The following is a 103,833-nucleotide window of genomic DNA, read 5'->3' on the forward strand; positions in this document are numbered from 1 at the left end:
CATCGACAGCCTCGCGCTGGCCTACCGCCGCAGCGTCCGGCGGGCGGCCGACCTCTCCGGCCGGGACGTCGAGGTCGTGCACCTCGTCGGCGGGGGAGCGCGCAACACGCTGCTGTGCCAGCTCACCGCCGACGCCTGCGGGCTGCCGGTCCTGGCCGGCCCGGTCGAGGCGGCCGCGCTGGGCAACGTGCTGGTCCAGGCCCGGGGGCTCGGGGTCCTCTCCGGCGGGCTGCCCGAGCTGCGCGCGCTGCTGCGGCGCACCCAGGACGCCCAGCTGTACCTCCCGACGCCGGGCAGCGCGTCGGCCTGGGACGCCGCGGAGGAGCGCATCCGTCCCGGGAGCTGACCCGCCGGAGGCGGTTCGGCCGGGACGGCCCCGCCTGTCGCGTGCGTACAGCGGTGGCCACCACCTGGTCGCCTCGTCGCGCCGCCGGCTCAACCGGCTCACCGGTGAGCGGGTCCTGGTGTCCCAGCACCGCACCGCACCCAACGCACCGCACCGTCCGGCCGTGGCAGGGGCACGTGGCGGGGGGGCTCGCGCGTCGCCCGAGGAGGGGACGCGAGGTCGTCGCCGGTGACCCTCGGAGCACCGGCGGCCGCGCGGCAGGGAGCGACGCCCCGCGTCACCGGATGGCGGTGGAGACCTCCCGGGAGGCAGCGGCCACCAGCTGGCCGATCTGCGTGGTGTCCGCCGCGTCGTCGACGTAGACGACGGCCAGCGCCGCGCGGGTCCCTCCGTCGGGGCCCAGGACCGGCGCGGCGACCGATCGCAGGCCGGGGATGACCTCGCCGCGTGAGGTCGCCCAACCCAGCCGACGGGCTTCCCGGAGGGCCTCCCGGTCCTCGGGTGTCGCGGCCTCGGGCATGAGGAGGGCGAGGCCGGGAGCCCCCTGGCCCACCGGATGGCGGATGCCTGGCCGGTAGACGACGTGCGCCGGGGAGTCGTGCGGCTCGACGCTGCTCACCGTCACGGCCTCGTCGCCGGCCCGGACGACGAGGAAGGCCGTCATCCCCAGGTGCGCGACCAGCGCGTCGAGCCGGGGCAGTGCCGCTGACTGGAGGTCGGTCCGCACCCCGCGGGCCAACCCGACCACGCCGAGACCCAACCGGTAGTGCCCGGCCGGGTCCCGCTCGACCAGCTGGTGGTCCTCGAGCGTGCGCAGCAGGCGATAGGTGATCGACCGGTGCAGCCCCACGGCCTGACCGATGTCCGCGATCGGCTGGGGCGTGCCCACGGCGGCCAGGTGCTCGAGGATCCGGAGGCCCCGGTCGAGCGTCTGGGACTGCGGCGCGCTCGCGCCGTCGTCTGCCGCCATCGCCGTCCCCTCCCCGCACCGCTTGGCACCCACCCTACGGTCAGCCGGTCACCGGGCTCCTCCGCTGCTGGCGGGACACGAGACGGTGGCCACGGGACGGCCGGGACTGGTGCCGCAGCCGACCTCCCGAGGGACGCCGCGCTGGGATCGACGCACGGCCCGGCCGGACGCAGCACCGCCCCGGCGCCCTGAGGCGCGGTGCTGCGTCGGGCGCTCCCTCAGCCGTTGATGACCTGGGGGACGGCCACCGCCTTGAGGCCCTCGACGCCGAACTCCAGCCCGTAGCCGGACTTCTTGACCCCGCCGAAGGGGATCATCGGGTGCACCCCGCCGTGCGAGTTGATCCACACGGTGCCGGCCTCGAGTCGAGCGGCGACGGCCCGCGCGGCCTCCTTGTCGCTGCTCCACACCGAGGCGCCCAGGCCGACGTCGAGCCGGTTGGCCATGGCCACGGCCTGGTCGACGTCGTGGTAGCGGACGATGGGCAGCGCCGGGCCGAACTGCTCCTCGGCCACCAACGGGTTGTCGTCGTCGATGTCGGCCACCAGCTTGGTCGGGTAGAAGTGGCCCGGCGCGTCGGGGTCGGGGTCGCCGCCGACGATGACCTTCGCGCCGGCGTCGCGCGCCGCGTCGACGAGCCGGGCGACGATGTCGTACTGGGCGCGGTTCTGCAGCGGGCCGAGCACGTTGTCCTCGTCGAGTCCGCGGCCCATGGGCATGGCGCGCGCGACGTCGGTGAGCGCGGTGCAGACCTCGTCGTAGACGTCGGTGTGCACGTACAGCCGCTTGAGCGCGGCGCAGGTCTGGCCGGTGTTGATGAAGGCGCCCCAGAACAGGCCCTCGGCGATGGCCTCGGGGTCGGCGTCGGGGAGGACGATGCCGGCGTCGTTGCCGCCGAGCTCGAGGGTCAGCCGCTTCACGGTGTCGGCCGAGCTCTTGATGATGGCCTGGCCGGTGGCGGTGGAGCCGGTGAACATCAGCTTGGCGACGTCCGGGTGGCTGGACAGCCGGGCGCCCACCTCCCGGCCACCGGCCACCGCGGTGAGCACGTCGGCGGGCAGCACGCTGTTCAGCACGTGCACCAGTGCCAGCACGCTCAGCGGGGTGTACTCCGAGGGCTTGACCACCACGGTGTTGCCCATCCGCAGTGCGGGGGCGATCTGCCAGACGGTGATCATCATCGGCCAGTTCCACGGCCCGATCGCGCCCACCACGCCGACGGGGCGGTAGTGCAGCACGGCGTGCGTGTCCGCGTCGTCGACCACCGTCCCGCCCGGGAGTTCGGTGGCCGCGGTGGCCCGCAGCCAGGCGGCGCAGGCCCCGACCTCGAACCGGGCGTTGGGGCCGTTGAGCGGCTTGCCCTGCTCCCGGGAGAGCAGCTCGGCCAGTGGCTCGGCCGCGGTCTCGATCGCCTCGGCCACGCGCAGCAGCAGGTCGACGCGGTCGGCGTCGCTGCGGGCAGCCCAGGCCGGCTGCGCGGCGCGGGCGCTCGCGACGGCCGCGTCGAGGTCCTCGGCGGAGCGGTCGGCGACCCGGCCGACGACCTCGCCCGTGGCCGGGTCGAGGACCTCGCGGCCGTCGGGGTCGGTGACGGCGGCCAGCAGGCTCTCGTGGGTGGGCGCCTCCGGCGTGGTGGTCACGGGCTCGGTCACAGCGGGAGTGGTCATCGTCGGCCTCTCGGACAGGTGGGCGGTGCAGGGCGGTGGGGTGGGGAGCTGAGGGGGCGCGCTCACCGCGCCGGCTCGATGCGGCCGGTGACCTCGCCCAGGGCGATCCGGGAGCCCTCCGGGCCGGGCGCGGTCGCGGTGATGGTGACGACGTCGCCGTCCTCGAGGAACGTGCGCGTCGACCCGTCCGGCAGGGTGAGCGGCTCCTCGCCGCCCCAGGAGAGCTCGATGAACGAGCCGCGCTGGTCCCTGTCGGGGCCCGAGACGGTGCCGGAGGCGAACAGGTCGCCGGTGCGGAGGCTGGCGCCGTTGGCGGTCGTGTGCGCCAGCTGCTGGGCCGGGGTCCAGTACATGAGGCGGAACGGCGGGCAGCTGACCAGCTCGCCGTTGAGTCGCACCTCGAGCGCGAGGTCGAGCCCCCACGGGTGGCCGGTGTCGTCGAGGTAGGGCAGGAGCGGCACGTCGCGGTCCGGTGCGACCCGGGCGGCCTCGAGCGCGGCCAGCGGCACGACCCACGGCGAGACGGAGGTGAGGAAGGACTTGCCGAGGAAGGGGCCCAGCGGCACGTACTCCCACGACTGGATGTCCCGGGCCGACCAGTCGTTGACCAGGCACACGCCGAAGACGTGCTCGGGGAAGGCGGCCAGCGGCACGGGCCGGCCGAGCTCCGACGGCGTCCCGACGACGAAGCCGACCTCGGCCTCGATGTCCAGCCGCTGCGACGGCCCGAACGTGGGCGCGTCGTCCGCCGGCGCCTTGCGCTGGCCGCTCGGCCTGATCACCGGCGTGCCGGAGACGGCCACGGTGCCGGCGCGGCCGTGGTAGCCGATCGGCAGGTGCTTCCAGTTCGGGGTCAGCGGCTCCGAGTCCGGGCGGAACATCCGGCCGAGGTTCTCGGCGTGGTGCTGGGAGCTGTAGAAGTCGACGTAGTCGGCGACCTCGACCGGCAGGTGCAGCATCACGTCCTCGCGCGGCAGCAGGTGCGGCTCGACGGCGGCGCGGTGCGCCGGGTCGGCCAGCAGCTCCTGCACCCGGGCGCGCAGCGCGTCCCACGTCGTCCGCCCTCGGGACATCAGTCCGTTGAGCGAGCCGGTGGCCAGCGCGTCGGCGGCGGGGACATCCAGCCGCGAGACGTCGAGGACGTGCCCGCCGATGGCGACGCCGACCCGCCGGGGGCCGTCGGGCTCGGTCGAGAAGACGCCGTAGGGCAGGTTGTCCGGCCCGAAGCCGGTGCCGGCGGGGAGGTCCAGCCAGGTGGGGGTCACGCGGAGATCCGTTCCGGGGCGGGCAGCAGGCCGAGGGCCACGAGGTCCTCGACCGGCTCGAGGACGCTGCAGGTACCGAAGGAGGTGAAGGCGGCGCGGGCCCGCGTGGCGCGGGCGGCCGGCCAGGTGCGCACGGCGGTCGCCACGGTGCCCGGGTCGGTCGCGGCCAGCCATTCCGTCGCGACCGTCGGCGGCGCGCCGGAGGCCAGCGCCGAGGCAGCGAGCAGCACGTTGAGGAAGCCGTGGTGCTCGAAGCCGGTCGCCGGGTCGGTGTGCCGGACGGCGTGGTGCAGCCCGGCCGTGCACTTGAACGCCACGTCTCGGGTGACGCACGCGTGCAGGGTGCCGGCCAGCTCGCTCGGGCTCGGAAACAGCGGCGCGCGCACCCCGCCGGTGCGCAGCTTGGCGCGATACCGGGTGTCGGCCAGGACGTCGAGCACCTCGTCCCGGGCGGCGCTGCGGGGCAGCTCGACCGCCGCCGGCACGCCCGCGGGCAGGACGTCGTCGAGGACCCGGACCGCCTCGCGAGCCGCCGCGACGTCGGTGGCGACCGGGACCTCGACGGCGGCCAGGGTCAGGCCCGGGTGGGCGCCGACCCGGGCCGCCGCGGCCGGCAGGTCGCCGGTTGCCGCGATCAGCGAGACGTCGATCGGCTCACCGTCGCCCAGGTGCGCACTCAGCTCGCCCAGCCGGGCCGCCGGCACGACGAACGGCCCGACCAGGTCGCCCAGCCGCTCCCGCAGGTCCCGGTGGGCGGGGACGGCCGCAGCCATCGGCGCGTCGCCGGGCGGGAACAGCGCCGCGTCGTCGAACAGGCCGGTGGCCAGCACCGGCGCGGCCTGCGCGCCGGTGCCGGCGGCGGAGGGCGCGGTCATGCCGAGGGACCCCGGCCCGACCACGTCCAGGCGTACTTCCCGTCGTCGACGGCGATGCCGGCCTCGCCGACGTCCAGCGGGCGGAAGGTGTCGACCATGACGGCGAGCTCGTCGAAGTACTCCGCGCCGAGGCTCTTCTCGACCGCGCCGGGCTGGGGGCCGTGCGAGTGCCCGCCGGGGTGCACCGAGATCGAGCCCTTCCCGATGCCCGAGCCCTTGCGGGCCTCGTAGTCGCCGTCGACGTAGAACATGATCTCGTCGGAGTCGACGTTGGAGTGGTAGTAGGGCACCGGCACCGCCAGCGGGTGGTAGTCGACCTTCCGGGGCACGAAGTTGCAGATCACGAAGTTGTGGCCCTCGAAGACCTGGTGCACCGGCGGCGGCTGGTGCACCCGGCCGGTGATCGGCTCGTAGTCGGCGATGTTGAACGCGTACGGGTAGAGGCAGCCGTCCCAGCCGACGACGTCGAACGGGTGCTCCGGGACCACGTGGATCGTGCCGGCCAGCCCGCCGGGACCGGTGCCGCGGTGCTTGACGTACACCTCGACGTCGGTGCCCTCGGCCAGCAGCGGGCCGGTCGGACCGCGCAGGTCGCGCTCGCAGAAGGGGGCGTGCTCGAGCAGCTGGCCGTACTTCGACAGGTAGCGCTTGGGCGGGGCGATGTGGCTGTTGGCCTCGATCGCGTAGGTGCGCAGCGGCTCCGAGCCGGTGGGGATCCACCGGTGGGTGGTGGTCCGCGGGATGATCACGTAGTCGCCCTGGCCCACCTCGAGCGTGCCGAAGGTGGTCTCCACCGTGGCCGAGCCCCGCTCCACGTAGACGCACTCGTCACCCGTGGCGTTGCGGTAGTACGGGCTGGGCAGCGACGAGACGGCGTAGGAGATGCGGACGTCGCCGTTGCCCAGCACCAGCCGCCGACCGGTCACCGCGTCGGTCGCCTTGTGCTCCTCGCCGGGGAACAGGTCGTGCAGCTTCAGGTGCCGCGGCACCAGCGGCGCGTTGGGAGTCAGTGTCTGGTCGGGCAGCTCCCACGGGCGGGCGTCGACGATCGCCGAGGGGACGCCGCGGTGGTACAGCAGCGAGGAGTCCGACGAGAACCCCTCCTCGCCGACCAGCTCCTCGTAGTAGAGGCCGCCGTCGGGACGACGGAACTGGGTGTGCCGCTTCGGTGGGACCTCGCCCACCTGTCGGTAGAACGCCATGGGGATGACTCCTTCGGTCAGACGACGGCCAGGCCCTCGTGCAGGGTCCCGCCGCGAGCCTGCGAGCGGTGGGGGGCACGGGGGTCCTTCTGGGGACTGGCGAGCAGCCGGGCCACCGCGGGGGCGACGTCGGCGGAGCGGGTGAGCACGGCGGCGACGTGCGCGTCGGGACGCAGCACCCAGACCTCGTCGGGCCGGGCGCCCAGGGCCTCGCCGAGGAGGCCGCTGGGGTCCAGGTCTCCCATCCGGTGCACGCTCACCGGCAGGTCGCCGAGGTCGGGCAGCTCCGGTGGGTCGGCCTCGTCGCCGACGAGGACGGTCACGCCCTCACGGGCGAGCTGGCGCAGCCGGACGACGTCCGGCCGGCCGGGCACGGTGACCGGGCAGTCGGGCACCAGCACGCCGGGCGCGGGCACCGGGACGTCGCCGCGGGCCGGGCGGCCGGGGAAGGGGCGCCGCTCGTCCGGCGTGGTCAGCGGGGAGTCGACGTACCAGAACGGCTCGGCGAGCCGGCCGGAGTCGACCTCCGCCCGGGCCCGCGGGTCGGTGGCGGCCCGCTCCAGGACGTCGAGACGGCGGCGGGCCTCCTCCTCGCTGCCCGGCACCAGGAAGCGCATGGTCGCGCCGGTGACCGCGATGTTCTCCAGCGCCGCGGCGTGCCGCTCGTCGTGGTAGCTGTCCAGCAGCGACTCCGCAGCCCAGCCGCGGAGGACGAAGGCGACCTTCCAGGCGGCGTTCTCGGCGTCGAGGACCCCGGAGTTCAGGCCGCGGGCCCCGAACGGGGAGACGAGGTGCGCCGCGTCGCCCGCGACCAGCACCCGGCCGACCCGCATGCGGTCGACCACCCGGGAGTGGAAGCGGTAGACCGACTTCCACACGATGTCGTACGGCCGGTCGCCGATGACCTGGCGGATCCGCCGGTCCAGACCGCCGGAGGCCTCCTCGGCGGCCAGGTCGAAGTCCGGCGGCACCTGCCAGTCGATGCGGAAGGTGGAGTCCGGGCAGGAGTGGATGAGCACCTGGCGGCCGGGGTTCCACTCCGGGTCGAAGTAGAACCGGCGCTCGGTCTCCCAGCCGGGCAGGTCGGTCCGGATGTCGCAGATGAGGAAGTGGTCGTCGAAGGTCTCGCCCTCGAACGTCAGCCCGAGGGCCGACCGCAGGGCGTCGCTGCGGGGGCCCGCACAGGCGACGGCGTAGGACCCGCGGACCGTCGCGCCGTTCGCGCAGGTGACCCACACTCCGGAGTCGTCCTGCGCAATCCCCGTGACCCGGTGGCCCCAGCGGTCCTCGACCAGCGGCTCGGCGGCGATCCGCTCGTCGAGCAGCCGCTCGGTCTCGCACTGCGAGATGTTGACGAACGGCGGGAACGGGGACCTCCCCCGGTCGGCGAACTGGAAGCTGAACAGCTCGGCGTCGCGGTGGAAGGTGCGCGCGGTGGTCCAGGTGACCCCGCGGCGGGCGACCTCCGCGCCGACGCCGACGGCGTCCCAGACGTCGAGGACGTCGCGCTGCTGGCAGATGGCCTTGCTGCCGATCAGGTCCCGCTCGTCGCGGCCGTCGAGGACGACGACGGGCAGGCCCCAGCGGGCCAGCAGGAGCGCGGTGGTCTGGCCGACCGGGCCGGCGCCCAGGACCAGCACGGGTGCGGTGGCGGTCATCGGGGACCTCATCCCTGCAGCTCGTCCCAGACCTGGCGGTCGCGCTCGGCGGTCCAGATCACGGGACGCTCGATGCCGGAGAACTCGTCCCACAGCCGCTGGACGTCGAAGGGCAGGCAGTGCTCGAAGATCGGCCACTGGCCGTACTTGGGGGCCAGGGCCGCGTGGGTGGCGGCGAAGGCGTCCTTGAGCGTGCCCCCGGAGCGGTGCGCCTCGCCGACGGTGCGCTGCATGGTGAGCAGGAAGTCGCGGGTCTGCTCGATGGCGGCGTCGACCTGGTCACGGCCACGGGCGATGGCGCCCCGCCCACCGATGAGCTGCTGCGCGCCCAGGGCCTTGACCCGGTCGAGGGTGCCGGCGGCCCAGTCGAGGTGGAACGCGTCGCCGGTGTAGAGCGCCGCCTGCGACTCCACCAGGTCGCCGGCGAAGAGGATCTCCTGCTTGGGCAGCCAGGCGACGATGTCGCCCTCGGTGTGCCCGCGGCCGAGGAACTCCAGGACGAGCTCGCCGCGGTCGCCGCCGAGCTCGACGGTCAGCTTGTCGCGGAAGGTCATCGTCGGCCAGGTGAGGCCGGGGATGGACTCGGGCTCCTCGAACAGCCGCGGCATCCGGCCGTACTCGCTCTCCCAGTCCTGCTGGCCGCGCTCCTCGATGAGGTGCTTAGTCTGCTCGGAGCTGACGATCACCTCGGCGTCGAAGGCGCTGGCACCGAGCACGCGGACCGCGTGGTAGTGGCTGAGCACCAGGTAGCGGACCGGCTTGTCGGTGTGCTCACGCAGCTTGGCCAGCCAGCGGCGGGCGGCGACCGGGGTGGCGAGGGCCTCGAAGCAGACGAGGAAGTCCTCGCCCTCGATGGCGCCCAGGTTGGGGTCGCCCTCCGCGGTCAGCGCGTACACGCCGTCGGCGAGCACCTCGAGGGTCTGTTCCTTGACGCCGAGATCGGCGGAGGAGGCGAAGGGCTTGGCTGCCATGGGGAGGTCTCCAGGTCTGTGGCTGTTCGTTAAACGAATCAGCTGTTCTTTTACTGGTCTGACGGTACGGGTCTCTGATGGCTGGCACAAGGGCTTCGAGGCGCTCGATCGAACGCGCGATGAGCCGATGGGTGCACCCGTGCCATGCTGTGCCGGCGCCCGGGCATCCGAGACGTTCCTCGGGGCCCGGGCGCCGGTGGGGCGGGGGAGCTCAGGCGACGGGCATCCAGGCCATGTCGATCGAGACGACCTCGCTGACCGCGGCCATCCGGCCGAACTCCGGCATGTCGGCCAGGTCGTGGCGCTGCTCCTGATGGGGATGGCCTGCCTGCCGTGCGCCGTGCACCTCGCGCTGCTGCCACGCCGTCGTACGTGGGTGCAGACCGCCGCCGTGTCCGTGGCGATGCTCGTGGGCCACCCGCTGCTGTCCGCGGCCGGTCCCGGACACCACGGGACGGCGCACTCCGGGGGCCTGGTCGCCGGCGTGGGAGTGGCGATGGTCGCCGTCCCCGCGCTGGCTCTGGTGCTCGCGCTCTCCGGTCTCGCCCTCGAGGACAGGAGGTCGGCCTCGGCCACGTGAGTGCTCTGCTCTGGGGTCGGGGAGCCGGTCGCTCCGCTCCCTGTGAGCCCGCCCCGAGGCCGTCGACCGACGAACGGCCGGTGGTCATCGATCGCTGCTGGCGTTCAGCTGCCTGGTGCATCGCGACCTGTGACGTCGTCGACGTCCGGCCGGACCAGGGCGGGACGCGGGTCTCGTCGGCCCGGCTTCGGCCACGGCTGTGGGCGGATCGGCGGCTGGGCGATCAGGCCGGGTCCGTGGTGCGCACGGCGGTCGCGAGTGCTTCCCGTACGGCGGCCACGTGCGGGTGCCGGCGTGACCCGGGGCGCACCGCCGTGTCGAGCGTGCGGGCGGGCGAGTCGGGCAGCCGGATGACCACGGGGTCCCCGATGCCGCCCGCGAGGGTCAGGCGGGGCAGCAGGGCGCTGGCGACGCCCTCCTGGACCAGGCGCAGGTGCAGGGCGAGGTCGGTCGACTCGAACCTGACCCGGGGCTCGAAGCCGGCCTGACGGCACAGCGCCTCGGCCCAGGCGCGCGCGATCGTGCCGGGTGGTTCGAGGACCCAGGCGGAGTCCGCGGCAGCGGTGAGGCCGCCCTCGCTGACGACGCCCGGCGGAACGGCGAGGACGAGGGGGTCGACCATGAGCCGAGCGCGGTGCGCGTCCCGGGTGCGGGGCAGCGGGTGGCCCGGGTACTCCTCGGTGAGGACGAGATCGAGGTCGTGGGCGAGCAGGCGCGGCAGCGCCTGCTCGTGTTCCAGGACGGTGACGGTGACCTCGAGCTGCGGTGCGGTCCGGGCGAGCCGGCGGAGGGTGGGGGGCAGCAGCGCGTGCGCGGCGCTGGGGAACATCGCCATCCGCAGCTGCCCGGCGGCACCGGCGGCCAGGTCGGCGAGGTCGGCCTCGGCCTGCTCGAGGCGGGTCAGGACGGCGTCGGCGTGGCCGACGAGGACGTCGGCGGCGGGTGTGAGGCGTACGCCGCGGCCGACGCGTTCGAGCAGGCGTGTCCCTGCCTGCCGCTCGAGTTGGCCGAGCTGCTGGGACACGGTCGAGTGGCTGTAGCCGAGCGCGTCGGCGACGGCGGCGATGGTCCCGCGGTGTGCCAGTTCGCGTAACAGCCGCAGCCGGTGGACGTCGAGCACCCTCGCCCTCCGTTCCGTCGCTCTGATCGAAGGATAACCGTCGGAAACGTCTGCTCGACCGAACAGTCGTCCGCGGGCAGGATGGGTACGTGGCGGCGACAGGGACGGACCGCGGCTGGCTGGTGCGGCCGGTGGCGCGTGCGTGGCGCTGCCCGGCGCCCGAGGCGGGGGCGCGCGCGTTCCACACGAGCCTGCCCGGCTACCGGCCGACGCCGCTCGTGACCATGCCCGACCTCGCGGCCCGCTGGGGCGTCGGCACGGTCGTGGTGAAACACGAGGAGAGCCGGTTCGGGCTGCCCGCGTTCAAGGCGCTCGGCGCATCGTGGGCGGTGGCTCGCCTGCTGGCCGACCGGGCCGGCCTGGACCTCCCTGGCGTCCGGCTGGAGCGACTGCGGGACGTGGCTGCACAGGCGCCGGTCACGCTGGTGACCGCGACGGACGGCAACCACGGACGCGCGCTCGCCCGCGTCGGGGCCTGGCTGCGGTTGCCGGTCGAGGTCCTGGTCCCCGACGTGCTCAGCGCGGCGGCCGAGGCGGCGATCGCGGCCGAGGGCGCCCGCGTCACACGGGTCGACGGGTCCTACGACGACGCCGTCGCGGCGGCGGCCCGGCTCACCGGGCAGCTGCCGGACGCGGCGCTGGTGCAGGACACCGCGTGGGACGGCTACGAGACGGTGCCGGCCTGGGTCGTCGAGGGCTACCAGACGATGCTCACCGAGCTCGACGAGCAGCTCGCCGACCAGGGCCTGTGGCCCGCGAGCCTCGTCGCGGTGCCGGTCGGCGTCGGCTCGCTCGCCCAGGCCGTCATCGCCCACGCCCACAGCGCCCCGGATCCGGTGCGCGTGCTGTCCTGCGAGCCGGACACCGCCGCGTGCGTGCTGGCCAGCGTCGCCGCGGGGGAGCCGGTCTCGGTGCCCACCGCGGCGACGGTGATGGCCGGGCTCAACTGCGGGACGCCGTCGAGCCTGGCCTGGCCGTACCTCCGCGACGGGCTCGACGCCGCCGTCGCCGTCAGCGACGAGCAGGCCAGGGCCGCCGTCACCGAGCTCGCCGCCGCCGGCATCCCCGCAGGGGCGTCCGGGGCGGCCGCGCTCGCCGGCGCCTCCGCCTGCCTCGACGACCCGGACCGACGGGCCGCCCTCGACCTGCCCGCCGACGCCGTCGTCGTGCTGCTCGACACCGAGGCCGCCGGCGGCGCCGGCGGCCTGACCTGAAGCCCCCGCATCCCGCGACGAGAAGGTGACCGGCATGACCCGGACCCAGGACCCGACCCCGCCGCCACTGCTGCGGATCGACGGCGAGCGGTTGTGGGCGGCGTTGATGCAGCTCAAGGAGATCGGCGCGTACGACGACGCGGCGACCGGGTTGCGCGGGGTGCGGCGGCTCGCCCTCACCGACGAGGACGACCGGGCCCGCCGCCTGGTCGTGCAGTGGATGCGCGAGGCCGGGATGGCGGTGCGGGTCGACGAGATCGGCAACGTCTACGCCGTCCGGCCCGGCCGGGACCGGTCCCTGCCCTGCGTGCTGATGGGCTCGCACATCGACACCGTGGCCACCGGCGGCGCCTTCGACGGCACCCTGGGTGTCCTCGGCGCGATCGAGGTCGTGCGCACCCTCGACGAGGCGGGGGTCGCGACCCTGCGGGACATCGAGTGCGGGTTCTTCACCGATGAGGAGGGCGTCCGGTTCGGCACCGACATGCTCGGCTCCGCCGTGACCGCCGGTCGCATCCCGCTCGACCACGCCCACGCGCTCACCGACGACGCCGGCCGCACGGTCGCCGAGGAGCTGGTGCGCACCGGCTGGGACGGCGATGCCCACCACCGCCGGCCCACCCCGCACGCCTACGTGGAGTGCCACATCGAGCAGGGCCCGATCCTCGCCGCCGCTGGTGTCGACGTCGGCGTGGTCACCGGCGTGCAGTCCATCTCCTGGCAGCGGCTCACCGTCCACGGCGAGGCCGCGCACGCCGGCACCACCCCGATCGAGCACCGCCACGACGCGGGCCTGGTCGCCGCCCAGGTCGTCATCGAGCTGCGGCGCATGTGCGACAGCGGCGACTACGGCCGGCTGCGCGCCACCGTCGGCACCCTCGGCTTCGAGCCCGCGCAGACCAACGTCATCCCGTCGTCCGCGCGCATGACGATCGACCTCCGCAACCCGGTGGACGACCACATGACCGTCGCCGAGAAGGACCTCGCCCGCTTCGTCGACGACCTCGCCGCCGCGGCCGGCGTCCGCGTCGAGTGGGAGCGGATGGCCAAGACCGCCGTCGTGCCGTTCTCCCGGCGCATCCAGGACGTGCTCGCCGAGACCGCCGACGAGCTCGGGATCGGCTACGTGACCGCCATGTCGGGTGCCGGGCACGACGCGCAGGAGATCTCGGCTCTCTGTCCCACCGCGATGGTCTTCGTCGCCGGCGAGCACGGTGGCATCAGCCACACGCCCCGGGAGTACTCCGACCCGCGCGCCTGTGCGAACGGCGTCACCCTGCTCGCCAACGCCGTCCGGCGCCTGGCCGACGAACCGGGAGGCGGCAGCGATGAGCGATGACCTCGACCCGGTCGCGCTGACCCGTCGGCTGATCGCGGTCGACTCGGTCAACCCCGCACTCGTCCCCGGCGGAGCGGGGGAGGCCGCGCGCACCGAGGCCCATCGCGCCACCACCGGTCCGCCGCCCCTGCGCCGCGGCGAACCCTCCTGGACCGACTGCGCGCTGCTGCACGCCGCCGGCATCGACACCGTGCTGTTCGGCGTCGACGGCGGAGGCGCCCACGCGGCGCGGGAGTGGGTGAGCGTCGCCTCGGTGCACACGCTCACCCGCACCCTGGCGTCCACGGCCACCGCCTACACCGCCTGACCCCGACCCGCGAGCGAGGAGAACGAGATGAGCGACCAGGTCCACGAGCCGGCCGGCACGGGCGGGGGAGCCGCCGGTCCCGCCATCAGCCGCTTCCCCGTCGCCGACCCGGCCGGCCTGCCCGCCGACCTCGCCGAGCGCTACGCCGACGTGCAGGAGCGCTCCGGCTTCCTGCCCCACGTCTTCGCCGCCCTGGCCTGGCGGCCCGACGAGGCCCGCGCGTTCTTCGCCATGAACGACGCGCTGATGGACAAGGACACTCCCGGCCTGTCCACCGGCGACCGCGAGCTCATCGTGGTCGCCACCAGCGCCGCCAACGGCTGCGCCTACTGCGTCGTGGCGCACAGCGCGATCGCCCGCATCCGCACCCGCGACCCGCTGCTCGCCGACCTCGTCGCCGTCGACTGGCGCAAGGCCCCGCTCGACGATCGGGTGCACGCCGTCCTCGACGTCGCCGTCCGGCTGGCCCTCGACCCGGCCGCGGTCACCGCCGCGGACCTCGACCGGCTCCGCCAGCACGGCCTCACCGACGACGACGTCTGGGACGTCGGCGCCATCACCGCCTTCTTCGCGCTCTCGAACCGGCTGGCGCACTTCGCGGCCATCCCGCCCAACCCGGAGTTCCACCTCCTGGGCCGGATCCCCCGCGAGCGCTGACCGCGCACCCGCGGGTCATGCCGTTCCGCAGCGAGTGGTGGCCGCCAGGCCCGGTACGGCCCCAGCCCGGGCTGGGGGAGCGACCGGTCACTCGGGGCCGGAGCGGTCGTGCCTGCGACGCCGCGGCGTCGTCACCCCGCGCCGGAGGTGGCACGGGGCTCGACCACCTGGCCGTCGGCCGCGCTGGCCCGGGCGGCATCGAGCACCTCGAGGCTCGCGACCGCGTCCCAGGGGTCGACCGGCGGTGGTCCCTCCCCGCGGACGGCGCGGGCGAGACCGGTGTAGTAGGCGCTCCAGTCGCCCTGCTGGGAGGGCACGGGGACGGCGACGCCGGCGCGGTGGACGGCGCCCCACCGGCTCTCGGGGACCGTGCCCCACGCGGCTGCCTCCGACTCGGGCGTCCGCCCGGCCATCAGCCGCGCGGTCTGACCGTCGTCGTCGGGGACGACCAGGGTCGCGGCAGCGCCGTCGACCCGGAACCGCGATCCGACGTCGCCCTGCCGCGCCCAGTCGCCGGTCACGTGCGAGACGACCCCGCCGTCGTGCTGCAGCGCCACGAAGAACCCCTCATCGAACCCGACCCCGCCCGGCGCCGTGCGCAGCTCGGCGTAGACCGACCGGACCGGGCCGAACAGGTGCCGGGCCTGGTCGACCGCGTGGCTGCCCAGGTCCAGCAGCGCGCCGCCGCCGGTCACCGGCAGGCCCTCCGGCTGCGGCGGCTGCTCCATCCGGGACTCGAAGCGGAACACCTCCCCGAGGTCGCCGGAGGCGACCACCTGCTGGACGGTCCGGAAGTCCGCGTCCCACCGCCGGTTCTGGTAGACGCTCAGCAGGACCCCGGCCCGCTCGGCGGCGAGCACGGTCTCCCGCGCCGTCGCCGCGTCGCGCGCGAACGGCTTGTCGCAGACGACCGGCAGTCCGAGCCCGATCGCCTCGCGCACCAGGTCGACGTGGGTGTCGAGCGGTGTGCTGACCACGACGGCGTCCACGCCGGCGTCGGCCAGCTCGGCGAGGCTGCCGGCGACCGCGACGCCGGGGAGGTCGGCGGCCAGTGCCGCGCGCCGTTCCGACGACCGGACCACGACGCCGCCGATCTCGCAGCCCTCGGCGTGCGCGATCAGCGGAGCGTGGAAGAGGCGGCCACCCTTGCCGTAGCCGACCAGGCCGATGCGCACCGGCTGCACGCTCATGCGAGGTCCTCCGCTGTGCTCGCGCGGCTCTCCTCGACCGGGACAGGGGCGTTCTCCAACGGTGGGCTCCCTCCCGGATGTCGCCTGCAGGGCGCCTCCGGCCGGGCGCTGCACCGCAGGGGCCTCTCGGCGTGTCGGTCGTCGGGCCTGCGCGATGGCGACGCACCGCCGCGACCGCGCTCCTGACGGCCCGGCAGTGCGGAGACCGTGTTCACCGCCCGGACAGCGCCGCGAGCGCCGCCTCGACCCGCAGCCGGGTGTCGTCGGAGGTCCAGCCGTCGAGGACGGTCGCGTCGCCGTCGGAGGTCGCCTCGATCGCCGCGTTCGCGGGGCGGTGCAGCTGCACCTTGGCCAGCCGGTAGGACTCCGGCGACCGGGCGGCCAGCTCGGTCGCCAGCGCGACCGCGCGCGGGAGCAACTCGGCAGGCTCGGTGAGTTCGTCGACCGTCCCCAGGGCCAGCGCCCGCTCGCGGTCCGTCGGCTGCGCGCCGAGGAGCACCTGGCCGGCACGGGAGCCGAGCGCGTGCCGGACGACCTCCAGGGCGGTGGTCGGGAAGGGGACGCCGACCGCCAGCTCGGTCAACCCGATCCGTCCGCCCGACATCAGCCGCAGGTCGCAGGCCAGGGCCAGCACGCAGCCACCGGCGATCGCGTGCCCGTTGACCGCCGCGACCGTCGGCCGCGGGTGGTCGAACACGACGCGGAACGTCTGGGACAGCGCCGCCAGGAGCTCCTCGGTGTAGGGCCGGCCGCCGTCCAGGATCCGGCGCAGGTCCACCCCGGCACAGAAGCAGGAGCCGCTGCCCGTGATGACCAGCGCCCGGTCGGATGCCGCCACGGCCTCGGTGAGGGCGTTCAGCAGCTCCACGTCGAGGGCGCCGACTCGGCCGTGCTCGATGCGCAGGACGGCGACGTCGTCCAGGTCCTCGGTGATCAGCATCGGGTCCTCCACCTGTCCGAGCAGCTCGCGACGAAACTGTGCCGGATGTCCGCGCCGTCCGGTGCGGCTCCTCCCACGGGTCGGGACGCCCTCGGGTCCGGTGACCCGGCTGGGGACAGCAGCGGGCGCACCCGGTCCGGCCGACGGGGTCACCGCGCGCGACGGTCGACCTCAGGGGCGCCGGTCGGTGACCCGGAGTGACGCGCCGCTGTGCTCGTCCTCGGCGTCGGACGTCGAGGGCAGCCGCAGTTGTCCCCAGCAGAAGCCACACAGCACGTCGGCGTCCCACCCGCCCATCCAGAAGTCCACCTGCCAGGGGCCGGCCCCGTCGATCGACGACGGAAGCCACCCGTCCGGGTCCTCGACCACGGGCGTCGAGGCGAGCTCGCAGCTGTACCGGAGCCGCGCGCCGAAGAACCTGGACGCGCCTCCCCCCGGCGCCGCGAGGCTCGCCTCGAGGAACTCGAGTCGTTCCCGGATGGCGGTGCGCTCGGGCTCGGCAGCGGTCTCGACGTCCTGCTGCAGCCGGGAGACCCGCTCCGCCCACACGGCCGCCAGGTCCCCGATCCCGGTCGCCTCCCGGATCTCCGCGGGTGCCCCCTCCACGCCGCCGGCGAAGAGCCCGTCGAAGGGGTGGTCCGGGTCGGCGGGGACGACGCGCCGGGCGAGCGCGAACGGGCCCTGCGCCACCCGCAGCGCGAAGGGCCAGATGGGTTCGAACCCGTCGTCGGCGATGACGCCGTTGCGCCCCTCGAACTTCGGCTCCTCGACCAGCTCGACCGACGCGCCCTCCAGGGGGTGCTCGTCCTGCCGCTGTCCGTCGCGCCAGACCTGGTGGACGCGGACGCCGATCGGGGGTCCGTAGGCCCGCGCGAACGGCGGAGCCTGCATCCGCAGCACGCGGTCGAGGTCCGGCTCACCGGCGTAGGCGTGCACGTAGCCGGAGACACCGCGGGGCTCGTCGTACGGGTCGGGGTCGGTCGCCAGTCGGCACTGGAACCAGCCCTGGAAGACGAGGTTGATCACCCGGCCACCTCAGCGAGGTTGCGACGGAGGAACCTGACGGTGTCCCCGATGGCGGCGACCCTGGGGAGGTCCTCGCCCAGGGACATCGCCTCGTCGATCACCGCCTGGAGCCGTTCGAGCAGGATCGTCCAGCGGGCGGACGGGAAGGGCGACACCGACTCCCGGTCGTAGATCTCGAACGGCGCGCCGGCGGTCGCGGGGCTCTCCGGCCCGACCGCGGGCAGTTCGGTGAGCACCTCGGCGAGCGGCCGGATCGCCACGCTCATCATCTGACTCGCGGAAGCGCGGAGGACCGCCCGCTGCTCCGGCGTCTCGGACGTCGAGCCGAAGAAGTGCTCCAGCATCAGCAGCACACAGCCGTACGCGCCGTTGAACAGCTCGGCGGCCCGCCGGGTGCGTTCCTCGACGAGCAGCGTCCCCCCGGTCGGGGCGTCACGGAGAAGGCGTGTCCGCGGATTGACGACGACGGGGCGCGCCGCGGCGAAGGAGCCGCTCTCCTCGTACTCCTGCCGGATCCGTGCGAACCGCCCGTAGTGCGAACTGTCCCGTCCCGTCGGCGACCCCTCACCGTCCACGACGATGTCCTCGATCGCGGCCAGTGCCGAGCTCCGGTCCACGACCCGGCGGAGGTCGAGGTCGACAGACCACCTGTTGTCGACCTGGGCGGACCTCGGACCGATGAACAGCTCCCCCTCGTCGATGCGCCGGAAGCCGTCGGCGATCTCGCCGTACAGCTCGCCGACGTAGTCGTACGTCAGCGGATCGGGCGCAGCGGCGAAGGCCCGGACGGACTCCGTGGTGGCACGCTGCGACTCCGGCATGCGTGGCGGAGGCGGTAGCGGCTCCCCCTGCGGCAGCTCGAAGACGAGCATCCGGTACAGGGCCTCGTCGGAGAAGGGCACCAGATCGAAGTCGAAGGGGTAGTACCCCGACCGCTGCGGGAAGTTCGGACGGTCGAAGTGCGGACCCTCACCGATGGATGCGAGCACGTTGCAGACGGTGCCCAGGTGCCCCATCTCCTCGACGGCGACGCGGAGGATGGTGGCCTGCCAGGAGCGCGCGCACCGTTGCTGCGGTGCACTCAACTCCTCGTCCAGTCTCTTCTTCATCGAGAGGGCCGGGAACAGGTACTGGATCATGAGACCGTGCTCGAGCTCGGCAGCCTCGTGCAACGCCACGGTGAGCTCTTCGCGGGTGTCGATCATGTTGCCGCCTCCGCGGAACGGTGGCCGACCAGCCGACGGTCACCCTAGCGCCGGCAGCGGCGCACCGACCGGCCGGCGAACCCGCCGCACGACGGGCTCCCCCCGGGTGGAGCCGTGTCGCGCGGGCGCTCGACTGGAGCCCTGCGAGGGCTACGGACGAGGGGACGGTCGACGCAGCCGACCGCCCGTCACGACCACCAGCCCCGAGAAGGCGAGCGCGAGCACCACCGCCACCACCGCGCTCGACGCCGTGTCGGCGCCCGCCCCCACGGCCGCGTACAGCAGGGCCGGCACAGCGGTCCCCGCCGCTCCGGCGCAGATCAGGACGGACCAGCGCATCGGTGACGTCCCTGCGAGGACGGCCACGGTCTCCGCCAGCACCGGCACCGCTCTGGTGGACACCACGGCCCACGGACCCCAGCGCGTGAGCAGGCGGTCGGCCCTGGCTCGCTGAGCCGGCGTCGTCACGCGTTCGACGACGCCCCGTCCCCGACGCCCCAGCGCGAAGCCGACCAGCGCGGCTGAGACTCCGCCGAGCAGGGACAGTGCAGCGCCCGGCACGAGACCGAACAGCGCTCCGTGCGCCACCATCACGACGCTCGAGGGCACCGGTAGGAACACGTCGGCGGTCAGCAGCCCCAGACCGAGGAGCGCCGTGGCCACCCCGGCACTGCGCATCGCGAGCCGCGGGTCCGTCAGCAGGGGCAACGCCGCCCACTCCGCGAGGCCGAACAGCAGCAGAGCGCCGCCTACCAGTACGGCGAGGACCAGCCCGTAGCCACGCACATCGTCCCCCGGTGGAAGGTCCGTCGGCGCCGGAGCCGAGGAGGCCATCCTCCGGCCGGGTGAGCGCAGTGGCCAGGGTCGTCGGTCAGGTGGTGCGGTCGACCCCCCCGACTGCCCCGACCGGCCTCGAGCCGAGCCTGGACCTTCCCGTACCGACCGCGGCGTGCAGTGGCCGGCCGGGTCCGGTTGCTGGCCACGGGCGGTCCAACTGGCGCACCGACCAGCCGGATCGCTCTCCGGTCCGTACCGCGAGGAGACCCCGTCCGGCGTCGCGCCGGACGGGGCCTCCTCGTGCGCGGGCGGCGAACGGGCGTCCACCGCCGGCCCCGGTCGGTGTCAGCCGGTCGGCGTCCCGGGGGTCAGGCCGGACACGTCCACGTCGTCGGGTCGGGTCGGCGAGACCTGCCCCTCGGGGTAGGTCAACGCGTCCCCGAACAGGGTGAGGTACGCCAGCCGGTAGACGTCGACGTTGTCGAACCGTTGGTCGAGGTACTCGTCGAGGACGTCGGCGTTGAGGCCCTCGGCCCGCGACAGGATGCCCCCGTAGAAGTCGGGCGTCCCGGCCCAGGCCACCCCGAACGGCAACTGCTGGCCGAACTGGTCGGGCTCGGTGAGGAACGGCTCGGTGTCGCGGCCGTAGCGGCCGTCGAGCACGTTCTGCGGGAGCGCCCCCTCGTCCTCGAGCGCCGGGTTGACGTCGACGCTGCCGACGGTCTCGGGGACCTCCTCGTCGACGTTGTAGCCGTTGAGCTCCATGCCGCCGGCGGTGCTGTCGGCCGCGGTGAGCACGAGGGTGTCGGGGTCGTCGGCCACCTGGTCCCGCGCCACGGCGATCATCTCGTCGGCGTAGCGGGCCTCCACCAGGGAGCCGATGGCGTTGTCGTAGTTGGCGAAGTTGTCGGTGCCCTCGACCTCCCACACCGTCGCGTACGGCTTGCCCGCCTCGTCGGCGTGCGCGGTGAGGACGGCGGTCGCCAGCTCGGCCATCTCCGGCGCCGTGGGCGGCTGGTAGCCCGGGGTGCCGGGCTCGGAGCCGTAGAGCACGAGGTTGGTCTCCTTGGCGTCCTCGGGAACGCTGGGGTCGACCAGCCCGCGGGCGATGAGGGACTCCTCGGTCTCGTCGTTGAAGATGTCCTCGTCGGCGAACAGGCCGAGCACCTTCAGCCCGGCCGGGTCGACGTCCCCGGAGTCGACGGCGTCTGCGAGCGCCTCGAACTCCTCGCGGGTGCGCACGAGTGTGTAGCCCTCGTCGACGGCGGCCTGGGCGAGGTTGAGCCCGTCGGTGCGGGCGCCACCGGTCTCGGCCGGCTCCTCGGCCTCGGGCAGGGTGTCGCCGGCCGGGCGGTGCACCACGCAGGTGGCCGGGATGGTGGCGACCGGGTCTCCGGACCCGGACCGCGCCGCGTCGACCTCCTCGGCGGTGCAGAAGGGGGTGCCCTCCGGGAAGAACAGCTCTTCCCCGCCCCCCATGACCACCACGGGGTCGGCGTCGGCGTCGTCGAAGCCGGGCCGGCCCTGGATGTGCTGGCGGGCGATCTCCAGCGCGGCGGCGTCGGTCCGCTCGCCGACCTCGGTGAGGAAGGCCGCGGTGCCGGGCTCGGCGATGTCGCCGTCGTTCACGACGCCGATCGGGTGACCGGCGTTGCCGGCCTCGCGCAGCCAGCTGCCCGGGTAGCCGGACAGCCCGACGATGGGTCGGGCGACCGGCTCCCCGTCGACGAGGTTGTCGCCGGCCAGCACGTCCGCGGCGCCGGTGTCCTGGCCGAAGGAGCCCGGGCCGTCCACCTTGTAGCCGAAGGCGTGGGTGGTGGCCCCGCCGTTGGAGGTGCCGGTCAGCTGGTCGGCCATGTGCCCGCGGTACGGCACCGACTCGGGCAGCCGGTCCCAGTTGAGCGTGCCGTCCGGGCCCTCCCAGTAGGCGCGTGCGGCCGTCCAGTAGGCCAGGTCCGTCCCGTCCGGGTGAACGAAGATCATGTTGCCTGTGCGGTGGTTGTCCCCGCCGATGCCCGACCGGTCGCCGTCCGCGGACGCCGTCACCACCGACGCCACCAGGAGACTGCCCGCCGCGGGTACCACCACAACGGCTGTCCGCCATGTCCTACGTGTCACGTGACCCCCTGACCGATCCGCAAAGTGCGGCGGCCCGGGCTGTCCGGGCCACGCGCACCCGAACAGCCGGGAGCGACCGGGAGGCGACGTGGGGATGACACCACCGTGTCGTCCCGGTGGCGGCGAGGCGACGTGGTGCGTGCCCCGGGCTCAGCAGAAGCGCGATCTCACACCCCGTGCGAGTACGCGACCTCGCCGGTGGGAGACGGTGGGGACGAGCACGCGGACGGTGGAGCGTCCCGTCGTGACTCCCGGACGATCGCAGGGGTGGGCTCGTCGGGGGGCGTCGAGCCGGTCGGTGAGCGGCCACTGGGCGTCGACGTCGCAGCCGGGAGCAGTTGCTGACGGCCCGCGGCCTCAGAGGCCGCGCGCAGGGCGGCGTCGACCTCGTCGACGGCGAGCGGGGCGCGACCGCCGAACACCGGCCGGCCGGGGTCGGCTCCACCCGGCCCCGAGCTGCTCGAGCCGGGCGCTCAGGTGCTCCGCTGTCAGGAGCGGGCGCGGCGCACGCCGCTGGCGACCGCGACACCGACTCCGACGGCTCCTGCCACCGGCCACGCCAGGACCCCCACGGCAGCCAGCCCGGCGAGGGCGCCGCCGTAGAGCACGACGTCGGGGCGGCGCGCGGCGCTGACGACGTCCTCGACGACCGCGACCGTTGCGGTCACCGGCAGCGTGACGACGGTCCGCGCCGCGTGGACGACCCCGGACCCGAGGGCGGTCGTCTTCTCGATGGCGGCGCGCACCAGCTGATCGGCCTGCTCGGCGACCTGGTCGCTGGTCGGGGGCGCGCCAGGGGCGCTCGTGGCGGCGGCCGGCCGCTGGGTCGTGGCGGTGCTCCGGGCCGCCGCTGAGCCCCGTGCCGCCGGTGGCCTGCGGACAGCCCGCTCGGGGCCCACGGGTGCGCCGGCGACGTACGTGAGGGCGGACCCGGTCGGCGGCTGGCGGGTGGTGCCGGTCCGGCCGGCCGTGCCGCTGCGTGCCCCCGGCGGCTTGCCGGTGGCCCGCTCACTGCTCCGGGTCTCGCCGGCGGTGCTGGTGAGGGCGGAACCGGCTGGGCGGTCGGTGGCGGTGCCGGTCGTGGTGGTGCGGCGGGCTGTGGTCGGCATGGTCGCCTCCTCGGCGCGGGAAGAGGAACTGAGCATGGACGCCCGGCGGCGACCCTGTGAAGCCGTTCGCGTGTGCCGCGACCGGGCGCGTCCAGGCGCTCCTCTCCACCGCCGAGCCCGGCGGCGAGAGGCCGGTCAGGTCGCCGCGCGGAGGCGCAGACAGCGGACCCCCGACCGCGGATGAGCCCTGTCGTTCACCGACACGACACCCCCGGGACGACCCCCGGCTGCCTTCCGGGTCGACAGTCGGGGCTCCGGACGAATCGGAGGAACACCGTGTCGGAGATCCTGCTCTCTGTGCTGGCCGAGGCCCTGGGAGCCGTTCTGCTGGGCCTCGTCCTCGCCGCCATCCGGCGCGCGATGGGTGGCGCCACGGCCTGACCCCCGGCCGCCGGGGTTGCTCCCGGTGGCAGGATCGTCACCCCTGCGGCCGCGACCGGCGGCCGCCCACTCGAGCGGCGCGGGCGCCGGTCACCGACGTTCCACGCGGCCGGGAGGAGGCCGGTGTGACGACGGTGCTCGAGATGGGGCCTGCACTGGTGCGCGGGTCCTGGCGAGGGACCTGGCAGCTCGCGCGATCGGCGGCCGCCGTGCCGGCGAGCCTGGCCCGGGAGGTCACCGCTCTCCCGACGACGGTGCGTGCGGCGACGTCGGCCGGTGCTGGCGCCGGCACGGATCGGACCGTCTGGGCCGTGGGAGGCCGCGCGGTACTGGAGGTGCGGGGCCTGGATCGTGCCGGCGTCGACCGCAGCGCGGCGGCGGCCGTCGTCCAGGACACGGTGGCCGCACAGGACGGCGTCATCCGGGCCTTGGTGGATCCCGGGACGTCGGTGCTGGCCGTGCACTTCGACCGCGAGCGGTGCACCCTCGCGGAGGTCGCCGACGTGCTGGGCGCCGCCGAGGAGCGCTTGCTCGCTGGGCCGCGTTCCGATCCGGTCGCCGGTCCACCGGACCTCCCGGGAGTGACGACCGACGCGCCCCGGGAGGACACGCGGTCGGGGTCGGCCCTCCCGGGTGCCCCCGACGCCGAGGTGCTGCTCGTGGCGGACCTCGTGGCACTGGCGGCCGTGGCCGTCGCGCGCCTGGCGCGGGTCCCGGGCCTGCCGACGGGCGCCGCCGCGTTGGTCGCGCTCGTCGATCAACAGCCGTGGCTCCGCCAGCGGCTCGTCGACCGTCTCGGGGAGGTCGGTGCGGCCCGCGCCCTCGCCCTCGCCGGCGTCGTCGCCAACGGGCTGACGCTCAGCACGCCCGCCCTGCTCGTCGACGTCGCCGTGCGCAGTCAGGGCCTGCGCGCGGAGCACGCACGACAGGCGACCTGGATCGAACGGGAGCCCGACCTGCTCGGGCGGCACCGTCCGCCTCGTCCCGCACCCGAGGACGTCGAGCCGCGCCCCGTGCCGCTGCCTCGCGGACCGGTCGAGCGCCTGACCGAGCGCGCCGCGACCGGCTCCCTGCTCGCGGCCGGTGGGGTGCTGGCGGCCACGCGCAGCCCCGACCTCGCCGGCCGGGCCCTGCTCGCCGGCGTCCCCCGAGCGGCCCAGGCGGCGCGAGAGGCCTTCGCCGATCAACTCGGCGTCGGGCTGGGCTCCCGTGGCGTGTTGGTCGTGGACCCCTCGGCGCTGCGCCGACTGGATCGGGTGACCTGCGTGGTCGTGCAGACGACGCTCCTGCACGGCGAACGTCCCTTGGTGGTGGAGGCGCGGTCGACGGCCGACGACTGGACGACGGAGCGGGTCTGGCGGCACGCCCAGCGGCTGCTCCACGCCGACGCCGGGCCGGGTCCACGCCCCCGCAGCGAGGTGCTCGTGGCCCTCGAGGACGCACCGCGGGCGGCGTCCGCGGCCGGCGGTGGGGCGGTGACGCACCGCGCGCTCAGCGTGCGCGGCCGGACGGTGGGGGAGGTGTTGATCGGCCGCGAGCTCGACCCGCTCACCGACGCGGTGCTGGCCGCGGTCCGGGAGGCGGGCCTGCGGCTGGTCCTGACCGAGGACGCTGCGGCGGCGCACCTGGCCAGCCGGGCGGACGAGGTGCTGCGGGACGGAACGGGTGGTGCGACGTGGTTGCGCGGAGAGGTGCGTCGGCTGCAGACCGCCGGTGAGGTCGTCGTCGTGGTCGGCACGGACCCGGCGGCGCTGGGTGCCGCGGATGTCGGCATCGGCCTCGTGGCGGCGTCCGGTCCGGTGCCGTGGGGTGCGGATCTCATCGCCGGCCCGGGCCTGGCCGAGGTGCCTCGGCTGCTGGCCGCCGCGTCCGCCGCGCGCGAGGTGAGTGAGCGCGGGGTCCGCGTGGCGGCCGGGGCGACCTTCCTCAGCGGCCTCCTCCTGGCCGTCGGCCACCGCGGGCAGGACGGCCGTGCCGTCTGGCCGGTGACGCTGGCGGCAGCCGGCGCGATGCTCTCCGGCGTGCAGGGCGCCCGGTCGGTCGCCCGGCTGCCCGATCCCGTCCCGGTGTGGCACACGCCCTGGCACGCGCTGGAGCCCGAGGAGGTGCTCGACCGTCTGCCCGAACCGGACACCGGGGCGCTGACCGGTGTCGCCCCGGACGAGGACGAGCAGGACGGGTCGCCGGTCCGCCGCGCGGCGCGGTCGCTCGTCGCCCTGGTGACCAACACCCGGGCCGAGCTGGCCGATCCGCTGACCCCGGTGCTGGCCACCGGAGCCGCGGCGTCGGCGGTCATCGGCTCTCCCGGTGACGCGCTCCTCGTCTCCGGCGTGCTGGCCGGCAGTGCGGTGATCAGCGGCGCGCAACGGATGCGCGCCGACCGTGCGCTGCGCGAGCTCCTCCAGGGGCAGCGGCTCTCCGCCCGGGTCGTGGCACGGGTCGGGAACGGAGCGCCGCGTCGCCTGCCGGCCACGGTCCTGCAGGCGGGCCACGTCATCGACCTGCAGGCCGGGGACGTCGTCCCGGCCGACGCCCGGCTGCTGGCCGTGCAGGACCTGGAGGTGGACGAGGCCACGCTGACCGGGGAGTCCGCCGCCGTCGGCAAGCAGGTCGGGGCCACCCCGGGCGCGGAGCTGCCGGACCGGGCCTGCATGGTCTACGAGGGCACCACCGTCGTGGCGGGCACCGGCCGCGCGCTGGTGGTGGCTCTGGGTGCCGCCACCGAGGCCGGTCGGGCGCTGGCGCTGGCCGGGCGCGCGTCGGGACCGGAGGGGATCCAGAGCCGGCTGGAGGAGCTGACCAGCCGTGGGCTGCCGGTCACGCTCCTCGGCGGCGCCGCGGTCACCGCTCTGGCGCTGCTCCGGAGGAGCCCGCTGCGCACCGCCGTGGCCTCGGGCGTCGGCGTCGCCGTCGCGGCCGTCCCCGAGGGGCTGCCCCTCATGGCCACGGTCGCCCAGCTCGGCGCGGCGCGGCGGCTGTCCGGACGGGGCGTGCTCGTGCGGGCGTCGCGGACGGTCGAGGCGCTCGGCCGGGTCGACACGGTCTGCTTCGACAAGACCGGCACGCTCACCGAGGGGCGGCTGCGCCTGGTCCGGGTGGCGGGCTTCGACGGTCAGTGGGCGCCGGACGACCTGCGAGCGCGTCGCGTGCTCCGGGCGGCCGCGCAGGCGGGGCCGCAGGCCAACGGCCACCCCCTGGCCCACGCCACTGATCAGGCGGTGCTCGACGCGGCCCGCGCCGTCCTCGGCGACGACCTCGACCGGGCGTGGGAGGAACTGGTCGAGGTGCCCTTCCACAGCGAGCGCGGGTTCTCGGCCGTCCTCGGCCGGACCTCGCGCAAGGCGCGCCTCGTCCTCAAGGGCGCGCCCGAGGTGCTGTTGCCCCGATGCGGCTACGTCCGTGACGACGACGGGAAGCGGCCGCTGGACCGCGCTGAACGGGAGCACGCCGCCGCGACCGTGCACTCCCTCGCCGCCCAGGGCCTGCGCGTCCTGGCCGTCGCCCGCCGCAACGCAAACGAGGTGGCCGAGGGCGTGCTCAGCGCCGATGACGTCTCCGCGATCGGTGACCTCACCCTCCTCGGGTTCATCGGCATCGCCGACACCCCCCGGCCCGAGTCGGCGGACACCGTCGCCGGCCTCCGCCAGGTCGGCCTCCGAGCCGTGATGATCACCGGTGACCACCCGGTCACCGCACGCGCCATCGCTCAGGGCCTCGGCATCCCCGCCGACGAGCTGGTCACCGGACCCGACCTGGTGGACCTCGAGGAACCGGAGCGGGTGCGCCGTGTGGCGCGCGCGTCGGTCTTCGCGCGGGTCTCCCCGGAGCAGAAGCTGCAGGTCGTCGACTCCCTCCGGAAGAGCGGCCGGGTCGTGGCGATGGTGGGCGACGGCGCCAACGACGCCGCGGCGATCCGGATGGCCGACGTGGGCATCGGCATGGAGGCGAAGGGGTCCACCTCGGCCCGCAGCGCCGCCGACCTCGTCCTCACCGAGCCCGACGTCAGCCTGCTGCTCGACGCACTCGTCGAGGGACGGGCGATGTGGCGACGGGTCCGGGACGGGGTGGCGGTCCTGCTCGGCGGGAACGCCGGCGAGCTCCTCTTCACCCTCCTCGGCACCGCGCTGGCCGGCCGCGCGCCGATCAGCACGCGCCAGTTCCTGGTCGTGAACATGTTCACCGACCTGCTCCCGTCGATGGCGCTGGCACTGGCACCGACACCCGGCGACGACGGGGACCGACGGGCCCTGCTGGCCGCCGAGCCGCCGTCGCTGGGGGCGCCGCTGCTGCGCGACATCGGGCTCCGCGGCACCGTCACCAGCGCCGGCGCGTTGGTGGCCTGGCTCGTCGCCCGCCGCATCGCCTCCGAACGGCGGGCCAGCACGGTGGCGCTGGCCACCCTGGTGGGGGCCGAACTGGGGCAGACCCTGCTGCTGAGCGGCCGCAACCCGCTCGTCCTGGCCACCGGCCTCGGATCGGCGGGGGTCCTGGCGGCCGTCATCCAGATGCCGGGCGCCAGCCAGCTGTTCGGCTGCACGCCGCTCGGTCCCGTGGCCTGGGCCATCGTCCTGGGGTGCTCGACCGCGGCCACGATCACGTCAGCCGCCCTGCCGCGGCTCTTCCCGGGTCTCCTCACTGGAGCGGAGCCCCGCGCCGGTGCCGCCACGGGTCGAGGAGGGGGAAGCAAACCGGTCGCTGCGTGACGAAGTGGCCCCTCTGGGCCGCCCGGGGCCCTTGCGGGTGGAACGGATGCGTCCGGTGACGCAGCGTCCAAGCGCACCCGCCGGGAGCTTCCGCCTCGAGCGGCCCGGACCCATGCTCTCGACACCTTGCCATGCTCTCGCCGCTTGACAGAGGAGGACCGGGTGCCTCCAGCCGCGCGCACGAGGACAGCGGCCAACTCTACGAACGATCGAGCGCGACCACGTCCGGCGCGAGGTCGGACGACGCCCCGGACGCTCGGAACGTTGCACGCGCCTCGAACGAACGGAGCGACATGTCGCGGCACGCCGACGACGAGGTCCGGGCCCTCGACGAGGTCCTGCGCCGGCTGACGGACCGGTTCCCCGAGGTGCCTGCCGAGGTCGTGTCCGGGGTCGTGCGGGCAGAGCGGCAGCGGCTGGACGGCCGGCCGATCCGCGAGTTCATGCCGTTGCTCGTCGAGCGGGCCGCGGCCGAGCAGCTCCGGCGGAGGAGCGTCGACGGCTAGGCGGGGCCGACCGTCGCGGACAGGCGCTCGGGGACGCCGTTCCCCGCCGGGTCGCCGCCATTTCGCAACAGGTTCAGCCACCCGCTGCCCGTAGTCCCACGGGGTGGCAACCGGGTGCGGGGAGGCTGCCCCTCGTGCGCGTGGCGATCATCAGCGAGTCCTTCCTCCCTCAGGTCAACGGCGTCACGAACTCCGTCCTGCGGGTCTGCGAGCAGCTCACCCGGCACGGCCACGAGGCCCTGGTCATCGCCCCGGGCCCCGGTCCGGCCGAGTGGTCAGGTGTGCCGGTCGTCCGGACGCCGTCCTGCCCCGTGCCGGGTTACCGGGACTTCCGGGTGGCGCTGCCGTTCCCGGCCATGACGGCGACCCTGCACGAGTTCGACCCGGACGTCGTGCATCTGGCGTCCCCGGCGGTCCTCGGCGCGCAGGGCGCGACCGCGGCCGCGGAGCTCGGGATCCCCTGCGTGGCGGTGTACCAGACGGACCTGGCCGCCTACGCCGGCCGCTACCGGCTGGGCCTGGCCGAGGCGATGGTGTGGCGTCGGCTGGTCAGGGTGCACACGGCCGCAGCGCGGACCCTGGCTCCCAGCCGGGCCGCGGTTCGCCAGCTCCAGGCACACGGGATCGACCGCGTCGTCCGCTGGGGCCGCGGGGTCGACGTCGAGCGGTTCCGGCCGGACCGCCGCGACGAGTCCCTGCGGGCGGCGTGGGCGCCCGGCGGGCAGCTGGTCGTCGGCTACGTGGGACGGCTGGCGCACGAGAAGGACCTGGGTCTGCTCACCGCCGTTCAGGAGCTGCCCGGCGTCCGGCTCGTGATGGTCGGGGACGGCCCGCAGCGCCGCCAGCTGGAGCGCCAGCTGGACCGGGCCCTGTTCACGGGGGTGCTGACCGGCGACCGCCTGGCGGGGGCGTTCGCCTCCCTCGACGTCTTCGTGCACACGGGCCCGCACGAGACGTTCTGCCAGGCCGCCCAGGAGGCCCTGGCCAGCGGGGTCCCGGTGGTGGCGCCCGCCGCCGGCGGGCTGCTCGACCTGGTGCAGCACGAGGAGAACGGCCTGTTGTTCGCACCGGGTTCAGCCGAGGAGCTGGTCGCGTGCGTGCGCACCCTGCAGCACCAGCCCGCGCTGCGCCGGCGGATGGGGGAGGGGACCCGGCGCTCGGTCGAGGGGCGCACCTGGGAGGCCGTCGGGCAGGAGCTCGTCCGGCACTACCGCGACGTCGTCGCCGAAGCGCGGACCCCGCACCGGCGGGCCGCGGCGTGAGGATCGTCCAGGTCGCGAACTTCCTGTCCCCGACGTCGGGCGGCCTGCGCACCACGCTGCGCCACCTGGCCGAGGGGTACGCCGGGCACGGCCACGAGGTGGTGCAGGTGCTGCCGGCAGCCGTCGACGGCGAGATCGAGACCCCCTGGGGCCGGCAGGTCGGGCTGCGGTCGCCGGCCCTCGGGTCCACCGGCTACCGCCTCCTGCTCGACCGCAACCGCGTGCGGCGGGCACTCGAGCGGGTCGGCCCCACCGTCCTGGAGGTGCACGACCGGACGACGCTGCGCGGCCTGGGCCGGTGGGCCCGCGCTCGCGGGGTTCCGTCGCTCGTCGTGAGCCACGAACGGCTGGACCGCTGGCTCGGCCAGTGGCTGCCCGCACGACTCCCCCTCACGCCGCTGGCCGACCACTCCAACGCGGCCCTCGCCCGGGACTTCGGCACCGTCGTGTGCACCACGGCCTGGGCGGCGGAGGAGTTCCGGCGACTCTCCGTCCCCAACCTGGCGCTGGTCCCGCTCGCCGTCGACACCACCACCTTCCGCGTCAGGACCGAGCGGCGCGCTGAGGCGAGCCGTTCACCGCGGGACGTGGTGCTGGTCCTGGCCAGCCGCCTGTCCCGCGAGAAGCGCCCGGAGGTGGCGGTCGCCACGCTGCGCACGCTGCTCGGGCGTGGGGTGGCAGCCCGGCTGGTGGTCGCCGGCGACGGTCCGCTCCGGCCGCGACTGCAGGCAGCCGCGCGGGACCTGCCGGTCGAGTGGCTCGGTTTTGTCGCCGACCGAGCCCGCCTGGCGGGCCTGCTCGCCGGCGCCGACGTCGTCCTCGCTCCCGGCCCGATCGAGACCTTCGGCCTGGCCGCACTCGAGGCACTGGCCTGCGGGACGCCGGTCGTGGCGGACTCCCGGTCCGCGCTCCCCGGTGTTCTCGGGCCGCACGCCGGCCGGTCGGCCACGGGTGACGGTGCGGCGTTCGCCGACGCGGTACAGGACCTGCTCGCCACACCCGAGGCGTCCCGCAGGGCGGCCGCCCGCGACCGGGCGGAGGAGTTCTCCTGGCCGCACACCGTGCGCGGCTTCCTCGCCGTGCACGAGTCCGGAAGGACGCGCGCCGCGTGACCGTCGTCGTAGCCCTGGGGGACAGCCTCACCTGTGGGGAAGGGGTCGGCGTCCGGGTCCGGCCGGAGGACACCTGGGTAGCGTTGCTGGCCCGCGCCCTCCCCGCCGGACGACTGGTGCGGCTCGCGGTTCCCGGTGCGCGGGTCGCCGACGTCCGTACCGGTCAGCTCCCCCTGGTACCGGGCGGGGCCGACATCGCCACGCTCCTGGTCGGGCTGAACGACGTCGCCCGGTCCGGCTTCGACGCGGCGGCCGTCGGGGCCGAGATCCTGGAGACGGTGGCAGCGCTGCGCAGCCGGGCCGACGACGTCCTGCTCGGCCGCCTGCACGACGCGGGAGCGCTGCTCCCGCTGCCGGCCCGGGTGGCGCAGGCCACCCGGAGGCGGATCGAGGAGGTCAACGCCGCCGTCGACGAGGCCGCCCGCTCGTCGGGTGTGCGCGTGCTCGACCTCCGTCTCGTCCCTGTGCTGGCCCGGCCGGGCGGTTGGTCGGTCGACCGCGTCCACCCCAGCCCGGCCGGACACCACGGGATGGCCGCCGCTGCCATGGAGGCCCTGCGTGGCGCCGGACGTCAGCCCGGGAGACCCATCGGCGAGGTCGTCGAGCCGCGCGGCTCCTCGCGCCGCGCTCGCGGCTGGTGGGCGGTCCGGCACGGCCTGCCCTACGCGGCGCGCCACGTCCGGGAGCTCGGGGGACCGATCGCCTCAGCGGTGCTCCGTCGCTGCTGACCCCATCCAGGACTGCCCCGCCAGCCACCGCTCGGTGACCGCCCGTCCGGCCCGCAGCAGGTCCGCCGACCGGCTGACGTCGCGTGGCCCGGTCGGCAGCACCTCCAGCAGCCCGGCCGCCCACGCGTCGGCGACGTGCGGCACCACGTGCACCCGGGGGTCGTCCAGCGCCTCGCGCACGGCGGCCCGGTTGGCCGCGGCGCGCGCCACCGTGAAGGCCCGCAGCACCGTGTCCAGCGCGCCGACGCTGCTCTCCACCGGCGCCACGTAGGGCGGCAGGCCCGGCTGGACCGGTACCCCGCAGGCCTGGCCGGCAAGGACGTCGGAGGCGGCGGCGCAGACGTCCACCCGCCCGGTGACCGGCGCCAGGCCGCAGTCGAGGACGAGGATGCGGTCCGCCGGCGCAGCCACCTCCAGCGCGGCGCTGATCGGGACGCCGTCGAGGATGCCGCCGTCGACGTGCAGATGACCGTCCGGCAGCCGGACCGGCCGGAAGATCCCCGGCAGCGCGCAGCTTGCGAGCACCACGTCGGCGAGGCCGCCCTCGTCGTGGTGCCGCGCGGTACCGCAGTCCAGGCAGGTCGTCGTCACGGTGACCGGCACGGCCAGGTCCGAGAGGCGCCGCGCGGGCACGTGACGCTCGATCAGGTGGCGCAGGGGACGGGCGTCGACGAGGGCGCCGCCGCGCCGCACGGAGCCCGTCAGGCCACGGAGCCGCGGCAGCCAGCCGGGCCGCAGCACCGTCGCCATCGAGGGCTCGCCCCACCACCGGGCCAGCTCCCGGCCCTGCTCGAGATCGGGTCGCACGGCCAGGAAGGCCGCGTTCAAGGCACCGACGGAGCTGCCGTGCAGCAGGTCCACCTGCAGCCCGGCCTCGAAGAGCGCCAGCAGCGCGCCCGCCTGGAAGGCACCCATCGCAGCACCGCCGCCGAGGACCAGGTGGGTGCGCGCGGACATCCCGTCATGCTGCCTCACGCGGCAGCAGCAGGCGCGGGGCTGTGGGGGTCGCCTCTGCGACGTGCCCCTGGGACCCGTCGTCGCGCCCGTCCACGGGTCCGGTGGTGCATCCGTCGCAGCACTCGCCGTGGAAGGACGGACGACGAGGTCGGCAGCGTCAGGGAGGGCGTCGTGGCGCAGACCCGGGACCTGCGGCGTGGGTTCGCCGCGGTCACGACGACGGCGGACCGGACGGTGTCTGGCGGCGGTGCACCGAGCCCGCGACGTGGGGGGACCTGGGACCGCGGCCTGCGCAGCGCCGAACTGGACGGCCCGTTCGTGGTGTGGGTGTGGGGAGAGTGATCACCGGACGCGACGGCCGCCGCTCGAGGTTCGTGGTGCGGGAGGTGACCCTCCGGCAGCGCGTCGTGGTCGAGGTCCGCCTCCCGCGGCAGCGATGACCCTGACCCGCACGCTCGGGAGCGGGACACCCGCGCCGGTCGAGCACCTCGTCACCTGCTCCGGCCAGCTCGGGGGCCTGTGGTCGGTGCTCCTCGGCCGCCGCTTCCGGGGCCCTCATCGGGCCGACCGTCGACGCGGTGGCGGAGGTCGCCGACGGAGCACCGCCGGCCTGAGCCCCGGATGCCGTGCGGCAGCGCTCCGCGGTGGGGAAGGACTGGGTAGGTGGGGGCACGGCGGAGGCGGGCGGGTAGGACGGTCGTGACGGACGGCCGTCGCCCGTGAGCGGGGGTGCCGGACCGGGGCAGCCCATGAGCCTGGTTATGGGAGACGTCCGAATGAGCATCGGGCCGGTCTTCCCCGGGTCCCGGCTGCGCGAGCAGGCTCGTCGGAGGCGGCGACACGGCCGTGTGGTCGAGGGGACGGGTCATGGACCTGAGCGGACTCCGCGTCAACCAGCTCAGCGAGGCCGGCTGGGACTGGTACCAGCGGTACCTGACCGCACTGGATGCCTACGACCTCGACGCGTACTCCTCGTACCTGTCACCCGAGGTCAGCATCCAGTTCGACAACGACGCTCCCCTGCAGGGCATCGACGCGGCCAGGAAGGGCCTCGGCGAGTTCTGGGGATCGGTGACCGGCGATGGGGTACCGGCTGTTGCACGAGCCCCTCAACATCTACGGCGACGACCGCCGCTTCGTCCTGGAAGCGCTGAACCACTACGACACCGGCGACGGGCGCCGGACCACCGTGCGCGCCACCGCGTGGACCAGCCGCGACGACGACGGGAGGGTCGTCTCGGTCCGCCTCTACCAGGACCTCTCGCCCCTCTACGGGCTCGGCATGCTCACTCCGCTCGGCCGGTGTGCCGTCTCTTCGGCGTCCAGCGGGTCCCGGATGCTCTTGACGCTCGAGGACGCCGTGGGAGGCCGTGTGGTCAGGCCGTGTCGCCGAAACGCCTGGCGTCGGCAGCGGCCTGGCGCAGTCCCCCCGCATCGAGCTGGGGGCCGTAGCCGCGGGTGTCGGGCTGGACCCGCCAGCCCTCGGCGAGCGGGCCGAGATCGACCACGTCGAACCCGAATTGGTTGATGAGGGAGGCGACGGTGGCCTTGGCCTCGTCGTCGTCCCCGGCGATGGCGAGGGCGGGGCGGCCGGGCGTGCCCGCCGGCTTCCCCTGGTCCGCGAGGTGGGCGGCCCGGATGTGGTTGAACGCCTTGACCACGCGGGACCCCGGCAGGTGCGCCTGCAGCAGCTCCGAGCTCGTGGTGCGCTCGTCGTCGAGCTCGGCGATCCGCCCGTCGCGCTGCGGGTAGTAGTTGTTGGTGTCCACGACGACCTTGCCGCGCAGGGGCTCGACCGGCACCTGCCGGTAGTTGCCCAGCGGGATCGTCACGACCACGACGTCGCCTGCTGCTGCCGCGCCTGCGGCCGTGTCCGCTCGGGCTCCGGGTCCCAGCTCGGCGACCAGGGCGTCGAGCGTCTGGGGTCCGCGGGAGTTGGACAGCACCACTTGGTGTCCGTGATCCACCGCCAGGCGGGCGAGGGTGCTGCCGATGTTGCCGCTGCCGATCAGTCCGATGGTGGTCATGCCGACGGAGCGCCGACCGAAGGACGGGTGTTCCCGTCCCACCATGCCCGTGCTCATGCCGTCCGGTTCTGGCAGAGGGCATTGGACGCGCCGTCGTCTGCTGACCACGCTCGTCCGCATCGACTGGCGTGGTCCGGACGCAGCTGAGGAGGGGCCGAGGTGGCGGGACCGGAGAGGGGGACATCGACGACTACGCCGACGTGTACCTGAACGCGGTCGTCGGGGCCACGTCCAACCCGCTCATGCCGGACCCCGACGCTGTGGACGAGGAGTTCGCCGCCGGGGCGAACCGGGCACTGCAGGACGCCGTCGAGCTGCTGCGCCGCCTGGTCCCGTCCCACCAGTCAGCCGCCGCGATCGTCGTGCACGGCGACTGGAGCAGCGTCCGCAAGTTCTTCTCCCTCTCACCCAAGTACGCCGCCTGGTCCACCTACCGGACCCGGCCGTCGGCGTGGGGAGCCATCGGTGGCTGCTCGACCAGCGGCGGCCGGTCCGGCTGACCCAGGCCGAGCTCGAGTCGCACCCGGCGTGGCTCGGGTCCGGGCACGAGGCCGGCCGGCACCCGCCGATGCGCGGTTGGCTCGCGGCACCTCTGCTGGACTCCGAGGACGTCTGCTGGGGACTGCTGCAGCTGTCCGACCGCTACGCCGGGGACTACACCGCTGCGGACGAAGCCGCACTGGTGCGGTTCACCGACCTGCTGTCGCTGACCCTGGAGTCGCTCTGGGCGCTGCGCGGCGCTCGCAAGGCGAGCTGAGGGCGTACGCCAGCACCACCACGGGGCTGCGGCCGGAGGGCACGCCGGAGACGCGCACCCCGGCACAGGCCTCGATGGCGGGCTCGCCCCGGCGTCGGCCCGAACCCGAGAGGCCCGCTCCGTCGATGCCGGCCGACCAGCGGGCCATGGCGACGTGCTGTTCGACGTGCGCTGTGGGCGGTTGTTCCGACACAGCTCGCGGTTACGGCACCAGCACCCCGGTCCTGGTTCACCTGTCGCACGGACGCTGGGTGGGTCCCCGCACGAACCCCACCCCCGGAGGACACCGATGACCGGCCCCACCACCAACGACTCCACCGCGATTAACGGCCGCGACAGCGGGCCGGAACGCTCCCGGAACGCGGAGGGCAGCCAGGCTGCGCCGTCGGCGGTCGAGCTCCACGACCTGGCCCGTGCGCAGGACGACCTGACGCAGGAAGTCCGTCAGCACGTCGCACGTCAGCTCGTGGAGAACGGGTCGCACAGCGACGACGACGCACGGGTCGGCCGGATGCTCACTGCTGCCCGGTCCGAGCTGCTGGCGCAGCTGCTCGGTCAGCAGCAGGAGCAGGCACGTGGTCAGCTGGCCGAGGCCACACGCAACAACGAGGACGCTGTCGCCGGCGTCGTCCGCAGCGTCACCACGATCGTCCGCAGCATCGTCCCTGCGGCAGTGACCCGGCCCGAGGACCTCCTCGAGGCGACGTACTCCCTCGCCGATCAAGGGCTGCGGGTCGGTCGTCGCCTCGCCCTCACGGTCAGCGGGAGCGCTCGGGACCTGATCCCGCTCCGCTGACACCTCATGGCCAGCGGCAGTGTCGACCCGGCCTGCCGTTGGCCCTGAGCGGTACGAGCACGCCCGGCCCTCGCCCGTCACCGAGCGGATGACATCCGTGGGTTCCCGAGCCCGTCCGGCTACACCCCAGCAGGGGCGCGTCACCCGAGCGGTGCGGGGCAGCGGCCGCCGCGTCTGCTGTGCGAGGTCCTGCAGGTGGATGCTGACGTCGGTTGCCCCCGCGATCCGCGCCTCCTGAGCGATGAGCTGGCCGACCAGCCGGGGTGGGACCAGGTGGACCCGGTCGAGCAGGGCACCCAGCAGCCGTTCACCCACGCTCTCGGCTGCGGGCCGGCCCCCGTCCCGGTCGGTGAAGCCGCCCTGCGACTCCGTCCCCCCCGGTCACCGTCACGACCATGCGCCGACACCGGCCTGGGCAAACGCGCGAAGGAGGGGCCACTGCCGCAGCGGGGCGCGCGTGATGCCGGCAGTCCCGCTGTCGCCTGGGGTGTGCGCTCACGGATCCGGTCCCTCTGACTCCGCTCGGTCGAGAGCGGATGGTGAGCTCACCGCGGGCACCCCCGCTGGCGAGTGATCGGTCCGTGACTGTCGGCCCGAGCCGGTCATCGTTGTGGGCGGTCTCACTGGGGGCCGGACGCTTGTGCCGACTGGCGTTGGGGCACGGTCATGACTGGCCCACGGGCCGGACCGAGGACGATGCCGTCGGCATCGGCCGGGTTTCCGCAAGGGCGCGGGGTCGGATACCGACCGCGGGTCGCTGATCCTCCAGCGCCGCCCGCTACATGACCGCCTACATGAGAGGCCATTCCAGCCATGGCGCAGTCGAAGAGCACGACACGCAGCGAGACCGTTGCGGTACCCGTCGACGTCACCGTCGAGGAGGGCGACCGCGGGGTGAAGGGCCCGACCGGGCCGGTCGGCCCCGCCGGCGAGCCCGGCGACAGGGGTCCCCAGGGCTCGGTAGGCCCTGTCGGCGAGCGGGGTGACAAGGGTGAGAAGGGCCCGGTCGGCCCCGTTGGCGAGCCCGGGGACAAGGGTGAGAAGGGCCCGACCGGTCCGATCGGCCCGGTCGGTGAGCGCGGCGAGAAGGGACCGATCGGTCCGCGAGGCGAGCAGGGCCCTCAGGGCGAGCTCGGCCCGCAGGGCGAGCAGGGCCCCGAAGGGGAGACCGGTCCGCAGGGTGAGCAGGGTCTGCCCGGCTCCACCGGTCGCCCCGGCGAGCAGGGCCCGCAGGGCCCGCAGGGCCTGCCCGGACTGCGCGGCGAGACCGGCCCGCGCGGTGTTGTCGGTGAGCAGGGTGCGCAGGGACCCCGCGGTGAGCAGGGCCTGCCCGGGGCCCAGGGCCCGCGCGGCGTGATCGGCGAGACCGGCGAACAGGGCGAGAAGGGCCTGCCCGGTGTGCAGGGCCTGCCCGGTCTGCCGGGCGAGCAGGGTGCTCCTGGTGTCCGAGGCCTGCAGGGCCCGCAGGGTGTGCAGGGCCCGGCCGGTCCGGCCGGTCCGGCTGGTCTGCCTGGCGTGCAGGGTCCGCAGGGCCCGGCCGGACCGGCCTGGCTCTACCAGCCCAGTCCCGCCGAGCTGGCGTCCAAGGTCAAGCAGGCGGCGTTGGACGTCACGCCGCGCACCGTCTACGACCCGCGGGTGGGCGTCCGCTACCTGGCGGCGCTGACCTCGACGCTGATCAAGCTGCAGGGCGGGTTGTTCCTGCGTGCCATCGTCGACACCGATGCCGCAGCGAACAAGCAGTCGGGCGTCGACCTGTCCAACGTGCGCTCCATCGCCTGACCGGCGCAGCAGACCCGAAGGGCGCCTCGTCCCGCCACCGCGGACGAGGCGCCCTTCGCCCGTCCGGGGTGCGCCCCGGCTCCGGCGTGGCAGGCACGATCAGGACGCCCGTCTGTCGGGTCCCGTGGCTGGCTGGCGAGCCACAGCCCCGTGACCACTCCCCTGACATAGCCAGGGGGTCCTGGCATGGCGTCGTGGTAGCCGTGCCGGCGCCTACGATCGCCGCCATCCCCGCGCACCTGCGCAGCCGGTTGGACGCCGCCGAGATCTTCCACGAGGTCCTCGAGCGCCGGTGGTTCCTATCCGAGGCGGCCGGCCGGGACGTCGGAATGCAGGCCGCGTTGCGGGACTACGTCGACCGTGTGCTGTCGGCGGTTTCTGGCGACCTGGTGACGCCGATGCCACGGATTGCCGACCAGGGCCTCGCGCCCCGGTGAGCGACCACTCGCAGGGGCCGGCTGCACCGTCCTCGGGGCCGACCTCGACCGCCCTGACCTATGTCACCAGCTCTTCGTGGACTGGATCGTCACCGCGCGGCTGAACGCGGGGCCGAGGAGGTCACCTGCGCCGCTTCGGTGGTAGGCGCCTCGGCACGGGACAGGACGAACGGGGCCGCCGTCCCGTACCGGCTGCCCGGCACCGGCATGACGCCGTCACTCCGTTGTACGGCTCGATCCTCCGCAGCGCCTCCGCGGCGCCGCGGAGATGCCGCCGGAGGGACGCAGCAGGAGGTCCGGACGGATCGGCGCGAGGACAGGTCGTCGGGGAGAAGCGCTGTTCCGGTCCCACGCCGGCGGCTCGTCACCCGTATGCGCGGCCATGGCGTCCGGCACGACTCGGCTGCGCCCGCATCGGCCCGCACGGCGTCTTCAGCGAGTGCGCGGTGAGCCGCGCAACCAGGGAGCGGTCGGCCGTCATGCCAACCAGGCTGCCTCTCCTTCTCCAGTCCATCTCGCGGCGAGGCGGCCTGTGCGGAGCTCCGGTCGCGCACGTACGGGCGTCGGCTGTGGGCGTCGAGGACGGTCCTCAGTGCCGCGGCGAGTGCAGCGAGGTCGCGGTCGTGGACACGGCCGTCGATCGACGGGGATCGCGATCGGCAGGTCTCGGCCGTTCTGGCCAAGGGCAGGATGCGCGCCACCGAGTCCTGGGGCTCGAGCTCGTCACGCGCCGTACCGACATGCCCGGCGGGGGCCTTGGGCCCTGGCGCCTCCCCCTGAGACCGGGGCCAGGGTTGCGGTCGTCCCGGAGGGCGTGACCGTGCCCGGGCCGCTCGTGAGGCACGCTGCCCCGCCTCGGTCTGCGACTTCCCCCACGCCGAGTTCCAGCAGAGGGGTAGAGCAGCCGTGGCCATCGTCGACCAGCAGGCCGCCAGTGCGGTCCGCCCGTTCGCCGTGCTGTGCCCGAAGGACGCGCTCGCCGAGTTGCGCTGCCGTCTCCAGGCGCCGCGCTGGCAGGCCATCCACGTCCTTCGCAAGGCCTTCGGCACCCTCTAGTGCTCCGCAACTGATGCCACCCGACCGAAGGAGAGTTCGTCATGGCGTCAATCTCCGAGCGGGAGAGCCGGGAGATCGAGGCGGCCAACGCCTCTGGCAACACCCCGGTCGTCCTCATCCACGGCCTCTGGCTGCTGCCGAGCAGCTGGGCCAACTGGGTGGCGTTCTTCGAGCAGGTCGGCTACGCGCCGCTGACGCCGGACTGGCCTGACGACCCGGAATCGATCGAAGCCGCTCGGGCGGAGCCGGAGGTCCTCGCCGGAAAGACCTTAAAGCAAGTTGCCGATCACACCACCGACGTCATCAAGGCCCTGGACAGGAAGCCGGTGATCATGGGGCACTCGACCGGGGGCCTGCTCGCGCAGATGCTCGCGGGCCGGGGCCTCGCGGCGGCCACGGTGGCGATCGACCCCGGGATCTTCCGCGGCGTCCTGCCCCTGCCGGCCGCCACGCTCAGGTCGGCAGGCCGGTTCCTGATCAACCCGCGCACGCGCGGCCGCGCGCTCACGCTCACGTTCGACGAGTTCACGTACAGCTGGGCGAACGAGCTGGACGAGGAAGAAGCGAAGGAGCTCTACGACAGGTACCACGTCGCCGGCTCCGGGATCTCGCTCGTGCAGATGGGCAACGCGAACCTCAACCCGCGGACGGAGGCGAAGGTCGACACGAAGAACCCCGATCGCGGGCCCCTGCTGATCATCGAGGGCGAGAAGGACCACACGGTGCCGTGGGCGATCGCGAACGCTGCCTACAAGCGGCAGAGGCGCAACCCGGGCGTGACGGAGATCGTGAAGCTCCCGAACCGAGGCCACTCCCTCACCATCGACCACGGCTGGCGCGAGGTCGCCCAGACGGCGCTCGACTTCGTCCAGCGGTTCACCTCGAGCGATCACAAGACGACATCCGTACCGAAGGCGCGCGACGCCTCGGCGAACTCGGGGCTCGCCAGCGGGGAATCCGTCGCTGGGACAGAGCGCGGCTCGGCAAGGTGACCGCGGCATCCTCCTGGCACGATCGGTAACCGAGTCGAGCCGCTCGAGAAGCGCGCTGATGTCGACGTCGTCCTGAGCGGGGTCGCGCAGCCCCGGGTGGGTGATCCTCGTCTTCCAGGCCTGCCACCTGCTCTTCAGCCGCGTGCCGCACGGTGCCGCCTCCCGTGTCGATGCGCGAGGCGGCCGGAGGGCCTCGGGGACGGGACGTGCCGGCCTTCCCGGCGGGTAGCCACACCCGACTGTCCCGGGGAGCTCGATGTGGTGCCTCGCCACTGGTCCGCAGCCGCGCGCGCCGCCGCACGAGCCGCCCGTGGCTCGTGCGCGGCGAGGTCCGCCTCGGCGTAAAGCCGGAGGAGACCGCGGAGGGCGTAGCGGTCGCCGGGTGCGAGCTGGACGAGGTTCAGGTCGGCGAGCTCGTCGAGCATGTCCTCCGCGCGCCATCGCGGCTCCCCCACCAGCGCAGCGGCGAGACCGGCCGTGAACGTCGGGTCCTCGATGAGCGCCAGCCGCCGGAAGAGTTGCTGGGTGGACGGTCCGAGCTGGTCGACGGACGACCTGATGGCCGCCCGGATCTGCAGGTCCCCGGCGGTCAGCGCGTCCAGGCGGTGCTCCCGCACCGCCAGGCGTTCCACCAGCCCGGCCGCCGTCCACCCGGGTCTGCTGGCCACCCGGTTGCCCGCGATGCGCAGCGCCAGGGGGACGTGGTCGCACAGCCGTGCCAACCGGGCCAGGTCCGTCTCCCCGGCCTGCTCGGCCGGGATGATCGCGGCCAGCACCTGCTGGGCGTCCGCGCTCGGCAGCCGGTCCAGCGGGACACGCCCGGCCTCCTCGAGCCCGGCCAACGACCGTCTGCTGGTGACCAGGACGGCGGTCGGGCCCGTCGTCGGCCGCAGCGCCCGGATCTGCGATTCACCGGCGGCGTCGTCCAGGACCACCAGGTGGGGACGATCGGCCAGCAGCTGCCGCACGCACCCCGGGTCCTCACCCGTGCTCTCCCGGCCGAGGAGCGCGCCCAGCACGCGGCCCGCGACGGCTCGCGGCGACGGCGGCTCGTGCGTCACACCGCCCAGGTCGACGAAGAGCTGGTCCGGGATCGCGCTCCGCAGCCGGGCCGCTGCCCGGACCGCCACGCTGGTCTTGCCGTAGCCCGGGGGACCGGTCACGACCACCAGCGGCGACCGGGCGGCCCGGGATCCCGTCAACGCCGCCGTGATCGACGCCAGCTCCGCTCCGCGGCCGGTGAAGTCCGCGGTGTCCCGGGGGAGCGGGAGTCGCCAGGGCAGCTCGCGTCGGGGTCGGCGACGCCCGTCCCGTGCCGCCCGGACCATCGCCGCACGGTCGGCCTCGGGCAGGTCCAGGGTCCGCACGATCGCGAGCACCGTCCGGTGCTGAGGGGCCCGCGCGGCTCCCCGCTCGATGTCGCTCAGGGCACGAGCGCTGATCCCCGATGCCTCCGACAGCCCCTCCAGGGTGAGGTCGGCCTCGAGGCGGAGGCGACGGACCACCTGACCGAGGGGTTCGGCGTCCACGGGCCCTCCCGTCAGGGCGCGAACGGGCCGGCGGCCGACCGAGGTGGGAGGACCGCGGCCTCTTCCGACGCGAGCACCGCCCGGCACACGTCGGCGAGGTCCGCGATCCCGAGCACCCGGTCGTCCCTGCTCACGACGAGCTGCATGACCCTGTGCAACAGCATGAGGCGAGCCGCGTCGCGAGCAGGGAGGTCGGCCGCCACCTGCTGCGGTGGTCCGGTGACGACCTGGCGGACACGGGTGGACTCGAGATCCCGGCCCTCGGCGACCGCGCGGCTGACGTCGGTGGCGCTGAGGAGAGCGAGGGGGTCGCCGGTGTCGTCGGCCGTGACGACGAGCGCGCTGTGTCCCGACCGGTGCAGCAGGTACGCCGCGGCCGCCAGGTGCGCCTCCGCTTCGACCCGGGTGGCCGGCCGCGTCAGCTCGCCGACCGCCGGGCCGGCGGAGATCCTGTCGCTCGACGGGGGTGTAGCTGGGAAGGCGGCGGCTGAGCTCGCGTCGATCCTCGGCATCGCAGTGTCGATGGACGCCGGAGGGCCGCGCTCTGCGGCCGAGGCTCTGACGCGTGGCGCCATGTCACCGGCTGAGCGACGCGCGGATGGGTGCCAGACTCGGCTGGTGCGGCCGCGTCGACTCCTGCTCATCCGCCATGCCAGGGCCGCCGGCGGCCCGGTCGACCTGGAGCGGCCACTGACTGCGGAAGGCGTGCAGCAGGCCGCGGCGCTCGGGGCCTGGCTGGAGCACGCCGGGCTGATGCCTGACCGGGTGCTGGTGTCCCCTGCCCGCCGCGCGGTACAGACCTGGGAACAGGCCGGCGGCGCACTGCCATCGGCAGTGCAGCCGATCGGCGACGCGCGGATCCACGACAACACCGTCGACGCGCTGCTCGCGGCGATCCGGGAGACCCCGGACGACGTGCTGTCGGTGGCCGTCGTCGGGCACAACCCCTCGATCGGTGAGCTGGCGGGCGTCCTCGACGACGGTCGCAGCGACCCGGTGGCGCGACGTGGGGTCGAGTCCGGGTTCCCGGCCGGGGGTGTGGCGGTGTTCGAGCTCGCCGTGTCGTTCGCCGCCGTCGGGCCGGCCGCGGCGACGCTGAGGGACTTCAGGGCGCCCAGCGACTGAAGGGTCGGACCCCACGTCGGCCCTGGCCCATGCGGGACGAGTGAGCGCCTGGCGCGGCACTGGGCCGTGACGTCCGGCAGAGCCGCCGAGTCCGCAGTCGGTCCAGGAGGAGCCGTCGAGCCGAACAGTCGACGCTGACCGCGTACGCCGCCACGTCCCCCGGTGAGCCGACGCCGGCTCACCGTCTCCCCGAGGAGGGGTGCGCGTCCCACCTGTCCGCATCTGCGTGTGGGTCCGCCCGCCCCCTGGTCTCCCGGTCCGGCAGCGCCGACGCTGATGCAGCAGGCCGTCGCTCCTCGGCGGGGCGCGGCACCGGCAGCCGGCCCGCGTCGTCCCCGCCCGTGGTGGGCCACGATGAAGGCAGCATCGGAGGCCGCGCCCGCAGCCCTCGCCCCGGGGGTGGCGACGCGGAGCAAGGGGGAGCGATGAGGACGAGTCGGCTGGTGCTGACCGGCGCCGCGGTCGGCACGATCGTGGGCACGGCCCGGGCGGACCTGAACGCCACCCACGTGTTCAACCCGGACTGGCCCCCGCACGCCCGGTTCCACGGCGCCGCCGGCTGGGGCACGGTCGCCGGCGCCCAACTGCTCGCGCTGTGGCTGCTGTGGCGACCGGCGTCCTCCACCGCCGAGCAGGAACTGGCGGCCACGACCGCTGCGCTCCTGCCCGCGGTCGCGTGGGCGCCGTTCTTCGGCGCGCTGGCCACGCCCGGCACCGCGGTCGAGGACGAGCCCGGGCACCTGCCGCGCGTGGCCGGCGTGCCGCTCAACCTGGTTCCCGCGACCCTCGTGCCGGCCGTCGCGGCCCTCGGCTACCTGCTGCACCGCCGGGGGCTGTAGCGCATCCACGCCGCGCCGGCCGGTCAGCGCCGGAGCTCTGCCACCTCGTCGAGCCGGCCCAGCTCGTGCGGGTCCCGCATCGCGTACACGCGGGTGATCCGCCCGTCCTCGACGACGAAGGCGACCGCTGTGTCGAAATCGCCGCCCGTGTCGATCCGCGCGGCGACCGCGCCGTTGACCAGCGGCGTGGTGATCTCCACACGGGGCGCGAGCTCCGCGAAGCGGGGGAGCGCCGAGGCCCCTCGCTCCCGGCCCGCGCCGGGCGGTGGACCTCCGCCGTCGGCGACCGTGGCGCGCTCGAACCTCGGCTGCGGGGTCCCGGTGAGCAGCACATGGTCCCCGACCATCCACATCGGCCCGTCCGTGGACGCGCGGCCCCTCCCGGCTGCTCCGCGCCGCCGGCCGAACTGCCGGTTCGACGGGGCGCCGACCCCGGCTTGCCGCCGGGTCGCCGGGGAGCGATCCTCCGCACCATGGCCGCTCAGCGTGCATCGTCGCCGTCCGTCGAAGAGGCGCCCCCGTCCCCGAGGAAGGTCGGCACCGCCTACTACGAGGAAGAACTCGCGCGGCTGCAGGTGGAGCTGGTCAAGCAGCAGGAGTTCATCCGGGCGCGCGGCCTGCGGGTCGTCGTGATCTTCGAGGGCCGTGACGCCGCGGGTAAGGGCGGGGCGATCCAGCGGATCACCGAGACACTCAACCCCCGCGCCGCACGGGTAGTCGCGCTCGCGGCACCCACCGAGCGCGAGAAGGGCCAGTGGTACTTCCAGCGCTACGTCGCCCATCTGCCCGCGAAGGGCGAGATGGTCCTGCTCGACCGTTCCTGGTACAACCGCGCCGGCGTCGAGCGGGTCATGGGCTTCTGCACCGACGAGGAGTACCAGGAGTTCCTGCGGTCGTGTCCCGAGTTCGAGCGCATGCTCGTCCGCAGCGGAGTCACACTGATCAAGTACTGGTTCTCCGTCAGCGACACCGAGCAGGAGAAGCGCTTCCAGGCGCGCCTGAAGGACCCCACCAAGCGCTGGAAGCTCAGCCCCATGGACCTCGAGGCCCGCAACCGCTGGGTCGACTTCTCCCGCGCCAAGGACGCGATGTTCGCCGCGACCGACATCCCGGAGGCCCCCTGGTGGGTGGTGGACGCCGAGGTCAAGAAGCGCGCCCGGCTCAACGTCATCCACCACCTGCTGGGCCAGGTGCCCTACGAGGACCTCACCCCTGAGGCGCCGACGTTGCCGCCCCGGCCGCCGGTCGAGGACGACTACGTCCGTCCGCCCAAGGAGAGCCAGAACATCATCCCGGACGTCGTCCCGTGACGTCCCGGCGACGCCGCGCAGCCGGGTGCCGACGGTGGAGGGCTCGCACGTCTCGGCCAGCTCGGCCGGCCAGGTGGCCACCGCGTGCCGGGTGAGCTCGTCCAGCGTCGCCGGCCGGCCGCGGTCGGTCAGCCAGCGGCTGCAGTACCGGACGGAATGGCTGTAGAGCTCGATCGTCCGGTCCAGGGCCATCGCGTGGCCTCTCTGAGTGGACCTTGGCGGGAACACGCAGAAGATCCACGCGGTGGCCCCTCGCACGCCAGCACTTCGCCGACGAGCTCGGGACCCCCGACCAGCGACACCACTTCCTGGGACGTCACCGAGAGCCCATCGACCTGGTGGACGACGCCGTGAGCCGGCTGCCGAGCCAGGAGCCGGCTGCAGGAGGCTCCCATTGCCGGCCGGATCGGCGCGACGGCTGGTCAGCTCCTGGCCCTCCGGGGGTGCATCAGCCGCTCCATCTCTGTGGCGGCCCGCTGCTTCTCCTTGCGCTCGTTGCGCTTGACCTTGACGGCCTTGCCCGACGTCTTCGCGGAGTGGTTGTCGTGCGGCGACTTGTTGGCCATGGGAGTGCTCCCTCATCGACGGCTGGAACGGCTCCTCCCTACATCTCGTGGCGCGGCCACGCCAGGCTGTCCGCCGCGCCTTCCCGGCTCACGGCGGGACTCCGCTCGGATGAGCGTGACCCTGGGGCCGGGCCTCTCCGTTGGTCACCGCGACGCCGCCGTCCGCGCGCGCAGCGTTCGGCGACCCAGACCGACCGCTCGAGGACGCCGACCGGGTGACCAGCGGTTGATGCAGGTCCTCCTGCGCGGATCAGCCGTCCTTCACCGGGATCCCACGGGCGCACAGAGACCCTGAGGCCGGGCGTGGCCTCCGCCGATCACCCCGCGTCCGTCAGGGGGTTGAGGTCGGCTGGGGTCGGTGGTGCGGACTGTCGGGGTTGAGCAGCGAGTGCCGGCGGCCGTAGGCGAAGTAGATGGCGAATCCGATGAGGAGCCAGACGCCGAAGCGCGCCCAGGTCTCCCAGGGCAGTTGCCAGATCAGGAACAGCGACGACAGGACCCTGAACGCGGGGACCAAGAGCACCGGCCGCCGGTGTGGACGCCGTGATGGTCCAGGGCGTCGAGGCGGGCGGTCACGTGCGGGGCACCACGACGCTGTCGGTCCTGCTGCCTGCGACGGCGGAGGCGGTCACCTCGCTACCGGTCGTCGCCGCTGGGGCATCGCGACCGGACAGCAGGTCGCAGCCGCCCTCGACCTCGGCGCCCAGGCGGTCCCTCTGGGCACCCGCTTCCTCAGCAGCGCGGAGTCGCGGGCCGCCCAGGAGTACAAGGACCGCATCGTCGCCGCCACCGCGGAGGAAGTCGTCAGTCACGCCGTTCACCTGCTCGGATGCCTCTGTAGAGAGACGGCGATCCGGTGATGACTCGGGGCTTTGGCGTCCAGAGACCGACCGCCAAGTCGCTCTGACCTGGGATCGAGTCACGTGCTGACCGTGCAGGTGAAGCGTAGAGCGGCCACTCAGGAAGCTCGATCTCGGCTGCTGGCCGTCGTAACCGCAGGTCAGGCTCGCCAATGCTGACTTCCCACGGGCCCTAAGCTGACCCGGCATAGCCCGCTGACAGACGGGAGAACCGCTCTGCTCTCCGCCGATCCGTCCGCGTCGGAGCGGCTCAGCCGAACGGGGCTCAGCGGGGACAACCCCCACCTTGCCGTGCTCATATGAGCGCTTGGTGCACAGACGGGAAAATGCATCTTGACGGTTCGTGGACCGACTCCCGACACTCGGGGTCGATCGAGTGGCGATGAGCAGCGCTTCTCCGAAACCCCGAGGTCGACGTCATGACCGGTACCGGCAGCACTGTGGGGCGCGGTTTGACTGGACGCGGTCACGGGTGCGCCGACGGTGACTTCCGCGATGGCTGTGCGCGCTCGACGACGCCGGGACCGACGTGGGTCCAGCATCAGGATTCGGCGACAAGGTCGGCCGGCTCGAGCTCGTGGTCTGCCTCTCCCGCGCATACGCCGGAGAGTCGGTACGACCGAATGACACCCGTGGGATGCCGGGTTCCGGCGAGGACGTGAGGCGGACGTCGATGCACAAGTACGTGTACGAGTTCACCGAGGGCGGCAAGGACGAGAAGGACCTCCTGGGTGGCAAGGGCGCCAATCTGGCGGAGATGACGCGGTTGGGGTTGCCCGTGCCGCCTGGGTTCACGGTGACGACGGAGGCCTGCCGGCGTTACCTCGCAGATGGTGTGGTGCCGTCCGAACTACGGGTGCAAGTGACCCGGGCGTTGCGGGCGTTGGAGGACCAGATCGGCCGTCAGCTCGGGGACCCCGAGGATCCGCTGCTGGTGTCGGTGCGATCGGGGGCGAAATTCTCGATGCCCGGGATGATGGAGACGGTCCTCAACATCGGGCTGAACGACGCGTCAGTTCGGGGGCTGGCCGCCGTGGCGGGTAACGAGCGGTTCGCCTGGGACTCCTACCGGCGGCTGATCGCCATGTTCGGGAAGACCGTACTCGGCATCGAGGGCGAGTTCTTCGCCGAAGCGATGGATGCGATGAAACGGGAGCACGGCGTCACGGAGGACGTCGACCTGACGGCGGGCCACCTGGAGGAGCTGGTCGAGGTCTACAACAAGCTCGTCCAGCAGGAGACGGGCCGGCCGTTCCCCCAGCACCCCCGGGAGCAGCTCGACCTTGCGATCAAGGCGGTGTTCGACTCGTGGAACACCGAGCGAGCGATGTTGTACCGGCGCCGGGAGCGCATCCCGCATGACCTCGGCACCGCGGTCAACGTCTGCACGATGGTGTTCGGGAACCTCGGCCCGGATTCCGGCACGGGGGTGTGCTTCACCCGCGACCCGGCGACCGGCAAGCAGGGCGAGTACGGCGACTACCTCCCCAACGCCCAGGGCGAGGACGTCGTGGCCGGCATCCGCACCCCTCTCACCCTCACCGGTCTGGCGGAGCGGGACCACGCGTCGGCTGATCAGCTACACGCGGTCATGCGCCGGCTGGAGACCCACTACCGGGACCTGTGCGACATCGAGTTCACCGTCGAACGCGGCAAGCTGTGGATGCTGCAGACCCGGGTCGGCAAGAGAACCGCCGCAGCCGCGTTCCGGATCGCCGCCCAGCTCGTGGACGAGCAACTGATCACGCTCGATGAGGCGCTGCAGCGGGTCACCGGCGAGCAGCTGGCCCGGCTGATGTTCCCGCAGTTCGACCGCTCCGCCGACCGAACTCTGCTCGCCCAGGGCCTGGCCGCGTCCCCCGGAGCGGCTGTCGGCACTGCGGTGTTCGACTCCAGCGCAGCCGCGGCGCGGGCAGTGGCGGGGGAGTCGGTGATCTTGGTGCGCCGGGAGACCAACCCCGACGACCTCGAGGGCATGATCGCTGCCACCGGGGTGCTGACCAGCCGCGGCGGAAAGACCAGTCACGCCGCCGTGGTCGCCCGAGGGATGGGCCGCACGTGTGTGTGCGGCGCGGAGGCCATCGACGTCGACGCTGTGGCTCGGACGGCGCGGGTCGGGGACGCCGTGATCAACGAGGGTGACGTGATCGCCATCGACGGGTCGACCGGAGAGGTGTTCCTGGGCGACGTCCCCGTGATCTCCTCTCCTGTCTCGCGGTACCTGGAGGAGGGCCTGGAGGCGGTGCTGGAGGACGCCGACGAGGACACCGCCGAGCTGGTCACCGCTGTGGATCGCATCCTCGCCCACGCCGACTCTGCTCGGCGGATGCAGGTTCGCGCGAATGCCGACACCCGCGACGACGCCGCACGCGCCCGCAGGCTCGGCGCCCAGGGGATCGGTCTCTGCCGCACCGAGCACATGTTCCTCGGTGACCGTCGTGCACTGATCGAGCGCCTAGTGCTCGCCGGCTCCGCCGCGGCGCGGACGTCGGCCTTGGAGGCGCTGCTGCCGCTGCAGCGCAGCGACTTCCTCGAGCTCTTCGAGGCCATGGACGGACTGCCGGTGACGGTTCGGCTGCTCGACCCGCCGCTGCACGAGTTCCTCCCCGACCGTACCGAGCTGTCCGTGCGGGTGGCCATTGCCCGCGAGCGCGGCGAGGACAGCGCGGATGACGAGGCGCTGCTGGCGGCGGTGGACCGGCTGCACGAGTCGAACCCGATGCTGGGGCTGCGCGGGGTGCGGCTGGGACTGGTCGTGCCCGGGTTGTTCGCAATGCAGGTGCGGGCCGTTGCGGAAGCCGCGGCCGCCCGGATCAAGGCGGGCGGTCGACCGATGGTGGAGATCATGGTCCCGCTCGTCGGGTCGGTGATGGAACTGCACCTGATCCGGGACGAGACCGACGGCGTGCTCGCCGAGGTCTCCGATCGTGAGGGCATGACTCTCGACGTTCCGATCGGGACGATGATCGAGCTGCCCCGGGCCGCGCTGACGGCGGGGCGGATTGCCGAGGCCGCTGACTTCTTCTCCTTCGGCACGAACGACCTCACCCAGACCGCGTGGGGCTTCTCCCGAGACGATGTCGAGGCAGCGTTCTTCGCCGCCTACCTCGACAAGGGGGTGTTCACCGTGTCGCCGTTCGAGACCCTCGACGAGTTCGGCGTCGGACGCCTGGTCCGCGTCGCGGTCGAGGAGGGGCGGTCCACCAAGCCCGGACTGAAGATGGGGGTGTGCGGCGAGCACGGAGGCGACCCCGACTCCGTCCACTTCTTCCACGACGTGGGGCTCGACTACGTCTCCTGCAGCCCCTTCCGCGTACCGGTCGCCCGATTGGAGGCCGGTCGGGCCGCCGTCACACTTGACGACACCGCGGGCGGACTGGCCGGACCGCGCTGATACCGGCCGGACGACCTGGCCGCAGGACGGTGACCCTCGTGGCACCGCAGTTCCTGCGCCGCGTCGCCGCGTGGACCGCTGCCGCCGCCGATCGTGATCGCATGCTTGCCCGCTCCGGCGACGGCTCGGCGGCCTGATCCGTTCACCGGTTCCGCGGGAGCGAGGCGGAGGTGGGTCCGGGACGCCGGGCGCACCGACGGCTCGCGCCGGAGACCTTCCCCGGCGACAAGGCGCCGGCGGAGCTGCCGTGCACGACGTCGACCCACGTGCCGACCTCGAAGCTCGCCAGCAGCGCACCAGCCTGGAAGGCGCCCATCTTAGCGCTCTCGGTGCACGGATCCGCTGGACGCGCGGACGCCCCGGCCCGCAACGCGGCCGGGGCGTCCGCGGCAGGTGGTGTCTACCGCAGGTCGACGCGGTCGAGCTCCATGACCTTGACCCACGCCGCGGCGAAGTCCTGCACGAACTTCTCCCGCGCGTCGTCGGCCGAGTAGACCTCGACGATGCCGCGGAGGATCGAGTTCGAGCCGAACACCAGGTCGGCGGCGGTGGCGGTGCGCGCGACAGTGCCGTCGGCGTCCGGCCCCTCGTAGACGCCCTCGGTGTCGACCGAGGTGCGCCACGAGGTGCCCAGGTCGAGCAGGTTGCGGAAGAAGTCCTGCGACAGCACGCCCGGGCGGTCGGTGAAGACGCCGTGCTGCACGCCGCCGGTGTTGGCGCCGAGTACGCGCAGGCCACCGACGAGCATGGTCATCTCCTAGGCGGTGTCACCTACCAGCTGGACCCAACCGGTCTCACCTGGGAACTTGACGCCGTGAACACCTGCGTCGAGGACGCCCCCTACCGAGCCTCCGTCTTGCCCTACCTGGTGGTCGGGCCGGGTCGACGACTGGACGCTGACGTTGCCGGCCGACCGATGGCTCGACGTCGACCCTGAGCGCCTGCTGCAGGTGCGGGTCCGGGACGTCCAAGAGACTGCCTTCGATCCTCGGGCCGGTCGACCACTGCGCCGAGCCAAGCTGGACCACGCGTTGCCGCAACTGACCCCGGTCCGGACGGGCTCGTCCACGCGGTGCTCCGCGGAGCCCACCTCTGGCGTGGTCCTCAAGTGGCGCGCCGACGGTCTTCCCTGGGTCCAGGTCCACACCGCCGACAGGCCCGAGCCGGAACTGCACCGGTCCGCCGTGGCGATCGAGCCGATGACCTGCCCACCCAACGCGCTCCAGGGTGGAGGGGACGTCGTCCGCTTGGCACCAGGTAGCAGCCACTCGGTCCGATGGTGCATGCGCCTCCTGTGACCACGGCTCGAGCCGGCCGCCCACAGCCTCGGTGCCGCGAGGGCGTATACCCGCGCCCGGACCGTTCAGAGTGGGTCACCTTGCCCGGCGTACGGAAAGCCTCGAGCCCTCGAGTTGTGTGCCTCGCCACCGGCGGGGCCGCCCGATCGTCGCGTCATCGACACTGAGGGGTTCATCGACTCGAGCCCCGGTGTGGTGTCCTCGACTCGAGCGGATCACCGGTGATCTGTGCACCGCACTGCCCGATCCGACCTCCCCGAGGAGCCGGAGAGCGACTCGGCCAGGAGGCCGGCGCTGGCCATGACCACGCGCGGGTCTCGGCCGCGGTCTCCTGCAGCGCGCGCGAACACACCCGTGTGACATGCGCTGGCAGGCATAGGACGGCCGGCGCGCCGGCGTGCGGAATCGGGAGTGCACTCCAATGCTTCAGCGCTTGAAGCAAGGCGGTGGCGCGCGGTTACTCGCTTCAAGGGGGTTGGTTATGGGACCCCACGCACCCATCTGTTCATCCCGTCCTCCACCGCCCGGAGGCTACGCAGCGCCGCCGACGGCTGGCGAGGCCACGAGCCGTATCGGTGGCCACCCCTACCTTCCGACGCAGGCTGAGATCAATGATCGGCCCAGCGGCCAGGAAGGTGTCTGCCAGATGAATGTAGGTAGCGGGCCCGCCTCTCACACGCCCGGCTCACTCGGGACGGCGCCCCGCGCCACTGCGTCGACGAGCCGCTGGTGGTCTTGCTCGGTCTGGTCGGCGTATGCGCGGGCGAACGCGCACAGGACGCGGTCGACCTTGTCGGACCTGCCCAGGTAGCCGGCGATCATCGAAGCGCCGCTGGTGCGCGCATGGCCCTTGGCCAGCAGTTGACCACAGATCCCCGCGTAGTCGGCGAGGGCACGCGGGTCGATCGCGTCCAGCGCGACGCTGCCCTTCATGTTGCGGAACTGGCGCACGTAGTACTGCCGCCCGCCGACGCTGGCCCAGCCGAGGAGGGGGTCGCTCACGGTCTGCAGTGCCTGCTGGTACTCCACCACCCGCTCGCCCTGGTGGGCGTGCCAGGCGGAGTCGCCGTGCACGAACGGCGCGACGACGGAGCGTCGGGCCTGCTTGAGCTGCAGGAACAGGACGTCGTCCGGGTCGGACCCCTCACACAGCACGACGTACGCCCGCAGCCCCACGCTGCCCACGCCGACCACCTTGTGGGCGATGTCGACGATCGTGTAGCCGCCGAGGATCCGGCGCCAGTGCGGGGCGAGCGTCGCCAGGTAGCCGTCCAGGGCCTCGGCCAGCTCGTCCGCCTCGGCGGCGCCCACCCGGGTGATCAGCGGTGGCTCCTCGACGATGCGCCGGCGTCCCTCGTGCTGCTCGGTGAAGCGGGGCAGCGCCCGGTCACTCGTCCGGGACCGTGCCTTCTTCGCGGCCCGGTCCAGCTCTTGGCGCAGCGCCTTGTCGGCGGCCGCGCTCTGCAGCCGGTCGAGGTCCAGGCGCTGGAACGACCGCCAGAGCAGCGGCTGGCCCGACAGCTCCCAGAGCTGGCTGCGATACGAGGCCACGCAGGAGGTCGCGGCGTCCGCGCAGGAGTCCTCGCTCATGCCGTTCTGCCGTCCGGCGACCCAGACGCTCGCGACGAGGCGGCGCAGGTCCCACTCCCAGCTGCCCGGGTGGGCCTCGTCGAAGTCGTTGAGGTCGAGCACGAGCTCCCGTTCGGGGGAGCCGTAGAAGCCGATGTTGCCTACGTGCGCGTCGCCGCAGATGACCGGGGTGATGCCGGTGGCCGGCAGCCGGGCGAAGTCCTCGGCCATCACCACGGCGGCGCCGCGCAGGAAGCCGTACGGCGAGGCGGCCATCCGCCCGATCCGTACCGGCACCAGCCAGCTGATCCGGCCGCGATGCGACTCCTCGAGCAGGTCGAGGACGTCGCGCCGGTCGGCCGAGGTGCTCCACTGCGACAGCGCCGAGCGCGGCACCTGCTGCCGCAGGCTGCGACCGAGGGCGTACCGCTCCGCGCGGGGAGTGCTCCGGCTGCGCAAGGAAGCGTAGGCCTGCCCATCGGCGGTGGTCAGCACCGCGGGGGCGGCAGCATGCGGGCGGACGTCTGTCATTCGACCTCCCCGGCGGGCCCCGTGAGGATGCAGGCGAGCCGTCCGATCCTGGCACGGCCACCGGTGCTGTGGTGTCGCCCCGCGAGTTCGGCGCGTCGGGGACCCGCGGACCCTCTCGCGGCCGCGCCGGCCTCGGAGCCGGCAGTTGTCCACCGAGCAGAAGGTGCAGCGCGGTGGGTCAGGCGCTGCGGCGGTACAAGTCGGAGGTGGCCTGCCGGCTGAGGATCGCGTCGACCTCGGCCGTCTCCTCCGCGGAGTGGCGGCCGAGGACCAGATCCAGCTCGAGGCGCTCGGCCGGGGTCCGATAGCAGGACAGCTCACGTGCGAGGCGCCGACGCGCCGCGCCCGCAGCGCGGCGCCGAGTGAGCGAGGAGCGTAGCGACGTAATGGTGGCGAAGGGCATGGCGGAGCCTCTCTGGCTAAATGTGGCCCAGCGATTGGGCTCACCTCAGTATTGGCTCGCGAGAGTGCCGATTGATGTTCTCGGACTGTGATTTGCCTCAATGGCCGTGATCTCCGTCATGGGGCACGGTCATCGACACGTATTTCGTGACCCGCTACTCAAGTCCACACGTGAGCGCGCTCACGACGCGTCTGGAACATCCCGCGCCCGACGCGACATTGCGGCCGGTGATGCTTGCCGACAATGAATAGGGGGTTACCGGACGAAGAAGTCGAGGTTGCAAGAAAGGACGTCGTTGCGCCCGGGGGCTGATGACGAACTCGGCAGGGGAGAACGGGCGCAGACCGTCAGTTGAGCCCCGAAGCCGATGACCTGCACATTCGCCTTCATCAGTCGAGCGTGCCCACCGGTGGCCCGGACACCGCTTGCTGAGCGGCCGAGGCAGACACATCGTTCCGGGAGTAGCCGGTGTGCTTCGCACGCCCACGAACGAGTAGCCCGCATGGCACGAGGGGCCGGCTGCGTCAGCAGCCGACCCCTCCTCGCGCCGCCCCGCCGGCGCGGCCGGTGCACGACGCATCGCTCCGTGCCGCTCCACCGACCGCGGGTGCCCCCAGAGTCGGGATCGGCACGTAACGTCCGCGGAGGAGCCGGCGTACTTGCCCGCGTCAGCGGCCGGCGAACGATCGGCTGAACGACTGCCCGGACTGTACGAGGGCCCGAGCCGGTCCCAGCCGCTGCCGCTGGTAGGCGAGGAGGTCGTCGGGCACGTGGTCCGCCCTGGCCCGTGCCACTGCCCCGGCGAGCGCTTGCCCGTCGGCCAGCGATGCAGCGAAGCCCCTGCCGGTCATCGGGGTGGGCACGTGCGCGGCGTCCCCGACCAGGACCAGCCGGCCAGCAACGAGCCGGTCGGGCAGGTACTCGCTGATCGGGGTGGCGGTGACGGCGCGTCGGGCGATGCTGTCGGCGATGGCGTCCCCCCACGGGGTGGGCCAACGACGCCCGGCCTCGGTCGCCAGCTCCGCGTAGGTCTCCTCGGGGATGTCCGCCGGGCGGAGCGAGCGCTGCACGACGTTGCCGTGAACGGCGCCTGCGCGCCGGAACAGCTCGTTGCGGGTGGCGTCGTACCAGGCCCGACCCAGGCGGCGCGAGCCCTGCGGCGACTGAACGACCGGGACCGCGCGCTGCACGCCGGGGTCTGGGACGAGTCGGCGAAGGGCAGCCATGAGATTCGGGGCCGGACGCTGGGCATCGTCGGCTACGGCAACGTCGGGAGCCAGCTGTCGGTGCTGGCCGAGGCCCTGGGCATGCGGGTGCTGTTCTACGACCTGGAAGACAAGCTCGCTCTGGGCAACGCCGAGGCCTGCCGCAGCCTGGAGGAGCTGCTCGAGCGCGCGGAGACGGTGACGTTGCACGTCGACGGGCGCGCAGGCAACGCGGGGCTGCTGGGCGCCGCGCAATTCGCCCGGATGCGCCATCGCAGCCTGTTCCTCAACCTCTCCCGCGGCTTCGTCGTCGACCACGAGGCGCTGCGCGACCATCTCGTCAGCGGCCACATCGACGGCGCCGCCGTCGACGTGTTCCCCGACGAGCCGCGAGAGCAGGGGGACCGTTCGACTCCGTGCTGCGCGGCCTGCCCAACGTCATCCTCACCCCGCACGTCGGCGGGTCGACCCAGGAGGCCCAGTACGACATCGGGCGGTTCGTGGCCGGCAAGCTGGTCGACTAACCCGCAGAACCTCCGCTCGGGACACAGTCACTCCTCCAGTGGGGTCCGGGTTGGTGGACCCACCGTTCGCACGGCAGCGCCGGCGCCCACGGCGGAGGGTGCTGCCGTCGGGGACCGGTGGGGGTCGGGTAGCCGGCCCTGGCGGTCAGCGGCCGTGACGGTCGCGGTGGCGGGCGGCGCGCCGGGCGTTGGCCGCCCGCCGGCGCTCGCTGTCGCGCTGGTCGCGCGGCCTGCTCCCGGTGCGCTGGCGGTGCCGGCCAAACGTCGTCCTGACGTGACGCTTGACACGCTTCCGTGACGGCCCTTACCTTTTCCCGGACGCGCCGCCGAGGCGCGCAATCCAGTTCCGGGATTGTTACTGCTCCGAGCAGGCAAAACCCGAGCGCCGTTCCGTCCGACCCCCTGACCGGGGCGTGATGGTCGTGCGCTCGGGTTTTTTTGTTGCCTGAATGCGGTCGCGACCCCGGCTCACCCGAGGAGGGGTCATGGCCACCCAGGCCAGCGACAGCAAGTACGAGCAGCTCGCCGACGGCGTCCTGCGCGGTGTCGGCGGCGCCGAGAACGTGGCGTCGGTGACGCACTGCGCGACCCGGCTGCGGTTCGCGCTCAAGGACAAGGCGAAGGCCGACAAGGCCGCGGTCGAGGCGACCCGGGGGGTGATTGCGGTCGTCGAGGCCGGCGGTCAGTTCCAGGTCGTCGTCGGCAACACGGTCGGCAGGGTCTACGAGGCGCTCGCCGCCAAGCCGGGGGTGACCGTCGGCGCCGGAGGTGGTCAGGGCGGGCTCCTGGCGAAGGCCATCGACCTGGTCACCAGCATCTTCACGCCCTTCCTGTGGGTCCTGGCCGCGACCGGCCTGCTCAAGGCCCTGCTCGCCGTCGGGGTACGGATCGCTCCGGACTTCGCCGCGACGACGACGTACGCCATCCTGTTCGCCGCCGGCGACGCGGTGTTCCAGTTCCTGCCGGTCCTGTTGGCGGTGACCGCGGCCAAGAAGTTCCGGGCCAACCAGTTCACCGCGATCGCCATCGCCGGCGCGCTGATCTACTCCGCGACGATCGCCGTGCTGCCCGGTGCTGACGGCACGACGGTGACGCTGCAGGCCTTCGCCGGCGCGGGCGGGCAGATCACCTTCCTCGGCATCCCCGTCGTGATGATCAGCTACCTGTCCGCGGTCATCCCGACGATCCTCGCTGTCTACGCGCAGTCCCACCTCGAGCGCGGGCTCGACCGGGTGCTGCCGGAGGCGCTGCGCAATTTCCTCACCCCGCTGGTGGTCATCGCCGTCATCGTGCCGCTGACCTTCCTGCTCATCGGCCCGGTGGCCGATTGGGTCGGTCGCGGTCTGTCCGGGGGTGTCGGCGGGCTGTGGAGCCTCAGCCCGGCGATCGGCGGCGCCATCCTCGGCGGCCTGTGGCAGGTGTTCGTCATCTTCGGCGTCCACTGGGGCTTCGTCCCGGTCATGGTGCAGGACCTGGCCACGCAGGGGCACTCGGTGCTCACCGGCCCGCTGTTCGCCGCCGTCCTCGCCCAGGCCGCCGCGTGCTTCGCGGTCTTCCTCAAGACCCGCAACCGCGAGCTCAAGGAGGTCGCCGGCCCGGCGAGCATCTCCGGATTCCTGGCCGGGATCACCGAGCCGGGGATCTACGGTGTCACCCTGCGGCTGAAGAAGCCCTTCGTGTATGGGGTGATCGGCGGCGCGGTCGGCGGTGCCATCGCCGCGGCCGGCGGCTCGGCCGCCGAGGGCTTCGTCCTCCCCGGGGCCATCACGATCACCTCGACGCTCAACATCGGCAACTTCACCCTGCAGCTCGTGGGGACTGGCCTGGCGATGGCCATCGCGTTCAGCCTGACGTTCGTGCTGGGCTTCACGGACCTGCCCGCTGCCGCGCCGGCCGCGGACGAGGACGCGGTCGACCCGGTGCGGGTCGGCGAGGTGCCCAGCGAGGCCGTCGCCGTCGGCGCGCCCGTCGCCGGTCAGGCCGTGCCGCTGGCCGCCGTCCCGGACCAGGTGTTCTCCTCCGGGAAGATGGGTGCGGGCCTGGCCGTCGTTCCGGCCGAGGGCCGCGCCCACGCGCCGGTCGCCGGGACCGTGCTGGCCGCGATGCCGCACGCCTACGGGATCAGGACCGACTCCGGTCTCGAGGTGCTCGTGCACATCGGCATCGACACCGTCCGGCTCGACGGGGCGCACTTCACCCCCCGCGTCGCCCAGGGCGAGCGCGTCGAGGCCGGGCAGCTCCTGGCGGAGTTCGACATCGAGGGCATCAAGGCGGCGGGCTACAACCCGATCACCGTCATGCTCGTCACGAACCCGGGGAACTACTCGGTCGTCGTCCCCGAGGCCATCGAAGACGTCCGCGAGGGCGACCCGGTGCTCGACCTCACCGCCCTGACCGCCGAACCGGCGACCCGCTGACCGGTCCCTGGGGTGGCGTCCCGGCCCGGACGCCACCCCAGGGCCACCCGCCGTCCGCCCAGCACGACCGAGATCCCAACGCAGGAGAGCACCGTGCCGCAGAGCCAGCCGACCACCTTCCCCGAGGACTTCCTCTGGGGCGTCGCCATAGCCGCCAACCAGGCCGAGGGCGCCTTCGACCAGGGAGGCAAGGGCCTGTCGCAGGCCGACGTCGTCCCGCACCGCCGCCCCACCGACTACGCGAACCTCGAGCACCTCATGCGGGTGGACGAGGCCGGGATCGCCGAGGCCGTCGCGGAGAAGGGCACCGGCCGCTATCCCAAGCGGTACGGGGTCGACTTCTACCACCGGTGGGAGTCCGACCTCGAGCTGCTCTCCCAGCTGGGCATCACCGCCTTCCGCACGTCGATCGCCTGGAGCCGGATCTTCCCCAACGGCGACGACGAGAAGCCGAACGAGGAGGGCCTGGCGTTCTACGAGCGGCTGTTCACCCGGCTCCGCGAGCTCGGCATCGAGCCGGTGGTGACGCTGTCGCACTACGAGATGCCGCTGAACCTCGTCACGACGTACGGCGGCTGGGAGGACCGCCGGCTGATCGGGCTCTTCGAGCGGTACGCCGACACGGTGCTCACGCGCTACCGCGACCTGGTGACCTACTGGCTGACCTTCAACGAGATCAACTCCACCCTGTTCGAGCCGTACACCGGCGGCGGGATCATCGAGCGGGAGGGCGAGAACACCCGGCAGCGGGCCTTCCAGGCGCTGCACCACCAGTTCCTCGCCAGCGCGCTGGCCACCAGGCGCGCGCACGAGGTCAACCCCGGCGCCAAGGTCGGCTGCATGCTCGCCCGGATGACCTTCTATCCGATGAGCTGCTCGCCCGACGACGTCCTCGCGGCGCAGGAGGACAACGAGATGAACCTGTTCTTCACCGACGTGCACGTGCGCGGTGAGTACAACGGCGTCGTCCGCCGGCACTGGGCCGACGAGGGCATCACCGTCGTCATGGAGCCCGGCGACGCCGAGATCCTCCGCGAGCACACCGTCGACTTCGTCTCGTTCAGCTATTACATGTCGATGGTCTCGGCCGCGAACCCCGATCAGCACGGCGGAACCCCGGGCAACCTCATGAACGGCATCAAGAACCCCCACCTCGAGGCCAGCGAGTGGGGCTGGCAGATCGACCCCAAGGGCCTGCGCTACACGCTGCGCGACTTCTGGAGCCGCTACCGGCTGCCGCTGTTCGTCGTCGAGAACGGCCTCGGCGCGGTCGACACCGTCGCCGAGGACGGCACCGTGCACGACGACTACCGGATCGCCTACCACCGCGAGCACCTCAAGCAGGCCCGCGAGGCCGTCGCCGACGGCGTCCAGCTGCTCGGCTACACCGCCTGGGGTGGGCTGGACATCATCAGTTTCTCCACCTCGCAGATGTCCAAGCGCTACGGCTTCATCCACGTCGACCAGGACGACGAGGGCAACGGCACCCTCGCCCGCACTCCCAAGCAGAGCTTCGGCTGGTACCAGCGGGTCATCGCCACCAACGGCGCCGCGCTGGACGAGGCCTGAGCGCACCGTTCAGACGACGATCGGGAGGCACACCTCGTGCACCACCGCCAGCTGACACCTTTCCCACCGGGCTTCCTGTGGGGGGCCTCCACCTCCGCGTACCAGGTCGAGGGAGCGTGGGACGAGGACGGCAAGGGTCCGTCGGTCATCGATGCCCGCGCGTCCTACCCCGAGGGGACCAGCGACTACACCGTCGCCAGCGACCACTACCACCGGTTCCGCGACGACGTCGCCCTCTTCGCCGAGCTGGGCCTGAAGGCCTACCGGTTCTCCGTCTCCTGGAGCCGCGTCATCCCCGACGGCGACGGCGAGGTCAACCCCGAGGGCCTGCAGTTCTACGTCGACCTGGTCGACGAGCTCCGCGCCGCCGGGATCGAGCCGATCGTGACCATGTACCACTTCGACCTCCCGCAGGCCCTCCAGGAGAAGGGCGGCTGGTCGAGCCGGGCGACGATCGACGCCTTCGAGCGGTACGCCCGCGTGCTGCTCGACGCGCTCGGCCAGAAGGTCACCTACTGGCTGACCATCAACGAGCAGAACATGATGGTCATGCACGGTGCCGCGCTGGGAATCCTCCCACCCGGGACCGAGGACCCGCAGCGCGAGGTCCACCAGCAGAACCACCACATGCTGCTCGCGCAGGCCCGGGTCATGCGCCTGGTCCATGACGTCGCCCCGCAGGCCAAGGTCGGGCCGGCGCCGAACGTCGCCTGCGTCTACCCCGCCTCACCCGACCCGGCGGACGTCGTGGCGGCCGAGGACTTCAGCGCGATCCGCAACTGGCTCTACCTCGACGTCGCCGTCCGCGGCCGCTACAACACCCTGGCCTGGGCCTACCTCACCGAGAAGGGCTGGGCCCCGCAGATCGAGGACGGCGACCTGCAGGTGCTCGCCGCTGCGGAGCCAAACTTCATCGCCTTCAACTACTACGCCTCGCACACCGTCGCCGCTCCCCGCGGGGACGGCACGGACGTCGGCGGCACCGGCGACCAGCACATCGTCACCGGCGACGCGGACGTCTACCGGCCGGCGGAAAACCCGCACCTGAAGAAGAACGCGTTCGGTTGGGAGATCGACCCCGTCGGCTTCCGGACCACGTTCCGGCAGATCTCCGACCGGTACGGTCTGCCGTTGCTGGTCACCGAGAACGGCCTCGGCGCCTACGACACCCTCACCGAGGACGGGCGCGTCCACGACGACTACCGGATCGACTACCTCGCTCAGCACATCGAGCAGATGCAGCAGGCGATCACCGACGGCGTCGACGTGCTCGGCTACTGCCCCTGGTCGGCGGTCGACCTCGTCTCGACCCACCAGGGCGTGCGCAAGCGGTACGGCTTCGTCTACGTCGACCGCGACGAGACCGACCTCCGCTCGCTCGCGCGGTACCGCAAGGACAGCTTCACCTGGTACCAGTCCGTCATCCGGGCCAACGGCCTGTCCTAGGCGCCTGACCCGGCCGGCCCCGTCGTCCACGAGAGGAGGGACGGTGCACATCACCAAGGTGTTCAACAACAACGTCGTCCTCGCGGTGGACGCACGGGGCCGCGAGCTCGTGCTCTCCGGTCGCGGGCTCGGGTTCAAGGCCGTACCCGGCGCGGAGATCGACCAGAGCCGGGTCGAGAAGACCTTCGTCGCGGGCGGCTCGACGAGCGCCGAGCGGCTGGCGGCCTTCGTCGACGAGATCCCCATCGAGGACATCGAGGTCACCGAGGAGATCCTGACCGCCGCCCGCGACACCCTCGGCCCGCACGTCACCGATGCACTGCTCGTGCCCTTGGCCGACCACGTCAGCTTCGCGCTGCGGCGGACACGGGAGCGCGTCGCGGAGATCGAGTACCCGCTGCGCTGGGAGGTGCAGCACCTGTACCCGGCGGAGGCGGCCTTCGCGCGCGAAGCGCTGGGCATCATCGAGCGACGCCGCGGGGTGCGGCTACCGGAGCTGGAGGCGGTGCCCCTGGCCCTGCACCTGGTCAACGCGCAGTTCGGCGCACCGGACCTGGGGACCACGGCGCGCATGACCGAGGTGCTGCGGGAGACCCTGGACGTCGTCCGCGCGCAATTCGGGATCGACATCGACGAGGCCTCGGTGCCGGTCGCCCGCTTCGTCACCCACCTGCGGTACCTGTTCAACCGGCAGCAGCAGGGCACCCGGTCACCCGACGTCGGCACCCTGCTCATCGACGCCATGCGCACCACCCACCCCCGGGAGCACGCCTGCGCGGTCCGCATCGCGGACCTGCTGACCACCCGCTTCGGCTGGGACGTCGGCGGCGAGGAGGTCCTCTACCTGGCTCTGCACGTCGCCCGGCTCACCGCCGACGCGCTCTCCCGCAACCCGACCACCCCAGGAAGCTGACGCCCGTGACCACACCCGACCCGCGCGACGTGCTCGCCTTCGTCGGCGGCGCCGACAACGTCGCCGCGCTGACCCACTGCTGGGCCCGGCTGCGCTTCACGCTGCGGGACGACGCCGCCGTGGACGAGCCCGCCCTCACCGCCCTGCCCGGAGTCGTCATGGTCATCCACCAGGGCGGCGAGCTGCACGTCGCCCTGCGGTCGGGTGTCGCGCAGGCGCACGACGCCGTTGCTGCTCTGCTGGGCACCTGAGAAGGGGACGACAGCGACGGGAGGACAGTGACCGTCAGCTGCACCGCCGGCCCCCACCGGCCTGGGGGGTCACCGCCCAGGCGCCGCTGGCGCCGCACCCCCGGTCAGGCTCACCCTCACCAGTGGTCCGCCGGCTGCTCTCGACGCGGTCCTCACCAGCATCACCTCGGGCGTGAAGCGCGGCGACGAGGCCACCGCGGAGAGCAGAGCAGCCGCCAGATGCACGACGCCCACGGCCTGGCGCGGGTCGCCAACCGACGGTGGCGTTGACGACGGGACCCGAACCGCAATCAGGAGCAAGGAGTCGGTGTGGGTCGCAAGGCGGTGTTCCTGGACGTCGATGGGACGTTCGTCAACGATCGCGGGGTCGTCCCGCCGAGCGCACGGAAGGCGGTGGTCGCTGCCCGCGCCAACGGGCACGAGGTCTTCTTGTGCACCGGCCTATCGATGGCCGAGCTGCGGGGCGAGATCGTGGAGCCGGGTTTCGATGGCGTCATCGCCTCGGCAGTGCTCGGTACCAGTCTCCGTCTCCCGGCGCCGCACCATTCAGATGGCGTCCCTGAGGCCGCCTCCAGGGCACCGCGTCGAAGGGAGAGTCGGTGGCTGGGCGACCAACTTACGACCAACAAACCACCGTCAGCCTCAGGTACGACCCAACAGTCGCCGACGAGCTACTCCGCGAGTGACCTGCATGTCCATCGTCGACCAACGGTGATCAATGACCTCAAGATCAACTCGCAGGATTCCACGGTCGGCGCGGTCTCCAAGGCGACTGGCCCGCACAGACGGGAGTCGCTGCCCTGATCGTCGCGTTCGCGGCCAGGTCAGGAGGTCATCAGGGCGAGTCGGCATTCAGCAGGTTCACTGGAGAAGAACTGAGGCCTTCGGAAGACTGCCGAGATCGCTCGCGGTCCCCTGTGCTGGCTCCAGTAGTCCGCCGGTTACCCGTGGTCGACGAATCCGCGTGACTCCTCAGCAGGGAACCGGCTCACAGCCGGTCGCCCAAGGAGAGACGCCGGTGCGCGTCGTGGGCGCGCTCGACGGCGGTGGAGGCGGCGTAGCGGGACAGCATGTCGTCGCTGCGCCAGCCGGCGAGCATCATCAAGTCGCGTTGCTGTCCGCCGCCGGCGAGCCAGCGGTGGGCAAAGGTGTGCCCGAACCGGTGCGGGTGCACGTCGGCGACCCGGCCTGCGCGGCGCGGATGTGGAGGACGTCGCGGGCGTCGTCGGGGGTCATCGGTCCGCGCTGGCCGAGCAGCAGCCGCGTTGACCGGGCGTGCGGATGCAGCGCCCGCACCCGCAGATAGCGGTCCACGGCCTGGGCGGTCCTCGCGCCGAACGGCACCACGCTGGGGCGGGAGCCCTTGCCGGTGACGTAGGCCAGCTCCCGGTCCAGGTCGACGTCGGTCAGCTCCAGTCCGCACAGCTCGGACACCCGCACGCCGGTGTCGAGCAGCAGTCGCAGTACCACCTCGTCGCGGCGGCCGAGGAAGACGGCGCGGTCGAAGATGCCGGGCCGGCCGCGGCCGACCGCGCAGGCCTTGAGCAGCGCGGCGATCTCGTCGTCGGTGAGGATCGGCACCGGCTTATCGGGCGGGCTGGGGATCTCGATGCCGTCGGTGGGGGCCTTCTCGAGTTCTCCTTCGGTGACCAGCCAGCGGCAGAATCGGCGCATGCCGCGCAGCCGGGTGCCGACGGTGGAGGGCTCGTACGTCTCGGCCAGCTCGGCCAGCCAGGCGCTGATCGCGTGCCTGGTCAGCTCGTCCAACGTCGCCGGCCGGCCGCGATCGGCGAGCCAGCGGCTGAAGTAGACGACGGACTGGCCATACAGCTCGATGGTCCGCGGCGCCTTGGCGGCGGCCCGCAGGTGCCGCCGGAAGGACGCCAGCAGGTCCTCGAGCCGGATCGTCACCGCGGCAGGTCATCGGGTGAGTGAGCGCTGTGCCAGGTCCCCAGGAGCGGCGGGATCAGCCGTTCGCTGGTGGGACGCTTGGCCCTGCTCGGTTGGACCCGCATGGGTTCTCCCGGCATCTTCGGGGAGCGGAACCCGATAGCGCTGTGCAGAGCGGGAAATCCCAGGTCGCGCATGAGCGTAGACAGGCGGGTTATCGGGTGAGTTCTCGCGCCCGGAACTTGTTCAGATGCCCGTCCCGTGCCCTCCCGGTCCTGATCTTCGCCCCGCTGTCGAGCCGGCCACCCATCCGTCTGGTGCGGGGCGTGGCGAGGGGGCACCGGCCACGGGCGTTCCTGCTGCGTCCGAGGAGGAGCACGGCGCTTCTGCACATGCCGGTGCCGGCACGGAGGTACCGGTCAGCCGTAGACGTCGGCGCGGTGCGAGATGCGCACGACTCTGACGAGGACCTCGTCGTCGTGGATCGAGTAGATGACGCGGTACTGGCCCCGTCGCGCGGACCAGTAGCCCTCGAGGTCGAAGCGCAGCGGCTTCCCGACGCGGTACGGGTCCGCAGTCAGCGGCCCGTAGAGGAAGTCGACGACCGCGACAGCCACCGGCTCGGGGAGGTCTCGCTCGATGGCACGCTTGGCCGCCGCAGAGAGGACGACGGTGTGGCGACGAGGGCCGGTCACCGCCGGCGGGCAGCGAGTGCGGCCCGCACCTCGGCCTCGCCGTAGACCTCACCGGCGGCCATCGCTTCCTCGGCCTGCCTGATGTCCGAGCGCGCTCGGGGATCGGAGAGGATCTCCAAGGTCTCCATCAGGGACTCGTAGTCCTCGACGGCGAGGATGACCGCGACCGGGCTGCCGTTCCTCGTGATGGTGACGCGCTCGTGCGTGCTGGCGACCTCGTCGATCACCTGGCTGAAGTGCGCCTTGACCGCCGCCAGCGACTGCGTCGTCATGACCTTAATTATGGTCAGCCGCCTGCTGCGGTCAAGGAACTCGGCCGGGGGCGCCCGGAGATGCGGTGTGGGTGGAATCTCGCAGTAGGAGCATCGATGATAGTGGTGATCCAGCCACCTGCTGCGACGTGGACACTCCAGGTCCCCAGGCCGTCCTCCCCGAGGGCCGCCTGCAGCGCTCGGGCCCACGCCTCGTCGTCATCGTCGATCGAGGATGCGCCGGACGCGACAGCGCGATGGCGGTGTGCGCTTGGGCGTACAGGAACCCTCGGCCACCAGCGTGCCGCGGAGTTGGCGGACGACGCCGACCACGGGTGGCTCGGGTCGCGGAGGCACGCCGGTCGAGGTCAGGACGCGCCCGAGCCTGTGACCGGAGGAGTCGACCTCGACCTACTGGAAGGCGCCGTTCTACTGCCTGGAAGAGGTCATGACCACGTGGCTGCTCAACGCCGCGCACATCAAGGCCGTCCCGGGCCGCAAGACCGACGTCAAGGATGCGGAGTGGATCGCGCAGCTGCTCGAGCACGGGCTGCTGAGCCCGTCGTTCGTGCCGCCTCCGGACATCCGCCGGTTGCGGATGCTGACCCGCTATCGGGTGCAGCTGATGGGCGACCGGACCCGGGACACGATCCGGCTGGAGCTGATGCTCGAGGACGCCTCGATCAGCTCTCCTCGGTCGCCTCCAACCTCACCACGGCCTCGGCCCGGGCGATGCTGGGCGCGCTGATCGCCGGCGAGCAGGATCCCCGGGTCCTGGCCGACCTGGCCAAGGGCAAGATGCGGATCAAGATCCCGGCCCTGGCTGAGGCGCTGACCGGGCACTTCAACGCTGATCACGCCCAGCTGGCCGGCAGCATGCTGCACCGGCTGGAGCGGGTCGAGGCCGCGCTCGCCGAGCTGGACGCGGTGATTGCCGAGGCGTGCCAGCCGTGGGAGCACCAGCTGGAGCTGCTGCAAACCATCCCAGGAGTGGGGGAGAAGGTCGCGCAGGTGATCCTGGCCGAGACCGGCGGAGACATGTCCCGCTTCCCCTCCGCGGCGCATCTGGCCGCCTGGGCCGGAGTGGCGCCGCCGAGCTACGAGTCCGCCGGCAAGCGCCGCCCGTCGGGCAGTCGGCACGGAAACAAGTGGCTGGCCGCAATGCTGGTGGAGGCTGCCGGCTCGGTCGGGCGGATGAAGGGCACGAACTACCTCCCCGCCCAGCACGCCCGCCTCACCGCCCGCCGGGGGATGGGCCGCGCCGCGGTCGCGCACTCGATCCTGGTCTCGGCCTACTACATCCTGCTGCGTGATGAGCCCTATCGAGAACTCGGCGCCGACTGGCTGGCCCGCCGCAACACCGAGGCGCACACCCGCCGGCTGATCGCCCAGCTCGAACGCCTCGGCCACACCGTGGTCCTCGACCCGGTCGCCTGACCAACTGCAGAAAGACAGGAGGACGGGCTTCGCCCGCCCCGCGCTGACGCGCGCCTGCAACACCGTTATTCACGGGTCTGTGTGGCACTTGATCTTGCAGGGCTCCAGTAAGAGCTTGACCTGACTCCCCCGTGGCTTCGAGCCCGCTACGAGACTGGGGGACGGCTAAGTGTGCGACTACGTGCTCACCGCCAGAACCGGTCATAGACGGTATTCCATGGCCCATAGTGTTCCGGCAGGTCACTTTAGGCGATTCCGTCTTGCAATTGACGAGCATCCCGTTGGTCACTCGTCGGTCATGCCGCCTCGGGCGCCCTTTCGTACCAGAAGCCGGCAGCAACGGCTCGATTACAGCCCACTGCTCATCGGTCAGCTCACGCCTACGAACCGCGACACAAGATCAGACCAGGTAACCCTCACCCGCATTGAGAACGCTCTCGTTCCTGAGCGTGGGCAGGCCGGCGGCCAGTGCCGAGAGCGCCCGGACGAGGGTGGGCAGCAGCGCGGGGCGGGCGGCGGCAAGTTCGGGGTCCTCGGCATAGACCTGGGCCAGCACGGGTGGTGGATTGGCCGCCCGGTAGAGGTTGCCGGCGAGGCCGGCGGCCATGGCGACCAGCTCGCCGCCCTCGCGGTCGTTCAGGTCCGTGACGCCGGCGAGCTCGGCGCCCATCGCGGCGACGTTGTCGTGCAGCGCGTGCTTGAACGTGCGGGCGGCGGGCGCGGAGACGTTGTGTTCGAGGCTGGTCGAGACGTGGCTGAGCAGGTCGCAGAAGAGGGGCTGGTCGACGAGGGTCTCGGCCAGTGCGGTCATCGCCTCGGTGGTGCCGTGGGCGGCACGCAGCCGGGGGGCGACGGTGCCTGCCCACCGTTGCCATTCCTCGGTGAGCAGCTCGAGGTAGATCTCCTCGCGGGTGCCGAAGTACCGCGCGATGTTCGACTTCGCGAGCCCGGCGGCCTCGGCCACCGCCCCCAGGCTCACGGCACGCACCCCGGAGGCGCGGGCACAGTCGCGCGCGGCGGCGAGGATCGCCTCACGCCGCTGCTGCTTGTGCTCCGGCCGCCTTGCCCGGAGGAATGCCGATCGCGTCATTGCGCGGACAGCATAGGGCGCGACTTAAGAGGACGGCATCCGCTTGTTAGGCGGACGGCGTCCGGTTAACGTGATTGCGCCGGGGGTCTGAGAGGAGTCGAGTGACCGAGATGCGGATGAAGGTGAACGGCTCCGTCGAGTCCCTGGACGTCGAGCCGTGGGTGAGCCTGCTCGACGCGCTGCGTGACCGGCTCGGGGTGACCGGCCCGAAGAAGGGCTGCGACCAGGGCGCCTGCGGTGCCTGCACGGTGCTCGTCGACGGCATGCGGATCAATGCGTGCCTGGCCCTGGCCGTCCAGTACGACGGCAGGGAGATCACCACCATCGAGGGGGTGGCGCATCCGCTGCAGGAGGCGTTCGTCCGCCACGACGGGTTCCAGTGCGGCTACTGCACCCCCGGTCAGATCTGCTCGGCGATCGGGATGCTCGCCGAGTACGAGGCCGGGATGCCCAGCGCCGTCACCGAGTCACCCGGGCTCGACGAGGCCGAGATCAGGGAACGGATGAGCGGGAACCTCTGCCGCTGCGGCGCGTACAACGGCATCGTCGACGCGATCATGGACGTGACCGGGCGATGAGGCCGTTCGCATACGTCAAGCCGGTCGACGTCGAGACCGCCGTCCTGGCCGCCGCGAAGCCGGGTGCGAAGTTTCTCGGCGGCGGCACCAACCTCGTCGACCTGATGCGTGAGGGCATCGAGCGGCCCGACACCGTCGTGGACGTGACCGGGCTGCCGTTCGACACGGTGGACGAGCTGCCCGGCGGCGGTTTGCGGATCGGGGCGATGGTACGCAACAGCGCCCTGGCCGCCGACCCGCGGGTGCGCGCCCGCTATCCGGTGCTGTCCCAGGCGCTGCTCTGCGGCGCCTCCGGCCAGCTGCGCAACATGGCCACCGTGGGCGGCAACCTACTTCAGCGCACCCGTTGCCCGTACTTCTACGACACGGCCGCGGCGTGCAACAAACGTGAACCCGGCAGCGGGTGCGACGCGCTCGACGGGTTCAACCGCGGCTGCGCGATCCTGGGTGTGTCCGAGAGCTGCATCGCCACCCACCCCTCGGACATGTGCGTGGCGCTGGCCGCCCTGGACGCCGTCGTCGAGGTACGCGGTGCGGACGGCACCCGCCGGATCCCGCTGACGGACTTCCACCGACTTCCGGGTGACACCCCGGAGATCGAGACGACACTGGCCCCCGGCGACCTCGTCACCGCGGTCGAGCTGCCGCCCGTCGCGGCCGGCTCCCGCTACCGCAAGGTCCGTGACCGGGCGTCGTACGCGTTCGCGCTGGTCTCGGTCGCCGCGGCGCTGCGGGTGAGCGACGGCATCGTGACCGAGGTGCGGCTGGCGCTGGGCGGCGTCGCACCCAAGCCCTGGCGGGCCCGCGAGGCCGAGCGGCTCCTGGTTGGCGGCCCGGCGGACGAGGCGTCCTTCCGCCGCGCGGCCGAGGCCGAGCTGGCCGCCGCGACCCTCCGGCCGGACAACGCGTTCAAGGTCGCGCTCGCCGCGTCGACGGTCGTGGCCACGTTGCGCATGCTGAGCACGGAAGGGGCCTCGCGGTGAGCATCGACTACGTCAAGCCCGAGCAGGCGACTGGCACCACCAGGTACGTCGGTCAGGCGGTCGACCGGGTCGACGGTACCGCCAAGACCTCCGGCCAGGCCCGTTTCGCCGCCGAGTTCCCCTACCCCGACCTGGCCCACGCCGCGCTCGTGCACGCGACGATCGCGCGGGGCCGCATCACCGCCATCGACACCGCCGCGGCCCGTGTCGTGCATGGGGTGGTCGACGTCCTGACCCACGAGAACGCGCCCGCCATGAAACCCGCCCCCAAGATGAGCATGCTCAACCTCGGCTCGATCGCCTCGAGTTCGTCGGTCAACTACCTGGCCACCGACGAGGTGCACTGGAACGGCCAGCCGGTGGCGGTCGTGGTCGCCGAGACCGTGGAGACCGCCCGGTACGCGGCATCGCTGGTGGCTCCGACCTACCAGGAATTGCCCGCCGCGGTGGACTTCGCGACCGAGAAGCACAACGCCGTCCCCGAGAAGAAGGGCAATCCACTGCTCGAAGGCGGTGCCGACAAGGGAGACGCGACGGCCGCGTTGGCGGCCGCGCCGGTCTCGGTCGACCTGGAGTTCAGCACGCCGCAGTACAACCACAACGCGATCGAGCCGCACGCGACGACCGCCGTGTGGGACGGCGACCACCTGACCCTGCACGACTCCACACAGAACATCGGCTGGGTACGCAAACACCTGGCACAACGGTTCGGCGTGCCGGAGAAGTCGATCCGGATACTGTCCCCGTTCGTCGGCGGCGGGTTCGGCGGCAAGGGCCGGGCCTGGCCCGGCACCCTGCTCGCCGTGCTGGCCGCCCGGGCCACCGGCCGCGCCGTCCGCCTCGCCCTCACCCGCGAGGGCGTCTACCACACGGTCGGCGGCCGCACACCCAGCACACAACGAGTCGCACTGGGCGCGGACGCGCAGGGCCGGCTGACCGCGATCGTCCACACCAGCGTCTCCCGGATCGCCCGGGTGGGCGGCCTGCCCGAACCGGTCACCACCGCCACCCACCACCTCTACGCGGTCCCGAACATCCACCTGAGCCACGAGGTCGTCGAGCTCGACCTGCTGACCAACACCTTCATGCGGGCGCCTGGCGAGGCCATCGGCACCTTCGCCCTGGAGTCGGCCATCGACGAGCTGGCCTGGGAGTTGGGCATGGACCCGATCGAGCTGCGCCTGCGCAACGAACCGGAGCGCGACCCGGTGAGCGGCAAGAGCTTCACGCAGCGGATGTTGCGGGAGGCGTACGCACGCGGGGCCGAACGGTTCGGCTGGCGCGACCGCGACCCGAGGCCCGGCGTGATGCGCGACGGCCGGTGGCTGGTCGGCATGGGCGTGGCCACCGCCTTCCGCGGGTCGATCCACATGCCCGTGCACGTCACCGTCCGGCTCGGCGCCGACGGCAAGCTGGTGGTGCGCTGCGCACTGCACGAGATCGGCATGGGCACAGCGACCGCCCAGGCCCAGATCGCCGCCGACGAGATGGGTGTGCCGCTGGAATCCGTGCGCGTCGAGTACGGCGACTCCGAGCTGCCGCGCGGTGTCGGGGCCATCGGCTCGGCCCAGACCGCCAGCGCTGCGGCAAGCGTGCTGGCCGCCTGCGCCAAACTCAGGAAGGCCGTACTCGCCCTGGCCCCGCCCGGCTCACCCCTGCGAGGCCGCCGGATCGAGGAGCTGGAAGCCCGCGACGGCGGGCTCCACCACCGCGACGGCGGCCAGACCTACACCGAGATCCTCACCGCCGCCGGCCGCGACCACCTGGAGGTGGAGCACAAGCCGACCATGCTGGGCTTCCTCGCCCGCACCGTGCGCGACAGCCGGCGGTGGGTGAAGGCGACCACAGGCGCGCAGTTCTGCGAGGTCCGCGTGGACCCCGACACCGGAGAAGTGCGCGTGTCGCGCTGGCTGGGCGTGTTCGACCTCGGCACAGTGATCAACGCCCGCACCGCGGCCAGCCAACTGCGCGGCGGCATCGTCATGGGCATCGGCATGGCGCTGTCGGAACAAACGCTGATCGACCACCGTACCGGCCGGATCATGAACCCGAGCCTGGCCGAATACCACGTGCCCGTCCATGCCGACATCCCCCACATCGACATCGACTACCTCAACGAACCAGACCCCACCATGCCACTCGGCCTGCACGGAATCGGCGAGGTCAGCATCACCGGCGCCGCTGCGGCCGTGGCCAACGCCGTACGACACGCCACCGGCAAACGCGTACGCGACCTACCGATCACCCTCGACAAACTGCTGTGACGACGGCGTAGCGGTGAAGGTCGTCTCCGAGCGCCTCGGCCACGCCAGCGCGACGATCACGCTCACGGTCTACCAGCACGTGCACCCCGGCATGGGCCGCGAGGCAGCGGACCGCTTCGCGGCGATGCTCGAGGGCTGACTCGAGGCGCGAAGTATCACGCGGGTATCGCGATGGCCTGAGAGGCCCCAAGCAAGGTACCCCCGGCACCTGGCCTGCAGGAATCCCGGGATGGAGACGTGTCCGAGGGGGGACTCGGGCACCGTGAAGTGGGAGCCGTCCCACCAGCGTCCTGCCCGGTGGGGGAGGGGCGCAAGTGTGCGCGGCTTCATGGACATGGTCGGAACATAGTGCGGGGGTCGGACAGGCGCCTGATCGGTTCGGCGCACCCCAGGCCTCCACCAGGACGGTCGGCCGGAGGTGCGGAAGCGACCCTGTCGACAACCGGCGAGTCAGGCCAGCTGCTCGAGCAGGTGGTCTCGCACCCGCTCAGCGAGTTCCCTCAATGCGGCCTTGCCCTGGCCCTTCGGCCGGACGGAAAGTCGTGGTCCACACCGCTGGCGCAGTGATAGGTCAACTGCACGCCCTTCGCGCGGGCCTTGGCGACGAAGCGCTCGATCTGCGGCCGCAGGGAGTCCCGCTCGGCGCTGACCACCAGCAGCGGCGGCAGAGCCGCCAGTTTCGTCGTCCAGGAGCGCCGGCGAGGCGAGGGGTTCCGCGCGTCGCGAGGCGTCGGCGAAGTAAGGCTGACTGGGGGCGGCTGTCCCGGTTTGTCCGGTCTGGCAATCCGGGTGCCGGCCGCTGGCGTCTGACTGCAGCGATTGACCATCCCACAGGATGGTGACAGGATGGTGACAGCAGAGGAGGCGCCATGGCCGAGACGGACAAGAGCGAGAAAATCACCATCAACATCGGTCTGGTCGACCTCGGCCACATCGATCTCCTGGTCGACGAGGGCTTCTACGCCAACCGAACGGACTTCATCCGCACGGCGATCCGGCGGCAGCTCGAGACCCGGGCCGCGGCCGTCGACGACACGGTCGCGCGCCGGACGTTGACCCTGGGAGCCCAGCACCTCAGCAGGCAAGACCTCGAGCACCTCCGGAACGCCGGGCGCACCGTGCAACTTCGTGTCCTCGGGCTGGCCACGATCGCGGACGACGTCACTCCCGAACTCGCCCTGGCGACGATCTCGGCCGTCGAGGTGCTCGGCGCGTTCCGAGCGCCGCGGGCGGTCAAGGCTGCACTGGCCCCTCGCACCGCCTGAAGCCGCTGCCCCGCCGACCGGCAGGGAGCAGTTCCGCGCGGCGCCGACCGCACGATCCGCGCCGCACTCACCCCCAAGGGGCCTGCATGGACGACGACCGCACTTCCGGCATGTCCGAAGCTCTCCGGCTCACCCGCGCCGGGCAGCTGAACGAGGCGTTCGCGGTCATCCAGCGCACGCTCGGCTCCGCATCTGTCGTGCCACCCACGGCGACGCCCGGCGCCGGTCAGGGACTTCCCGGGCTGCCGTTCTCCACAGTCGCTCCGATCCGGTCCGCAGGGCGGAGCGGTGCGCCGGGCGCCGGCGGCTGGCTCGACGAGCTCCGGAGTGCCTGGGCGGCGCGGTCCGACGCAGGCCTGCCCGACGCCCCGGGCCGTCTGCTCCAGGAGTTTCGCACCGTCCGCGGGGCCGGGGGGCCCGTGGGCGCGGCCGAGGCGGCTGCTGCACCCGGGGGCGAGATCCGGCACCTCAGCTGCACCGCGCCGGCCGGCACCCGTGCCTACGACCTGTATATCCCCACGGGACGCACCGGCGTGCCGCTGCCGCTGGTCGTGATGCTGCACGGCGGCAAGCAGGATGCGGCGGACTGCGCTGCCGGCACCCGGATGAACGATCTGGCCGAGCAGCACGGCTTCCTCGTCGCCTATCCCGAACAGTCACGCGCCGCCAACAGCGGCGGCTACTGGAACTGGTTCTCCCCGGCCCACCAGCAGGCCGGCACCGGCGAGCCCTCGATCATCGCCGGCATCGTCCGGCGGGTCATGGCCGATCACGCCGTCGACCCGGACCGGGTGTTCGTGGCCGGACTGTCCGCGGGTGGCGCCATGGCCGCCGTGATGGCCGCCACCCATCCGGATCTCTTCGCCGGGGTGGGGGTGCACTCCGGGATCGCCTTTAGGGCAGCGCAGGACACGGCCTCTGCGTTCGCCGCCATGCGGACGGGGGGCTCGCCCGCTCCCGGGGGTCCGATCCCGTTGATCGTCTTCCACGGCGACCGGGACTCGGTCGTGGCCCCGGTGAACGCCGAGAAGCTGGTGGCTGCCCGGCTGGTTACGGCCGAGACCTCGGGGTCGGAGACGACGCGGGTGGAGGCAGGGGTCGGTCATGCGTGCACGAAGACGGTGCACACCGATGGCCACGGCGCTGTCCTCGTCGAGTCCTGGACGGTGCACGGCGGGCGGCATGCCTGGTACGGCGGAAACCCTGTCGGTTCCTACACCGATCCCCGGGGTCCGGACGCGTCCGCTGAGATGATCAGGTTTTTCCTCGCGTCGGCGCCGGCCACTCCGCCTGGCGAGGCATCAGGCTCCGACTCCTGAGATCGCGCTTACAGGTCCCCGGGGGAGTGCGCGCCGTCGCCAGGAGGACCTCTCCGACGGCGGCAAGGACCCGGAAGCGTGCTTGACATATGGCCCGAGTGCTTGGAGCTGGATGTCGGCAAGGACACGCTGACCGTCTGCGTGCGTTCTCCAGGGCGGGGGAGCCGGCGAGTGAGTGAGACCCGGACGGTCAAGACGACGACCCGCGCGCTGGGGGTGATGCGGGACTGGCTGGTCGGGGAGGCCCGGCGGGATGGTTGCCGTACCCATAGCATCCGGGACCGTGGTGCCGGGTTGATCGAGAGGGGCCTGGTGCAGGCCCGGGAGGTGGGGGATTCCCACCCCGAAGTGTCCGAGGGGCGACACGCTACCTACGCACACGTCTTCCGTGATGCATCGAGCCCGACACTTGTTCGGCTTTGCGCGTAGGCCATATCGGTAGGGGTCAGTCGCCAATGCCCCGTACAGGGAGTCGACCACTGCATCGGCGACCGCGTTTGGCTGTCCCGCTCGATGGCCGTGGCTGCCGCGGAGAGGACGACTGTGTCGGGTCTGCGGCTTGCCAGCGCGCGGCGGGACGCGAGAGGCAGCGCGCGCCTCGGCTACTCGTAGGCCTGAGCGCTCACTGCGGCTCGCGCCACATCGGGTACATCGTCGGCCCCTTCTCGGGCAGAACCAGGGGATCCAACTCCTCGAACCCGTGACGCCGATACAGGGCGCTATTCCGGGGACTCGACGCCTCCAGATAGGCCGGCAGGCGGTGGCTGTCGCAGAGATCGAGTACCGGGCGCAGCACCGCGGCACCGATGCCGATGCCCTGCTTCTCCGGTTCGGTCCCCAGGTAGTAGAGGTACCAGTGGGGCCGTGCGGGATGGTGTTCCTGCATGACGGACTGTGCCCGCGACGCGCGGCCGATGTTCCGACCGAAGACACGCAGCGCCGCTGGCGTCTGGCGGAGCGTTGCCCAGGTGCTGGGTCGCCATGTGCCCGGCGGAAACCAGATCGCCGCCCCGGCGCCGTCGGCCGACATCCAGCTCCCGCCGAGGGCTTCACTGCGGGGCAGTTCAAGGTCGAAGAACCGCGATAGCCGCTGCTCCCGTCGACGCGCGTCCGAGGGGAACAGGTAGGAGACGACGGGGTCGTCGGCGAAGGCGCGGGCCAGCACGGCCGCCATGCGCGCCCGGTCCGTCGAGGTCGAGGGTCGGGCCTGCGGTGTGGATGCGTTCATGGTGAGTGGCACTCCCGTGTCGGTACTGCTCAGTGGGGCCCGGTTTCGTTCGGCAGCTTCCTCCGGTGTCTGGGCAGGGGCGGCGTCCGGGTGACGTCGGACCGGCCGTGATCGCCTCCGGGGGCGACCCGGCCCGGTTGGACAGCTCAGGTTGCCGCGGCGGTTCGGGCACGTGTGTCCAGCGGCGCGGGGGACCGTGGGGTTGCCTGGCGCAGGGTCACCAGCGCCGCCGCAGCGAAACCGACCCCGGTCAGCGACCACGCGGCGGCGTCGGCCCAGTGGTTGGTGACGAAGACCGCGAACAGCAGGTGCAGCGGCTGGGACGCCGTGAGGGCGACGGCCGCCCACCGGGGGATCACCCGCCACAGCGCGACGCCCAGCAGAACGGTGCCGAGGATGTGCCCGACGACGAATACGGCACCGGCTGTCGCGGACGTGACCAGCGCTTCCGCTGCCTCGGCCAGCTGGACGGTGGGTTCGACGCCGACACCGGCCTCCCGCGCGGCCGCCGCGATGGTGTCCCCGCCCGCTCCCGCGAACAAGCTGAGGAAGCCGAGCCACGCGAGCGCCGCTGCCACCGACCCCAGGACCGGCCGAGCCGCCACCGCTGGCCGCGCGGCGACCAGGACGCCGAGAGGCAGGGTCAGCAGAGCCAGGTAGGCGAGCCAGAGCACGGCGGTCGAGGCGCCCGGTGAGGCCATGATGTTCTCGACGATCCTGGTCGGGTCGTCGACGGTGTCGTACGGCAGGAAACCCCGCACGAGACCGATGGCCACTGGTCCGACGGCCGCGAGGGGCACGGCCGCCCGCAACGAGAACAGGCGTGTTGGAGCGCTGGGGAGGGGAGCCGGGGTCGTCCCCGCAGTCGTGGAGGTCATGGGGCGAGACTGGGCGATCCCGGCTCGAGGCAGCAGCGTGCGATCCGGGTGAGAGTCGGGAGATCCCCCGCCCGGACCCGGGAAGGGAGCCGGGACAACGGGACCCACCGCTGTCACGATTCCGACACGGGCCCCGACGAGCACGGCCGCTCGCGGTCCACGACCGCCGCGGCGACCGGGCTCTTCGCGCTCACCATCGCGGAGTTGCTCACCGCTGGGGTGGGAGCGGCCCTGGCCGGGATGAGCGTCGCGGACGCCATCGGATCTTCCTGGTGACCAACTGCGCCATCGGCGCCGCATGCGCACTCAGCGGTCTACTCCTGGCGTGACACCGCCCGCGGAATCCGGTCGGCTGGCTCCTGGCCGCAGCGGGGGTGCTGCAGACCATGACTGCCGCTGTCGGCCCCCTGACCGTCGCCGCACTCGACCGGAACTGGCCGGCCGGATCACGCGGACCCTCGCCACGCTGTTCCTGTCTGCTGGCCGTGGTCGATCGGATTGCTCCTTCCGCTGGCACTCCTGCTCTTCCCGACCGGTGTACTGCCGCGCCCGCAATGGAGGTGGCTCCTCGGGGCGGCCGTGCCGGCCGGGCTGATCTTCGTGCTGGCGCAGGGATCCGTTCCCGGCGGTGTGGACGACACGGGGCGGCTGACCGCCTGGCTGGTCCTCCCCGACCACGCGGCGCTGGCCCCGTTGTGGCAGGGCGCCGAGGCCGTCGTCGGCGGTGTCTACCTGGCAGCGTTGGGGGCGCTGGTGGTCCGCTACCGCTCTGGTGGGGAGAGGTTGCGCCGGCAGCTGCTGTGGCTGGTGCTGGCGCTGTTGATCATGATCGTCGTCCTCACGTTCTGGGGGCCGTTGGCGCCCGGGCTCGCCGTCCTCAACCTGCTCGTCATAGCTCTGGTGCCGGTGTCCATGACGATGGCCGTGCTGAGGCACGAGCTGCTCGACATCCGCCTGGCCCTCTCCCGGACCGTGCTCTACGCGCTTCTCACGGCGGCGGTGGTGGCCGCCTATCTGGGACTGGTGGCCACGGCCGACGTCGTCCTGCCCCGCGAGGCGGGGGTCAGCACGTCCGTCCTCGCCACCCTGGTGATCGCGGTGGGCTTCAACCCGCTGCGGGGTCGACTGCAGCGGGCGGTCGACCGTGCGCTGTACGGCGACCGGTCGGACCCGGTGCGGGCGCTGTCGCGGATGGGCGAGCAGCTCACCGGGGGGACCAGCGCGACGTGCTCCAGGTGGTCGCCGCAGCGCTCCGGCTGCCGTACGCCGCAGTGCGCGGCGACGGCGTCGGGTGGACCGACAGCGGCACCCCACCGACGCGCATCGAATCGATCTCTCTGCGCTACCGCGGCGCTCCAGTGGGCGAGCTGCTGGTCGGCGTGCGCGCCGGACAGTCGGCGCTCACCCGGGCCGACCGGTCGGTGCTCGAGCTCCTCGCCGGGCCCCTCGCGGTGGCCGTGCACGCGACCGCGCTCAGTGCGGACCTGCAGCGTTCCCGCGAGCGGATCGTGGGTGCTCGGGAGGAGGAGCGTCGCCGGCTGCGCCGGGACCTGCACGACGGCCTCGGCCCTGTGCTCACCGGCATGGCCTTCCAGGCCGAGGCCGCACGCAACCTGGTCCGGACCGACCCCGACCGGGCGGAGGAGCTGCTGGCCACGCTGCGCAACGAGGCCGCCGAGGCGATCGACGGCGTCCGCCGGCTGGCCTACGCACTGCATCCGCCCTCGCTGGCCGAACTCGGGCTGGCCGGTGCTCTGCGCCGGCAGGTGGGACAGCTAGAGGCCGGGTCCCCGGTGGTCACCCTCGAGGTACCGGACGCGCTCCCCGCCCTGCCCGCTGCGGTGGAGGTGGCGGCATACCGGATCGCCGTCGAGGCGCTGACGAACGCTGTGAGGCACGCCGGTGCGGAGCACGTGGGCGTCCGGCTGCACGTCGACGGGGCATTGGAGATCGCGGTCGACGACGACGGGCCGGGTGGAGGCTGCTGGCAGCCCGGCGTCGGTCTCACCTCGATGCGGGAGCGCGCCGCCGAGCTGGGCGGGAGCCTGCTGGCGGCCCCCGACGACGGCGGGGGCCATGTCCGGGCCCGACTGCCGCTGCTCGAACCGACCGTGCCGGGAGCCCCCGGATGACCGACGGGCTGCGGGTCGTGATCGCCGACGACCATCCCGTCGTCCGGGACGGGCTCTCGGCCCTGTTGTCCTCGATGCCCGGGATCGAGGTCGTCGGCACGGCTGGCACCGGCCGGGAGGCGCTGCGTTCCGCGGTCATGTTGCGCCCCCACGTCCTCGTCCTCGACGTCCAGATGCCCGACCTGGACGGCATCGGCGCGGCCCGGCAGATCGCCCGGGCCGCGCCGGGGGGTGGCGGTTCTGATGCTCACGATGTTCGACGACGAGGACTCGCTGTTCGATGCGATGCGCGCAGGCGCCGCCGGCTACCTGCTGAAAGGCGCCGCCCAGGACGAGATCGTCCGGGCGATCCACGCGGTGGCCGCCGGGGAAGCGATCTTCGGGCCAGGGGTCGCCCGCCGGGTGCTCGGTCAGCTCTCCGACGGCGGCCGCCGCGCCGAGCCGCTCCCGCACTTGACGCCCCGGGAACGCCAGGTGCTCGAGCTCCTCGCCGCCGACCTGCCGGTGGCCGTGATCGGGGCAAGGCTCGGTCTCGCGCCCAAGACGGTCGCCAACTACGCCCTCGGCGGTGTTCGCCAAACTGCACGTCATCGGGCGGGCGGAGGCCGTCGAGCGGGCCCGGCGAGCCGGCCTCACCTGACCTTCCCAGTTTCCGCGTCCACGGTCAGCGACTGTGGTGGACGCGTTCGGCGGGCGTCACGGCCGCAGGACCGCGCTCGATCGAGGGCCGGTGTCCGGTGGTTCGTCGGCCATGCGCGGCGTCCGCGCCGTCCGTCGGGACGGGTCCGCGGTGCCACACTGCGCCGATGTCGGACCAAGTCACCGAGGCCAGCCGCCGGATCGTCACCGAGTTCAGCCGGCGTGTCGCTGCCGGGGATCCCAGCGCCTTCGACGACCTCGTGGCGCAGGACTTCGTCAACCACGCGGCAGGGCCTCAGGGGAGAAACGGATGGCGGGCGACCTTCGACCATCTCCGCCACGATCTCGGCGACTTCACCACTGAGGAACACCGCCTCCTCGCGGACGGCGACGAGGTGGCGGTCCACCTGACCATCCGCGGGCGGCACGTCGCCTCGACGATGCCCCTGCTCATCGGCGTGCCGATCACCGGAGCGGAGGTCGAGTGGACGTTCTTGCACCGGTTCCGGATCAAGGACGGCCGGATCGCCGAGCACTGGGCGTGTCGGGACGACGTGGGGCTGCTCCGCCAGCTCGGGGCCTGGCCGCCGACCTGAACGGCGCAGCAGCAAACACGTGCTGGGTCTCCCATTCAGAAGAACGGCGGGGGTGGTGCGGTAGGCCGAGCGCAGTGCTTGCAGGCGGTCGGAGCTGGTAAAAGAAGAAGACGAAGCCGTTCAGAAGGCGCAGCCAGTCCTCGACGTTCATGCCGTCGGTCAGCGCCGGTGCCAGGAGGTGCTCGCGAAGCGGGTGCTGGTCGCGCCGGACTGCCACACCCAGCTCAGGGTGATCGAGCAAGACCGGCTCGGGCCGCTTACGAGTCAGGAGAGCCTCAGCGCGGTCCGGTGGCACCTGCCAGCGGCGGACAATCTCGGCCGCACTGAGCAGGCCATGGCGTTCGATGCACGGCCACACCGGACGTCGGCTACGGCGTGTCCTGGCGATCTTGACCGACGGGAAGTCAGCCGGTCCAGCGTCCCTGGGTGGGTCAGCTCCTCGGCGACCGCGCGCAGCTTGCGGTTGGTCTTCATCGACATCCGGGCCAGGACTTGGAACGCCTGGTCTGCGGTGAGCCTGTGGCGCGCCATCAGGATGCCTTTGGCCTGGTCGATGACGCCCCGCGTCTCCAGGGCGATCCGCAGGTTGTCGGCCATGTCCCGGGCGCTCTGGTAGGCGTGCAGGTTGCCGGCGGCGACCGCGGCGTAGGGAGCGAACCGGGTGGCCGCGCTCCGGCTGTCCCCGTCGAAGGCGTGCGGCTCGCGGGCGTAGATGTTCAGCGCCCCGGCGACCTGCTCGTCGTCGTCGATGGCCAGCGGAACGGACAGGGAGCCGAGGGCACCGTGCTCGGCCGCCCGAGGCAGGTAGTCCGGCCACCGGCTGTCGGTGCGGGTGTCGCCGATCTCGATCAGCTCGCCGCTGCGGGCGGCGTGCAGGCATGGGCCGTGCCCGCGGTCGTACTGGGACTCGTCCAGGTCGGTGGCGAGCTGCCCGGTGCTGGCCACCGTGGTCGGGCGTTCCTTGCCCACCAGCGTCACCGAAGCCTCGGGGCTGCCCGGCATCACCGTCTTGGTCAGGTCGGCCACGATCTGCAGCAGGTCCTCCATCGACAGCTCGCGCAGCGACAACCGGCCCAGGCGCTCCAGCGCCTCGGCGGGGTCGGCAGGTTGCGGGTTCTGGCTGTCGGCCACGGCGGGGCCTCCGGTCTCATCGCACCGGGGGCTGGCGACCTCGGTCGCGGCCGCCTCTGGGGCCGCGTGGGGTACGCCGCTGTCTGACGCACAGTCGACGCGCCGTCATCCCCGGCGTCTGGGGGTCGACGTACGCGCGTCCGGGGCGTGTGCTGACCGTGTCACCCGCTGCCTCGATCAGCGCGGGGCCCGGAAATGCTGCGTACCGTCCGCTGGCAGCCAGTGAAGTGCATCCACGCCGTCGACATCTACGGCCTCTCGGAGGTCATGGGGCCCGGCGTCGCGCAGGAGTGTGTGGAGACCAAGGACGGCCTCCACATCTGGGAGGACCAGGTCTACCTCGAGGTGATCGACTCGATCAGCGGCGAGGTGCTCCCCGAGGGCGAGCAGGCGAGCTGGTCTTCACCTTCCGGACCAAGGAGGCGATGCCGGTCATGCTCTCCGCCGCCGCGGAGCGGTCAACCCTGACCGCTCCGCGGCGGCGGGACCAGCGGCGTGCAGGCGGAGGCGCCGACCACGAGCGGGTTGAGCAGCACCGCGTCGTGCGCGGCCGCTTGCGCGCGCAGCCGCTGCTCGAAGGTGTCGGGCCCGATCTCGGCCGCCGTCGCGACGCCGGTGCGCTCGATCACCGGCAGGAGGCTCGTTATGTCGCCGCCGACGATCGACCAGCCGACCGCGTCGCCGCCCCGCTCGGCCGGGGCGGCGGAGGTGAGCACCGGGTCGGGCAGCCCGGCCGCGGCGAAGACCGCGGCCAGCCGCAGGGCCATGTCGACCGGCCGGCCGGCCCGGCGGAACGTCTCGAGGAACCACCCGTTGGACGCCGTCAGCAGGGACAGCTCCGGGAGCGAGCCGCGGGTGCTCAGGGCGACGTCGGCGAAGGCGACGATCCCTCCGGGCCGCACCAGCTCGGCCGCCCGGACGAGCGCGGCGACCGGGTCGGGCAGGTGCAGCAGGATGAACCGGCCGACGACGGCGTCCAGCGGCTCGGCCGGCTCCCAGCTGAGCACGTCGCCCCGCTCGAAGGAGACCGTCGCCAGGTGCGCTCCCTCCGCCCGGCGGCGGGCGCGCTCGAGTGGGCGGGCGGCGTCGTCCACCCCGACCACCGAGCCGGTCGGCCCGACGCGCCGCGCGGCGGCCAGCGTGACGTCGCCGGGGCCGCAGCCCAGGTCGGCGACGCGCATGCCCGGCCCCACCCCGGCGGCGTCCAGCCAGGCGCCGGTCATCGGGCCGTACACACGGGAGATCGCGGCCAGCCGGGCCATCTCCGGATCGGTCGAGCCGAGGACGTACTCGCGGACGGGGTGCACGGGGTTGTCGCCCATGCCGGTCCATGCTGGCCCGGCCGGGCGGCCGCGGCACCCCTCCGGTGCGCCGTACAGGCGGCCAGCAGCCGCGACACGAACAGCACGGTCTCCTCGGCGACCGGGAGTACGGCGGTGTAGGGACAGGATCAGGCATCGCAGGACCTCGGCGGTGGACATCCCGTGAGAAGACGTCCCTCCGACCGGGGTCCGGCGCTCATCCCGGTCATCTGTCCGCTCTCGGCGTGTCGCCCCCGACCCGCCGGTCGACCGCTACCGGAAAGGCTCCATCAGCAGGACGCCGATGAGCCCGGTCGGTAGGCCGGGAGGCTGTGGGCCACGCGACCTCTCGGGGGCTGGGTCACTGCCCGGTCACGTCGATGCTCGCCAGGCGCTGCTTTGCCGGAAGGAAACACCGACCACGCGAGTCTGGCGATACTTGCTCGGCGTCCAGCGGCCCCGAGCATGTCGGCAGCTAGGCCGGTGCGCCGGGGCCGTTCCGCTCCCGGCTCTGATCGCGTCGCGCGAGCGCACGACCGCAGCACGTGAGCGGCAGGTCAGAGCCCGCTCCGCGTTTAGGACGCGAGCATGTTTGCGTTCGTGGGGATCTGGATCGACAAAGGCCGTTTTGTCGTGGCCGACGCTCGTTGTACAGCCCCGGCGGCGAGTGTAGAAACGGCCCGGACCACGGCCCCCCGAGCCGCGGCTCGACCCCCGACCGATGTACGGGCATCGGGCCTGGGGTGGTCGCCGGAGGCGATGATGCGCGTACCCACGGGACAACGGCCAGTCTCCGCGCCAGCCGACGGCTCCGAGGGGACGGTGGAGCAGCGCCCGGCGCTGGAAGATCACGCCCGGAAAGCGGGCTGGTACGGCGTGGTGTTCGCGGTGCTGCTGGTGGTGGGCGTCGTGCTGGTCGCCACCACCCCGGGGTTGGAGGCCTCGGATGCGGACTACAACGCGTTCTACCGCGGCGGTGGGGCCGCCACGCTGAGCGTGGTGGGCCTGTACATCGTGCCGTTCGCGGGGATCGCCTGCCTCTGGCACATGGTCGGCACTCGCACGCTGTTGCAGGTGCGCCGGCCCGGCTCGTGGACGCAGACGCGGCACTGGCTGCATCTGGCTGCGTGCGTGACCTTCGTCTGCATGTTGTTCGTCAGCACGGCCTGCGTCGGCGCCATCGCCCTGCTGACGAAATTCTCCGACGCCGCGCTGCCAGGTCCGGACGTGGCCCGCGCGCTGAACTCGGTCGGGTACACGCTGCTCTTCGTCTACGGCGTCAGAGCCGCCGGCCTGTACATGCTCACGACGACCGGGCTGGCCAGTGCCGCCGGGGTGCTGCCCCGGCCGCTCGTGATCCTCAGTTACGTGGTGGCCGCCCTGCTGCTCGTGAGCACCACGTTTCATCCCGCAGTTCTTCTGGCGTTCCCGGCCTGGGTGCTGATGGTGAGCATCGTGCTACTGGTTCGCCGGCCGACAGGAGGTAACCCATGACCGCGACCGTCGGCCTAGACGAGATCCCCGGCCCCCGCGCCCTACCGCTGCTGGGCAACATCCGCGACATCGATCTCGCCGCGCCGATCGACAGCCTGCTGCGGCTGGCCCGGGAGTACGGGCCGATCTACAAGCTCAGCACGCCGACCGGGGACCGGCTGGTGGTCTCGGGGCCCGAGCTCGTCGCAGACCTCGTCGACGACGCGCGGTTCGACAAGCTGGTCACCGGCGGGCTCAGCGAACTCAAGCCCCGGTCGGGGGAGAGCGTGGGCCTGTTCTCCTCCAAGACGCAGGATCCGTTGTGGCAGCGGGCGCACAGCATCCTGATGGCGCCGTTCAGCCTGCAGGCGATGCGGGGCTACACGCCGATGATGGTCGACATCGCCGAACAGCTGGTGGAGAAGTGGACGCGGCTCAACCCGGGCGAGGAGGTCGACATCCCGGCCGACATGACCCGGCTGACGCTGGACACGATCGCGCTGTGCGGGTTCGGCTACCGGTTCAACTCCTTCTACCGCGACACCCCACACCCGTTCGTCGAGGCGATGATGCGCATGCTGGCCGAAGCGCAGGCCCGCACGACCCAGCTGCCGATCCAGACCCGGCTGCGGATTCGCGCCCAGCGGCAGCTCGACGAGGACCGGGACTTCCTGAACGCCCTGGTCGACCGGGTCATCGCCGAGCGCCGCGCCCAGGGCGACGCCGCCGACAACACCGACCTGCTGGGCCGGATGCTCACTGGCGTCGACAAGGCCAGCGGGGAGGGCCTGCCGGATCACAACATCCGCGCGCAGTGCATCACCTTCCTCGTCGCCGGCCATGAGACGACCTCCGGGCTGCTGTCCTTCGCCCTGTACTACCTGCTGAAGAACCCCCGGTACCTGGAGCGGGCCCGCGCCGAGGCCGATGAGATCCTGGGGACGACGGCGCAGCCGACGTTCGACCAGGTGCAACGGCTGCGCTACGTGCGGCAGGTGCTCCAGGAGACCCTGCGGCTGCGACCCACCGTCCCGGCCTTCAACCGCTACCCGTACCGGGACGAGGTCATCGGCGGCCGGTGGGCCCTCCCCGCCCATACCTCGATCACGGTGTTCACCCCCGCACTGCACCGGGACCCGTCGGTGTGGGGAGCGGACGCCGAGGAGTTCAACCCCGACCACACCGCCGCGGAGCGGATGGCGGATCTTCCGCCGCACCTCTACCTCCCCTTCGGCACCGGGCAGCGGGCGTGCATCGGGCGGCAGTTCGCCCTGCAGGAGGCGACGCTGGCGCTGGGCATGCTGCTGCAGCGCTTCCAGCTCGTCGACCACCTGGATTACCAGCTGCACGTCAAGCAGGCGCTGACGGTGAAGCCGGAGGACTTCCGCATCCAAGTGCTGCTCCGCCCCGACGTGCGGATCGACCGGTCCGCACCGCCGGCGGAGGCCACGACCGGCCAGGCCGTCCCGCTCGGGGAGCCGGCACCGGTGTCGGTAGCCCGGCACGGCACCCGGCTGTCGGTGCTGTTCGGGTCGAACCTGGGGACGGCGGAGGCGATCGCCAACCGGCTGGCGCAGGAGGGCACAGACCGGGGGTTCGACGTCACCATCGGTCCGCTGGACGAGCACGTCGACGACCTGCCGCGCGCTGGGGGTCTGCTGGTGGTATGCGCGTCCTACAACGGGCTGCCGCCGGACAACGCGACGGCGTTCACTCGGTGGATCGCCAACGCGCCGGCCGAGGCGGCCGGGGCGGTCTCCTACAGCGTGTTCGGCTGCGGCAGCACCGAGTGGGCCAGCACTTACCAGGCGGTGCCGACCCTGCTGGACGAGCAGCTGGCGGCGCACGGCGGGCGGCGGGTGGCCCCGCGCGGGGAGGGCGACGCGGCCGGTGACTTCGACGCGGCCTACCGCGGCTGGCACGCCGAGCTGTGGGCGGAGATGGTCACGGCGCTCGGCCTGCCGGACGAGGTCGCCGCCAGCGCACCGGCCGGGCCGCGGCTGTCGATCACACTGACCAACCGGCAGCTCACCAACCCGGTCATCGTCTCCTACGCCGCCCGGCCAGCCCAGGTCCGGGTCAACCGGGAGCTGCTCGCGGTCGGCCCCGGAGGGCTGCCCGAGCGCTCCACCCGGCATCTGGAGATCACCCTGCCCGACTCCACCGGCTACCGGGCCGGAGACCACCTGGGGGTGCTGCCCCGCAACAACATCGACCTCATCCGCCGGGTGATAGCCCGCTTCGGGCTGGACGCCGGGCAGTACCTGACCATCATCCCCAATAGCGGTACGCACACCCACCTGCCCATCGACGAACCGGCTCCGCTGCTGGGGGTGCTGGGCAGCTGCGTGGAGCTGCAGGACGTCGCCGGCCGCGACGACATCGCCGTCCTGGCCCGCCACACCGGCGACCCGGAGCAGAAGGCCGCCTTGGAGGCCCTGACCGGCGACGACGAGGACGCCCAGGCCCGCTATCGAGCGCAGGTCTATGCGCCCAACCGGTCGGTGCTCGACCTGCTCGAGCAGTTCCCGGCCTGCCGGGTGCCGTTCGAGGAGTTCCTCGACCTGCTGCCGCCGCTGCGCCCGCGCTACTACTCGATCTCCTCGTCCCCGCTGGTCAGCCCGAGAGTGGCCAGCATCACCACCGGTGTGGTCCGCGGACCGGCCCGCTCCGGGTCGGGCATCTTCACCGGGGTGGCCTCCGGGCACCTGGCGCAGCTGCCAGTCGACGGCACGGTGTTCGTCTTCATGCGCGAGCCGAGCATCGCCTTCCGGCCGCCGGAGCCGCACATCCCGATGATCATGGTGGGGTCGGGCACCGGCGTCGCTCCCTTCCGCGGGTTCCTCCAGGAGCGCGCGGCCCAGCGAGCCCAGGGGGCGCAGGTTGCCCGGTCGCTGCTGTTCTTCGGCTGCCGCACCTCGCACTCCGATCTGCTCTACACGGACGAGCTGGCCGGCTACGAGCAGGCGGAGTTGGTCCGAGTGGAGCACGCCTTCTCCCGCGAGCCCGGCCAGCCCGGCCGCTACGTGCAGGAGGCCGTGCTCGACTGCGCCGAGGAGGTGTGGGAGCTGCTGCAGCGCGACGCCGTCGTCCTCGTCTGCGGCAACGCCGCCACCATCGCCCCCGGCGTGCGCCGCTCCCTCACCCACATCTACCGGGAACGCACCTCGGCCACCAAGGCCGACGCCGAGGCGTGGCTGACCGGACTGCGCTCGGCCGACCGCTTCGTCGAGGACATCTGGGGCGGCTGACCCGACCACAAGCGCGGCCGCACCGACCTGCCGCAGGTCGCATGGCGACCCGGCGGCGTTCCCTGCCCTGGCGGAGGTGATCCGCGACGGCGGCCGGACGGTGGCGCAGGGAACAGCGGAGGCACGGTGACAGGACCATGACCGACATCTCGATCGCCGACCACGGTCTGATCGGGGACCTGCAGACGGCCGCCCTGGTCAGCACGGACGGATCGGTCGACTGGCTGTGCTGTCCGCGCTTCGACTCCCCCAGCGTGTTCGGTGGCCTGCTGGACCCACGGGGTGGGCACTTCCGAATCCATCCCGCCGTCCCGGGCTCCCGAGTGCGGCAGATGTACCTCCCGGACACCGCCGTGCTCATCACCCGGTTCCTCACCGAGGCCGGGGTGGGTGAGGTGGTCGACTTCATGCCGCCCGCCGATGGCGCGGCGACCAACCAACACCGCCTGGTCCGGATGGTGCGCTGCGTCCGCGGCCGGATGCGCTTCGCGGTCGAGCTCGCGCCCCGGTTCGACTACGGGCGCTCTCCGCACGCCGTGCACCGGACCGAGCACGGCGCCGTCTTCCACACCGACGCACTGACGCTGACCCTGCACCCGGTGCGCGAGCCCGACGACCCGCGGCTGTTGACGGACGTCGGTCTCCACGACGGCGACGTCCACGCAGCCATCGCACTCACCGCTGGTGACGTCCGCGGGGTGGTGCTGGAGTTCGGCGCCGACGGACCACCGCGGGAGATCCGGGTGGCCGAGGTCCACCGGCTGTTCGACGACACCGTGGCGTACTGGCGTTCCTGGCTGGCCCGGTCGACCTACACCGGACGGTGGCGGGAGACGGTGCAGCGGTCGGCGATCACGCTCAAGCTGATGACCTACGCGCCGACCGGTGGGCTGGTTGCCGCTCCCACCACGAGCCTGCCCGAGCAAGTCGGCGGCGAGCGCAACTGGGACTACCGCTACACCTGGGTCCGGGATGCCGCCCTCGCGGTCAGCGCCCTGCTCCGCCTCGGCTTCGTGGCGGAGTCGGTGGGGTTCGCCGTGTGGCTGCGGGACCGGGTCACCGCACGGGCGGGCGACGGCGAACGGTTGAAGATCATGTACCGGGTCGACGGATCGGCCGAGATCGAGGAGGAGTGCCTGGAGCACTGGGTGGGCTTTCGCGGTTCGCGACCCGTCCGCATCGGCAACGGCGCCGCCCGTCAGCTGCAGCTCGACGTCTTCGGCGAGGCCATGGACAGCCTCTTCCTCGCCGATCGGTGCGGTCTGCCGATCGGTCACCGCGGCTGGCAGGAGATACGGGGTCTGTTGGACTGGCTCACCGGACAGTGGAACCAGCCGGAGGAGGGTATCTGGGAGACCCGCGGCGGACGCAAGGACTTCACCTACGGCCGGCTGATGAGCTGGGTGGCCTTCGACCGCGGGATCCGGCTGGCGCAGCGGCATGGGCGCCCGGCGGATCTCGGCCGCTGGACCGCCGCCCGCGACGAGATCTACGAGCAGATCCACGACCATGGCTGGAGCACGCGGAGGCAGGCCTTCGTTCAGCACTTCGACGACGAGGTGCTGGACTCTGCCCTGCTCCGCATGCCCGCGGTCGGCTTCATGACCCCGCACGACCCCCTGTGGACCAGCACGATGCGCGCAATCGAGGAGGAGCTCGTCGCCGACAGCCTCGTCTACCGGTACAACCCCGAGACCTCGCCCGACGGCCTGGCCGGCTCGGAGGGGACCTTCTCGCTGTGCTCCTTCCTCTACGTCGACGCACTCGCCCGCAGCGGCCGGCTCGACGACGCCCGGCTCGCGTTCGAGAAGATGGTCACCTACGCCAGCCCCCTCGGCCTCTACTCAGAGGAGATCGATGCGACCGGCGAGCAGATCGGCAACTTCCCGCAGGCCTTCACCCACCTTGCACTCATTGAGGCCGCCGTCACCCTCAACGAGGCACTCGATGCGCGGCGCGACGGTGACGCTCGGTGAGCAATCCCAGCCGAACGACGTCGGTGTTGCCAGAGGCAGCGGGTGATCGCGGCGGCGCAGTCGTCGTGAACGATCCGAGCGTCCGCCAACCGATACACGCGGACCCGCGAGCGCCTCGACCGCACCACCGGAGGCCACCTGTATTGCCGAGGTCATTTGATCAATCAGGCAATGGCCCTCGCCGCCCCGGCCTTCCTGCTGCTGATCCCAGCACTGGCCACGCACTAGCCCTGCTGACCCTCGGTGCCACCGACGGCGCGGGCGAGGAGTGGGCCCGACGCTCGGATTGTCCGCAGCCGCGACCAAGGACGTGCAGCTGCTGCTCTCCGCCCGGAACACCGTTCGTGAAACGAGTACGGAACTCGGTGCACTACTCACCCTCCTGTCGGCCCACTCCTGGCCCAAGGCCTTCCACCATGGCCACGAGATCGCCGGGCGTCTGCCCCCCTCGGTCGACGAAGACTGTGGCGCCGCTGGCTGTGGCTGACGACCTTCGTTCTCGGCGGAGCCCTGTCGGGGCCTCGGCGCCACTCGTCACCGGCTGGGGTCCGAACCGTCCTGCTGGTCGCCATGGGACTCCCGCGGTTCACTCGGTGGAGCTGGTGGACCCACACCTCCTGCTGAGCGGTCGCGTGCCCTTGCGCCGGCTGCTGCCCGCGGCGATCGCCACCGGGATGGGGCTAATCGGCCGGCGGCCGGCGGCCGGCGTCTACCTGTCGACCTCGATCACTCAGCACGTCCGCGAGTACGGGCCGCCGGGCACCGGGTTCATCCTGCTCTCCTGGCTGATAGCGCTCCACGTCATGTTGCTCGGGTCCGCCCTGCTGGGCGCCGTCCTCGAGGAGCACCGACCGCGCCAGCAGCCAGCCCCGAGGACACGGGTCCCCCCTGCTCACAGTTTGCGGGCCCGCCTCCTACGCCAGCACCCGCCTGACCTCTCCCCGCAACGACCCCAATTCGCGCGACAACCCGAAGCGCGATGATTCGAGAGGCGAGATCTCATGATTGAGCGAATGGTCATCTTCGGTGCCTCCGGCGATCTCACAAGCCGCCTGCTGATGCCGGCCGTCGCTCAGCTGACCGAGGCCGGGCTCCTGTCCCCGGGCCTGAGGATCGTCGGCTGCGCCAGCACCGACCGCTCAACCGAGGACTTCTGTGCGCACATCGCCGCTGAGCTGAAAGAGCACGCCGCCGTGCCGGCGGCCACCCGCGATGCCGTCGTACGCATGCTCAGCTACCAGTCCGCCGACGTCACCAGCGCCGAGGACGTGCGCCGAGTGATCGGCGAGGACCATCCGGACACGCTGGTCTACCTCGCGCTGCCGCCGTTCTTACTGCCGTCCGCGCTGTCGGCCCTGGCCACCACCGGACTGAGGACCTCGGACGCGCTGGCGATCGAGAAGCCCTTCGGTTCCGACCTCACCTCGGCGCGGCAGCTCAACGAGATTCTCCGCCTCCAACTGCCCGAACCCACGATCTTCCGAATCGATCACTTCCTGTCCAACGAGCTCATTCACCGCGTCATTGCCCTGCGGTTTCTCAACCGAATCTTCGAGCCGATCTGGAACGCGATGCACGTTGAGCGAGTGGACATCAGCTGGCTGGAGACCCTGACCCTGGAGGGCCGTGCGCGCTACTACGACGGCGCCGGCGCCCTGAAGGACATGGTGCAAAACCACCTCATGGAGGTCATGACGCTGGTCCTCATGGAAACCCCGGCCCGCCTGGACGCCGACTCCTTCCGCAGCGTGCGGGTCGAGGCGCTGCGGTCAGTGGCCACACCGCTGCCGGAGCGGATACGTAGCACATCGGTTCGCGCCCGCTACACCGCCGGCAGGATCGGATCACGACAGGTGCCCTCCTACGTCGACGAGCCCGGCGTCGACCCCAGCCGCAACACCGAGACCTACGCCTCTCTAACCGTCGAGGTGAACCACCCGCGATGGGCCGGTGTGCCGTTCACCCTGCGGTCGGGCAAGGCTCAGCCGGTGCCCTCCGCCGAGATCGCTCTCCACTTCCGTCCCCTGCCCCGCTACGTGCTCGACCGGTGGCCCGGAGTGGAACCGAATGTCCTCCGGCTCGGGCTGAAGGAGCCGTACGTGCGCCTGGGTACGACGCTCAACGGCCCGGAGCGGACCACCCAGAGCTGCCAGCTCGAGGCGTGCTCCACGCCACCTCAATTTCCCGCCTATGCCCACCTGATCCTGCAGATGCTGAACAATCAACCGATGCTGTTTATCCGCGGGGACGAAGTCGAGGAGGCCTGGCGCATCGTCGATCCAGTAATGAAGGCGTGGTCGGGGGGAAACGTTCCGCTGCAGGAGTACGCCGCCGGCACAGCACCCCCCGGCCCCGCACGCTGAGCCAGTCCCTGAGCTGTGTCAAGGGTCTTGGACAGGTCCTCGCGTGATCAGGCCGCAGCGGTTGCCGCGTTGCGGTGGTCCGGGAGGGCTTCGAGCGGGGTTCGGTGGCCCAGGGTGGAGTGCAGCCTGCGCCGGTTGTAGAAGACCTCGATGTATTCGGCGACGCCGAATCGGGTTCTGGCGTAGAGAGGCTGCGATCCGGTGCCGAATCTGGGTCGTCGCGTCGACAGAGCGACCGCCAGGTCGCTCTGACCTGGGCAGGAGTCGAATGTTCACCATGCAGGTGGAGGGCACAGTGGTTGCCCAGGAGGACCGACTCCGGCCTCTGGTGCCCATGACCCCAGATCAGGCTGAGCGAAGCCAACTTTGCACGGGCCCTGGGGGCCGGGTGCCCTGTCGCGGATGTACCGGTGGTCCGACGGCGCAACTCACGGTGTGTAGTTGCTGAACGGGCCTCCGACCCGGTCATAGGTGTTGCCGAGCTCGTCTTGGGTGATCCGCGCGGTGCCGTTGTCCGGGGTGAGGACGAGATTGGAGCCGAGCACCATGGTGCGGAACCGCCAGCCGGGCCGCGGCTGGAGGCTGTCGCCGAGGCCGGAGAGGCCGTCGTAGGTCTGGTTCGGGTCAACCATGAGGCTGGCGGACTTCATCACCCAGGAGTGGCCGTCCGCGTCGTCGAGGATGAACGCCGGGGAGCCGGCGTTGATCCCGAAGCTCGTGTCCCGACGACCGGTCATCGGCGTGTAGGGGACGCTCCCCTGCGCGCCCACCTCCTTGGGAACGTCCAGCCACATGACCCAGCGCGCTCTCAGCCCGTGGAAGTCACGCTCCGCGCCGGCCATCCCCTCCATCCAGTCCAGCGTCCACAGCCGCGGCCCGTTCCTGAATGCGCCGAGCACGCCGTACTCGTCTTTCAGGGCCTCGACGTCAAGTTGGTCGACGAGCTGCTGGGGGGAGCTGTCCCCGGTATCAGCGGGGTCGTTGAGCCCGGACGTGTTGTAGACCGCGGCGATCAGCTGCCCGCTGGCGGCGTCGGCGTCGATCAGAAAGATCTCGGTGTAGCGCCGGCCACGGACGCCGTCGGAACGCCTGAGCGTGGCACCGACGTCGTCGGGGGGCAGATTGGTGGCGAGGGTCATCGCGCGTCTCCTCTGTGCGGCCTGCTTCTGTGTCGTCGGTCTGCGGCTCGGTGGTCACGGGCATCTTGGAAAGTCGGGGCAGGCCCACTCCGCGGCGATCACTGCGGCGGGCCGCAGTCGAACGCCCGAGGCTGGGGCGTCGTGGCCTACGGCCCCCAGGACGAGGCGGCATGCGCGAGCTCGGCCTCTGAGGTGTTGGTGTCGTATAGCGCGCTCGGCTCCGTGTAGCGCGTTGAGCGCGACGCCCCCTCCACGGTCTGCGGAAGGTCGCAACCGACGCCGAGCACGCTGGGATGGTTGGCCTCGCGCCGCAGGTCGCGGCCTTACCAGCACGCTGCCGACGCCCGGATAGCGGCCATGGCGCTCTCGTCCCCACTGAATTGGCGGTAGAGATCAGCGGTAGAGGCATCGTGGTGCCGCCCACAACCCCGGCGCAATCCCCGGCCGGATCAGCCGTACGCCGTAACGGGGCGGCGGGCACCTTTAGCACGTGGCCGGGCGCGCCCGGTGCGTAGCGCGCCGATGTGCCATCCCTTCTGCCGCCTAGCCGCCGCGAACAGATCCCCTGTCCCAGTCACGAGGCGGACGAGGTTGGTAGGCCAGCTTCGAGAACCCCGCAGGCAACAGGCCACGGCGTCGACACCAACTCCGGCGCCCACTTCGCAGTGCTCGTGTTCCTCGGGAAGGGTGGGCCGAAGGCCCATCCCGCAGGGACGCACAGCGCCCTATCTGTGGAGGAGCCCCGGTCAATCGGGTCCATTCCTTGACCCCGTCCGGCGGTTTGGGATCGTGCCGGCCTGCAGCCGAGGTCAAGGTGGAGCGCCTCACCGGACGAACGACCTTGACCGCGGCGAGGACCGGCACACCATGACCGCGGCCGAGGGCAGGGTCAGCGTGGTGGGTCGATGCGCGGCTCCCGGTCCGGCGGCGCGCCGGTGATCGCAAGGTCGGGGATGCGGTGCGCGGGCGCCCAGCCTTGTCTCGGTGCGCGCAGCCCAGGGTCGGTGCGGCTGCGGCGACATGACGATGGCGAACCCCTCGAACGTGACTGGGGGTCAAGGGGTCGCAGGTTCAAATCCTGTCAGCCCGACAGCGGGAAACCGCAGCTCAGGGGTCGTTCCGGAGAGATCCGGAGCGGTCAAGTCCGCTGGCGTGGTGTTTGACGGCTACCGCGTGATCTTCATGTCTGGTCAGGCGCTGAGCGCCGGGATGGTCGGGGCGGTCACCTCCTCGGTGGCGGGTTGGTCAGCCGCGTTGGTGACAGAGCGGACGCGGCAGCGGGCGAGGACATCGACGCCGAGGTAGCGGCGGCCTTCGGTCCATTCATCGTGCTGCTCGGCCAGCACGGCGCCGACCAGCCGGATCAGGGCGTCGCGGTCGGGGAAGATGCCCACCACGTCGGTGCGCCGGCGGATCTCGCGGTTGAGCCGCTCGTTGGGGTTGTTGCTCCAAATCTGCCGCCACACCTCCTTCGGGAAGGCGGTGAAGGCCAGCAGATCGGCGCGCGCGGCCTCCAGGTGCTCGGCCACGCGGGGCAGCTTGTCGGTCAGGGCGTCGAGCACCCGGTCGAACTGGGCGTGCACCGAGGCGGCATCGGGTTGGTCGTAGACCGAGTGCAGCAGTGCGCGCACCCACGGCCAGGACGCCTTGGGGGTCACCGCCATCAGGTTCGCCGCGTAGTGGGTCCGACACCTCTGCCCGGCCGCACCGGGCACCGCCGCGCCGGCCGCGTCGACCAGCCCGCGGTGCGCATCGCTGGTGACCAGAGCCACCCCGGTGAGCCCGCGGGCGGTCAGATCGCGGAAGAACGCCAGCCAGCCGGCGCCGTCCTCGGCGGAGGTGACCTGCAGGCCCAGGATCTCCCGGTGCCCGTCGCCGTTGACCCCGGTGGCCACCAGGGCGTGCACGTTCACGACGCGGCCGCCCTCGCGGACCTTGAGCACCAGGGCGTCGGCGGCCACGAACGTGTAAGGCCCCTGGTCGAGGGGCCGGTGGCGGAACGCCGCGACCTGCTCGTCGAGGTCGCGCGCCATCTCGGACACCTGCGACCTGCTCAACCGGGTGATCCCCAGGGACTCCACCAGCTTCTCCATCCGCCGGGTCGAGACGCCCAGCAGATAGCAGGTCGCCACCACGGTGGTCAGCGCCCGCTCGGCGCGCCGACGGGGCTCGAGCAGCCAGTCGGGGAAGTACGAGCCGGCCCGCAGCTTCGGGATCGCCAGGTCCAGCGTGCCGGCGCGGGTATCGAACTCCCGAGGCCGGTAGCCGTTGCGGGTGTTGATCCGCTCGGCCGAGCGGACGCCGTACCCGGCGCCGCAGACCGCATCGGCCTCGGCGGACATGAGCGTGTTGATGAAGGTGGTGAGCATCTGCCGCAGCAGGTCCGGGCTGGCCTGGGCCAGCTGCTCGTCCAGAAAGCGGGCAGGGTCGATACTGCTGGGAGCGGTCATCGCGTCGAACTCCTGAAGGACTGTGAGAGGTCTCCAGAAGATCACGCGGTGGCCGCCTCGACGTTCAGGGCCCGCTGCTCAGCGGGGCCGTCGCACACCACTCTGATGGACGCCACTGGCCAGATCGAGGCGGCCGAGGCCGATGGACGCAAGGTCGCGATTAGGACGAGCCAAGGCCAGGCATTCTCGTTCGCGGTCGGCAAGGCCGAGGCCTCACGTGCGGTCGCCGCCATCACCCGTCTGTCCTCCGGCGCCCCTGACCCCAGTGTGGACGCAGGTCTGGACTCCGCTCGAGCGGCGAGCGATGCCAACGAGGCAGCCTGGGATGCCGTCCCCATCGCCGGGTCCGCCACCAAGAACAGGGTCAACAGGGCCACATGGAGGCTTCTCCGGGCGGCGGCCTACGACGGCGAGGTCCCACTGTTCATCATCACCGGGGACGACGGCACGGGAGTGCTGGCTGGGTTCACTGACCGTTGCATGATCATCAAGGCTGGCTTGGTGACGAGCGCCCTTGCGGGGTCCTTCGGCGGCTCGCGCCAGACGACCTTCCACTACTCGCAGATCACCGGGGTTGAGTACAACTCCGGCCTGATGCTGGGCGTCCTCGAGATTCTCACCGCCAGCTACAACGGAACGGCCAACAAGGACCCCTGGCGCGGCATCACCGCCGGTCGAAACAAGGACGCCAACAACCCAGAAGCGCTGTCGAACACGCTGCCGCTGGCCAAGGTCGGCTACCAGAACGCTCAAGGGCACATCAATGAATTGCGCCGTCTGGTCAGCACCTCGAAGCAGGTTCAGGTCACGGTTCAGTCACCGGCGTCTTCAGACGGTGGCGGCAACCTGGCCAGCGAGCTGAGCAAGCTGGCAGAGCTCAGACAGCAGGGTCTGCTGGATGATGTCGAGTTCGCTGAGGCCAAGAAGGCAGTGCTCGCTAAGTTCTCCTAGCTGTACTGACCGGAGACATTGGTTGTGCGATCCCGCTTGTGATCGGCGGTGAGCGACTGACTGGGTGAGGAGGACCTCCTGGCCGAGGGTGGAGCTACCACGGCAACCGCCCACCGGACCAGGAGGTCCTCGTGCTCCACGCTAATGCCGCCCTCACCCCGGCCCAGCGCCTCAAGCTCGCCCGGCTGATCGTCGAGGAGGGGTGGCCCACGGCCTGGGCGGCGAAGTTCTTCGCCGTCTCCTGGACGACCGCCGACCGGTGGGCCCGGCGATACCGCGCCGAGGGCAAGGCCGGGATGGTCGACCGCTGCAGCCGACCGCAGACCAGCCCGGCCAAGACCAATCCGGCCACCACCAAACGGATCGTGTCGCTGCGGCTGCGCAAGCGCTGGGGCGCGGTCCGGCTGGCCGTCGAAACCGGCGTGGCGCCCTCCACCGCCGGCGCGGTGCTGCGCCGCTGCGGCATCAGCCGGCTCTCCCGCCTCGAGCGCCGCGACCAGCACGTCGTGCGCTACGAACGCGCGGCACCCGGCGAGCTGCTGCACGCCGATGTGAAGAAGCTGGGCAACATCCCCGCCGGCGGCGGCTGGCGCTTTCTCGGCCGGGAACAGGGCGGAGCCAACCGCACCGCCGACGGCGGGCGGGCGCGCAGCCGGCACCACCATCCGCTGATCGGCCGAGGGTTCATCCACGTCGTCCTCGACGACCACAGCCGGGTGGCCTACGCCGAGATCTGCGAGGACGAGACCGGCCCCACCGCCGCCGCCGTCCTGCGCCGGGCGACCGCCTGGTTCGCCGCCCGCGGCGTCACCGCCCGCCGCGTGCTCACCGACAACGGCGGCTGCTACCGCAGCCGGGACTGGGCCGGCGCCTGCACCGAGCTGGGCATCACGCCCAAGCGGACCCGGCCCTACCGGCCGCAGACCAACGGCAAGGTCGAACGCTTCCACCGCACCATGACCGGCGAGTGGGCCTTCGCCCAGTTCTTCACCAGCGAAGCCGACCGCCGTGCGGCCTTTCCTGGTTGGCTACACGCCTACAACCACCATCGGCCCCACACCGGCATCGGCGGCCACCCACCCATCAGCCGCTTGACCAACCTCCCCGGTCAGTACACCTAGCGGACGCCGCTGTCAGCCGAGGGTCTACCCCGCTTCCCATAACCGGCTCCCTTCTGACTGTGTGCCGGCCGGGGAAAATGTGGGCCGCACGCCCATGCTGAGCGGGACGTGCGGCCGCTGGCATGCGCTGCGGCCGCAGGCTCACCCAACGACCTCGACGGGGGTACCTGCTGGCGGGTGACCGAACAGTGCGGCCGCGCTGTTCCCCCTCCGGAACAGCTCGAGGAACGCGATCGAACCCCCGGAGCGCCGTCGCCACCCCGAGCTTCCCGGCGCGAAGGACGTCTCGCCGACCGGCACCTCGAAGGCACCGTCGCTCACCACGGCGAAACCCCGCTGGTCGCCGACCGCGATCCCGACTCTGGCGCCGGGTTGGGCGGGCAGTTCGGTCCAGGTGGTCTTGAGGTTGCCGTACCCGTCCGTGTAGGCGACAACGCGCTCGGGGAACACAGGTACAGCCTCGTCCGGCAGCGGCGGACCCAACGGGCCAACGTCACCCCGGGCCAGCCGGGCTACGACGTCGGGGAACAGGTCCCGCGACCGGAACTGAGAGCCCGCCTCCGGCACCTCCAGCTCGCGCAGTTCCTCGGTCTCATCCCGGAGAAACGAGAATGTGTACCCCGCGTTCGGTGCCACGACCAGGGCGCCCGAGGCCAGCCGGGCCGCGACGAGCCGCTCTCCCGCATTGTCCCGCCGCGGGTTCTCCTCATCGTGTCGCGGGGCGATGTTCGCGTAGAGGACCATGTCCTGGGGGCCGTCGTTGAGCGCGAGCTGCCCGATGCAGAAGCCGGCGCCGAGCGTGTCGAACGGTCCCACCGACGTGACAACGACCGCTGCGTCGGGCAGAAGCATCCCCAGGCGCTGTCGTACCTCGGCGAACGCGAGGTCTCCGATTCCGTAGTCAGCGATCAAGTGCAGCAGCATCGTTGCAGTCTCGCGCCGCCCGGGTGGTCACGACCGCCTAGGGCCTTCCCTGTGGCGGGCCTGCTCGCGGAGCTCAGCACCCCGGTCCAGTCTCACAAGACGACCCTCTGCGGAACATCGGGCAGCCGAGATGCCGGCGAGGCTCGGGGTCGCCGCAGCGGGTTCCGCTTCTCGGACGGCCGGACGAGCTTGTGAAGCGAGCCCGTGTGTGCCCTCCTCCAGTCCCGACAGCGCCCGGCCGCGGTCGAGCAACTTGGCGAGCTTGCTTATGACGCTTCGGCCAGGAGTGGCGCGGCGAAGCTGCGGATTGCGTCGGCCAGAACGTCGTCGGGCACCCCATGCCAGGTGCCGGGCAGAGTCCGGTGGACGCCGGCCGGCAACGCGGCAGCCAGAGCGGCGGCCCAGCCGCCCAGTGGACCGCTGCCGGTGTCGCTGGACAGCACCTGCACCGGCACGCTGACCGCGGCCAGGACCTCGTGCGGCACGCTCCCGGCACGTGCAAGGCACATGTCGTACACCAGGGTGGGGGCGATCTCGTCCAGCGCCTCCAGCACGACCGGCGGCTGCTGGGCGATCATCTCGGCCGGCATGCCGATGCCCTGCTGGAAGGCCTCCACCGTCTCGCGGCGCCGCCCGGCGCGCACCAGGTTCGCCAGCCCCTCGATCTTCGCCGTGTCGGCGGCGTGGTCGCCCGTCAGGTCGATCGGCGGTTCGAACATCGACACCGCGCGGACTGGAGCCCCGGCCGCGACCGCGTGCAGCGCCAGCACCGCCCCGGAGGACAGGGTGTGGACCACCGCCTGCCGGGGGCCGGCCTCGTCAGTCGCGGCCGCGAGAACCGCGGTGAGGTCTTCGACCTCCCGCTCGAGCGCCCAGGGCGAGGTGTCGGCGCTCTCCCCCCGTCCCCGACGGTCGTAGGACACGACCGTGAACGACGCCGAGAGCAGCTGCGCCAGCCCCCGCGATGTGCCGAACGCCCGGTGCATCGCCGCCCCGTCGACCAGGACCAGCGCTGGACCCTCGCCCACGCGCTCGAACGCGATCCTCGTGCCGTCAGCCGACTCGACGAACTCGGTCCTCATGCCGTGTCCTTCCTCGCCGTAGCCGCCGATCGACGGCGCCCTACGTCTGATCCTCGGGCGGGCGGCCGGGTGTGATCAACGGCCGTCCGCTGATCGCAGCGAGTAGCGTCGCTACTTGATGTGGCGCGCCGTCGAGCTCCGCGAGCTGCGTGTCTTCCTCGTGCTCGCCGAGGAACTGCACTTCGGGCGTACCGCGGACCGGCTGGGCCTCACCCAGTCGCGAGTCAGTCAGAGCATCCGCGACCTCGAGCGCAAACTCGGCCTGCACTTGGCGGCCCGCACCAGCCGCCGCGTCGTCCTGACTGCGGACGGTGAGCGGTTCCGCAGGGATGCCGGTCGCGCCCTCGACGCCCTCGAGGACGTGCTCCGGGCGGCGCAGGACTCCGGCGAGCAGCTGAGCGAGCCGGTACGACTGGGCATCATGAGCCCTGCCCAGATCACTCCCGTCCTGCGCGAGCTGGTCGACGCGTTCATGGCCGCCCACCCGGGCAACGGCGTCGAGTTCGTCGGCCTGCCCTTCGCCGACCGATTCGCCCCGCTGCGAGGTGGGGACGTGCAGCTCGTCGTCACATCGCTGCCCATCGACCAGCCCGACCTCGCCACCGGGCCCGTCCTCTCCCGGCATCCCCGACTACTCGCCGCCGCCCGGACCCACCCGCTGGCCCGTGGGACCGACGTCTCGATCGAGGACCTCGCCGACCACCCCATCGGCGACCTCGCCATTGCGGCGCCACCCGAACTCGCCGACGAGATGACGCCCCGGCACACCCCGTCCGGCCGACCGATCCCCCGCGCCGGCCCCACGATCCGCCACCCGACCGAACTCCTACTCGCCGTCGCCAGCGGCGCCGTCGTCCAGCCAGTGCTGGCGCCATTCGCGGCGACCTTCCAACACCCAGACGTCGTCTATCTGCCCATCCGCGACTTGCCGCCCAGCCGCAGCGTCCTGGTCTGGCGCCGGCATGACCGCCACCCCGGGCTGCGTGAGTTCCTCCAGATCGCTCGCACTGCCCTACGTGGACGACCGGCCGGCTAGTCCAGCTACGTTCCGGTCAAGGATCCCCTGCGAGACAGCGTCGGCTGGTAGGCCCGGACCCCTTGGACGTCGCCGAAGCGGGTTCGGCTTGTGAGACGGCGAGCAGGCGTTCGCCTCAGGTCGAGCGTCGATGACACCGACGAGGACACGGCGCCTCTGAGCGACGAGGAGGTCACCGGTGCTTGGTCGGGCGGGGTCATGGCCATGCAACTGGAGCTCAACGGAGGCGCCCTTGGCGGCTGAACCGGCACGGCGGAGACGACGCGCAAAGGCGGCCAGCGATGATTGGAAGACCTCCGTCTCCAGTGGCGTCCACCAAGTTGGTGTGCGACGGCCCCCGTGACCAGCGGACATCACGCCTGGGTGGTGTCGTGTCGTTCCAGCCATTGCGTGATCGCCCGGTTGGTCTCTTCGGGCTTCTCCTGCTGGATCCAGTGACCACTGTCGAAGTGGATCTCTTCGACGTTGGGGACGAACTTTGCGAGGTTCTCGGCCTGGGCTACGGCGTCGCGATCGCCGTAAAGTATGAGGGCGGGCTGGTGGACGATCGGGTCGACATCGGCGAGCAGGTGCCAGTCGCGGTCTAAGTTCCGATACCAGTTGATGCCGCCGGTGAACCCTGACTTCTCGAAGGTGGAAACGTAGACGGCCAGGTCGCTGTCGCTCATCAGTGGCTCGCCGAGGGGTGTCTCCGCTCGGGCGAGATCGATCATCGCCATCCCCGGCTGCGGCTCCTTGGGGGGCTCGTTCTTCCGGTACAGGTTGCGAAGGAACTGGGCCGGGTTCTCATCGAACACGGCGTCGGCGACGCCTGGCTGCCGGTCGAAGTGGACGAAGTAATAGTCGCTGCCGAGCACTGCCTCCATGAACTCGAGCCAGGGCATCTCTCCACGGACGGGGTACGGCAGGCTCAGGCAGATCACCTTGTTCACGCGCTGCGGATGCAGCATGGTGAGACTCCACACGACCATCGCCCCCCAATCGTGGCCGATGAAGGTCGCGTCCTCGTAGCCGTAGTGGTCGAGGAGGGCGACGAGATCGCCGGCCAGGTGCTCGACGTCGTAGGCCGTGACCTCGGCCGGGCGGGAGGACTTGCCGTAGCCGCGCTGGTTGGGGGCGATGACGTGGTAGCCCGCGGCGACGAGGGCGGGCACCTGATGACGCCAGGTGAAGGCGAGATCCGGCCAGCCGTGGCAGAGCACGATGGGCCTCCCGGCGTTCTGCCGCCCTGCTTCGAAGACCTCCAGCTCCACGCCGTTAACGGCGATCAGGGTGGGTTCGGGGAAGTCGGTGGGGTTCGTCAGTGACTTCATGTCTCCAACCTAGGAACCTATACCGGTCACCTCATGACCGGTTTGTCTGGAGAAGTTGTCGACATGCGAACCGACCGACTGGTGGCCATCCTCCTCATGCTGCAACGGCGCGAGCAGGTTACGGCGACGGAGGTCGCCATGGAGCTCGAAGTCTCCGAGCGCACTGCTCGGCGCGACCTCGACGCCCTGGCCATGAGCGGCATCCCCGTGTACTCGATCCAGGGTCGAGGCGGCGGCTGGCGGCTCCTCGGCGGCGCCCGCACCGACCTGTCCGGACTGACCGCGAGCGAAGCCCGCGCCCTTTTCCTTGTCGCCGGGCCTGCCTCGGCGGCAACCCCGGCCGTGAAGACCGCCCTCCGCAAACTCGTCCGTGCCCTACCGGAACCCTTCCGGGCACAAGCCGAGGCCGCGGCATCCTCACTGATCCTGGACCCGCAGCGATGGGGATCGACTCGCATCGCGCAGCCACCTCCTCGCTTCCTCGACGACCTGCAGGACGCCGTGATCCGCGGCGTCCAGGTGCGACTCGGCTACGTCGACAGCACGGGCGCCGAGACCGACAGGACCGTCCACCCGCTGGGCATCGTCGCCAAAGGCCGGTCCTGGTATCTCATCGCCCACACCGGGACCGGCCGGCGAACCTTCCGGATCGACCGCGTCTCGTCCGCCGACCCGACCGACCAGCCCGTCCACCGTCCCAAGGACTTCGACCTCGCCGAGAGCTGGCGCGAGATCGCCGCCGAAGTCGACCGCAGGCGAACACCCATCGAGATCCACGCGAGCTGCGCACCCGACGGAATCAACCTGCTTCGAGTCGCCATGGGCGACAACCTCGAGATAGGAGGCACCACCAACGACGGACGCATCACCGTCGTGATCCGCGGTCCCAGCGAGTACGCGCTTGCCGGCCACCTCGCCGGACTCGTCGAATGGCTCGAGATCACCAGCCCCCAAGGCGTGCGAGACCACCTCGCCGCCATCGGCAACGCCCTCACCGAGAAATACCGCTGATCGACGCGGCAGCAACTTTTTGTGCGCGAGCGTCCGTAAGAGCACTCTTGTGTCGGCGCGGAAATCTTTTCTTGGCCCGTTTCAGCCAAGTCTGCGGAGTACTTCCGCAAGCACGAAGTCACCGCCGCAGCCGCGAAAGGTCGCCCTATTGCCGATGCTTGTGGCTTCGGCCACGACCACCACGGCCGGGAGAGCATCGTCAGCATCGGCGGCCGGCACACTTCCGGCGTACTCGCTACGGCCGATCGGTGTCCCGCAAGCGGATCCCCTGTGGGACGCCATCTCCGAGGCTGACGGGCACGCGCGCACGTCGCCGTAGCGGGTTCCCCTGACGGGACAGGCTGCGGGGCGTCGGTGGATCAACCGTGGAGCGATTGGCCCAAAGCGGCCCACTGAGGGACACCGATCACGAGGGTGCGCTGCTCAACTCAGCTCGTTGGCTCTCTCTGCCCACCATGGCCTGATGCCCGCCTTGCTCAGCGATTCTCGTGCTTGCGCTCAATGAGGGCCATGCGCTGCGGCGCGCAGAGACCCGGGGACATTGCCTGGCAGGGGACCCTGGGCCCCGGTCACAGCCCCGTTGCGCAGGCCGCCGCATCGCTGCGCCAGGAAGCGCTACTTGACCGCGACGACCATCGAGTTCGGGCCGGTCAGCTGCTCGACGCGTGCATCGCGGAAGCCTGCCTCCCGCATCCACCCCATGCACTCGCTGGGGGTGAAGTCAAAACCGCCCGGCGTCCCGAGGAGCATGGTGAGGCTCATCAGCAGGCCAACGGCGTTCGATGATCGGTCGTCGTCGATCATCGCCTCGTAGACGATGAGCGAGCCGCCGGCCGGCAAGGCGTCGTACGCCTTCGCGAGCAGTGACCGTTTTTCCTCCAGGTTCCAGTCGTGGAGGATGTGCCCCATCACCAGGACGTCCACGGTCGGCAGGGTGTCGGTGAAGAAGTCGCCGGGCACAAAGGTCAGCCGCTCATTCACCTGGTTCTGGTGGGCGTAGTCCTCGAAGACAGGCGCGAGGGCGGGCAGGTCGAAGCCGTATCCGGTCAGATGCGGATGAGCCAGGGCGATCTGGACGGCGGCGTCGCCTTGCGCGGTACCGACGTCGGCGAACGTCGCCACGTCGGCCCAGGGGAACCGCTTGGCGATCTCCAGGTTGACTGCGCGGCTGGTCCCGGTCATCCCGGCGGCGAACTGCTTCAGGCGCTCGGGGTCGGCACACAGTTGCTCGAAGAGCGGTGCGCCGCCGTGCTTGGTCTCGTTCTGCGGCTCGCCGGTGCGCAGCGCCTCGGTCAGGTGGCCCCAGAGGCCATACAGCCGCGCGTTGGCCATCTCCAGCATGCCGCCGATGTAGGCCGGCTTGCGCTTGTCGAGGAACGCGTCGGTGGCGGCTGTGTTGCGGTAGACCCCGTCGGTGCGGTGCAGGAAACCGAGGGCACCAGGGCGTCCAGGAAGTCCCGGGCCGACCGCCGGTGCAGCCCGAGCCGGGCACGTAACGTCTCCAGATCCTGCGGATGGTCTGCGAGGTGGGTGAACAGTTGCAACTCCACCGCGCTCAGCAGGGTCTTCGACGCCCAAACCCGATCCCGACCTGCAAGATCGACTCGGGGGAGACCTCGGTGACGTCGGCCGGGGTGGGCTGTGTACCCACCGCCGTCGAGTTCGTTGTCGCGCTCATGGGCACCCCTTCATCCTCGAAAGTCATGGTCGACGCGGCAAAGATGAATACCGCCACCCGGTGGCAGGGGACGTCAACGACCGTCGTTGGCTGGTCCCGCCTGGAGCTGACCGGCGGGAACCCAGGAACCGATGCGCGGAGCGGATCGGTCGACGTCCCTGATCGCCGTCCCGCTCGCGTCAGCGAGGTCCTGCCGGGCCATGCCTCCCAGCCTTCGACGAGGTGCGGCGACGCTCGGAGACGGCGACAGTCTCACAACCCTGGCGTCACCCCATCATCACCGCTGCATTGCTGGCCGACGGGCGACTGAGCTGCAGCAGGTGTCCCTAATGGGGCTGCCCTCAGGGACAGGTCGGAGGCCTCGCTCCGCCGTCACCGCACAGGGATCCCTCTTCGACACGGCCGTGGTCGGTCTCAAGTCGGCCAGGACCTGCGCCGCAGGCTGTTGCGGACGGCACGCAGATCTGCGGGGTCCGCTGGTACGCACGCGCTCGGCGCCTCGTCGGTCACCTTGGTCCGCACGGTCAGGGCATGCTGGCGCGATGGAGGCGGCGCTCGAGGTGAGGACAGGGGATGACCGGGAGGTGGCGCTGCTGGTCGCCGCGCA

Annotated in this window: 92 protein-coding genes and 5 pseudogenes (1 of these 97 running past the window's edge); 53 read left to right on the plus strand and 44 right to left on the minus strand. The window is 72.3% G+C overall.

The window, feature by feature from the left end:
* Positions 1-346, plus strand: partial view of a rhamnulokinase gene (locus tag BLW63_RS04850; RefSeq protein WP_091152004.1) — the 3' portion only. The gene continues 1,133 nt to the left of window position 1, outside the view; 346 of the gene's 1,479 nt are visible here — the last part of the coding sequence; the start codon falls outside the window, past its left edge; the stop codon is at positions 344-346.
* Between the two features lie 277 nt (positions 347-623).
* Here BLW63_RS04850 and BLW63_RS04855 read toward each other — a convergent pair whose 3' ends face one another.
* The 8 genes from BLW63_RS04855 to BLW63_RS28475 form a co-directional block, all read right to left on the minus strand.
* Positions 624-1,316 (minus strand): IclR family transcriptional regulator, encoded by a 693-nt coding sequence (locus tag BLW63_RS04855; RefSeq protein ID WP_091152275.1) that lies wholly within the window; start codon positions 1,314-1,316, stop codon positions 624-626.
* A gap of 218 nt (positions 1,317-1,534) precedes the next feature.
* A complete protein-coding gene (locus BLW63_RS04860) occupies positions 1,535-2,983 on the minus strand; it encodes an aldehyde dehydrogenase family protein (RefSeq protein ID WP_091152006.1) in 1,449 nt (482 codons plus the stop codon).
* A gap of 62 nt (positions 2,984-3,045) precedes the next feature.
* Positions 3,046-4,248 (minus strand): fumarylacetoacetase, encoded by a 1,203-nt coding sequence (fahA, locus tag BLW63_RS04865; protein WP_091152008.1) that lies wholly within the window; start codon positions 4,246-4,248, stop codon positions 3,046-3,048.
* Positions 4,245-5,123, minus strand: coding sequence for a hypothetical protein (locus tag BLW63_RS04870; protein WP_091152276.1), 879 nt, complete (start codon positions 5,121-5,123; stop codon positions 4,245-4,247). Before BLW63_RS04870 ends, fahA begins: the two co-directional genes overlap by 4 nt.
* Positions 5,120-6,325, minus strand: a complete 1,206-nt coding sequence (locus BLW63_RS04875; protein ID WP_091152010.1) for a homogentisate 1,2-dioxygenase — start codon at positions 6,323-6,325, stop codon at positions 5,120-5,122. The genes BLW63_RS04870 and BLW63_RS04875 overlap by 4 nt, the downstream gene beginning before the upstream one ends.
* Positions 6,326-6,342: 17 nt before the next feature.
* A complete protein-coding gene (locus BLW63_RS04880; RefSeq protein WP_091152012.1) occupies positions 6,343-7,983 on the minus strand; it encodes an FAD-dependent monooxygenase in 1,641 nt (546 codons plus the stop codon).
* Between the two features lie 8 nt (positions 7,984-7,991).
* Entirely contained in the window at positions 7,992-8,954 is a 963-nt protein-coding gene (locus BLW63_RS04885) for an MBL fold metallo-hydrolase (RefSeq protein ID WP_091152015.1), read from the minus strand.
* Positions 8,955-9,165: 211 nt separating this feature from the next.
* Complete coding sequence (locus tag BLW63_RS28475; protein ID WP_280140482.1) at positions 9,166-9,300, minus strand: hypothetical protein; 135 nt, start codon at positions 9,298-9,300, stop codon at positions 9,166-9,168.
* A gap of 30 nt (positions 9,301-9,330) precedes the next feature.
* On the opposite strand from BLW63_RS28475, the gene BLW63_RS04890 reads away from it, so the two are divergent.
* Complete coding sequence (locus tag BLW63_RS04890) at positions 9,331-9,534, plus strand: hypothetical protein (protein WP_139263474.1); 204 nt, start codon at positions 9,331-9,333, stop codon at positions 9,532-9,534.
* A 223-nt stretch (positions 9,535-9,757) separates the two neighbouring features.
* On the opposite strand, the gene BLW63_RS04895 is transcribed toward BLW63_RS04890, so the two are convergent.
* On the minus strand, positions 9,758-10,654 hold the full coding sequence (locus tag BLW63_RS04895) for a LysR family transcriptional regulator (protein WP_091152019.1): 897 nt from the start codon (positions 10,652-10,654) through the stop codon (positions 9,758-9,760).
* 89 nt (positions 10,655-10,743) lie between these two features.
* On the opposite strand from BLW63_RS04895, the gene BLW63_RS04900 reads away from it, so the two are divergent.
* Genes BLW63_RS04900 through BLW63_RS04915 form a run of 4 tightly spaced genes read left to right on the plus strand, consistent with a single transcriptional unit; the run spans position 10,744 to position 14,171 of the window.
* Positions 10,744-11,868, plus strand: coding sequence for a diaminopropionate ammonia-lyase (locus tag BLW63_RS04900; RefSeq protein ID WP_091152021.1), 1,125 nt, complete (start codon positions 10,744-10,746; stop codon positions 11,866-11,868).
* A gap of 34 nt (positions 11,869-11,902) precedes the next feature.
* On the plus strand, positions 11,903-13,207 hold the full coding sequence (locus BLW63_RS04905; protein WP_091152278.1) for a M20 family metallo-hydrolase: 1,305 nt from the start codon (positions 11,903-11,905) through the stop codon (positions 13,205-13,207).
* Positions 13,197-13,514 carry a hypothetical protein gene (locus tag BLW63_RS27275; RefSeq protein ID WP_091152023.1) on the plus strand — a complete coding sequence of 106 codons (318 nt, stop codon included), beginning with the start codon at positions 13,197-13,199 and terminating at the stop codon, positions 13,512-13,514. The genes BLW63_RS04905 and BLW63_RS27275 overlap by 11 nt, the downstream gene beginning before the upstream one ends.
* Positions 13,515-13,541: 27 nt before the next feature.
* Positions 13,542-14,171 carry a peroxidase-related enzyme gene (locus BLW63_RS04915; protein ID WP_091152025.1) on the plus strand — a complete coding sequence of 210 codons (630 nt, stop codon included), beginning with the start codon at positions 13,542-13,544 and terminating at the stop codon, positions 14,169-14,171.
* A gap of 131 nt (positions 14,172-14,302) precedes the next feature.
* On the opposite strand, the gene BLW63_RS04920 is transcribed toward BLW63_RS04915, so the two are convergent.
* The 7 genes from BLW63_RS04920 to BLW63_RS04950 form a co-directional block, all read right to left on the minus strand.
* Positions 14,303-15,361, minus strand: a complete 1,059-nt coding sequence (locus tag BLW63_RS04920; RefSeq protein ID WP_091152027.1) for a Gfo/Idh/MocA family protein — start codon at positions 15,359-15,361, stop codon at positions 14,303-14,305.
* Between the two features lie 211 nt (positions 15,362-15,572).
* A complete protein-coding gene (locus BLW63_RS04925; protein WP_091152029.1) occupies positions 15,573-16,301 on the minus strand; it encodes an enoyl-CoA hydratase/isomerase family protein in 729 nt (242 codons plus the stop codon).
* Between the two features lie 171 nt (positions 16,302-16,472).
* Positions 16,473-17,327, minus strand: coding sequence for a hypothetical protein (locus tag BLW63_RS04930; RefSeq protein WP_091152031.1), 855 nt, complete (start codon positions 17,325-17,327; stop codon positions 16,473-16,475).
* Positions 17,324-18,532 carry a ferritin-like domain-containing protein gene (locus BLW63_RS04935; RefSeq protein ID WP_091152034.1) on the minus strand — a complete coding sequence of 403 codons (1,209 nt, stop codon included), beginning with the start codon at positions 18,530-18,532 and terminating at the stop codon, positions 17,324-17,326. Before BLW63_RS04935 ends, BLW63_RS04930 begins: the two co-directional genes overlap by 4 nt.
* A 150-nt stretch (positions 18,533-18,682) precedes the next feature.
* Positions 18,683-19,318 carry a TVP38/TMEM64 family protein gene (locus BLW63_RS04940; protein WP_170856644.1) on the minus strand — a complete coding sequence of 212 codons (636 nt, stop codon included), beginning with the start codon at positions 19,316-19,318 and terminating at the stop codon, positions 18,683-18,685.
* Between the two features lie 336 nt (positions 19,319-19,654).
* A complete protein-coding gene (locus BLW63_RS04945) occupies positions 19,655-21,355 on the minus strand; it encodes an alkaline phosphatase (RefSeq protein WP_211517002.1) in 1,701 nt (566 codons plus the stop codon).
* A 560-nt stretch (positions 21,356-21,915) separates the two neighbouring features.
* Positions 21,916-22,536 carry a hypothetical protein gene (locus BLW63_RS04950; RefSeq protein ID WP_091152038.1) on the minus strand — a complete coding sequence of 207 codons (621 nt, stop codon included), beginning with the start codon at positions 22,534-22,536 and terminating at the stop codon, positions 21,916-21,918.
* Positions 22,537-23,042: 506 nt separating this feature from the next.
* On the opposite strand from BLW63_RS04950, the gene BLW63_RS04955 reads away from it, so the two are divergent.
* The 5 genes from BLW63_RS04955 (at position 23,043) to BLW63_RS04975 (ending at position 31,228) form a co-directional block, all read left to right on the plus strand.
* On the plus strand, positions 23,043-27,620 hold the full coding sequence (locus BLW63_RS04955; protein ID WP_091152040.1) for a cation-translocating P-type ATPase: 4,578 nt from the start codon (positions 23,043-23,045) through the stop codon (positions 27,618-27,620).
* A gap of 293 nt (positions 27,621-27,913) precedes the next feature.
* Positions 27,914-28,126 (plus strand): three-helix bundle dimerization domain-containing protein, encoded by a 213-nt coding sequence (locus BLW63_RS04960; protein WP_091152043.1) that lies wholly within the window; start codon positions 27,914-27,916, stop codon positions 28,124-28,126.
* Positions 28,127-28,260: 134 nt separating this feature from the next.
* The gene (locus BLW63_RS04965) at positions 28,261-29,388 is read left to right on the plus strand and encodes a glycosyltransferase family 4 protein (RefSeq protein ID WP_211517003.1); all 1,128 of its coding nucleotides are present in this window, start codon (positions 28,261-28,263) and stop codon (positions 29,386-29,388) included.
* Positions 29,385-30,500 carry a glycosyltransferase gene (locus BLW63_RS04970; protein ID WP_091152045.1) on the plus strand — a complete coding sequence of 372 codons (1,116 nt, stop codon included), beginning with the start codon at positions 29,385-29,387 and terminating at the stop codon, positions 30,498-30,500. The genes BLW63_RS04965 and BLW63_RS04970 overlap by 4 nt, the downstream gene beginning before the upstream one ends.
* Positions 30,497-31,228, plus strand: a complete 732-nt coding sequence (locus tag BLW63_RS04975) for a GDSL-type esterase/lipase family protein (RefSeq protein ID WP_091152047.1) — start codon at positions 30,497-30,499, stop codon at positions 31,226-31,228. The genes BLW63_RS04970 and BLW63_RS04975 overlap by 4 nt, the downstream gene beginning before the upstream one ends.
* Here the strand turns inward: BLW63_RS04975 and BLW63_RS04980 are convergent.
* Entirely contained in the window at positions 31,205-32,185 is a 981-nt protein-coding gene (locus BLW63_RS04980) for a patatin-like phospholipase family protein (protein WP_091152049.1), read from the minus strand. The two genes, BLW63_RS04975 and BLW63_RS04980, sit on opposite strands and share 24 nt — an antisense overlap.
* Positions 32,186-32,356: 171 nt before the next feature.
* Here BLW63_RS04980 and BLW63_RS26670 point away from each other — a divergent pair, with 171 nt between their 5' ends.
* Positions 32,357-32,527, plus strand: a complete 171-nt coding sequence (locus BLW63_RS26670; RefSeq protein WP_170856645.1) for a hypothetical protein — start codon at positions 32,357-32,359, stop codon at positions 32,525-32,527.
* A 1,034-nt stretch (positions 32,528-33,561) separates the two neighbouring features.
* Here the strand turns inward: BLW63_RS26670 and BLW63_RS04985 are convergent.
* Positions 33,562-34,212: an NADPH-dependent F420 reductase gene (locus tag BLW63_RS04985; RefSeq protein ID WP_091152283.1), complete on the minus strand. Its 651-nt coding sequence runs from the start codon at positions 34,210-34,212 to the stop codon at positions 33,562-33,564.
* Positions 34,213-34,340: 128 nt separating this feature from the next.
* Here BLW63_RS04985 and BLW63_RS04990 point away from each other — a divergent pair, with 128 nt between their 5' ends.
* The 7 genes from BLW63_RS04990 to BLW63_RS05020 all read left to right on the plus strand — a co-directional run bounded on the left by BLW63_RS04990 (position 34,341) and on the right by BLW63_RS05020 (position 40,032).
* Entirely contained in the window at positions 34,341-34,712 is a 372-nt protein-coding gene (locus tag BLW63_RS04990) for a hypothetical protein (protein ID WP_139263475.1), read from the plus strand.
* Positions 34,664-34,969 (plus strand): GAF domain-containing protein, encoded by a 306-nt coding sequence (locus BLW63_RS28755; protein WP_091152053.1) that lies wholly within the window; start codon positions 34,664-34,666, stop codon positions 34,967-34,969. The genes BLW63_RS04990 and BLW63_RS28755 overlap by 49 nt, the downstream gene beginning before the upstream one ends.
* Positions 34,970-35,258: 289 nt before the next feature.
* A complete protein-coding gene (locus BLW63_RS26040; protein ID WP_139263477.1) occupies positions 35,259-35,765 on the plus strand; it encodes a hypothetical protein in 507 nt (168 codons plus the stop codon).
* 813 nt (positions 35,766-36,578) lie between these two features.
* The gene (locus tag BLW63_RS28480) at positions 36,579-37,547 is read left to right on the plus strand and encodes a collagen-like domain-containing protein (protein ID WP_091152055.1); all 969 of its coding nucleotides are present in this window, start codon (positions 36,579-36,581) and stop codon (positions 37,545-37,547) included.
* Positions 37,548-37,750: 203 nt separating this feature from the next.
* The gene (locus BLW63_RS26045; protein WP_244522360.1) at positions 37,751-37,984 is read left to right on the plus strand and encodes a DUF4032 domain-containing protein; all 234 of its coding nucleotides are present in this window, start codon (positions 37,751-37,753) and stop codon (positions 37,982-37,984) included.
* Positions 37,985-38,890: 906 nt separating this feature from the next.
* A complete protein-coding gene (locus tag BLW63_RS26675) occupies positions 38,891-39,040 on the plus strand; it encodes a hypothetical protein (protein WP_170856646.1) in 150 nt (49 codons plus the stop codon).
* Positions 39,041-39,081: 41 nt separating this feature from the next.
* Complete coding sequence (locus BLW63_RS05020) at positions 39,082-40,032, plus strand: alpha/beta hydrolase (RefSeq protein ID WP_091152060.1); 951 nt, start codon at positions 39,082-39,084, stop codon at positions 40,030-40,032.
* A 134-nt stretch (positions 40,033-40,166) separates the two neighbouring features.
* Here the strand turns inward: BLW63_RS05020 and BLW63_RS05025 are convergent, their stop codons facing one another.
* Entirely contained in the window at positions 40,167-41,561 is a 1,395-nt protein-coding gene (locus BLW63_RS05025; protein ID WP_170856647.1) for a helix-turn-helix domain-containing protein, read from the minus strand.
* Between the two features lie 11 nt (positions 41,562-41,572).
* Entirely contained in the window at positions 41,573-42,073 is a 501-nt protein-coding gene (locus BLW63_RS05030) for a CBS domain-containing protein (protein WP_091152065.1), read from the minus strand.
* 106 nt (positions 42,074-42,179) lie between these two features.
* Between BLW63_RS05030 and BLW63_RS05035 the strand changes: the two genes are divergently transcribed.
* A complete protein-coding gene (locus tag BLW63_RS05035) occupies positions 42,180-42,686 on the plus strand; it encodes a SixA phosphatase family protein (RefSeq protein WP_244522361.1) in 507 nt (168 codons plus the stop codon).
* 425 nt (positions 42,687-43,111) lie between these two features.
* The gene (locus BLW63_RS05040; RefSeq protein WP_139263479.1) at positions 43,112-43,525 is read left to right on the plus strand and encodes a DUF6640 family protein; all 414 of its coding nucleotides are present in this window, start codon (positions 43,112-43,114) and stop codon (positions 43,523-43,525) included.
* Positions 43,526-43,548: 23 nt separating this feature from the next.
* On the opposite strand, the gene BLW63_RS05045 is transcribed toward BLW63_RS05040, so the two are convergent.
* Positions 43,549-43,872: a hypothetical protein gene (locus tag BLW63_RS05045; protein WP_139263480.1), complete on the minus strand. Its 324-nt coding sequence runs from the start codon at positions 43,870-43,872 to the stop codon at positions 43,549-43,551.
* Between the two features lie 126 nt (positions 43,873-43,998).
* Here BLW63_RS05045 and ppk2 point away from each other — a divergent pair, with 126 nt between their 5' ends.
* Both ppk2 and BLW63_RS28485 read left to right on the plus strand, forming a co-directional pair.
* Positions 43,999-44,835 (plus strand): polyphosphate kinase 2, encoded by an 837-nt coding sequence (ppk2, locus tag BLW63_RS05050; protein ID WP_091152073.1) that lies wholly within the window; start codon positions 43,999-44,001, stop codon positions 44,833-44,835.
* Between the two features lie 34 nt (positions 44,836-44,869).
* Positions 44,870-45,001: a hypothetical protein gene (locus tag BLW63_RS28485; protein WP_280140483.1), complete on the plus strand. Its 132-nt coding sequence runs from the start codon at positions 44,870-44,872 to the stop codon at positions 44,999-45,001.
* Positions 45,002-45,257: 256 nt separating this feature from the next.
* On the opposite strand, the gene BLW63_RS26680 is transcribed toward BLW63_RS28485, so the two are convergent.
* Complete coding sequence (locus BLW63_RS26680; RefSeq protein ID WP_170856648.1) at positions 45,258-45,401, minus strand: hypothetical protein; 144 nt, start codon at positions 45,399-45,401, stop codon at positions 45,258-45,260.
* 331 nt (positions 45,402-45,732) lie between these two features.
* Positions 45,733-45,924, minus strand: coding sequence for an amino acid permease C-terminal domain-containing protein (locus BLW63_RS05055; protein ID WP_244522362.1), 192 nt, complete (start codon positions 45,922-45,924; stop codon positions 45,733-45,735).
* 136 nt (positions 45,925-46,060) lie between these two features.
* On the opposite strand from BLW63_RS05055, the gene BLW63_RS28870 reads away from it, so the two are divergent.
* Together BLW63_RS28870 and ppdK are read left to right on the plus strand one after the other, a co-directional pair.
* On the plus strand, positions 46,061-46,261 hold the full coding sequence (locus BLW63_RS28870; protein ID WP_425284238.1) for a nitronate monooxygenase: 201 nt from the start codon (positions 46,061-46,063) through the stop codon (positions 46,259-46,261).
* A 673-nt stretch (positions 46,262-46,934) separates the two neighbouring features.
* Positions 46,935-49,655, plus strand: a complete 2,721-nt coding sequence (ppdK, locus tag BLW63_RS05065; RefSeq protein WP_091152287.1) for a pyruvate, phosphate dikinase — start codon at positions 46,935-46,937, stop codon at positions 49,653-49,655.
* Positions 49,656-50,055: 400 nt separating this feature from the next.
* Here the strand turns inward: ppdK and BLW63_RS05070 are convergent, their stop codons facing one another.
* Positions 50,056-50,403: a peroxidase family protein gene (locus tag BLW63_RS05070; RefSeq protein WP_211517004.1), complete on the minus strand. Its 348-nt coding sequence runs from the start codon at positions 50,401-50,403 to the stop codon at positions 50,056-50,058.
* A gap of 142 nt (positions 50,404-50,545) precedes the next feature.
* On the opposite strand from BLW63_RS05070, the pseudogene BLW63_RS28875 reads away from it, so the two are divergent.
* A pseudogene (locus BLW63_RS28875) lies at positions 50,546-50,953 on the plus strand (aldose epimerase family protein); the annotation flags it as partial.
* Positions 50,954-51,625: 672 nt separating this feature from the next.
* On the opposite strand, the gene BLW63_RS05080 reads toward BLW63_RS28875, so the two are convergent.
* The 3 genes from BLW63_RS05080 to BLW63_RS05090 all read right to left on the minus strand — a co-directional run bounded on the left by BLW63_RS05080 (position 51,626) and on the right by BLW63_RS05090 (position 54,526).
* Positions 51,626-53,053, minus strand: coding sequence for a DUF2252 domain-containing protein (locus BLW63_RS05080; RefSeq protein ID WP_091152079.1), 1,428 nt, complete (start codon positions 53,051-53,053; stop codon positions 51,626-51,628).
* Positions 53,054-53,231: 178 nt separating this feature from the next.
* Positions 53,232-53,456, minus strand: a complete 225-nt coding sequence (locus BLW63_RS05085; protein WP_091152081.1) for a hypothetical protein — start codon at positions 53,454-53,456, stop codon at positions 53,232-53,234.
* Positions 53,457-54,124: 668 nt separating this feature from the next.
* Positions 54,125-54,526, minus strand: coding sequence for an FAD-dependent oxidoreductase (locus BLW63_RS05090; protein ID WP_091152084.1), 402 nt, complete (start codon positions 54,524-54,526; stop codon positions 54,125-54,127).
* A gap of 9 nt (positions 54,527-54,535) precedes the next feature.
* Here BLW63_RS05090 and BLW63_RS28760 point away from each other — a divergent pair, with 9 nt between their 5' ends.
* From BLW63_RS28760 to BLW63_RS05125, 7 genes are all read left to right on the plus strand, one after another.
* Positions 54,536-55,483 (plus strand): NAD(P)-dependent oxidoreductase, encoded by a 948-nt coding sequence (locus BLW63_RS28760; RefSeq protein WP_342028686.1) that lies wholly within the window; start codon positions 54,536-54,538, stop codon positions 55,481-55,483.
* Positions 55,484-55,670: 187 nt separating this feature from the next.
* Complete coding sequence (locus BLW63_RS05100) at positions 55,671-57,602, plus strand: beta-glucoside-specific PTS transporter subunit IIABC (RefSeq protein ID WP_091152086.1); 1,932 nt, start codon at positions 55,671-55,673, stop codon at positions 57,600-57,602.
* Between the two features lie 93 nt (positions 57,603-57,695).
* Positions 57,696-59,171, plus strand: a complete 1,476-nt coding sequence (locus BLW63_RS05105; RefSeq protein WP_091152088.1) for a glycoside hydrolase family 1 protein — start codon at positions 57,696-57,698, stop codon at positions 59,169-59,171.
* A 36-nt stretch (positions 59,172-59,207) separates the two neighbouring features.
* Positions 59,208-60,617 carry a glycoside hydrolase family 1 protein gene (locus tag BLW63_RS05110; protein ID WP_091152090.1) on the plus strand — a complete coding sequence of 470 codons (1,410 nt, stop codon included), beginning with the start codon at positions 59,208-59,210 and terminating at the stop codon, positions 60,615-60,617.
* Between the two features lie 43 nt (positions 60,618-60,660).
* A complete protein-coding gene (locus BLW63_RS05115; RefSeq protein ID WP_091152092.1) occupies positions 60,661-61,530 on the plus strand; it encodes a PRD domain-containing protein in 870 nt (289 codons plus the stop codon).
* 5 nt (positions 61,531-61,535) lie between these two features.
* The gene (locus BLW63_RS26685) at positions 61,536-61,781 is read left to right on the plus strand and encodes a PTS sugar transporter subunit IIB (protein WP_170856649.1); all 246 of its coding nucleotides are present in this window, start codon (positions 61,536-61,538) and stop codon (positions 61,779-61,781) included.
* A 309-nt stretch (positions 61,782-62,090) separates the two neighbouring features.
* Positions 62,091-62,585, plus strand: coding sequence for an HAD hydrolase family protein (locus tag BLW63_RS05125; RefSeq protein ID WP_091152096.1), 495 nt, complete (start codon positions 62,091-62,093; stop codon positions 62,583-62,585).
* A gap of 297 nt (positions 62,586-62,882) precedes the next feature.
* Here the strand turns inward: BLW63_RS05125 and BLW63_RS05130 are convergent, their stop codons facing one another.
* The 3 genes from BLW63_RS05130 to BLW63_RS05140 all read right to left on the minus strand — a co-directional run bounded on the left by BLW63_RS05130 (position 62,883) and on the right by BLW63_RS05140 (position 64,638).
* Positions 62,883-63,692, minus strand: coding sequence for a tyrosine-type recombinase/integrase (locus BLW63_RS05130; protein ID WP_091152098.1), 810 nt, complete (start codon positions 63,690-63,692; stop codon positions 62,883-62,885).
* A 398-nt stretch (positions 63,693-64,090) separates the two neighbouring features.
* A complete protein-coding gene (locus tag BLW63_RS05135) occupies positions 64,091-64,366 on the minus strand; it encodes a type II toxin-antitoxin system RelE family toxin (RefSeq protein ID WP_091152100.1) in 276 nt (91 codons plus the stop codon).
* A complete protein-coding gene (locus BLW63_RS05140) occupies positions 64,363-64,638 on the minus strand; it encodes a type II toxin-antitoxin system Phd/YefM family antitoxin (protein ID WP_091152103.1) in 276 nt (91 codons plus the stop codon). The genes BLW63_RS05135 and BLW63_RS05140 overlap by 4 nt, the downstream gene beginning before the upstream one ends.
* A 388-nt stretch (positions 64,639-65,026) precedes the next feature.
* Between BLW63_RS05140 and BLW63_RS27280 the strand changes: the two are divergent.
* Positions 65,027-65,365 (plus strand): annotated as a pseudogene (locus BLW63_RS27280) (IS110 family transposase); the annotation flags it as partial.
* Positions 65,350-66,054, plus strand: coding sequence for a transposase (locus BLW63_RS05145; RefSeq protein ID WP_211517005.1), 705 nt, complete (start codon positions 65,350-65,352; stop codon positions 66,052-66,054). The pseudogene BLW63_RS27280 and the gene BLW63_RS05145, both read left to right, overlap by 16 nt.
* Positions 66,055-66,316: 262 nt before the next feature.
* Here the strand turns inward: BLW63_RS05145 and BLW63_RS28880 are convergent.
* Positions 66,317-66,427: pseudogene (locus BLW63_RS28880) on the minus strand (transposase); the annotation flags it as partial.
* A 27-nt stretch (positions 66,428-66,454) separates the two neighbouring features.
* Positions 66,455-67,144, minus strand: coding sequence for a TetR/AcrR family transcriptional regulator (locus BLW63_RS05155; RefSeq protein ID WP_091152104.1), 690 nt, complete (start codon positions 67,142-67,144; stop codon positions 66,455-66,457).
* A gap of 110 nt (positions 67,145-67,254) precedes the next feature.
* Here BLW63_RS05155 and BLW63_RS05160 point away from each other — a divergent pair, with 110 nt between their 5' ends.
* The 4 genes from BLW63_RS05160 to BLW63_RS28490 are packed head-to-tail and all read left to right on the plus strand — an operon-like array spanning position 67,255 to position 71,108.
* Positions 67,255-67,722 (plus strand): (2Fe-2S)-binding protein, encoded by a 468-nt coding sequence (locus BLW63_RS05160; RefSeq protein WP_170856661.1) that lies wholly within the window; start codon positions 67,255-67,257, stop codon positions 67,720-67,722.
* The gene (locus BLW63_RS05165) at positions 67,719-68,705 is read left to right on the plus strand and encodes an FAD binding domain-containing protein (protein WP_091152108.1); all 987 of its coding nucleotides are present in this window, start codon (positions 67,719-67,721) and stop codon (positions 68,703-68,705) included. The genes BLW63_RS05160 and BLW63_RS05165 overlap by 4 nt, the downstream gene beginning before the upstream one ends.
* Positions 68,702-70,969 (plus strand): xanthine dehydrogenase family protein molybdopterin-binding subunit, encoded by a 2,268-nt coding sequence (locus tag BLW63_RS05170; protein ID WP_091152110.1) that lies wholly within the window; start codon positions 68,702-68,704, stop codon positions 70,967-70,969. The genes BLW63_RS05165 and BLW63_RS05170 overlap by 4 nt, the downstream gene beginning before the upstream one ends.
* Positions 70,970-70,982: 13 nt before the next feature.
* On the plus strand, positions 70,983-71,108 hold the full coding sequence (locus tag BLW63_RS28490; protein ID WP_091152112.1) for an integrase: 126 nt from the start codon (positions 70,983-70,985) through the stop codon (positions 71,106-71,108).
* A 361-nt stretch (positions 71,109-71,469) separates the two neighbouring features.
* Here BLW63_RS28490 and BLW63_RS28885 read toward each other — a convergent pair whose 3' ends face one another.
* Positions 71,470-71,796 carry an alpha/beta hydrolase gene (locus BLW63_RS28885; protein ID WP_091152114.1) on the minus strand — a complete coding sequence of 109 codons (327 nt, stop codon included), beginning with the start codon at positions 71,794-71,796 and terminating at the stop codon, positions 71,470-71,472.
* A 42-nt stretch (positions 71,797-71,838) separates the two neighbouring features.
* Between BLW63_RS28885 and BLW63_RS05185 the strand changes: the two genes are divergently transcribed.
* Positions 71,839-72,234 (plus strand): CopG family transcriptional regulator, encoded by a 396-nt coding sequence (locus tag BLW63_RS05185; RefSeq protein WP_091152116.1) that lies wholly within the window; start codon positions 71,839-71,841, stop codon positions 72,232-72,234.
* A 419-nt stretch (positions 72,235-72,653) separates the two neighbouring features.
* Positions 72,654-73,553 carry an extracellular catalytic domain type 1 short-chain-length polyhydroxyalkanoate depolymerase gene (locus BLW63_RS05190; RefSeq protein WP_244522364.1) on the plus strand — a complete coding sequence of 300 codons (900 nt, stop codon included), beginning with the start codon at positions 72,654-72,656 and terminating at the stop codon, positions 73,551-73,553.
* A 622-nt stretch (positions 73,554-74,175) separates the two neighbouring features.
* Here the strand turns inward: BLW63_RS05190 and BLW63_RS05200 are convergent.
* Complete coding sequence (locus BLW63_RS05200) at positions 74,176-74,781, minus strand: GNAT family N-acetyltransferase (RefSeq protein ID WP_139263484.1); 606 nt, start codon at positions 74,779-74,781, stop codon at positions 74,176-74,178.
* Positions 74,782-74,927: 146 nt separating this feature from the next.
* A complete protein-coding gene (locus BLW63_RS05205; protein ID WP_091152125.1) occupies positions 74,928-75,557 on the minus strand; it encodes a hypothetical protein in 630 nt (209 codons plus the stop codon).
* 1,337 nt (positions 75,558-76,894) lie between these two features.
* On the opposite strand from BLW63_RS05205, the gene BLW63_RS26695 reads away from it, so the two are divergent.
* From BLW63_RS26695 to BLW63_RS27785, 4 genes and pseudogenes are all read left to right on the plus strand, one after another.
* Positions 76,895-77,791: a sensor histidine kinase gene (locus BLW63_RS26695; protein ID WP_211517006.1), complete on the plus strand. Its 897-nt coding sequence runs from the start codon at positions 76,895-76,897 to the stop codon at positions 77,789-77,791.
* Positions 77,788-78,003 (plus strand): annotated as a pseudogene (locus BLW63_RS28890) (response regulator transcription factor); the annotation flags it as partial. The gene BLW63_RS26695 and the pseudogene BLW63_RS28890, both read left to right, overlap by 4 nt.
* A 73-nt stretch (positions 78,004-78,076) precedes the next feature.
* Positions 78,077-78,337 (plus strand): annotated as a pseudogene (locus BLW63_RS28895) (LuxR C-terminal-related transcriptional regulator); the annotation flags it as partial.
* 260 nt (positions 78,338-78,597) lie between these two features.
* Positions 78,598-79,026 carry an ester cyclase gene (locus tag BLW63_RS27785; protein WP_091152132.1) on the plus strand — a complete coding sequence of 143 codons (429 nt, stop codon included), beginning with the start codon at positions 78,598-78,600 and terminating at the stop codon, positions 79,024-79,026.
* Here the strand turns inward: BLW63_RS27785 and BLW63_RS28900 are convergent.
* The 3 genes from BLW63_RS28900 to BLW63_RS05240 form a co-directional block, all read right to left on the minus strand.
* On the minus strand, positions 78,941-79,384 hold the full coding sequence (locus BLW63_RS28900; protein WP_425284235.1) for a DUF7002 family protein: 444 nt from the start codon (positions 79,382-79,384) through the stop codon (positions 78,941-78,943). The genes BLW63_RS27785 and BLW63_RS28900 overlap by 86 nt on opposite strands.
* Positions 79,291-80,157, minus strand: coding sequence for a GAF and ANTAR domain-containing protein (locus BLW63_RS05230; RefSeq protein ID WP_091152134.1), 867 nt, complete (start codon positions 80,155-80,157; stop codon positions 79,291-79,293). Before BLW63_RS05230 ends, BLW63_RS28900 begins: the two co-directional genes overlap by 94 nt.
* A gap of 458 nt (positions 80,158-80,615) precedes the next feature.
* Positions 80,616-81,479, minus strand: a complete 864-nt coding sequence (locus tag BLW63_RS05240) for a class I SAM-dependent methyltransferase (protein WP_170856651.1) — start codon at positions 81,477-81,479, stop codon at positions 80,616-80,618.
* An 801-nt stretch (positions 81,480-82,280) separates the two neighbouring features.
* Here BLW63_RS05240 and BLW63_RS05245 point away from each other — a divergent pair.
* The 4 genes from BLW63_RS05245 (at position 82,281) to BLW63_RS05265 (ending at position 90,521) form a co-directional block, all read left to right on the plus strand.
* A complete protein-coding gene (locus BLW63_RS05245) occupies positions 82,281-82,952 on the plus strand; it encodes a hypothetical protein (protein WP_091152138.1) in 672 nt (223 codons plus the stop codon).
* Complete coding sequence (locus BLW63_RS05250; RefSeq protein WP_091152140.1) at positions 82,949-86,182, plus strand: bifunctional cytochrome P450/NADPH--P450 reductase; 3,234 nt, start codon at positions 82,949-82,951, stop codon at positions 86,180-86,182. Before BLW63_RS05245 ends, BLW63_RS05250 begins: the two co-directional genes overlap by 4 nt.
* A gap of 137 nt (positions 86,183-86,319) precedes the next feature.
* Positions 86,320-88,158: a glycoside hydrolase family 15 protein gene (locus BLW63_RS05255; protein ID WP_091152142.1), complete on the plus strand. Its 1,839-nt coding sequence runs from the start codon at positions 86,320-86,322 to the stop codon at positions 88,156-88,158.
* 1,013 nt (positions 88,159-89,171) lie between these two features.
* A complete protein-coding gene (locus BLW63_RS05265) occupies positions 89,172-90,521 on the plus strand; it encodes a glucose-6-phosphate dehydrogenase (protein ID WP_170856652.1) in 1,350 nt (449 codons plus the stop codon).
* Between the two features lie 428 nt (positions 90,522-90,949).
* Here the strand turns inward: BLW63_RS05265 and BLW63_RS05270 are convergent, their stop codons facing one another.
* Positions 90,950-91,660, minus strand: coding sequence for a hypothetical protein (locus tag BLW63_RS05270; RefSeq protein ID WP_091152150.1), 711 nt, complete (start codon positions 91,658-91,660; stop codon positions 90,950-90,952).
* A 1,190-nt stretch (positions 91,661-92,850) separates the two neighbouring features.
* On the minus strand, positions 92,851-94,110 hold the full coding sequence (locus BLW63_RS05275) for an IS256 family transposase (protein ID WP_091152152.1): 1,260 nt from the start codon (positions 94,108-94,110) through the stop codon (positions 92,851-92,853).
* 105 nt (positions 94,111-94,215) lie between these two features.
* Here BLW63_RS05275 and BLW63_RS05280 point away from each other — a divergent pair, with 105 nt between their 5' ends.
* Both BLW63_RS05280 and BLW63_RS05285 read left to right on the plus strand, forming a co-directional pair.
* Positions 94,216-95,061, plus strand: coding sequence for an SHOCT domain-containing protein (locus BLW63_RS05280; RefSeq protein ID WP_139263485.1), 846 nt, complete (start codon positions 94,216-94,218; stop codon positions 95,059-95,061).
* Between the two features lie 131 nt (positions 95,062-95,192).
* Entirely contained in the window at positions 95,193-96,182 is a 990-nt protein-coding gene (locus BLW63_RS05285) for an IS481 family transposase (protein WP_091152157.1), read from the plus strand.
* A gap of 141 nt (positions 96,183-96,323) precedes the next feature.
* Here the strand turns inward: BLW63_RS05285 and BLW63_RS05290 are convergent, their stop codons facing one another.
* Positions 96,324-97,106 (minus strand): SAM hydrolase/SAM-dependent halogenase family protein, encoded by a 783-nt coding sequence (locus BLW63_RS05290; protein ID WP_091152159.1) that lies wholly within the window; start codon positions 97,104-97,106, stop codon positions 96,324-96,326.
* Between the two features lie 266 nt (positions 97,107-97,372).
* The gene (locus BLW63_RS05295; protein ID WP_091152161.1) at positions 97,373-98,188 is read right to left on the minus strand and encodes an alpha/beta fold hydrolase; all 816 of its coding nucleotides are present in this window, start codon (positions 98,186-98,188) and stop codon (positions 97,373-97,375) included.
* 118 nt (positions 98,189-98,306) lie between these two features.
* Here BLW63_RS05295 and BLW63_RS05300 point away from each other — a divergent pair, with 118 nt between their 5' ends.
* Positions 98,307-99,224 (plus strand): LysR family transcriptional regulator, encoded by a 918-nt coding sequence (locus BLW63_RS05300; RefSeq protein WP_091152163.1) that lies wholly within the window; start codon positions 98,307-98,309, stop codon positions 99,222-99,224.
* Positions 99,225-99,577: 353 nt separating this feature from the next.
* On the opposite strand, the gene BLW63_RS05305 is transcribed toward BLW63_RS05300, so the two are convergent.
* Entirely contained in the window at positions 99,578-100,537 is a 960-nt protein-coding gene (locus BLW63_RS05305) for an alpha/beta fold hydrolase (protein WP_211517008.1), read from the minus strand.
* A gap of 33 nt (positions 100,538-100,570) precedes the next feature.
* Here BLW63_RS05305 and BLW63_RS05310 point away from each other — a divergent pair, with 33 nt between their 5' ends.
* Positions 100,571-101,548 carry a helix-turn-helix transcriptional regulator gene (locus tag BLW63_RS05310; protein ID WP_244522365.1) on the plus strand — a complete coding sequence of 326 codons (978 nt, stop codon included), beginning with the start codon at positions 100,571-100,573 and terminating at the stop codon, positions 101,546-101,548.
* A gap of 615 nt (positions 101,549-102,163) precedes the next feature.
* Here BLW63_RS05310 and BLW63_RS05315 read toward each other — a convergent pair.
* Positions 102,164-102,889, minus strand: coding sequence for a methyltransferase (locus BLW63_RS05315; protein ID WP_211517009.1), 726 nt, complete (start codon positions 102,887-102,889; stop codon positions 102,164-102,166).
* Positions 102,890-103,833 lie beyond the last annotated feature (944 nt).

This window comes from Geodermatophilus africanus (assembly GCF_900107105.1).
GTDB classification, from domain to species: domain Bacteria; phylum Actinomycetota; class Actinomycetes; order Mycobacteriales; family Geodermatophilaceae; genus Geodermatophilus; species Geodermatophilus africanus.

Coding starts and splice junctions, on each gene's coding strand:
- BLW63_RS04855 (WP_091152275.1), bottom strand. CDS start 1,316: ATGGCGGCAGACGACGGCGCGAGCGCGCCGCAGTCCCAGACGCTCGAC.
- BLW63_RS04860 (WP_091152006.1), bottom strand. CDS start 2,983: ATGACCACTCCCGCTGTGACCGAGCCCGTGACCACCACGCCGGAGGCG.
- BLW63_RS04870 (WP_091152276.1), bottom strand. CDS start 5,123: ATGACCGCGCCCTCCGCCGCCGGCACCGGCGCGCAGGCCGCGCCGGTG.
- BLW63_RS04875 (WP_091152010.1), bottom strand. CDS start 6,325: ATGGCGTTCTACCGACAGGTGGGCGAGGTCCCACCGAAGCGGCACACC.
- BLW63_RS04880 (WP_091152012.1), bottom strand. CDS start 7,983: ATGACCGCCACCGCACCCGTGCTGGTCCTGGGCGCCGGCCCGGTCGGC.
- BLW63_RS04885 (WP_091152015.1), bottom strand. CDS start 8,954: ATGGCAGCCAAGCCCTTCGCCTCCTCCGCCGATCTCGGCGTCAAGGAA.
- BLW63_RS04905 (WP_091152278.1), top strand. CDS start 11,903: ATGACCCGGACCCAGGACCCGACCCCGCCGCCACTGCTGCGGATCGAC.
- BLW63_RS27275 (WP_091152023.1), top strand. CDS start 13,197: ATGAGCGATGACCTCGACCCGGTCGCGCTGACCCGTCGGCTGATCGCG.
- BLW63_RS04915 (WP_091152025.1), top strand. CDS start 13,542: ATGAGCGACCAGGTCCACGAGCCGGCCGGCACGGGCGGGGGAGCCGCC.
- BLW63_RS04920 (WP_091152027.1), bottom strand. CDS start 15,361: ATGAGCGTGCAGCCGGTGCGCATCGGCCTGGTCGGCTACGGCAAGGGT.
- BLW63_RS04925 (WP_091152029.1), bottom strand. CDS start 16,301: ATGCTGATCACCGAGGACCTGGACGACGTCGCCGTCCTGCGCATCGAG.
- BLW63_RS04935 (WP_091152034.1), bottom strand. CDS start 18,532: ATGATCGACACCCGCGAAGAGCTCACCGTGGCGTTGCACGAGGCTGCC.
- BLW63_RS04950 (WP_091152038.1), bottom strand. CDS start 22,536: ATGCCGACCACAGCCCGCCGCACCACCACGACCGGCACCGCCACCGAC.
- BLW63_RS04960 (WP_091152043.1), top strand. CDS start 27,914: ATGTCGCGGCACGCCGACGACGAGGTCCGGGCCCTCGACGAGGTCCTG.
- BLW63_RS04980 (WP_091152049.1), bottom strand. CDS start 32,185: ATGTCCGCGCGCACCCACCTGGTCCTCGGCGGCGGTGCTGCGATGGGT.
- BLW63_RS04985 (WP_091152283.1), bottom strand. CDS start 34,212: ATGACCACCATCGGACTGATCGGCAGCGGCAACATCGGCAGCACCCTC.
- BLW63_RS26040 (WP_139263477.1), top strand. CDS start 35,259: ATGACCGGCCCCACCACCAACGACTCCACCGCGATTAACGGCCGCGAC.
- BLW63_RS28480 (WP_091152055.1), top strand. CDS start 36,579: ATGGCGCAGTCGAAGAGCACGACACGCAGCGAGACCGTTGCGGTACCC.
- BLW63_RS05020 (WP_091152060.1), top strand. CDS start 39,082: ATGGCGTCAATCTCCGAGCGGGAGAGCCGGGAGATCGAGGCGGCCAAC.
- BLW63_RS05030 (WP_091152065.1), bottom strand. CDS start 42,073: ATGCCGAGGATCGACGCGAGCTCAGCCGCCGCCTTCCCAGCTACACCC.
- BLW63_RS05040 (WP_139263479.1), top strand. CDS start 43,112: ATGAGGACGAGTCGGCTGGTGCTGACCGGCGCCGCGGTCGGCACGATC.
- BLW63_RS05045 (WP_139263480.1), bottom strand. CDS start 43,872: ATGGTCGGGGACCATGTGCTGCTCACCGGGACCCCGCAGCCGAGGTTC.
- ppk2 (WP_091152073.1), top strand. CDS start 43,999: ATGGCCGCTCAGCGTGCATCGTCGCCGTCCGTCGAAGAGGCGCCCCCG.
- BLW63_RS26680 (WP_170856648.1), bottom strand. CDS start 45,401: ATGGCCAACAAGTCGCCGCACGACAACCACTCCGCGAAGACGTCGGGC.
- ppdK (WP_091152287.1), top strand. CDS start 46,935: ATGCACAAGTACGTGTACGAGTTCACCGAGGGCGGCAAGGACGAGAAG.
- BLW63_RS05070 (WP_211517004.1), bottom strand. CDS start 50,403: ATGCTCGTCGGTGGCCTGCGCGTACTCGGCGCCAACACCGGCGGCGTG.
- BLW63_RS05080 (WP_091152079.1), bottom strand. CDS start 53,053: ATGACAGACGTCCGCCCGCATGCTGCCGCCCCCGCGGTGCTGACCACC.
- BLW63_RS05085 (WP_091152081.1), bottom strand. CDS start 53,456: ATGCCCTTCGCCACCATTACGTCGCTACGCTCCTCGCTCACTCGGCGC.
- BLW63_RS05100 (WP_091152086.1), top strand. CDS start 55,671: ATGGCCACCCAGGCCAGCGACAGCAAGTACGAGCAGCTCGCCGACGGC.
- BLW63_RS05140 (WP_091152103.1), bottom strand. CDS start 64,638: ATGACGACGCAGTCGCTGGCGGCGGTCAAGGCGCACTTCAGCCAGGTG.
- BLW63_RS05145 (WP_211517005.1), top strand. CDS start 65,350: ATGCTGGGCGCGCTGATCGCCGGCGAGCAGGATCCCCGGGTCCTGGCC.
- BLW63_RS05155 (WP_091152104.1), bottom strand. CDS start 67,144: ATGACGCGATCGGCATTCCTCCGGGCAAGGCGGCCGGAGCACAAGCAG.
- BLW63_RS05160 (WP_170856661.1), top strand. CDS start 67,255: ATGCGGATGAAGGTGAACGGCTCCGTCGAGTCCCTGGACGTCGAGCCG.
- BLW63_RS05165 (WP_091152108.1), top strand. CDS start 67,719: ATGAGGCCGTTCGCATACGTCAAGCCGGTCGACGTCGAGACCGCCGTC.
- BLW63_RS28885 (WP_091152114.1), bottom strand. CDS start 71,796: ATGGTCAATCGCTGCAGTCAGACGCCAGCGGCCGGCACCCGGATTGCC.
- BLW63_RS05185 (WP_091152116.1), top strand. CDS start 71,839: ATGGCCGAGACGGACAAGAGCGAGAAAATCACCATCAACATCGGTCTG.
- BLW63_RS05200 (WP_139263484.1), bottom strand. CDS start 74,781: ATGAACGCATCCACACCGCAGGCCCGACCCTCGACCTCGACGGACCGG.
- BLW63_RS27785 (WP_091152132.1), top strand. CDS start 78,598: ATGTCGGACCAAGTCACCGAGGCCAGCCGCCGGATCGTCACCGAGTTC.
- BLW63_RS05240 (WP_170856651.1), bottom strand. CDS start 81,479: ATGGGCGACAACCCCGTGCACCCCGTCCGCGAGTACGTCCTCGGCTCG.
- BLW63_RS05250 (WP_091152140.1), top strand. CDS start 82,949: ATGACCGCGACCGTCGGCCTAGACGAGATCCCCGGCCCCCGCGCCCTA.
- BLW63_RS05255 (WP_091152142.1), top strand. CDS start 86,320: ATGACCGACATCTCGATCGCCGACCACGGTCTGATCGGGGACCTGCAG.
- BLW63_RS05265 (WP_170856652.1), top strand. CDS start 89,172: ATGGTCATCTTCGGTGCCTCCGGCGATCTCACAAGCCGCCTGCTGATG.
- BLW63_RS05270 (WP_091152150.1), bottom strand. CDS start 91,660: ATGACCCTCGCCACCAATCTGCCCCCCGACGACGTCGGTGCCACGCTC.
- BLW63_RS05275 (WP_091152152.1), bottom strand. CDS start 94,110: ATGACCGCTCCCAGCAGTATCGACCCTGCCCGCTTTCTGGACGAGCAG.
- BLW63_RS05280 (WP_139263485.1), top strand. CDS start 94,216: ATGGACGCCACTGGCCAGATCGAGGCGGCCGAGGCCGATGGACGCAAG.
- BLW63_RS05290 (WP_091152159.1), bottom strand. CDS start 97,106: ATGCTGCTGCACTTGATCGCTGACTACGGAATCGGAGACCTCGCGTTC.
- BLW63_RS05295 (WP_091152161.1), bottom strand. CDS start 98,188: ATGAGGACCGAGTTCGTCGAGTCGGCTGACGGCACGAGGATCGCGTTC.
- BLW63_RS05300 (WP_091152163.1), top strand. CDS start 98,307: ATGTGGCGCGCCGTCGAGCTCCGCGAGCTGCGTGTCTTCCTCGTGCTC.
- BLW63_RS05305 (WP_211517008.1), bottom strand. CDS start 100,537: ATGAAGTCACTGACGAACCCCACCGACTTCCCCGAACCCACCCTGATC.
- BLW63_RS05310 (WP_244522365.1), top strand. CDS start 100,571: ATGACCGGTTTGTCTGGAGAAGTTGTCGACATGCGAACCGACCGACTG.
- BLW63_RS05315 (WP_211517009.1), bottom strand. CDS start 102,889: ATGCTGGAGATGGCCAACGCGCGGCTGTATGGCCTCTGGGGCCACCTG.